Below are 81,225 nucleotides of genomic sequence, written 5' to 3'. Positions count from 1 at the left end.
TACTACAACACCGAACGACGCCACAGCGCCCTGCCCCAACGCGCCACCCCCGCCCAGGCATGGACAAACGCACCCAGCCTCGGCGGGCCGACCAGCCTGCCCATACAAACCGACGCCACCCTGCACCGCTGCCTCGTCGGCAACACCGGCGCCATCTCCGTCGCCGGACACCGCACCAGCGTCGGCACCACCCACGCCGGCACCACCGTCACTGCCATCCGCGACCAAAACCGGATCACCGTCTACCACCGCGACGGCCAACCCCTCGGCCACTTCCACCTCACCCCCGACCGGTCCTACATCAGCCTCATCCACACAACTTGATCAACAACTCATGACACAACTATCGGGACTTCCCCTTGACACATGTCTCGGGACAGCACAGTCAGCGCGTGACGGAAACTGTCCAAGATCTGCTTACGTCGGGTGCGCGGGGCGAGATCAGTGTCCGGTGGAGGCCAGGTAGCGGTCCTCGTTCGGCATCAGCACCCACAGGATCAGGTAGACGATCACCTGCGTGCCGGGCAGCAGCAGCGACAGCAGGAACAGCAGCCGGACCATTCCGGCCGACATGCCGAACCGCCGTCCGAGGCCGGCGCAGACACCAGCGATCATGCGCCCCTCGCGGGGCCGGACCAGTTTGCGACTCATCGTCGTACTCCCACTCTGCGGCGGTGCGCCGCGTCTGCAATCCACGGTAGAAAGGGATGGCCACCTCGCCCTCGGTCCCGAGGAGGAGCGACAACCCGTGGACCCGTAGGTGCTTTACCCGGGCAGCCCCCCGCTGACGCCTCCCCGCCCCGACCACCGCCCACCGCGCGCCGCCGCCGGGCCGGAGACGGTGGTCGGGCGTTCACGTCCCGGACCGGGTGGGCGGTGAGCTGGGCGGGTAGGCTGGCTGATCGGCCTTCCACACCCCGGAGGGCCGGCACCCCATACCCCGGACGGTCACCATCGGGGCCGCCAGACCGGCGGTCACGACCCGGCCGGGTCCCGTACGCCGGGACGACGGCGAGGAAGCGCAGCCATGATCAGTGTTTTCGACCTCTTCAGCGTCGGTATCGGGCCGTCCAGCTCACACACTGTGGGGCCGATGCGGGCCGCGCGGACGTTCGTCGGCGGGCTGAAGGCCGACGGGCTGCTCAGCGACACGGCGCGGGTACAGGCCGAGCTGTTCGGCTCGCTGGGTGCCACCGGGCACGGCCACGGCAGCGGTCCGGCGGTGCTGCTCGGGTTGGCCGGCGAGTCGCCGGAGACGGTCGACACGGACACCGTCGGTCCTCGGGTCGAGCGGATCCGGGCCGAACGGCGGCTCAACATCCTCGACGCGCACGAGATCGACTTTGACCCGGATCGGGACCTGACGCTGCACCGCCGCCGGTCGTTGCCGTACCACCCGAACGGGATGACCTTCGTGGCGTACGACGGGGCCGGCGCCGAGCTGCGCAGCCGCAGCTACTACTCCGTCGGCGGCGGGTTCGTGGTGGACGAGGCGGCGGCCGGGGCGGACCGGATCAAGCCGGACAGCACAGTGGTGCGGTACCCCTTCCTGACCGGGGCGCAGCTGCTCGACGTCACCACCCGCACCGGGCTGTCGATCAGCGAGGTGATGCTCGCCAACGAGCGTTCCTGGCGCAGCGAGGCGGACATCCGGGCCGGTCTGCTGGAGATCTGGCGGGTGATGCAGGAGTGCGTGCAGCGCGGCTGCGAGCGGGACGGCGTACTCCCTGGGGGGTTGAAGGTTCGGCGGCGCGCGGCGGAGCTGCGGCGCGGCCTGGAGGCGGAGGCCGGGACGGCCGACCCGCTGCACGCGATGGACTGGGTGACGCTGTTCGCGCTCGCGGTCAACGAGGAGAACGCCGCGGGCGGCCGGGTGGTCACCGCGCCGACCAACGGCGCGGCCGGGATCATTCCGGCGGTGCTGCACTACTACACCCGGTTCGTGCCGGACGCCGACGACGAGGGCGTGGTGCGGTTCCTGCTGACGGCGGGCGCGATCGGTGTGTTGTTCAAGGAGAACGCCTCGATCTCGGGCGCCGAGGTGGGCTGCCAGGGTGAGGTCGGTTCGGCGTGCTCGATGGCGGCGGCGGGGCTGGCCGAGGCGCTCGGTGGCACCCCGGAGCAGGTGGAGAACGCGGCCGAGATCGGGATGGAGCACAACCTCGGGTTGACCTGTGACCCGGTGGGTGGCCTCGTGCAGATCCCCTGCATCGAGCGGAACGCGGTGGCTAGCATCAAGGCGATCACGGCCGCCCGGCTGGCGCTGCGCGGCGACGGGGTGCACAAGGTGTCGCTGGACAAGGTCATCAAGACCATGCGGGAGACGGGCGCCGACATGAAGGTCAAGTACAAGGAGACGGCGCGCGGCGGTTTGGCCGTCAACGTGATCGAGTGCTGAGTCCGGTCGATTCGGGGCAATCGTTCACCGACTGCTAACCTGTCGTCCGTTTCAGGAGGCGGGAGGCTGCGGTGACCTCTGGCGTCGCGGCGTTGTGGTCGCACCGCAACTCGCTGCGCATCCTGGTCAGGCGGGATCTCGCGGTCAAGTACCAGCAGTCGGTGCTGGGCTACTTCTGGTCGTTGATCGAGCCGCTCGGCATGGGCGCCATCTACTGGTTCGTCTTCGGGGTGCTCTACTCCCGGGACACCGGTCGGCACCTCGGTGAGGCGGCCGGGTCGTACCCGCTGTTCCTGATCACCGGCATCTTCGCCTGGATGTGGACCAGTTCGGCGCTGAGCGAGGCGACGAACGCGCTGACCGGCCAGTCCCGGCTGATCACCACGATGAACGTGCCGCGTCAGGTCTTTCCGATCGGCCGGGTCACCGGCCGGTTCGCCGAGTACGCGGCCGGCCTGCCGATCCTGATCGCCATCGCGGTGATCTACGCGGTGCACGGTCGGATCCACAGCGGTTGGTCGCTGCTCTCCCTGCCGCTGGCGGTGGCCGTCCAGGCCGTTCTGTTGACCGGGCTCGCCCTGCTGCTGTCCGCGTGGAACGTGCTGATGCGCGACGTGGAACGGCTGATGCGGCTGATCATCCGGGTGCTCTTCTACGCCACGCCGATCATCTATCCGCTCAGCCTGGTCCGGGAGTCCGGGCTGCCCGGCTGGTTGAAGGTGGTGTACGAGCTGAACCCGCTGGTCGGGATCTTCCAGCTGCACCACGCGATCTGGTATCCGGACGAGTTCCCCGACGCCCGACTGCTCGCCACCACGATCGTCGGAAGCCTGCTGGTGCTGGCCGCCGGTTGGTGGTCGTTCCGCCGGTTGGAGCCCGCCGTGCTCAAGGAGCTCTGAGGTGGCCGCGCCGATCATCGAGGCCGATGGCCTGGGCATTCGGTTCGTCCGCAATCGTCGGCGCCAGCTGCGGCTGCGCGAGTTGTTCATCCACCGGGGCGCCCGCGGCGCGCTGCCGGGGCAGTTCTGGCCGCTGCGGGACGTGTCGTTCACAGTGCAGCCCGGCGAGACCGTCGGAGTGATCGGGCGCAACGGCACCGGCAAGAGCACCCTGCTGCGGCTGATCGCCGGGGTGCTCATACCGGACGAGGGCAGCATCCGGGTGCACGGCGCGGTGGCGCCGTTGCTGGAGTTGTCCGCCGGTTTTTCCAACGACCTGACCGGGCGGGAGAACCTGCACCTGGTCGGTGGGCTGCACGGACTGTCGACGAGCTACCTGAAGCGGCACTTCGACGAGATCGTCGAGTTCGCCGGTGAGCAGGTGGAACGGGCCATCGACACGTCGGTACGGCACTACTCGTCGGGAATGAAGGTGCGGCTCGGCTTCGCGATCATCTCGCACCTGCCGCACCCGATCCTGCTGATGGACGAGGTGACCGCGGTCGGGGACGCGGAGTTCCGCAAGAAGTGTTACGCGACGATTGATCGTCTGCTCGGGGAGGGGCGCACGCTGGTGTTGGTGTCACACAACGAAAAGGACCTGACCCGGTTCTGCCGTCGGGGGTTGTACCTCGACGCGGGCCGGTTGACGCTCGACGGCACCATCGCCGAGGCGCTCGACGCGTACCACGCCGCGGTCCCGCGGTGACGCTCGCGATCGTGCTCGCCGCCGGGACGCCCGCGGCGGGGCTGACCACGGCGACCGGTGAGCCGCTGGCCGACCGGCTGGCCGCCCAGTTGCGCCTGGCCGGGGCGGACGAGGTGCGCTTCGCCGCCAACCTCGACGAGCTGTCCGACCTGGTCACCACCGCGACCGCCCCGGTGCTGATCACCGGCACGGACCTGGTCGCGCACACCGCCGTACTGCGGCACCTGGCCACCAGCCCGGTGGGTCCCACTGTGGCGCTGGTCCTCGGCGACCCGCCGGTGCCTGGTCGGACCGCCGTGCGGGAGGAGCGCGGCCAGGTGGTCGACGCCGGCGCCCTGGGCGCCCTCGACGGGGCCGCCACCGGCGTGTTCGGCGGCGCGCTGCGGGTCGGCGTGGACGACCTGCCGACTCTCGCGGCCGCCGCCCGGGCCGCCGCGTCCGGGATGCTCCCCGTCGCCGCCCCGATCGGCCCGGCCGGCGACGTGGCGCCGCTGCCGGCGACCGGCGGGGCCAGGTCCGGAGGGTCGGTCGCGGCCGGTGGCCCCGGGTCCGCCGTGGACCGGCTCTTCGCGGGTCTCGCGGCGCTCGGCACCCTGATCTTCGCCCAGCGGGTACGCCTGCTCGTCGCCCGCCGGGTCGAGGACCCGGCCGGCCTGACCGCTGCCGAGGCGGCGGTGACAGCTGTCGACGAGGACCGGGCCGAGCTGCGGCTGTCGGTGAAGGAGAAGGACGACTTCTTCTCCACCTACTTCGTCAGCACCTGGTCGCCGTACGTGGTCCGGCTCTCGGCCCGGCTACGGCTCACCCCGACCGGGGTGACGGCGATCTCGGTGCTCTTCGCGTTGGGCGCGGCGGTGCTGTTCGGAGTCGGTGGGCGGCCCGCGCTGGTCGCTGGCGCGGTGCTGCTCTACCTGGGCTTCGTGCTGGACTGCGTCGACGGCCAACTGGCCCGCTACACCCGGCACTTCAGCGCCTGGGGTGGCTGGCTGGACACGATGGCGGACCGGGCCAAGGAGTACCTGGTCTACGCCGGGCTGGGCTTCGGGGTGAGCCACGCCGGGCTGGGCAACGGGTGGGCGCTCGCGATCGCCGCGATGACGTTGCAGACCGTCCGGCACATGACCGACACCTGGTACGGGGTGCTGCACGACGAGGCGGCCCGTCGCCCGCGTACGGCGACGAACGCCAGCGGTGGGATCGGTGACCGGCTCAACGCGGCGTCGACCCGGGTACAGGCGGACACCGGGTCGGTGTCGTACTGGCTGAAGCGGACAGTGGTCTTCCCGATCGGTGAGCGGTGGGCGCTGATCGCGCTGACCGTGGCGCTGTTCAACCCGCTGGTCAGCCTGATCGCCGTGCTGGTCTGGGGGGTGCTGGCGTTCGCGTACACCGGAGCGCTGCGGACGCTGCGGGCCCGCTGGATGTGGGTGCCGGTGCTGGACACGGTCGACGCCACCCTGCACCGCGACGACGGACCGCTGGCCCGCTGGTTGCCGGTGGTCCGCCCGATGGGGCCGCTGACCCTGGCGGTGATCGCCGCGCTCGGCCCGGCGGTGCTGCTGGTCGGGGCGTTGCTGAGCGACGCGCCGGAGGGGCTGCGCTGGGCGGTGCCGGTGGCGCTGCTGGTGCTGCTGGTCGGCGGCCTGGGTGCCGGGGCGGCGCACAACGGCCCGCTGGACTGGCTGGTGCCCGCGGCGCTGCGGGCCGCCGAGTACCTGTTCGCCATCGCGGTCGGGGTGGTCGGTGCGGCGCCCGGCTGGCTGATCTTCGGGTACGTCTTCGTGCTCACCGTGCACCACTACGACCTGACCGCCCGGCTGGAGAAGCGACAGGCGGCACCGCCCCTGCACGCGGCGACGCTGGGCTGGGAGGGGCGCTCGGTGCTGCTGGCCCTCGCGGCGATCGCCGGTATTGCGGGTATCGGACTGGCTACACTCGGTGCGTACCTTCTCGTGGTTTTCGTGGTGAGCGTCGTCCTGGCCTGGTTCGTGCGACCGGCCCGTAGCGCGCGGGCGTCGGTGGCGCCGGCGGGCGCTGGAGGTGCCGCGCCGCGCTGACGGAGGGCTGCCGGATGACTCTGATCAGCTTCGTGGTGCCGGCCTTCCGGGTGCAGGGCTACCTGCGGGAATGCCTGGACTCCATCCTCGGTCAGTCGGAGACCGACATCGAGGTGATCGCCGTCGACGACTGCTCGCCGGACGCCAGCGGCGACATCATCGACGAGTACGCGGCCCGCGACCAGCGGGTCCACTCGGTCCGGCTGGCGGAGAACGTCGGCCTCGGTCCGGCCCGGAACATCGGGCTGGACCGGGCCGTCGGCGAGTACGTGTGGTTCCTCGACGGCGACGACTGGCTGGCTCCGGAGTGCCTGACCGAGGTGGCCGAACGGTTGCGGGTCAGCCGCCCGGACGTCCTGCTGGTCGACCACGTCCGCACCCACTGGAACGACACCGCCACCCGCAGCGCGATGGCCGAGGTGTTTCCGGAGTCGCCGGGCCCGGGCACCTTCCGCCTGCGGGACCGGCCGCAGGCGATGCACCTGCTGCACACCGCGTGGAATCGGCTGGTCCGTCGGGAGTTCCTCGCCGACCTGGGGCTGCGCTTCGCGCCCGGCTGGTACGAGGACGTCTCGTTCAGCTACCCGGTGCTGATGGCCGCGCACCGGATCGGCGTACTCGACCGGGTCTGCGTCAACTACCGCCAACGCCGCGCCGGCGCGATCACCCGGACCCGGGGTGACCGGCACTTCGAGGTCTTCCCGCAGTGGCACCGGGTCTTCCACCTGATGGATTCGTGGGGGTCGGCGACGGAGGCCCTGCGGCCGGCGGTCTTCGAACGGATGATCTGGCACTACCTGACCGTGCTCGGCAACGGTCAGCGGATCGCGCCGGAGCTGCGGGAGGCGTTCTTCGCGCAGATCACCGCGGATTACGAGCGCTGGCTGCCGGCCGGCGGCTATCCGGTGCCGGACGGGGTGGAGGGGATCAAGCACAAGCTGGTCGCGTCCGGCCGGTGGCGCACCTTCAGTGCGTTGCGGGCCGCCGGCCGGGCCCGCGACGCCGCCCGCCGGCGGGCTCGCACCGCGCGGCGCACTGTCGGCCCGGTCGCCCGGCGCGGTGCCCGGTTGACCCGGGACGGGCTGCTGCGCGAGTACTACCGGGCCGAGTTGCGGCGGCCGGTCGACCCGACGCTCGCGGTGTACGCGGCGTACTGGTACCGGGGTTACTCCTGCAACCCGGCGGCCATCTACGAGGTTGCCCGCCGGATGGCGCCGGGGGTACGCGGAGTGTGGGTGGTGCGCCGGGACCGGGTGGACACCGTGCCGGCCGGAGTGGAGTACGTGGTGGCTGGCACGCCGGCGTACTACCGGGTGCTCGCCCGCGCCCGGTGGCTGGTCAACAACGTCAACTTTCCGGACTTCGTCCGCAAGCGACCGGAACAGGTGCACCTGCAGACCCACCACGGCACGCCGGTCAAGGTGATGGGGCTGGATCAGCAGCGCTACCCGATCGGCGCGGGCCGGATGGACTTCGCCGGGCTGCTGCGCCGGGTGGACCGCTGGGACTACAGCGTCAGCGCCAACAGCTTCTCCACCCAGATGTGGGACCGGGCGTACCCGGCCACGTACACCACGCTGGAGGTCGGGTACCCGCGCAACGACCGCCTGATCACCGCCAGCCCGGACGAGGTGCGCCGACTCCGCGCGGAGTTGGGCCTCGACCCCGACGAGCAGGTCGTCCTGTACGCCCCGACGCACCGCGAGCACCTGCCCGGCTACCGGCCGCCGTTCGACCCGGACCGGTTCGTCCAGGTGCTGGGTGACTCGGGCCGGTTGCTGATGCGCAGCCACTACTTTCACGACCGTGATCGACGCCCCGGCCAGCCGAGGGACTGGGAGCGGGTTCGTGACGTCAGCGGCCATCAACGGGTGGAGGATCTCTACCTGGTGGCGGATGTGCTGGTCACCGACTACTCGTCGGCGATGTTCGACTATGCGGTGTTGGACCGGCCGATCGTGCTCTACACCCCGGACTGGGAGGCGTACCGGCTGGCCCGAGGGGTCTACTTCGACGTCACCGCCGAACCGCCGGGCGCGGTAGCCTCCACTTTCGCCGACCTGCTCGACCTGTTCCGTACCGACGGGGTGCGCTCGGACGCGGCGACCAAGGCCCGTGAGCATTTCCGGGCCCGGTTCTGCACTTTGGACGACGGGCGGGCGGCGGAGCGGGTGGTGCGGCAGGTGTTCCTCGGGGAGCCGGGCGAGCGGTCCACACGCTGCTGATCCCGGCTTCTGTCGTGTAATAGCAGTGTCATCGATCGAACATGAGACGTTTACCCGATGTCATAAATCCATGATCCTGGTCACAGTCTTGTGGGGGTTCGGCCGACGCGCGCTGGGGGGGAAGACGGTGAGCACCGTCACGCTCAAGGATGTGACCAAGGTTTTCCGGGATGGCACGCTGGCCGTCGACAGCATCAACCTCGATGTGAACGATGGCGAGTTCATGGTGCTGCTTGGGCCGTCCGGGTGCGGCAAGTCGACAGTGCTGCGGATGATCGCCGGGTTGGAGGAGCCGACCACCGGAGCGGTCATGCTCGACGGGGAGGTGGCGAACGACCTGCCCCCACGGGACCGCAGGATCGCCATGGTCTTCCAGGACTTCGCCCTCTACCCGCACATGACCGTTGGCGACAACATCGCGTTTCCGCTGCGGCTGGCCGGTGTCGAGCCCGAGCCGCGGGGCGAGCGGGTCAGCGACGTGGCGAGCGCGCTGGGCATCGGTGACGTGCTGGCCCGCAAGCCGGGTCAGCTCTCCGGCGGGCAGCGGCAGCGGGTGGCGATGGGGCGCGCGATCGTCCGCCGGCCCGGCCTGTTCCTGATGGACGAGCCGCTGTCCAACCTGGACAGCGGCCTGCGGGCCGAGTTGCGCGCGGAGATCTCCGGCCTGACCCGCGAGCTGGGCGTCACCACTGTCTACGTCACGCACGACCAGGCCGAGGCGCTCACCATGGCCGACCGGGTGGCCATCATGCGCCGCGGTGTGCTCCAGGACGTGGGCACACCGACCCAGGTGTACGGCCGGCCGGCGACGCTCTACGTGGCGGCGTTCCTGGGCAGCCCACGGATGAACCTGCTGGAGGCGTCGGTCTACGTCCATCTCGACCGGTACGTCACGCTCAACCTCGGCGACCAGTCGCTCTACCTGCCCTGGAACGACATCCGCAGTCGGGCGGTGGCGCACTACCACGGTGAGCGGATCGTGGTCGGCATGCGGGCCGAGGCGCTCACCCCGGTCGCTCCGGACAGCCCCGGCGACGTGCTGCGCGGGCGGATCCGCTACCTGGAGCACCACGGACACGAGTCGTTGGCGTTCCTCGACATCGGCGCGACCGCGATCGTGGTGGACGAGATGGGTGCCCCGCTCGAACCGCCGCCGGTCGGCCAGCGCGGCCTGCGCCGCTTCGGCTCGGTGATGCAGCGGCTCACCGGCAAGCCGGTGGAGGCGCAGGAGGCCCCGGCCAGTGGCGTCCAGACCAGCGTGCTCCCCGATCCGGGCCGGCACCACCGCCGCCCGGCGGAGCTGGCGGTACGGCTGGCGCCGTACCCGGCGGTCAGCGCCGGTCACCCGCTCGCCGTCTCGGTACGGATGGACGCGCTGCACTTCTTCGACGAGCGCGGCGACCGGATCGACGTGGGTTGGCGCTGACGACTGCCCGGACGGGGTGGCGGGCCCGCCACCCGGTGCCCTACCGTCTGCCCACCAGTCCACAGTGAAAGACCACCGAGAGGGGTGCACCCGTGTCGGGTGACCGTCCCAGCCCGCTCGTCATCGAACGCATCCTGCGGGATCGCGAGAGCATCTGGCAGCAGATCGTGGCCGAGCGTGACCTCAACGCCCTGACCGGGCGGATGCTGACCAGTTCCGCCATCGCGTTGGCCTGCTACGGGGCGGTGCTGGGCTTCTTCCACAGCCCGCTGATGGCGCTGACCTCGGCGCTGAAGCTGCCGCTGCTGTTCCTGGTCACCCTGGTCATCTGCCTGCCCACGCTCTACCTGTTCAACCTGGTCTTCGGCGCCCGGCTCTCGGTGCGGCAGTCGTTGGCGCTGGTGATGGTGGCGATCACGGTCACCTCGATGCTCGCGGTGGCGTTCGCGCCGATCAGCCTCTTCTTCCTGATCACCGCCAACGACTACGGGTTCTTCAAGCTGCTCAACGTGTCGATCCTGACCCTGTCGGCGCTGGTCGGGTTGCGCTTCCTGACCAGCGGGATGCAGGTGCTCAACGACCACGGCCTGCTCGCGCCCGAGGTCGCCAACGCCACTGTCGACGGGCAGGCCAGCGCCCCGGCGCCGATCCAGGCCGTGCCGGCCGCGGTGCCCGCCGGGCCGACGCCGACTGCCGCGCCGGTCGCCGGTCAGAGCGCCGAGCCGATCGCCGTACCGGCCGGGGCCGCCGTGGCCGAGTCGACTGCGAACGGTGCCGTGACCACCGCGACGGCCCCGGCCCAGGTTCCGACGCAGTGGGCCGGGCAGCCGGCCGGTGCCTCGTTCCCGCCCGGCATGCTGCCGCCCGGCCACGTGGCGCAACGCCCGTGGGACGGCCGTGCGGTCCGACGCGGGGAGCCGACGCAGCGTCCGGCCAGCATGACCCTGCTCTACATCTGGATCCTGCTCTTCGGTTTTGTCGGCACCCAGCTGGCCTGGACGTTGCGGCCGTTCTTCGGCGACCCGGGGCAGGATTTCTCTCTCTTCCGCAGCATCGACGGCAACTTCTATGCGGAGATTCTGCGCATCATCGGCAACCTCTGACCACGCCCGGACGGCAAAGTCGCTGGTTGCCGGCATGGTTACCGGTTAGTAACGTCAGGCCATGACTATCGACTCCCGCCAGGTGGTGGCCGGCATGCTGGAAGCGGTGCCGTTCGCTCGTACGCTCGGTATCGAGTTCGTCGAGGTGGCACCCGAGGCGGAGGGCGGCGTGCGGGCAGTCGTCCGGCTGCCCGACTCGCCGGCCACCCACAACCACATCGGGGGCCCGCACGCCGGCGCCCTGTTCACCCTCGGCGAGACGGCCTCCGGCGCGGTCGTGCTGGCCGCCTTCGGGCAGTTGCTCGACTGGGCCGTGCCGTTGGCCGTCCGGGCCGAGATCGCCTACCGGAAACTCGCCATGGGTCCGGTGCTGGCCACCGCGCGACTCGGCCGGCCGGCGGCCGAGGTGACCGAGGAGCTGGCCGCCGGTCGGCGCCCGGAATTCCCCGTCGCGGTCCAGATCGCCACCGAGGACGGCAAGCCGACCTCGGAGATGACAGTGATCTGGACGCTGCGACCGAACTGAAACACCCCAGGGTGGCCGAAACGGGTTTGCCGGCCCAGCAGGGTGGATAGATTCGTACCGTGCTGGGCCTACCTGCTCACGTGACCGCCTGTCTCTTCGATCTGGACGGTGTGCTGACGCAGACCGCCCGCGTACACAACGCTGCCTGGACGCAGACGTTCGACGAGTATCTCCGCCAGCGGGCCACGGTCTCCGGCGAACCGTTCCAACCGTTCGATCCGGGCCCGGACTACAACCGCTATGTCGACGGCCGCCCCCGGGCCGACGGCGTCCGGTCGTTCCTCGCCTCCCGCGGGATCGTGCTGCCCGAGGGCAGCCCGGACGACCCGCCGGAGGCGGAGACCGTCAACGGCCTGGGCAACCGCAAGAACGTCCTGCTGCTGCACCGTCTGCGCACCGAGGGCGTCGAGGTCTACCCGGGCTCGGTGCGGTATCTGAAGGCGGCGACCGCCGCCGGGCTCCGCCGAGCCGTGGTCACCGCCAGCGCGAACGGGGGTGAGGTGGTCGCCGTCGCGGGATTCGAGCCGCTTCTGGAGGCCCGGGTGGACGGGCTGGTCGCCCGTGCGCAGGGGCTGCGCGGCAAACCACACCCCGACACGTTCCTCGCCGGGGCCAGGGTGCTCGGCGTCGACCCGACGCAGGCCGCCGTCTTCGAGGACGCGCTCTCCGGGGTGGCCGCCGGCCGCGCCGGTGGCTTCGGCTACGTGGTCGGCGTCGACCGGGTCGGGCAGGCCGACGAGTTGCTCGCCCACGGCGCCGACATCGTGGTGACGGACCTCGCCGACCTTCTCGACCGCGCGGACCCACCGGCGCCTAACCGCACCGCTACCGACCCGCTCGCCGCCGAACGAGGCTCCGGATGATTCGGGAGCGCGCCTATCCGGTAGAGCCGTGGCACGTCCGGGAAACCCGGCTGGACATGGACGTGCTGGCCCAGTCGGAGTCGGTCTTCGCGCTCTCGAACGGGCACGTCGGCCTGCGGGGCAACCTCGACGAAGGCGAACCGCACGGCCTGCCCGGCACCTACCTCAACTCGTTCTACGAACTGCGTCCGTTGCCGTACGCGGAGGCGGGCTACGGCTTCCCCGAGTCCGGGCAGACCATCGTCAACGTCACCAACGGCAAACTGATCCGGCTGCTGGTCGACGACGAACCGCTCGACGTGCGTTACGGCGAGCTGATCGCCCACGAGCGGATCCTCGACCTGCGGGCCGGCACGCTGCACCGGGAGCTGCACTGGCGCTCGCCCGCCGGGCGGGAGGTCAAGGTCCGCAGCACCCGTCTCGTCTCGTTCACCCAGCGGTCCGTGGCCGCCATCAGCTACGAGGTGGAGGCCGTCGACGGCCCGCTGCGGCTGATCGTGCAGTCCGAGTTGGTGGCGAACGAGTCGCTGCCCGCGCAGAGCAAGGACCCCAGGGTCGCGGCGGTGCTGGAGTCGCCGCTCCAGGCCGAGGAGGAGCTGACCACCCCCGACGGCGGCCAGCTGATCCACCGCACCAAGGTCTCCGGTCTGCGGGTCGCCGCCGCCATGGAGCACGAGGTGCACGGCCCGGACCACACCACCATCGAGTCCGAGGGATATCAGGACTGGGTGCGTACCACCATCGCCTGCGTGCTCCAGCCCGGCGAGAAGCTGCGGGTGATCAAGTATCTGACGTACAGCTGGTCGAGTCGCCGGTCTCTGCCGGCGCTTCGCGACCAGGTCGGCGCGGCACTGGCCGGTGCCCGGCTCGACGGATGGGACGGGCTGCACCGGGAGCAGCGCAACTACCTCGACGCGTTCTGGGACGCCTCCGACGTGCTGGTCGAGGGCGACCCGGAGGTGCAGCAGGCGGTCCGGTTCGGGCTCTTCCACGTGTTGCAGGCCGGCGCGCGGGCCGAGCAGCGGCCGATCTCGGCGAAGGGGCTGACCGGCCCCGGTTACGACGGTCACGCCTTCTGGGACACCGAGATGTTCGTCCTGCCGGTGCTCACGTACACCCAGCCGAGCGCGGTGCGCAGCGCGTTGCAGTGGCGACACAGCACGCTGGATTCGGCGCGGGAACGTGCCGAGACGCTCAACCTCCGGGGCGCAGCCTTTCCCTGGCGGACCATCGAGGGCCCGGAATCATCCGGATACTGGCCGGCCGGTACGGCAGCGTTCCACATCGCCGCCGACATCGCCGACGCCGTGCGCCGCTACGTGATGGTCACCGGGGACACCCAGTCGGAACGGGAGATCGGGCTGGAGCTGCTGGTGGAGACCGCCCGGCTGTGGCGCTCCATCGGCCACCACGACCGGCACGGGAAGTTCCACATCGATGGTGTCACCGGCCCGGACGAGTACACAGCCGTGAAGAACGACAACGTCTACACCAACCTGATGGCGCAGCGGAACCTGCTCGCCGCCGCCGACGTCGTCATGCGCCACCGGGACGAGGCGTTCCACCTCGGCGTCACCGACGAGGAGGCCGCGAGCTGGCGGGACGCCGCCACCTCCATGCACATCCCGTACGACGAGGAGCTCGAGGTCCACAAGCAGGTCGAGGGCTTCACCCGACTCCAGGAATGGGACTTCACGCACACACCGGCGGAGAAGTACCCGTTGCTGCTGCACTACCCGTACTTCGAGCTGTACCGCAAGCAGGTGGTGAAGCAGGCCGACCTGGTCCTCGCCATGCACTGGCGGGGGGACGCCTTCACCCCCGAGGAAAAGGTGCGCAACTTCCTCTACTACGAGCGCCGCACCGTACGCGACTCGTCGTTGTCGGCGTGCACCCAGTCGGTGCTCGCCGCCGAGGTGGGCCACCCCGAACTCGCGCACACCTACCTGCGCGAGGCCGCGCTGATGGACCTGCACGACCTCAACGAGAACACCCGCGACGGGGTACACATGGCGTCGCTGGCCGGCTCGTGGCTCGCCCTGGTCAGCGGGTTCGGCGGCCTACGGGACCACGACGGCGGGCTGTCCTTCGCCCCCCGGCTCTCCAGCCGACTCAGCCGGTTGGAGTTCTCGCTCCAGTGGCGCGGGCTGGCGCTGCGGGTGGATGTCCGGCCGCACCAGACGACGTACTCGCTGCGCCACGGCGGCCCTGACGACGTGGTGGAGCTGCGCCACCACGACCAGATGCTGCGGGTGACCTGCGACGAGCCAGTGACGGTGCCGGTGCCGCCGGCCGAGCCGTCCGGCCCACCGCCCGAGCAACCACCCGGCCGGTCTCCGCTGCTGCGGTTGCCCGAACGCGAACAGTGACGGGCGGGGCGGGAAGATTCCCGCCCCGCCCGCCCGCGCCTGTCGGTCAGACCGGCTCGCCGGTCCAGGGTGGATCAGACCGGCTCGCCGGTCCCAGTTCGTCAGACCGGCTCGCCGGTCCCAGTTCGTCAGACCGGCTCGCCGGTTGACGGGCGCCCGATCGCGTCCCGGGGCGCCGCCGCCTTCGGGTCGTCGGGCAGCCGGGCCGAAGCGGCCTGGTCTCCGAAATCCTGGTCCCCGACGTCCTGGTTGCGCTCGGCGTCCTGTTCACGCTGGGTTCGCTCGGTCAGCTGCTGCTGCCGGGATATCTGCTGCTTGGCCATGGCGATCCTCGCGATCCGTCGGGGCGCGGCTGCGCCGACACGGTCTGCGGTCGCTCGTCGCGTACCCGGCGCCTCCGCGGGCAAACGCGGCCCGGCGGCGGGCCCACGGCCCGGGGTGACGCCGTCGCGGCGTGCGTGCCCGGCGGCGGGCGGGGTAACCGGACCACCGGCGAGTAAGCGGAGGTGGGGCATGGACGAGCAGCGCAGCGTGACCATTCCGATCGGGGACGCCCAACTCCCCGCCGACCTGACGCTGCCCGCCCAGCCGGTCGGCGTGGTGCTGTTCGCGCACGGCAGCGGCAGTTCCCGGCACAGCCCGCGCAACGTGGCGGTGGCCCGGACCCTGAACGGCCGTGGGCTCGGCACGGTGCTGGCGGACCTGCTCACCCCGGCCGAGGACGAGGTGGATGCGCGAACAGCCGAACTGCGCTTCGACATCGGGCTGCTGGCCAGCCGGCTGGCCGGGATCGTCGACTGGCTGGCCGTCGAGCGTCCTGCCGGCGATGTGCCGATCGGTCTGTTCGGTGCCAGCACGGGTGCTGCCGCTGCCCTGGTCGCGGCGTCGTCCCGCGCCGATCGGGTGGCCGCAGTGGTCAGCCGGGGTGGTCGGCCGGACCTGGCCGAAGACGCGCTGGCCCAGGTGCGTACCCCGACGTTGCTCCTGGTCGGCGGGCTGGACGAAGAGGTGATCACGCTCAACGAGCGGGCGCTGGCCGAGTTGGGAGAGGTCGGCGAGCTGCGCGTGATCCCCGGCGCAACCCATCTCTTCGAGGAGCCCGGCACCCTGGAGGAGGTCGCCGATCAGGCTGGCACCTGGTTCACCACGTACCTCGGTCGGTGATCAGTCTGAGGGCAGGAGAGCCGAGGCCGAGCGGCGCTGTTGGACGGTGTCGATGACACGCCAGAGGACGGCGGTGATCGGGACGCTGACGAAGGCACCGGCGATGCCCGCGATCAGCGTGCCCGCGGTGACCGCCACCAGGATCACCGCCGGATGCAGTCGGACCTGGCGCTTCATGACCAGCGGCTCCAGTAGGTTGCCCTCGATCTGCTGAACGGCGATCACCGCCGCGAGGGTGAGCAGCGCGGTGGTGGGACCGTTCGCGGCCAGCGCCACCAGCACCGCCACCGCGCCGGCCACCGTCGCCCCGATGATCGGCACGAACCCGCCGAGGAACGTGATCAACGCCAGCGGCAGGGCGAGTGGCACCCGCAGCACCACGAGAGCCAGCCCGATGCCCAGCGCGTCGATCGCGGCGATGAACATTGTGCCCCGGCTGTACGCGCCCAACGTCTGCCAACCGTTGCGGCCGGCCTCGGCCAGCACTGGTTGGTTCGGGCCGGACACCCGGGACAGCACCCAGTGCCACATGGACCGGCCGTCCTTGAGCAGGAAGAAGAGCAGCACCAGAGCCAGCAGCGCGGAGCCGAACACCTCGGTGGCGGTCCGGGCACCGGCCACCGGGTCCGGAGAGCTGCCACTGAGCCCCTCCCGGGCCTGGTCGACCAGCCGGTCCAGCTGTGCCTCGCTGACCGGCAGGGTGGACGTCACGAAGTCCCGGCTGCGTTCGACGCCCTGCGTCAACTCCTGGCTGAGCTGATCGAACTGGCTGGCGGTCAGGTTCCACACCAGGGCGCCGACGCCGACCAGGATGCCGAGCAGCAGCAGTACGGTGCAGAGCGCGGCCAGCGCCGCCGGCAGGCGCAACCGGCGCAGCAGCAGCAGGACCGGATCGAGCAGCGCGGTGAGGAAGATGGTGGCGGCCAGCGCGATGGCCAGCGGCGCCAACAGGACGGCGATCCGACCGAGCAGGTAGAGCCCCGCGGCGATCACCACCAGGCAGGCGCTCCACAACACCGCCGTCCGGACCAGCCACGGCAGCGCCGCCCAGGTCTGGCGCGGCCCAGGGCTGCCTGTCGGTCCGGGTTCCTCTGCGGCCATGTCGGTCCTCCTCGATGTCGACGAGGTCGGTACCCGGTCGGTCGTCCCCCGACACCCGATTCGCTGGCCATCACCCGCGCGGATCGTACGCCGGCCGCAGTGACGCGGGTGGGTGTTCGCGAATCGCATCCGGAACGACAACGTTTGCCCGGTCGGGCCGAGGGAACGCGAAGGGGACGGACCGGACTGAGGAGGAATTCCGTGGGCGACTTCATGGACAAGGCCAAGGACTTCGCGGACAAGCATGACAAGCAGGTCGACCAGGGTGCGGAGAAGGCCGGCGACATGGCCGACAAGCGCACCGGCGGCAAGTACGACGATCAGATCGACAAGGGCGTGGACCAGGCTCAGGCGCGCACTGGTGAGGGCGACCAGGTCCGCTGACCCGCCGCGCTTCTCCCGGGCCGCCGAGCCGTCGGCGACCCGGGAGTGCCGGGCCCGGATGATGGGCGGGTCAGCGCTTGTCGCGTAGCTCGTCCATCGAGGTGGGCCGGCCGCTCAACGCATCGCGCAACCGGTCGACGAGACCAATGCCGGGGGCGAGCAGCTTGTTCGCCGGTGGGTGCACCGGGCTCCCCGGATGTGGCCGGGTCGGCCCGATCTTCTTGATCGCCGTCACCCGGGCGGCAATCTCGACCAACTCCTCCCGGGCCGTCGCGGCGCGCAGCCGGGGAAAGAGCTCCTTCTCCTCTTCCGCCACGTGGTGTCGGACGGTGCTGGTCAGTTGGGCGAGCAGCTCGTCGAAGCGGGGGTCGGACGGGTCGGCGGACTCCAACTCCTTCATGGTCCGCTCGGCGTCGGCGTGCTCCGCGATCTCCCGGTCGGCGATCTCGTCGCCGTCGGGCAGCACCTTTCGGGCGATCGGATACACGTACGCCTCCTCGGCCACCGAGTGGCGGACGAGTTCGGCGATCACCACGTCGGCGAGGCGCCGGCGGTGCTCGGGGGTGCCCTGCCGGGCCGCCAACTCGACGAGAACTGCCTCGATCTCACGATGATCGGAGACCAGGATGTCGACGGCATCGTGGTCGTCATCGTTCGGTGGATTGGTCATCTTACGGCCCCTTACCGGTTGCGGATCGGTGGGAGGTGTGTGGCTCTGGTACCCCCACGGGGCTGCACAAACCCACGGTTGACGATGTGTTCCATGAGGCCGATGGTGCCCGCGGTGGCGGTGCTGCCGAGCCACCGCGATTGCCCGGCCGTCGCCGGGGTAACCGCCGCCATGGCCGAGGACCGCCCACCCGCCGACCGCGATCAGTCGCGGTTCGACGAGACCGCCGAGCGGACGGTCCGGCGGGTGCGGCACCGTGGCGGGCAGGCCGGTCGGATCAGGGCCCGGCAGTGGGAGGTCACCCTGGTGATCTCCATCCAGGCCGGGTTGGCCGCTGCGATCGCCGCCCTGCTCGCCAAGAACCTGCTCGGCCAGGGATCGCACGTCTTCGCTCCCGCCGCCGCCGTCGGTACGATCGCCACCGCCATCGGGCAGCGGGCCCGCCGGACCTTTGAACTGTTGGGCGGCGTGGCCCTGGGCATCATCATCGGGGACACGCTGCGATTCCTGCTCGGCTCGGGCCCGTGGCAGACCGGCGTGGTGGTGGCGCTGGCAATCGCCGCCGCGTTGCTGGTTGCTGGGAAGGGTGGTCCGCTGGTCGGTCAGGCCGGCGGTACCGCCGTGCTGATCGCCACGCTGGCCCCGATGGAGCGTGGCCTGGAGGTGCCCCGGATCTTCGACGCGCTCGTCGGTGGGGCGGTCGGCCTGGTGGTGGTCGCGCTGTTGTTGCCGATCAACCCGATGCGGGTGCTGGACCGCGCCGCGGCACCGATCTTCACGATCCTCTGCGAGCAACTCGCCGAGCTGGCGCGGGCGCTGCGCGAGCGCGACGGCGCCGGAACCATGGGCGTCCTGGAGCGGCTCCGCGGCACCGAGGACGACCTTGGCCGGTTGCACGATGCGCTCAGCGGCGCAGAGGAGGTGGTGACGATCGCCCCGGTGCGCTGGCACCGTCGGCAGCAGTACCACCGTTACGCCCGCAGCGCGGGTCACCTGGAACGGCTGCTGCTGGACAGCCGGGCCATGGCGCGTTGGTCGACCACCGCGTTGCAGTACGACGAGCCGATTCCGCCGGGGCTGCCGGATGCGATGGGCCGGTTGGGTCAGGCGGTGGCGGAGATGCGGGTGGAGTGCAGGGTCGGTGACGACCCCAGGCGCACCCGCCGGTTGGTCGAGGAGTGCGCCGAGTTGGCCGGGCGGGCCTCCGCGGCCGGCGTCAAGCCGTTCGGCGAATCCCTCGTCACCGGACTGCGCACCGCGGCCAGCGACCTGCTCCGGGCCGCCGGCTCCGAACCCGAAGACGCCAACCGGATCGTGCGCCGGGCGGCCGGAGCAGGCGAGGCGGAGATCCACCCGCCGGTCCGCCGACAACTGCACCGGGCCCGACCGACGCGGGCCGCCCGAGCTCGTCGACGCGCCCACCTCGCCGCCCGGGCCCGTGACGACGGTCGGGCCGGCCTCCCCGCAGGGGAGAGGCCGGCCCGGTGAACCGTTCTGATCAGGAGGAGTAGCCGCGCTCGGCGATCCAGTTGGCGACCTTCGGCAGGCTCATCCAGTACTCGCCCAACGCCGGGTCGGCCGGGTCGGCGACCCGGATCGTGTCACCACCGTCGCGGTAGCCGACGAGGGTCAGGTAGTGGCCACCCTCGTACGAGTGCGGGTTGCCGTCGGTGTCCACGGTCGTGCCCTTGATGTTGGCCACCACCGGGCGGCCGGCGTCGACCGCGGCCAGCACGTCACGGCGCAGCTGCTCGACCTGGTCGGGGCGGGCCACCGAATCACGGATCTCGGTGGTCCGGTACTTGCCACCGGTCAGCTCGTTCAGCACCCGGGTGGTGTCCAGAGCCGAGGGGGTACCCGCCTCGGTGGTGCCGAGCAGCCGGGCCACCTCGTCCTGGGACAGCGCCTTGCCCTGCGCGGACAACGCGATCCGGGTCGCGGCCGGGCCGCAGTAGTAGAAGTTCGGCTGGGCCTGGTAGTCGACGCCGAGGATCCGCTCGGCGTGCCGGTCGTTCTGGCTCGACGAGGCCGGAGCGGCCTGAGCCGGGGCGGCCTGCGCGGCCACCGCCGGGCCGAGGGCGCAGCCGCCGGCCACCAGCAGGCCGACGACGGACAGACCGCTCTTCTGGACGATCGGGTTCATGGTCGAGTCTCCGTTCGGGGGTTGGCGCCTCCGGCCAGCGGAGGGCGGCAGCACCGGGAATGGCGCTCGGCGCAACACGGGGGCCGACCATCTGTGGTCTCGGCCCTGGCGTACCGAGGGCGTAACCGCTCTGCTCCACGGAGAATTCCGTCGGCTGCGGGCACCGTCACCCGCGCGGCATCCCTGCCTGACCCGAACCGGTCATCGGGGACACACGGTCAGCTCAGAGGCTGCCCAACAGCCTGGTCACGCTGATCTCGATGACCACCCGTTCCGGATTCGGACGCGGTGTCCGATACCGCTCGGCGTACCGCCGCTCCGCCTCCGCCACGGCGGCCGGATCCGACCGCAGCACCGCGCGGCCCTCGATGGTCAACCAGCGGCGGCCATCCACGTGGCACACGGCCACCGCCGCGCCCGCCGCGCCGGCAGCCGCCACCTGACGGGCTTTCCGGGAGGCGCCGGAGGTGATGACCCGGGCCAGGCCGGCCGCCGGGTCGAGAGTCACCCCGACCGGTACGACGTGCGGGGTGCCGTCCGCCCGCAGGGTGGTCAGCGTCGCCAGGTGCCGTTCGGCGCAGAAGGCGACAACCCGCTCATCGTGCACGTCCAACCGATGATCGCCCGTCATGCCCCGTCCCCTGTCCACCGAACCGACCCCGATCATGGCACGCGGCGGCGCACCTGGTTCCGATCCGGCGGGGCATCCGGCTGACCGGGCAGCTGGCGACCCGCCGCGCGACGTTGGTGCACCAGCCGGGTCAGGTAGAGCAGCGCGGCGGCCAGGACCCCCATGTCATCCAGGTAGATCGGGTCCGGCAGCACATCGACCGGGAAGATCGTGTAGATCAGCGCCCCGTAGAAGGCGACCTTGCCGCCCGCGCCCAGCCCGGTCAGCAGCCGCCGGGTACGCACCACCCGCACGGCCAGCACCACGGCACCGACCAGTGTGGCGAGCGCCAGGATGCTGGCGATCACCACGAGGACCCACGCCTGTCGGGACATGCCGTCACGCTAACCCACCCGAGCCCGCGCGGCTCAGAACGCGGGCACCGTCGCACGGCCGCGTGCGGTCACCTTGTTCTCCCGGGTCTGCTCGAGGTTCTCCCGGGGCTGCGCGCCCACCGGTCGGGCGACCTCGCTCAGCGGCAGCACCGACGCCGACTCGGCGACCCGTCGTCCGGTCGCGGCGTGCGCCTCCTCGCGCAGACTGCGAGCCGCGGCCACCGCCAACTCCGCCGCCCGCCACGCGGCCTGCTCCCGCTCGCGGGCTGCGGCGTGCCGGGCAGCCAGGTTGTCCCGGATCGCCCGCTGGAGCACCAACTCCTGCTCGACCGGGTGCAGTCGCGGGTCCCAGCCGTCGCGGTGCGCGAAGACATCGCTGAGCTGCTCCACCGACAGCTCCCGCCGCCAGTACGCATCCAGCGCCGCCCGGTGCAGGTAGCGCTCGCGGTCCGCGTACTCGGCGGGGGTCCGTGTGGTGTGCGGCAGCGGCATCGCGGCCGCCGCGTCGAGCCGCCGTACGCCAGCCTCGGCCGCCTCGTACGCCAGCCAGGCCGCCTCGACCGCCTCCTGCGCGGCCACCCACTCCGCCCGGCGACGCCGCACTGTGGTGGTCGCCCGCTCCGCGGCCACGGCGACCTCCTGCGCGTAGCGGCTCTGCTCCCGCTCCTCCTGCGCCTGCTCGAGTTGGCTCGGCATGGCGGCGCGGCGGATCCGCGAGCCCGGGTCGAAGCGGAACCGGCCGGGCCGCAGCAGGAGAGCGGAGACGGCGACGGCTACCACCCCGAGCAGGCTCAGCCAGATGACGGCGGCCCGGGATAGGTCCGGCAGGACGGCGGAGAGGACGGTTTGCATGAGATCAGCACCTCGCGGTCGAAGGCGGGTATCGACGGGCGGCAGAAGGGCCCGGTAGCACCGGTCGGCCCGTGGCCGGGGGTCGTCCCGTCGACGGCGAACGTCAGGTGCCGCGCGGGAGGATCAGCCGGGATCGGGCCCCGGGGGGTCGCCGGGCCTGGCTCAGCGGGCGGGCGGGCCGCGTCGCGCGGGAGTGCCACGGCCGGGATCGATGGCCGGGACGTGCACGGGGCCCGCCGAGACCGGACCGGTCGCCGTGGCGGTATCGAGCGTGCCGGCCGGCGGGGCTTCAGCGGGCTGGGCGGCCCGCTGGTCGGCCGGGCCGGCGTCGGGGCGGACACTTGCCACCCGGCTGCTCACGGCACTGGGCCGCAGCTGCGTGGGGGCGGGCGGTGGGGTCGCGGCGAGAGCGGCACCGAGGCCGACCGCGAGCACCAGCGCGGTGACCGCCAGACGGGTCAGTTCCCGCAGTGACCGCAGCACAACCCACCTGGCTGGGCGGACAGACGCTGCGGACGACACCCAACCAACCTATCGCCCGTCCTGGCCTACCGCAGCACGGCGAAGGACCGGGCGGGAGTGACCGCCACCACCATGCGCACTGTGGACGCCGTCGGTCGGGGCCCGGGAACGGCAGTGCCCCCGACCGCGTCGGTCCGATCGGGGGCACTGTGCATCGTCAAGGCGGGACCGCCGGTGGGGTGGGCGTGCTGGCAGCGGACCGCGGTCAGTCGCCGGTGCCGAGCACCGGGGGTGCGGCCTTGTCGTCGCCCTGCCACACCATCTCGTCCTCGGTCAACCAGGTCAGCCGGTCGTCGGAGTCGTCGTCCTGCGCTCGACCGTGCCCGCCGAGCACACCGGGACGGCCGCCGGACCCGGGCCGCGCGTTGCCACCGGCCACGGCCGCACGGCCGCCGCTCCCACCGCGCTGGCCGTCGATGCTGCGCCCGACCCCGTTGGCGGCGCGGCTCTCCGCCGGGGCGGCACCACCACCGGTCGGCCGAGCTGAGGCGGGGGCCGCGTTGCCCGAACCCGCGAGCGCGCCGCTGCGCAACACCCCGCCGGCCGGTGACCCGCCCTGTGCCCCGTAGAGCAGGCCGGGACCGGTGCTCGCCGCAGTGGGCGCGCTCGCCGGCCCGGACAGCCCGACCAGCCCGGCGGCACCGCCGCCGAGCAGCGCGCCGCCGACCAGTGGGTCCGCTCCGGCGAGGGAGGTGCCGCGGTCGGCGAGGTCGCTGCCAGCGCCGATCGGAGCGGCGCCGACAGCCGGGCTGCCACCGGTGCCCGAGCCGACCTCACCCGGAGTCGAACCGTCGCCCGGCAGTTGGGCAACCCGGTCGGGCGACGAGATGCTCGCGTCGCCGGTGTGCGCGGTGCCAGCGCCGGTGTTGGGGCCGCCGGACACCCTGGCGATGGCCGAGACACTCTGTGGCGTCGTCGGATCCTTGCGGGCGGTGCTCGGAGTATCCGGGTCGGGCGGAGGCGGCTCGACCACCCGGTCGTAGGCGGAGATTTCGTAACTGTTGGCCAGGCCGGCCACCAGGTTGACCATCCGCTGGTGGGCCTTCTCCTGCTCGGCCTTGTCCTGCTGGTGACCCGCGATGCCCCCGACGATCAGACCGGTCAGACCGAAGGCCGCACCACCCTTGATCGCACCGCCGATCGCCTTGTCGTTGTCGTCGGTCTCCTCCGGGCTCTCGGCCTGCTTGTGGGCGGCGCGCAGATGGTCGGCCATCATGGTCAACCCCTGCTTGATGCCGGCCATCCCTTCGCCCAACGCGTCGGTGTGGGCGACGATCAGGCTGAGTCGCCGATGGAACTCCAGACCCGCCGAACCCGTCCACGTGTTGGCGAGCTTGTCGAGGTCGCCGCTCAACTCCCGGCCGAGGCCGTCGAGGATGCCCTTGAGCTCGGCCCACTGGGTGGCCACGCCCTCGATCTGCTCCGGCTTGCCCGCCATCAGGCCGTCGTACAGCTGCTGGTGGCTGCTGCCCTGGTAGCGCTGGGTGTATTCAGACACGCCCGTCCTCCTTCGGCTGCAACGCCCGGTCGACAGGGGTCAGCGCTGCCGTGACGTCGTCGGCGTTGGCCGCGTTACGCGCCTCGGCGGTGCGGTAGTTGCTCAGGATCGTGCTGGTCGCCTGCTGCGCAGCCAGCACCGCCTGCCGGATCCGTTCGGCCTGGTCGACATAGGACTGGTGCACCTCGCTGTAGCGACGCGCCTTGTCGGTGGCGTCGAAGAACGAGCCCAGCGCCGGAGGACGGCACTGCATCTCGGTGTTGAGCTTGCGCAGCACCGACTCGGCCTGGCTCAACCGCGACGCCAGGTGCTCGTGGAAGTCCTCAAGGGACAACAGGTCGACTTCCGTACGCCCGGCCATGGCAACATCCCCGTCGTTCTGGTTGACAACCGTCAGCGACATCCAGGTTAGTCCACCAGTGCGACTCCGGGCGACCCGCCGAAGCTGCTCAGCCGTCGGCGCCGGTCGATTCCGTGGACCCCCCGCCGGTCCCGCCGCTCGACGGGGGGCCACTGGCCGGATTCGACGGTGTAGACCCCGACGGTGGCGCGGCGGACGAAGACCCCGACGGTGGCGCCGCGGACGGCGTGCCCGAGGGTGGCGCGGCGGATGGTGAGCCCGACCTCGGCGCGGCCGACGGTGGTGCGGACGGTGCCGGCCCGTCGGGAGCGAAGACGGCGAAGGCGTCCTCGCGGTCCAGAGTCGGCCCGGTCGGGATCAGCGCGAGCAGGGAGCCGGGCACCGCCAGCGGGGTGATCCCGCCGTAGCCGAGCACGTCCAGTGTCGCCGCCGAGCCGAGCGGATACCGGATGCCCTGCGGGCTGATCAGGTAGATCGTCGACCCGGCGGCGCCGGACCCGCTGGTCCCGGCGCCGGGCGAAGCCTGCGCGATGACACCCTTGCCGCCGGGCAGCAGCACCGCCTCGGCGGTGCGTACGGCGTCGCGCCTGGTCTGACGCACCGGCACCAGGCCAGGATCGCTGTCGGTCAATTCGTTCGGCACCCGGTCGAAGACCTCCAGGGTGGTGGTCGGCGGGCCGCCCGAGCTGTCCTTGCGGTACGTCGCGCACAGCGTGGTCTGACCGGGCTGGGCCGGGTAGAGGGCGGGCATCGTCGGGGGCACCCCCTCCTCCTCGATCCGCCGCTCCTCGAACGCCTCGCTGGCCTGGTTCGGGGTGATGTCGGTGATCCGACCGCCGTTGCTGACGAGCAGCAGAGCGGTGATCTCACTGATCGAGACGAGAGCGTCCCGGGTCAGCACGTAGTGCCGCCCGGCGGCCTTGAACACGGAACCGACGTCGTGCGACTGCCCGGCCACCTTGCGACTGCTGGGCTCGCCCTCACCGGGCAGCGACGGTCGGCGCAGCGGTGGCCCGGCCGGCACGGCGTTGAGCAGTTGCTGCCCGACCTGGAGTCGCTCGGTGCCGGCCATCCGCAGCGCCGTGATCGTGCGGGACGGGTCGAGTAGCTGGAGTCGGGTGTTGTTGGTGACCAGGTACCGCTGGTCGTTCATCGAGACCAGCACCGCCCGGTCACCCAGCGGCGTGCCGCCGGGCAGCGCCCGGTCGATCACCAGCCGGGTGCTGGACCGCTGTCGGTCGACCGGGTCGGGCACATCGCAGACCGACCACGGCAGCCCGGTCAGCGACTTGCGGTCCGGCAGGGCGTCCGGTGCCCCGACGATGCCGACGGTGACGCCGCGGGGCCGGTCCCGCAGCGACGCCTGGGACATCGTCCGCACCTGGGCACTCGCGTCGTTCACGATGAGGCGCGCCGAGGTGTAGTTGAGCGTCGGGTGCAACTTGCCCTCGATGAACACGTACGTCGCGCCGGTCTCCCGTTCGATGACCAGGGTCTGGTCGTCCAGCGGCGCCGCGCCACCGGTCAACTGGCCGTAGGCACCCACCCCGCCGAGCACGATGGCCGCGGTGAGGACACTGCCGAAGACGGCCATGCCGAGCCGTCGCATCGGCAGGTTGGTGGTCTCCGGATCGCCCGACAGCAAGGCGGAGACGATGCGGCGGGTGACGAAGCGGTACGCCTGCACCTGATCGCGGCGGGTCCGCATGACTTACCTCCGGCAGGGTGGATCCGCGACGATCAGGGTCGGGGTGCCGTCGCGGGCTTCCCTACGATAAGGGGCCGACGGTGGTTTCTTGGGACCACCGCTCGTGGCCGGCACCGGAGGAGACCCGGCGCAGAGTCGTACCGTGCAGGAGGGACAGTCAGCGATGACGCAGGTTCAGGCGCCACCCGCCCGAGCGGTCACGGACCCTGTCGACGTTCCGACCCGGCCGGTGCCCCCGGCCGAGCGGCCCGGCCGTGGGCGGGTCGGCCCCGTGCTGGTCGGGCAGCTCGTCGTACTGGAGTTGTGCGTGGTCGGCGTTTGGGCCGCCACGGCCGGACCCAGCTGGGTGCTCGCCGCGGCGGGCACCGCGGCGCTGCTGGTCGTCCTGGCGGTCTTCGCCCGTCGGGGTGGCCGCTGGTGGTTCGAGGACCTGCTGCTGCGCCGACGGTTGCGGCGACGCGGTGAGCTGGCGTCGGCCGCGCTGGCCAGCGGCACGGCGACCGACCCGAGGTTGGCAGCGCTCGCCCCTGAGCTGAGCGTCATCGAGTTGACCGACCGAGGCACCCGGCTCGGCATCGGGCGTGACGACCAGGGCTGGTTCGCCGCCGTCGCCCTGCAGTCCGCGACCGGTGCGGCGGTCAGCTCTGTCGACGCCGCCGCCGTGGACCGCGCGCTGCGGGTGCTCGCGGACTTCAGCGCCCCGGTCTCCCGGGCCCAGGTCGTCGCGCACACGCTGGTCTGGTACCCGGCACCCGGTGCGCCGCCGGCGGCCCACCGGACCGTGTGGGTGGCGCTGCGGCTCACCGTCCGGGACGCTCGGGTCGAGGCGGTGAGCCGCGGCGGCGGGCTGACCGGCGTACACCGGACGGTGGCGGCCGGGATCGGCCGGCTCGGCAAGGCGCTGACGTCGGCGGGGCTGGCTCATCGCCCGCTGGGCCGGGAGGAGCTACGTGCGGCCATCGTCTCGGCCGCCGGTCTGGACCTGGTGCCCGAGGCGCCGGCGGAGAGTTGGCATGGGTTGCGCGGCGGCGGCTGGACGCACCGCTGCATGGCTCTGCGGGGCCGCTTCGACGCGCCGCTCGGTCCGCTCGTGGACGCGATCACAGCGACCTCGGCGCCGTCGCACACGGTGGCCGTGACCGTCTCGTCCGACGGTCGGGTGGCGGCACCGCTGCTGCGGGTGGCGGCGATGGACAACCACGTCGAGGCCCTGGTCAAGGTGGTTCGTGATGTCGCCGGCCGGGTGGGTGCGTCGACCCGGCCGATGGACGGTCAGCATGCTCCGGGCGTCTACGCCACCGCTCCGGTCGCCTCGGCGCTGGGCGTCGCCACCGGTCCGCGGTCGCGCTGACCGGTGCGGCGACGGCGCACGGTCAGGGTCGGAGGTTGACGATCCAGCCGTAGAGGCCGCAGACCCAGAAGGCGAGCGGCACCAACGAGATGATGAGCAGGATCTCGGCGATGTCGAGCAGACGGCCCCAGACCGGCGAGATGCGCTTGCCGGCGACGGTCAGACCGTAGATCAGGCTGATCACCGCGGCGAGCACCAGACCGCCCAGGATCAGGCCGAGCCGGACCGCCAGCGACCCACCGGCGAAGGTGGTCGCGGCGGCCAGGCCCAGACCCACGGTGCCGGCCAGCAGCACCGGGGTGCGCTGGGCCCGGCCCAGCAGGGGGCGGGCCCGCAGCAGCGCCAGCAGGGCCAGCACCAGGCACAGCAGGACCGCGGGCAGGCGGCCGTCCAGTGCCAGCACGAGTTGTGCGCCCAGCACCAGCAGCGACACCGTCCACAGCAGACCGGTCAGGAACTGGTCGGCGCGCTCACTCTGCTGGAGCACCTGCCGGCCGTCCACCGACTCGCTGTCGGTCTTCAGGTCCTCCGGGCCGGTCGGAATCGACGGCACCGGCAGCCGGGCCAGCCGGTAGGCCATCATCGGCAGCGCCGGCACCACGCCGAACGCGACCGCCGCGACCACCGCGGCGGAGGCCGCCGCGTCGAGGCCGAGGAGCAGGCAGAGCACCGCGCCCAGGCCGGTCGCGGCCGCGACCCCGATCGCGGCGAAGAAGAGGGGGTACCGGTCGCCGACCGCCAGCACGGCCACCGCGCCGGCCACCACCGCGGCGGTCGCCGCGAGCAGGACATGCGGACTGGCCAGGTCGGTCAGCGATCGATCGCCGGCGAGCAGCAGCAGACCACCGGTGGCCGCGTGCACCAGGCCGACCAGGGCCAGCACCGCGCCGATGCCGCTGTCACCGGCGGCCCTGGACAGCACCGCCGCGCCCACCAGCAGCGCCACCGCGACCAGCAGCGCGGCCAGCGCGCCGGGCAGGTGCGGCGGACCGGCGAAGAGGGCGGCAAGCGCGCCGGCGCCGAGCGCCGCCGCCGCGAAGACCACAGCGAAGGAGCGGGTCGCGCCGACCTGCCAGGCGCCGGGGCGCTGGTTGGTGGCGGTGGCGACCGCGTCCACCACGTCGTCGAAGACGATCTCCGGCGCGGCATCGGACCGGGGGTTGAAGTAGAGCACCTCACCGTCCCGGACGCTGAGCTGCGCTGCGGTACGACCACCGTCGAGGGGAGCACCGCCCAACCGGGACAGTGCCCAGCCGCCGTGCCGCGCACCCTCGTCGGCCATGTCCTCACCGGCGTAGCGCAGCAGGGTGGGGAGCAGGTCGGCCAACGGCACGTCCGACGGCAGCGCCAGGTCCATCCGGGTACGCGGAGCCACGATGGTGATCCGGCTGAGACCACCGGTCGCCGTCTTCGTCGCCACAGTGGCCTCCAGGTGTGCGTCTGTGATCGGCTGGCTGGAATGCTGCGGTCCGGGTCCACCGCGCACACGGCAGATTACCTACGATGACGGCACGTACGATGCCCACCCGCGGGCGGTGTTCCGCGGGCCGCACGTCATCAGGGCCGCTTCTGGGGAGGAGACAGCCGTGAGCACGGTGGTGTTCCGCCGGCTCCCGCGTCAGCCGGGGCCGGCCTTACCGCGCGGCGAGGTGCTGCTGGAGTCGCCTCCCGAGCTGCCCGAGCCGACGCCCCGCGGGATGGGGCAGCTGCTCATGATCCTGCCGATGTTCTGCGGGGTCGGCGCCATGGCGTTCCTCTACGCCGGTAGGGGCGGCGGCATGATGACCTACGTCGCCGGTGGTCTGTTCGGTGTCTCGATGCTCGGCATGGCGATCGGCTCGCTGGCCAACAGCGGTGGCAAGGACAAGGCCGAGCTGAACGCCGATCGCCGCGACTACATGCGCTACCTGGCGCAGATGCGCAAGCGCACCCGGCGCGCCGCCGAGCAGCAGCGGGCCGCGATGGCCTGGCGGCACCCGGAGCCCGACGCGCTCTGGTCGATCGCCGCCTCCCGGCGACTCTGGGAGCGGCGGATCACCGAGGACGACTTCGGCGAGACCCGGATCGCCCTCGGCCCGCAGCGACTCGCCGTGGAGATCGTCCCACCGGAGACGAAGCCGGTGGAGGACCTGGAGCCGATGAGCGCCATCGCGCTTCGCCGGTTCGTCCGGGCACACTCCACAGTCCCCGACCTACCGACGGCGCTGTCGGTGCGCGCGTTCAGCCGGGTGGTGCTGCGCGGCGACCGCGAGCCGGTGCTCGACCTGGCCCGGGCGGCGCTGGGGCAGCTGGCCACCTTCCACGCACCGGACGATCTGGTGATCGCGGTGGTCGCCGCACCAGACCGGCAGTCGTCCTGGGGCTGGGTGAAGTGGCTGCCACACGCCCACCACAGCGGTCGTACGGACGCGGCCGGCGCGCGCCGGCTGGTCTTCGCCAGCCTGGCCGAGGCCGAGGCCTCGCTCGCCGCCGAGCTGGGCGGGCGGCCTCGGTTCGCGCCGGAGGCCAAGCCGCTGACCACCGCCCCGCACCTGGTCGTGGTGATCGATGGCGGGGAGATCTCACCGACCTGCCAGCTGGTGGGCCCGGGGCTGCTCGGCGCCACAGTGATCGACCTCTCCGGGACGGTGCCGCGCGACGCCGGCCGCTGGCTGCTCTGCCTCGACGTGAATGATGGAAGCTCCCTCGACCTGGTCCGGGGCAGTTCGTCGTCGACGCTGGGTCGGCCCGACCGGCTCAGCGCCGAGGCCGCCGAGGGGCTGGCCCGACAGATCGCCCCCTTCCGGCTCTCCCAGCAGCAGGCCGGCGGCGACGAGCCGCTGGCCCGCAGCACGGAGCTGCCGGACCTGCTCGGCGTCGGTGACGCCGCGGCGGTGGACGTGCAGAACACCTGGCGCCCGCGCGGGCACCGCGACCGACTGCGCATCCCGCTCGGCGTCGGCCCGGACGGCAACGTGGTCGAGCTCGACTTCAAGGAGTCGGCGCACGAGGGCATGGGCCCGCACGGTCTGGTGATCGGTGCGACCGGCTCCGGCAAGAGCGAGCTGCTGCGTACGGTGGTGGCCGCGTTGGCGGTGACCCACTCGTCGGAGGAACTGAACTTCGTCCTGGTCGACTTCAAGGGCGGCGCGACCTTCGCCTCGCTGGAGGCGCTGCCGCACACCAGCGCGGTGATCACCAACCTGGCCGACGAGCTGCCGTTGGTCGACCGGATGCGCGACGCGCTCGCCGGCGAGATGGTGCGCCGGCAGGAGCTGCTGCGGGCGGCCGGCAACTACGTCTCTCGCTTCGAGTACGAGAAGGCGCGCTCGGCCGGTGAGCCGCTGGCGCCGATGCCCAGCCTGTTGATCATCTGTGACGAGTTCAGCGAACTGCTCGCCGCCAAACCGGACTTCATCGACCTGTTCGTGATGATCGGCCGGTTGGGTCGGTCCCTCGGCGTGCACCTGCTGCTGGCCAGCCAGCGCCTCGAAGAGGGCAAGCTGCGGGGCCTCGACACGCACCTGTCGTACCGGATCGGTCTGCGGACATTCTCCGCTGTGGAGAGCCGGATCGTGCTCGGCGTACCGGACGCGTACGAGCTGCCTAACGCGCCGGGCCACGGCTACCTGAAGACGGACACCAGCACCATGCTGCGGTTCCGGGCCGCGTACGTGTCGGGGGCGTACCGGGCGCCGGGGCAGCAGGCCTCCGCCTCGCAGGCGCTGGTGCAGCGGCGGATCGTGCCGTACGGTCTCGACTTCGTTCCGGTGCAGGTTCCGCAGGTGCCGGTGGCCACCGCCCCGGAGCCGGAGCAGCCGGCCGACGGCAAGGCCGTGGCGATGCTCGACGTGCTGATCGACCAGCTCAAGGGTCGGGGCCGCCCGGCCCATCAGGTGTGGCTGCCGCCGCTGGCCGACCCGCCGGGTCTGGGTGAGCTGCTCGGCCCGCTGGCGGTCGACCCGACCTACGGGCTGTGCACCGCCTCCTGGCCCGGGCGTGGGCGACTGACAGTGCCGGTCGGCGTGGTGGACCGCCCCTACGAGCAGCGCCGGGACCCGATGATGGTCGAGCTGGCCGGGGCCGGCGGCAACGTGGTCATCGTCGGTCGGTCGCTGAGCGGCAAGAGCACGATGCTGCGTACGCTGCTGGCCTCGTTGGCGCTCACGCACACGCCACGGGAGGTGCAGTTCTTCTGCCTGGACTTCGGCGGGGGCGCGCTGCGCAGCATGGAGCGGTTGCCGCACATGGCCGGGGTGGCCGGTCGGCGCGACGTCGAGGCCGTCCGCCGGACGGTGGCCGAGGTGGTCGCCGTGCTGGACGAGAGGGAGGCTCGTTTCGCCCAGCACGGCATCGACTCGGTGGCGAGCTACCGCCGTCGCCGTGCCGCCGGCGAGTTCGCCGACGACCCGTTCGGCGACGTGTTCCTGGTGGTGGACGGGTGGAACACCCTGCGCCAGGAGTACGAGGAGCTGGAGCAGACCATCACCACGTTGGCCAACCGGGGCCTCGGCTTCGGTGTGCACGTGGTGCTCACCGCCGTACGGTGGGCGGAGATCCGGATCAACATGCGGGATCTGCTCGGCACCAAGTTGGAGCTGCGCCTCGGCGACGCGTCGGAGTCCGAGATCGACCGTCGGGCGGCGAACAACGTGCCGGAGAAGTCGCCCGGTCGTGGCCTGACCCGCGACAAGCTGCACTTCCTCACCGCCATCTCACGGATCGACGGCCGTCGCGACATCGACGATCTGAGCGAGGCGTCGCTGTCCCTGGCCGGGCACGTGGCGGCGAACTGGCCGGGTCGCCCGGCGCCGAAGGTGCGATTGCTGCCGCGCCGGCTGCCGGTGGCGGAGCTGGCCCGGATCATCGACCGCTCGGCACCCGGTCTTCCGATCGGCGTCAACGAGTCGGCACTCGCGCCGGTCTACCTGGACCTGGCCAACGAGCCGCACCTGACGGTCTTCGGCGACGCGGAGTGCGGCAAGACCAACCTGCTGCGGCTGATCGCCCGGGGGATCACCGAGCGGTACACGCCGGCGCAGGCCCGGCTGGTGATCGCCGACTACCGGCGTGGCCTGCTGGGGGCGGTGGAGGGTGACCACCTGCTCGACTACGCTCCGTCGAACCAGGCGTTCGCCCAGGGGCTCGGATCGATCCGCAGTGCGCTCTCCAACCGACTGCCCGGCCCGGACGTGACCACCGCCCAGTTGCGTGATCGGAGCTGGTGGAAGGGTCCGGATCTCTACATCCTGGTGGACGACTACGACCTGGTGGCCTCGGGCGGCAGCAACCCGCTGAGCGCCCTCCAGGAGCTGCTGCCGCAGGCCCGCGACATCGGTCTGCACCTGATCGTCACGCGCCGCGTCGGTGGTGTTTCAAGGGCGCTCTACGAGCCGGTGCTGCAACGGCTTCGCGAGTTGGACTCGCCGGGCCTGCTGATGTCCGGCAACCGGGAGGAGGGCGCGGTCTTCGGCACGTTGCGGCCGAGCCCGCAGCCGCCCGGTCGGGGCACCCTGGTTCGCCGTCGGGATGGCCAGCAGCTGATTCAGACCGCCTGGTCCGAGCCGGCCTGAGCGCGGTCGGTCGTCGGTAGGGGGTGGTGGGCCGTTCCGGCCCGATTCACCACCATCCATCGAACGTGACCGGTCAGGGCTGCGAGGGCTGGACACGTTCCGCTACGGTCTTCACAGGAGTGTCCGTCGGTGGGGTGTTGCTGCCTTGCCGCGGGGGAGGATGCGGCAAAGCCGCCACCACAACAGACGGAAGGGTGTGAAGCATGGCGTTCGAGGTCGAAGCTGCGACTCTGCATACCGCCGCGAGTGACGTGCGGTCCACGCGCAGCGAGGTCGACGGCGAGCTGAAGAAGCTGTGGAACGTGGTCGACGACCTGGCCATCGCGTGGAAGGGTCAGGCGTCCACGGGCTTCCAGTCGCTGATGACGCGCTGGAACGAGGACACCGTCAAACTGCTGACGGCGATGGACAGCATCGCTGACCTGCTCGACAAGTCGGGTACGACGCACCAGGTCAACGACGAAGAGCAGCAGCAGATGCTGGACAAGTTCCACTCTGCTCTCAACCCGTGATCCGTAGCCGGCAGAGGAGGAAAACGTGACGATCAAAGTTGACTATGCGGTCCTCGAGAGCAGCAACCAGCAGATGCAGGCCATCTCGAAGACCCTCGAGGAAAAGCTTGACACGCTGCGGTCGATGCTGACCAAGCTGCACTGGGACGGCGAGGACCGGGTTGCCTACGAGCAGCACCAGGCGAAGTGGGACGCGGCGGTCCGGGACATCAACCGGATCCTGAACGAGATCGGCGGTGCCGTGGGCATCGCCCGCGAAAACTACCTCACCACGGAGATGAGCAACTCCAAGGTGTGGAGCTGAGGCATTCGCACGAGCGGCTCCGGTCCGGTTCGCCCGGCCCGGAGCCGCTCTGTGTCTGGCGTTGGCGGGCGTAGGCGTCGGGCTGCGGTGCGCCGCTCAGCCGGCAGTTGGTGCGTCGGTGCGTCGGCCGGGGCGCCAGTCGCGTCGGCGGCCAAGGGCCATGATCGGTCGCGCGACCAGCAGCAGCCCGGCGAGTAACCCGCCGATGACCGCCGCCCAGATCGCGATGGGGCGCTGCCAGCTCAGCGGGTCGTCCCGTACGGCGGGCGCCGGGAGCGCGCCGGCCGGCGGGTTCGCCCGGGTGCCGAGCAGGCTCGACACCGCCCGGTACGGGTTGACCATCCCGTGCCCGATGTCGGCGTTCTGGCCCTCGGGTGGGTTGTCCGCGGTGCGTTTCAGCCGATCCGCGACCTGCTGCGGGTCGAGACTGGGGTAGGCGGCCCGGACCAGCGCGGCCACTCCCGACACGTACGCGGCGGCGTAGCTGGTGCCGCCCTCCGGCACGGTGCGGTAGCCGCTGTTTCCGGGCGCCGGCCCGACGATGTTCATCCCGGGCGCGGCGATGTCGACGTAGTCGCCGCTGATCGAGGTGCCGACGTGGCCGCCCTGCTCGTCCACCCCGCCGACCGCGATCACCCCGGGGTACGCGGCCGGGTAACCCGGCAGGTTCTGCGAATCTTCCGATCGGTTGCCCGCGGCGGCGACCAGCACCACCCCTTTGGCCAGCGCGCGCTCGACGGCCTCCGTCAGTTCGGGGCGGGGAATCGTGGTCAGGGACAGGTTGATCACATCGGCGCCCTGCGCGACCGCCCAGTCGATGGCTGCGGCGATCTGCGCGGGGAGTTGCGGGTTGTTGACCGCGCCGAGCTGCGGCAGAACCCGGATCGGCAGGATGCGGGCGGCCGGGGCGATGCCGCTGAAGGGGACGACAGTGCCCTCCCGGCCCGCGATGATGCCGGCGATCAGCGTGCCGTGCCCGGCCTCGTCGCACTGGCCCTGGCGGGCCGGCAGGCCGTTGAAGTCGCGACCCTCGAGCACCTGCCCCTTGAGGAGCGGGTGGGCGGCGGAGACTCCGGAATCGATCACGGCCACCGTGATCCCGGCGCCCCGGGACAGCGGCCACGCCGAGGACGGCTCCAGCCGGCGGAGCGCCCACGGCATCTGGGTCAGGCTGTCGGTGCCGGTGGGACCGCAGAGGGGCGGCGCGGCGGTCGCGGGGGAGGGTGCCACCAGGCCGGCGCCGAGCAGGACCGCCAGCGTTCCACTCAGGACGCCGCGAAGGGCACGACGGGACGGGGTCGCGCTCAACGGCGGGCATTCGCGCACCCGCAAAGGTTACCGCCGCGACCGTCGGTCAGCGGCCCCCGGTGGTCAGGGTCAGGCCTGGGGCGCTGCCTTCGCTGTGGAAGCGTCGGCGAACAGCGCGAGCAGGTCGCCGACCTGCCGGTCGGCCTCGGCGGGGTGCCGGAACCGGCCGGCCGGGTTGAGGGTGTATTCGTTGCGTCGTCCGACCCGGGTGCGGTGCAGGTAACCGCCCGCCTCCAGGTCGGCGACGATCGCCTGCGCGGCCCGTTCGGTCACCCCGACCTCGGCGGCGACGTCGCGTAGCCGGGCGGTCGGGTCGCGGGCGATGGCCAGCAGGACGTGCCCGTGATTGGTGAGGAATGTCCAGTTCCGCCCGCCGCCGGTGTCGTCCGTCACCGTGCTCGCCATCGTGTGACCGCCTTTCCGGATGTCCGCCTGCCCTCGCGAGAGTCTGGTCCGCCGTGCCCCGGGAAGGTTGCCCAGGGGGTGGCCCGAGTCAACGTATGAAATCTAAATCACGCATACCTTGACGCATCTTACGGTGCGTGTGACGGTGGAGCACGAGCCAGCGCCCGCCGCCCGGCCGGCGGAAAGCCGGTTTGACCAGGTCAGATGCGTCGAGACGAGGTGCGGGATGAGTCATACCGGAAGTGCCGGCGGTCAGCCGGGTCCGCAGCGGACCACCGACCGGGCCACCACGCTCAGCGAGCCGACCCGGGCGTACGCCGAGCTGGTCGCCGGCAACCGGCGCTTCGTCGATGGCGCCCCGCGCCATCCCAACCAGGATGCCGGGCGCCGGGCCGCCGTGGCCGACGGGCAACACCCGTTCGCGGTGATAGTCGGCTGCTCCGACTCGCGGCTGGCCGCCGAGATCATCTTCGACCGGGGGCTGGGCGACCTGTTCGTGGTTCGCACCGCCGGGCACACCGCCGGCCCCGAGGTGCTCGGCAGCGTCGAGTACGCGGTTACCGTCCTCGGCGTCCCGCTGGTGGTGGTGCTCGGCCACGACTCGTGCGGTGCGGTGCAGGCCGCCCGGGAGTCCGCCGCGACCGGTACCGCTCCGAGTGGCCATCTGGGCGCGGTGGTCGACGCCGTGCTGCCCAGCCTGCGCCGGGCCGAGGCCGAGGGCGTGGACGACATCGACGGCATCGTCGACATCCACATCGCCCAGACCGTCGAGACGTTGCTCGGGCAGTCGCCCGTGCTCGCCGGCGAGGTGGCGCGGGGACGGTGCGCGGTGGTGGGGGTGTCCTACCGGCTGGCCGCCGGAGCGGTGCGCCCGGTGGCCGCCGTACCGGCCGGCCTCGCGACGTTGGAGACCCCGGCCGGATCGCCCGAGTCGATCGACCCGGCCACGCCTGCCACCGTCTGACGCGACGAGGGCCGCTCCGCGTCACGCGGAACGGCCCTCGACGGGGGGTGTGCGGGTCAGAGCAGCGACATGTGGACGTGGTCGGTGTGGTTCGACGGCCCGCTGTACGAACTCCAGCCAGTGGCCGGGAACCAGATCTGCCGGTTCCAGATCACGTAGTAGATGCCGAGCCGGTCGGCGTTACGGATGAGGAACGCGGCGACGTTGTTGCCGTACGTCCGGGTGTCGTTGTTGTGCCACGGGGAGAACCCGCTCTTCTGTAGCGACCAGTCGCAGGCGCGGCCCTTCGGGTGCTCCCACGGCCCACCGGGGCGGTAGCAGCCGACGAACCGGTTGAAGCCGGCCGCCTTGACCTCCTTGTACGCGTGCAGCGTGCGCGGCGTGATGCAGCCGGACGTGGTGGGGTCGTTCTCGCTGCACGACTGGGGCTTCCAGTCACCGTCGGCCGTGCGACCCGGGCCGATCTTCGCGACCTTGGAGGTGGCATCCACCAGACCGCCGGTGAAACCCTTGCCACCGACGAGGGAGAGCGCCTTGTCGGCCTCGCTCTTGCGCTTCGCCATCAGGGCGGTCTGCTTCTGCTGCTCGCGGACCTCGGTGTCGAGGGCCAGCTTGGCCTGCTCGGCGCGGGCCTTCACCTCGTTGACCTCGGAGAGCTTCTTCTCGTTGACCATGTTCATCTCGTCGAGCATCCCGGCGCGCCGGACGAACGAGTCGGGCGCTTCGCTCTCCAGCAGCATCGCGACCGCACCGATCCGGCCGGTCCGGTACGCCTGGGCGGCGATCTGCCCGACCTGCGGGGCCAACGCGTCCAGGTCGGCCTTGGCCCGGTCGACCTCCGCGGCCAACTCGCTCTGCCGCTTCTTGGATTTGTCCAGCTTGGACTTTGCGGCGGAGTAGTCGCGGTTGGCCTGCTCGATGACGTCGTTGAGCAGCTTGGGCTCGCCGTCCTCCTCGTGCCCGGAGGGTGTGGGGTTCGTCGGGGCGGCGTGCGCTGGGAGCGGCCCGGCGAGCACTGTCAGTGCGGCGATCACGGCCACCACGGGTGTCATCCAGCGGCGTAGGGGTGCCGTCACAATGTTCCCTTCCGTCGACCGCCGACCGGGTTAGCTGACGGGTTCGGGGCGGAAGTGGCCCCTACCGCTGACGCGGATTCACCCCAGGCACCTGGGTCCCCGGCTCGCCGGTTGGCGATTGGGCGGTGGCACCGCAGGCGCCGCTTCGCGCCTTCATCGGTAACCGGCAGCGAGGTTACCCGAGAGTCGACCGGGTGAGCTACGCCTGGATGCCGACCAAAAGCGTCATTTCGCCATAGCGTTGAGTGACCAGTGACGCGGTTCTCAGGGTGGATGCCCGATCTGGTCACGCTGAGGAGTGTCACCATGCCGTATCCGTGCTCCTGTTCGACTCCGGCCACCGGTCGGTGGCCTCGGATGGGGGTGCGGTCCGCGTCCGGTACGGCTCGTCGGAGCCGGCGGTTCGCGGTGAGCTGAGTGCGGCCAGTGCCTCGCTGCGGTCCGGCTCGGGCCGGGGCGCGGCAGCGTCGGTGGACGCCGTGGCAGCGGTACGCCCGGCGGCGGTCACCACAGCGGCCAACCCGGTGGTCAGCGGCACGGCGGCGATCAGACCGAGGGTGGCGACCGCGCTGCGAACGATCTCCTGCGCGAGGAACTCACTGGTGAGGATCTGCCCGATCGGCCGCGAGTCGGCGGTGAGCAGGAGCAGCAGGGGCAGTGACGCGCCCGCGTACGCCAGCACGATGGTGTTGACAGTGGAGGCGATGTGCGCGCGGCCGACCCGGGTGGCCGCCCGGTACAGCTGCAACCGGGTCAGCCCGGGGTTCGCGTTGGCCAGTTCGGTGACGGTGGCCGCCTGGGTGACCGTCACGTCGTCGAGCACCCCGAGCGATCCGATGATGATCCCGGCGAGCAGCAGACCGTGCAGGTCCACGTCGCCCTGGAACATCGACAGGGTGGTGGCGTCTTCGCTGCCGAAGCCGGTGAGGTGGGTCGCGGCCGTGGCGATGGTGGCGAGCACGCCGGTCAGCACCAGGCTGCCCAGGGTGCCGAGCACCGCGACCGAGGTCTGTGCGGTGACCCCGTGGGTCAGATAGAGCACCACGAACATGATCAGGGCCGCGCCGACCACCGCCACCAGCAGCGGTGACCTGCCGGCGCTGATGCCCGGCAGCACGAAGGTGAGCAGGATGGCGAAGCTGGCGGCCAGTCCGGCGAGCGCGGCCAGGCCTCGCCACCGACCGAACGCGACGATGGCGGCAGCGAAGACCACTGCCAGCCACACCATCGGCGTGCCGCGTTGGTGCTCGGCGATGTTCCAGTTGCTGGTGGTTGGATCGGTCGGGTCGGCCAGCTCGACCAGGATGACCTCGTCGCCGACCTCGACCCGGGGTGCGCCGGGCCCGTCGGGCACCGGTGTCCTTACCTGCTGGCCGGCGGTCGGCCCGTCGTCCACCCGGACGTCGACAGTGCCGCACCGCCCGTCGCCGACCCTCGGTGTGCCCTCGGGGACCGACGGCACCGGCGGGCACGGCTCGCTCACCACCCGGGTGACAGTGCCGGGGTAGCGCGGCACGTCCGCACCACCATCGGTCTGCGGTGACCCGCCGCGCGGCCAGAGCAGCACCGCGGCCAGCACTGTGGCGACGAAGAGGGGTACCACCGTCACGACGAGGATCCGTCGCACCCGTGGTGGGGCGGACGGAGCACTGTGAGTGTGGTCGGAACCCAAAGCGAGACTCCCAACGATCCGGTGCGGGATACGGGTCAGCGGGCCGGGCGGTTCACCGTTGCGGTGGAAACGCGGCGGACGGCGGGGCGGATCGCTGCCTGACGACCGCTTGATCACGGACGGTCATGCTCGGCCCGGTCGGCCGGGGGCGACGCCACGACGTGGCGGCGCCAGTGCCCGACTGTGCAGCGGCATTCGGAGGGCCATCGTGGGAGATGCTAGCCAGCCCGTCCGGGGGTTGCAGGTCGTGGCGGAGTGTCGGACGGCCGAACGGCTCGCGTGGCGGCTCTCGAGGCGGCATGTTGGAGCCATGCCCGCTCCGTCACCGCCCGACCCCGACCACCCGCCACACGCCGAACCCGTGCCACACGACAAGCACGCCGGGCACGACGAGGTCTTCGCCGAGGTGCTGCCGGCGGAGAAGGACGATCGGGTGGCCGAGCTTCAGCGGCGGGGGTTGGTGGTGGCGATGGTCGGCGACGGGGTGAACGACGCGCCGGCCCTGGCCTGGGCGGCCGGCTACAACGTGGTGGCGCTGCCGCTGGCCGCCGGGGTTCTGGCCTGGGCCGGCGTGGCGTTGAGCCCGGCGCTGGCCGCGGTGCTGATGTCGGCGTCCACCATCGTGGTGGCGCTCAACGCGCAGTTGCTGCGTCGGGTCCGTCTCGACCCCGCTCCGGGCTGAGGAGCGTCAGCCGCGCTTCATCAGTCGACCGACCGCCGCCATCATCTCGGTGGCCATCTCGTCGGCCCGACCCTCGGCGGCGCCCTCGTGCATGCAGTGCCGGGCGTGCCCGTCGAGCAGCCCGAGGGCCACCTTGTCGAGGGCGGCCTGGATGGCGGAGATCTGGGTGAGCACGTCGATGCAGTAGCGGTCGTCGTCGACCATTTTCTCGATGCCCCTGACCTGCCCCTCGACGCGGCGGAGCCGCGTGAGCAACTGGTCCTTGCTGGCGGTGTATCCGCGGATCGGGGTGGGTGCGGTCATGTCCACCAGGATAGCGTACCCCCTGGGGGTATGGTACGGTCGGTTCTGTTGAGATACCCCCACCGGGTACCGGTACCACGAAGGAGACGATCCAATGGTCAACACGACGTACCAGGTCCAGGGCATGACCTGCGGGCACTGCGTCAGCGCGGTGAGTGCCGAGGTCGGCGCCATCGCAGGGGTGCGCGACGTCCAGGTTGACCTCGCGGCCGGCCGGGTCACCGTCAGCAGCGATCAGCCCCTCGACCCGGCAGTTGTCCGGGCTGCCGTCGACGAGGCCGGCTACGACCTCGTCGACGCGTGATCGGAGGACGGGCATGCGCACCGTGACGAGACTGGCCGGGTTCGCCGTGGGCCTCGCGGCGGTCTTCGGCGCGACGTACGGGGTCGGCCGGGTGGTCGACAGCGCCCCGGTGGTCGAGGGCCGGCAGGACGGCGACGCCGCCCATGCGACGGGCGAGCCCGACGAGGCGACGGACCGGCTCCCCGGCGGCCTGCTCGTCTCCGACCGGGGCTACACCCTTCAACCGGTCGACGCCCCGGCCGGCGAGTTCGCCTTCCGGATCGCAGGCCCGGACGGCCGCCCGGTCACCCGGTACGACGTGGCGCACGACAAGCAGATGCACCTGATCGTCGCCCGTCGGGACCTCTCCGGCTTCCGTCACGTCCACCCCGAGCTGGCTCCGGACGGCACCTGGCGGGTCGACACCCCGCTCGCCGGCCCCGGGCAGTGGCGGGCGTTCGCCGACTTCACCCCGACCGGGGGTGAGCCGCTGACCCTCGGCGTGGACGTGACAGTCCCCGGCGAGTTGACCGAACGGCCGTTGCCCGACCCGACGACCAGCACCACAGTCGACGGCTACACGGTCACACTGACCGGTGCGCCGCAGCCCGGCCGCACGTCGTCGCTGACCCTGACCGTCAGCCGGGACGGGCAGCCGGTCACCGACCTGGAGCCCTACCTGGGCGCGTACGGGCACCTGGTGGCACTACGTCGGGGTGATCTGGCGTACCTGCACGTGCACCCGGACGGAACGCCCGACGATGGGCGCACCCGGCCCGGTCCGGCCGTCACCTTCCTCGCCGAGGTGCCCTCGGCCGGCAGCTACCGGCTCTACCTCGACTTCCGACACGGCGGGCGGGTGCACACCGCCGAGTTCACAGTGGTCGCCAGCGCTGCCCCGACCGGAGACGTCCCCACTCCGAGCGGACCCGCACCGACCGGCGGGACCGACCACGGCACCCCCGGGCACGGACACAACTGACGGGACCAGACGATGACCACCACCAGCAGACCGCTACCTGAGGCGCCGAACCGGATCGAACTGGCGATCGGCGGTATGACCTGCGCCGCGTGCGCGGCCCGGATCGAGAAGAAGCTCAACCGGATGGATGGGGTGAGCGCCACCGTCAACTACGCCACCGAGAAGGCGACCGTCCGGTACGCCGACGGCGTCACGCCGGACGACCTGATCGGGACCGTGCAGAAGACCGGTTACACGGCCGCGCTGCCGGCCCCGCCCAGCGCGGAGCCCCCGGTGGACCCGTTGCGGGGACCGCGTACCCGGCTCTGGGTGTCGGTGGCACTGAGCGTGCCGGTGGTCCTGCTGGCAATGGTCCCGGCCTGGCAGTTCGACTACTGGCAATGGTTGTCGCTGACCCTGGCCGCCCCGGTGGTGGTCTGGGGTGGGCTGCCGTTCCACCGGGCCGCCTGGACCAACCTGCGGCACGGCGCGGCCACCATGGACACCCTGGTGTCGCTCGGCACCCTGGCCGCGTTCGGCTGGTCGCTCTGGGCGCTCTTCCTCGGTGACGCGGGGATACCCGGGATGACGCACCCGTTCCGCTTCGACATCACCCGGACCGACGGCGCCGGCAACATCTACCTGGAGGCGGCCGCCGGGGTCACCGTGTTCATCCTGGCCGGTCGCTACTTCGAGGCCCGGTCCAAGCGGACGGCCGGCGCCGCCCTGCGCGCCCTGCTCGACCTCGGCGCCAAGGACGTGACGGTGCTGCGTGACGGCGTGGAGACCCTGATCCCCGTGGACCGGCTCGCCGTCGGTGACCGCTTCGTGGTCCGCCCCGGGGAGAAGATCGCCACCGACGGAGTGGTCGACGAGGGCACCTCCGCTGTCGACGCCAGCATGCTCACCGGTGAGTCGGTGCCGGTCGAGGTCGCCCCGGGTGACGGCGTGGTCGGCGCCACGATCAACGCGGATGGGCGGTTGATCGTCACCGCCACCCGGGTCGGCGCGGACACGCAGCTCTCCCGGATGGCCGACCTGGTGGAGCAGGCACAGAGCGGCAAGGCGGCAGTGCAGCGGCTGGCGGACCGGATCTCCGGGGTCTTCGTGCCGATCGTCATCACCCTCGCCGTCGGCACGCTCGGCTGGTGGCTCGGCACCGGGGCCGGCCCGACCGCCGCGTTCACCGCTGCCGTGGCCGTGCTGATCATCGCCTGTCCGTGCGCGCTCGGCCTGGCCACCCCGACCGCGCTGCTGGTCGGCACCGGTCGGGGCGCCCAGCTCGGCGTGCTCATCAAGGGCCCGGAGGTGCTGGAGTCGACCCGCCGGGTGGACACGGTGGTCCTCGACAAGACCGGCACCGTGACGACCGGCCGGATGACAGTGGTGGACGTGGTGCCGGCGAGCGGTGTGGAACGGGCCGAGCTGCTCCGGCTCGCCGGGGCGGTGGAGGCCGCCTCCGAGCACCCGATCGCCCGCGCGATAGCGGCCGCTGCCACCGATGAGGGCGTGCTGCCCCCGGTGACCGCCTTCGGCAACCTCGAGGGGCTGGGGGTGACCGGCACTGTCGACGGGCGGGCCGTGCTGGTCGGCCGGGTCCGGCTGCTGCGCGAGCGCGAGATCGACGTACCGCCGGAGGTCGAGTGGGCAGTGCGCGACGCGGAGGCCGCCGGGCGTACGGCGATCGTCGCCGGCTGGGACGGACGGGCCCGGGGCGTGCTCACGGTCGCCGACGTGGTCCGGCCGACCAGCCGGGCGGCGGTGGCGCGGCTGCGTGGGCTGGGGCTGACTCCGGTCCTGCTGACCGGGGACAACACCACAGTGGCTCGCGCGGTCGCCGCCGAGGTGGGCGTCGACGAGGTGATCGCCGAGGTGCTGCCGGCCGGGAAGGTCGACGTGATCAAGCGGCTCCAGGGCGAGGGGCGGTCGGTGGCGATGGTCGGTGACGGCGTCAACGACGCCCCGGCGCTGGCCCAGGCCGACCTGGGGCTGGCCATGGGCACCGGCGCCGACGTGGCGATCGAGGCGGCCGACCTCACTCTCGTCCGGGGCGACCTGGACGCCGCGGTGGACGCCATCCGGTTGTCCCGGCGCACCCTCGGCATCATCCGGGGCAACCTGTTCTGGGCGTTCGGCTACAACGTCGCGGCCCTGCCGTTGGCCGCCGCCGGGCTGCTCAACCCCATGATCGCGGGCGCAACGATGGCGCTGTCCTCGGTCTTCGTGGTGGCCAACAGCCTGCGGCTGCGTCGCTTCCGTCCGGCCGCTGCCGATCTGTGACGACGGTAATGGTTGGGCCGGTGACGACGGGGGTACGTCTGTGGTCGTAGCGACGCTTGCAATGCTTGCAATGGAGGTTGGCAATGGGTATCGACGACAAGATCAACAACGCCACCGAGGACGCGACCGGCAAGCTGAAGGAAGGCGCCGGTCGGGCCACCGACAACGAGCAGCTGGAGGCGGAGGGTCGCACTGACCAGTCCACCGCCAAGCTCAAGCAGGCGGGCGAGAAGATCAAGGACGCCTTCAAGAGCTGACGTACGACGTAACCCGCACGCCGGGCCGGTGACCATCACCGGCCCGGCGTGCTGTGTGTCCGACCCTTCACGTCGACCCTGAGATCCCCCTGATTCCGCTTCCGTCCCGTACCGCCGCACGGCAGTACCTGCTAACTTTCGTTGGCATGTGCAAGGGCTGGTTATGAGCACCGCTCCACCGCCGACCGGCGACGACCTGGTCCGGGTGCTGGCCACCCTGGCCAACCCGCACCGGCTGCGGGTCGTCGCCGCGCTGGCCCGTGAGCGTGCGTACGTCAGCGGGCTGGCCCGGCAACTGGGCATCAGTCGAGCGCTGTTGCAGGTCCACCTACGGAAGCTGGCGGCGGCCGGGCTGGTCACCGCCCGCCTGGAGTTGTCGGAGGACGGGAAGGCCATGAACTACTACGAGGTGGAGCCGTTCGTGCTCACACTCACCCCCGCGGTCATCGCGGCGGCGGTCGAGACGCTGACAGTGCCCGACTCGGGCGAGCAGCCGGGAGCACAGCGATGAGCGAGCACGACTGGACCGAGGTGGTCGGCGCGATCGGCATCTTCGCCTTCCTGATCAGCGTGGTCACTGTGACCGTCGTGCAGCTCGCCAAGACCCGGCGGGCCCGGTACGAGGCGGCGCGGGCGGACGACTACCGCCGGCTCGCCGAGACGGCCGCGCAGGCCCAGGCGGAGAACGCCCGACTGCTCGCGGCGATGGACGGTCGGCTGGGCGGGATGGAAACCCGGATGACCACGCTCGAACGCGTCCTGCGCGAGGTCGACTGACCCGGCGGACGAGAGAGGCCCCGGGCCGTCGAGCGGCTACTCGACGGCCCGGGTGGAAGCAGCATCACCTCGCCCAGTGGGCGAGTTTCACCGGCAACGCTCCTTCGAGGAGAGGACAGCACCTCATGCTGCGCGTACGCAAATCCGCAGTCGGCTGGGCCGTCGCCCTGACCCTGACAGCCGCCGGCCTGACCCCGGCGAACCCGGCCGCCGCCCGACCACAGCCCGCCCCGACGATCGACTGGCAGCCCTGCGCCGAGGACAGCAGCGCCGAGTGCGGCACCCTGTCGCTGCCGGTGGACTGGAACCGACCCGGGGGTGAGCGCTTCGACCTGTCGCTGGCCCGCCGGGTCGCCAAGCCGGCCACCCGGGAAGGCGCGCTGGTCTTCGGCCCCGGCGGGCCGGGCGACAGCGGGGTCGACCGGGTGGTGGACGGCAGCTCCCGGTTCAGCGCCGACCTGCGTGCCCGGTTCGACATCGTCAGCTTCGACCCCCGCGGCACCGGCGACAGCCACCCCGTGGTCTGTGCCCGGGACCTGCTCGCCCGGCAACCGCAACTGATCGCCGATCAGGCGCAGTTCGACGCCACGCTGGCCGACAACGCGCTGCTGCGCGCCGACTGCCGGGCCCGCACCGGGGCGCTGTACGACCACGTCGACACCACCAGCGCAGCCCGCGACCTGGACGCGGTCCGCGCCGCGCTCGGCGAGCGGCAGTTGACCTTCCACGGCAGCTCGTACGGCACCCTGCTCGGGCAGCGGTACGCCGAGCTGTACCCCGACCGGGTCCGGGCCATGGTGCTGGAGGCCACGCTGGACCACAGCGTCGGCACCCGCGCCTTCCTCGACAGCCAGGCCGCCACAGCAGAGGGCGCGTTCGACGAGTTCGTTGCCTGGTGTGACCGGTCCAGGGCCTGTGCCCTGCACGGTCGGGACTTCCGGGCGATCTGGGCCGGGCTGCACGCGCGGGCCGAGCGCGGCCTGCTGACCGACCCGAAGCGGCCCGGGGTGGTGCTGACCCCATTCGAATTGAGCCGGCTCACCCACAAGGAGTTCTACGACACCTGGCGGTGGCCGGGGCTGGCCGAGTGGCTGGGCAAGATGGATGCCCCCACCGCCATGCGAAGCGCCGGCCCATCGACCGGCGACGCCGTGGCTCCGTACCCCTTCGCGGTCTTCTGTCAGGACTGGAGCCTGCCGGTCCGCGACTACCGGGAGTACGCCGGACATCTGCGCCGGGCGGCCCGGCTCGCGCCGGACCTGCGCTACCCGCCGGCGCTGTTCGCCCTGGTCACCTGCCTGGACACCCCGACACCGGTCGCCAACCCGCAGCATCGGCTGCGGGTCCACACCGACGTGCCGCTGCTACTCGCCGCCACAGTGCACGACCCGGCCACGGGCTACGACTGGGCGCGCAACGTGGCGCGACAGTTGGGCCGGCGCGGCGCGGTGCTCACCTACCAGGGGTGGGGGCACGGCAGCTACAGCAGCAGCCCGTGCGTGCAACGAGCCGTCGACTCGTACCTGATCGATCAGGTGGTGCCCGCCCGGGGTGCCAGCTGCCCGGCCGTCGAACCCGAGGTGTGACCGCCGCTGCCGGCCGTCGGGACGCCCGGCGGCCGGCAGCGGTGTGCTCAGCGGCGGCGGGTGGCGCGAACGACCACGTCATGCAGCGGGGCCTCCCGGCCCGGCACCGTGCGGCGCTGCTCCTCGGCGGTGATGATCTCCCAGGTGGCGCTGTCCAGGCCCGAGGTGATGTCCGCGAGGGTGACCGATGCCTCGTCGGGCGGGTGGTGGCCGTGGCCGTGGCCGTGCCCCTGCTCGGTGGCTTTCGAGGTGTGCAGGTGCCCGACGATCAGGAGGGTGCCGCCGGGGGCCACCCACCCGGCGATGCGGTCGTAGAAGGCCAACTGCGGCATCGCGGGGTGCGCGTAGTGCGTCGTGACCAGGTCGAACCGCGTCTCCGGGGCCCAGGCCGTCAGGTCCGCCTCCACCCACCGCACGCGCTCGGAGACCCCGCTCGCCGTCGCGCGTTCGGCGGCCCGGGCGAGGGCGACGGGTGCGATGTCGACGGCGGTGACCTGCCAGCCGTGGGCGCCGAGCCAGATCGCCTCCGCGCCGGCGCCGCACCCGGCGTCCAACGCCGCGCCCGGCACCAGGCCGCCGGTCTCCCGGGCCAGGTACGGGTGGGCGGGACTCGTGCTCATCGCGCCGGGGCGGTCGTGGTGCGTCTGGTGCCAGTGCCGCTCCCAGTAGTCCTTGTCGAACTCGTGCTGCTCTGTCATCTGTGCCTGCTCCTTCGCGCGTCGCCCACGACTGTGATCGCGACCCGAGTAATGCGCAAAGATTGTTGCCAAAATGGCAAGGCGACGTCGCTCACCCCTGCCCGGTCATCCGGGCCGCCCGTCCCTCCAGGTAGCGCTGCTCGGGCCGGCTCGTGGTGCCCCGTGCCGCCATCAGGTACGCCTCCCGCGCCGCACCGACCTCCCCGGCCAGCTCCAACAGGTGACCCCGGACGGCGGCCAGCCGGTGGTGTCCCGCCGTGCGTTCGTCGTCGTCCAACGGCGTGAGCAGGGCGAGCCCGGCCCGGGGCCCGTCGACCATGGCAACCGCAACCGCCTGGTTGAGGGTGACCATCGGGTTCGGCGCGATCCGGGCCAGCAGTCGGTAGAGCGCGACGATCTGCCGCCAGTCCGTCTCCGCCGCCGTCGACGCCTCGGCGTGCACCGCGGCGATCGCCGCCTGGAGCTGGTACGGGCCGGGCGGCGACCAGGTCAGCGCCTCGGTGATCAGGGCGACGCCCTCCGCGATGGCGGCGGCGTCCCACCGGGAGCGGTCCTGCTCGGCCAGCGGCACCAACTCCCCGTCCGGCCCCACCCGGGCCGCCCGGTGCGCGTCGGTCAGCAGCATCAGCGCCAGCAGCCCGGCAACCTCGCCGTCGTCGGGCAGCAGCCCGCGCAGGATGCGGGCCAGCCGGATCGCCTCGCCGGTCAGCTCGGCCCGGCGCAGGTCCGGGCCACTGGACGCGGTGTAGCCCTCGTTGAAGATCAGGTAGAGCACCCGCAGCACCGTTGTAAGCCGCTCGCCCCGCTCGGCCGGCCCGGGCATGGTGAACCGTGCCCCGGCAGCCTCGATCCGCTGCTTGGCCCGCCGGATCCGTTGACTCATCGTCGCCTCGGGCACCAGGTGCGCCCGGGCGATCTGGGCGGTGCTGAGACCGCCGACCGCCCGCAGGGTGAGCGCCACCTGCGCCGATCCGGGCAGCGCCGGGTGGCAGCAGAGGAACAGCAGCGTGAGGGTGTCGTCGTCGGCCGGAACGGCGGGCTCCGCGTCCGCCGCGGGCGCCACCCCGGCGTACGCCGGCTCGCGTCGCGCCACCGCCACCTCGCGGTCCCGGCGCGCGCTCTCGCTGCGCCACTCGTCGGTGAGGCGGCGGGTGGCCACTGTGAGCAACCAGGCGCGCGGATTGTCCGGTACGCCCTGCCCGGGCCACTGCGTCGCGGCGGCGAGCAGCGCCTCCTGAACCGCGTCCTCGCACCTGTCGAACTGTCCGTGCCGACGGACCAGCAGGCCGAGGACCTGCGGCGCGAAGGTGCGCAGCAGATCCTCGACCGTCCGGTCCTCGGTCACATCTCCGTCCCGGCCTCGTCCATGATCGGGCGGACCTCCATCGCGCCGCCGTACCGGACGTCCGGCCAGCGGGCGGCGATCTCGGCGGCCCGCTGCGGGCTGTCGCAGTCGACGGCCAGGTAGCCGGCGAACTGCTCCTTGCTCTCCATGAACGGGCCGTCGAGAACCTCGGGACTGCCGTCCACGAGCCGGACCGTCAACGTCTGCGACGGATTGGCCAACGCCTGGCCGCCGATCAGCTCGCCGGTCTCGGTCAGCTCCTTCATGATCTCGTCGACCTCACCGAAGAGGGCGGTGCGATCCTGCTCGCTCAGCTCCTCGGTGAAGCCGGGCCGGTTCCAGATCAGCAGCATGTACTTCACGGCGATGCTCCTCAGGCTCTGGTCGCACCCCGATCGGGGCGCGACTCACCGGAGGGTCGGAGCCGTTCCCCCGATCCCTACCGCGTACCGAAGAACATCGCAGAAACGTCCGCCGGGGGCGTTCCCACGCCGGACGGGCCGAGATCGAGGCCCGGTCAGCGGAACAGCGTTCAGCGCGGATCGGGTCGGCCGGGCACCTGTCGGGGCTTCCGGGCGCCGCCGACGTCCAGCGAAGCCCGGTCGGCGGCCGAGGTGCCGGACGACCAGCCTTCCGCGTCGCGCACGCTGAGCCGGTGCCGGGTGACGCCGGGGAAAAGCGTGTCCAACCGCTCCCGGACCGCCTCACCCCGCGCCGCGAGCACCGGCAACAGCCGTTCCGCCCCGGCCGTCTCGGCCGCCGCCTGGTCCGCCGCGTCGGTGGCCGCCTCGGTTGCCGCCCGCAGCCGCTCGCCGATCCGCAGCGCGAACGCGTTGAGGAAGGACTCGTCCCAGACCTTCGTCCGTCGCCCCGACCCCGGCCGGCGCTCGGCACGCCCGCGCAGCATCGCCGCCGTGGCCTGGACCAGCAGCGACGTGTAGAGCAACTCCACCGCCACCAGATCGGCCGGCCAGCCCAGCACTGTGGCGAAGCCCAGATCGTCGGACCAGACCGCCTCGCACCGGTTCGCCGCCGCCACCTCCTGCACCAGCAGCGCCTTCGCGCCGGCGTACGGGGCGTCGGTGCTCAGGCGGACGCCGCCGGGCAGGTCCCCGCGCTCCGACCCGGCCGCCAGCAGTGCCTCGTCGATGCTGTGCCGGGCGATCAGCTCCTGGGCCTTCCCCGTCAGCGCCTCCGCCTCCGCCGGGAAGGTGGTCGACTCGGCCTTCGCCAGCAGCGCTCGTACCCGATCCAGCATCGGCGACCCACTGCGAGCCGAGCCGCCCGTGCGGGGCAGTGCCGCGCCGCTCGTGCCCGGCGGTGGGCGCAGCACCGCGATCGGCGGCAGGCTCTCCACCAGCGCGAGAGTGTCCACGGCCGCGCGGAGCGCGTCGGCCCGGTCCAGACCCTCCCGGCTGGCCCAGCCGGTGAGCACGCTCCGGTCGGCACCAGTCTCGGTGGCCGCCAGCTCGCGTAGCTGCTCGTCCCACCAGGCCGGGACCGGCTCGGCCTGATCGCGCCGCTGGGCGGCCATCGCGGCACGGACCAGCCGGGCAGCGCGGGCGTCGAGCCGTCGACTGGTGATCCGGTCCACGTCGACCGGCTGCCAACCGCGCGGCCAGAGCCGGCCGAGGCCGCGCACCAGGCGACGCAGCAGAGCGGCGTCCACTGCCGTGGCGCCGTCCGCGGCGCCGGTGCCGACCATCAGGTGGTCCAGCTGCCGTTCGGCCTGCCGTACGTCAGTGCCGCGCACCGCCGCGAGCGCGTTGGCGACGAGTTCGTCCGCGTCCGGCACGGGCACCTCCTTCTCGAGATCTGGCTGTCGCTGCCCCTCCAGGCTCCATGATCATGCCGCCCGTGGCCCGGGAGTCACGAAACGGGGATGTGCCATCGGCCCGTTGGGCCTTCCCGCCGCTCTGGCCCGGCATGTTTCATGCGGTTCGGGGTATTTCCGACCCGATACAGCTGACTGCGAGGTGTGTGGTGGTCGATTCGAGCCTGCCGAGGCCCCGTTCCACCGACGTACGCTCCTCCACGCTCGTCGGCGTCCTGATCGGCATCGCAATCATGGCTGCGGTGGACGAGATCGTCTTCCACCAGTTGCTCGCGTGGCACCACTTCTACGACCGGTCCACGCCATCGGTGGCGCTGCTCTCCGACGGGCTGCTGCACGCCGCCGAGCTGATCATCCTGGTCGGCGGGTTCTTCTGGTTCGCCGACCTGCGTCGACGACGTGCCCTGTCGAACCGGCTGGCGTGGGGTGGCTTCCTGCTCGGTGCCGGAGGGTTCCAGGTCTTCGACGGGGTGGTCGACCACAAGGTGCTCCGGCTGCACCAGATCCGCTACGGCGTACACCTGCTGCCGTACGACGTGCTGTGGATCGCGTCCGGCGCGGTGCTGCTGTTGGCCGGTGCCGGGGTGGTGTGGTGGGCCCGGTCCCGGCGGCCCGACTCCGGCCCCCGATGACGGTGGCCGGGCCGCTGGCGCACGCTGGGCACGGTGCGGCCGGGCCGAGCTGGTTCCCGCTGTTCCCGGTCGCGTTGTTGGCGGTCGCCTACGTGCTGGTCGCCGTCCGAGACCCACGGGGTTGGGACCACCGGCGTACCGCGGCCTGGCTGGTCGGCTGCGCCCTGCTGGCGGTCGCCGTCGGGCCGCTCGCCCAAATCCCCGACAACCCGAGCGGGCACATGGCGCAGCACCTGCTGCTCGGCATGCTGGCCCCGCTCGGGCTGGTGCTCGGCGCCCCGGTGACGCTGTTGCTACACGTCGCGCCTCCGCCGATGCGCCGGCTGGTGGGACGGCTGCTGCGCGCCCGCCCGCTGCACCTGCTCGCCCACCCGTTCACCGCCGCGCTGCTGACCACCGGCGGGTTGGCGCTGGTGCTGCTCACCCCGCTGTACGCGGCGGCCGAACGTCACCCCGTCCTGCACCACGCCGTGCACCTGCACTACCTGGCCGCCGGGTACCTCTTCGCCTGGTCGTTGGCCGGGCCGGACCCGGCGCCGCGTCGCCCGGCACTGGCGGTCCGGGTCGGCGCGCTACTGGCCGCGGCGGCCGGCCACGCCGTGCTGGCCAAGTACCTGTACGCCCAGGCCGAAAACCTTCCGCCCGGCCTCACCGACCGGGACCCGGAAGCGTTCCGCTCGGCCGCCCAACTCATGTACTACGGCGGCGACCTGGCAGAGCTGCTCCTGGCGGCGGCCCTCTTCGCCACCTGGTACCAAACCCGCCGCCGCCCTCACCCGCCCCCACCCCCGTTGATCAAGAAGTTTGCGTCGTCGGAAGGCAATTCCTTGACGCAAACCTCTTGATCAGCTCGAAGGCGGGGTGGCCAGTGCTGCGGAGAGTCGGCGGAAGAACGATCGGATGTCGTCCTCACTGTGGTGCGTCTCAGCCTGGTCGTTCAGCGGGCCCGAATAGCGCAGCGCCTGGTCCAGCGCGTCCCGCGTCTCAGCCCGGTCTCCCGGGTAGAGCCCGGCAATCACCCCGTCGACGACCCGGGTCACTACCGAGTCGTCGAGCACCCGGTCGAACTGGATCCCGTACAGGATTCCGTTGACGTGGCCCTTCCAACTGTCCGTACCCATGCTCGTCGACTCCCCTAGAAGATCTGGCTGCCGTCCCAGGCAAGGATCGGAACCCCGCCGACGCCGTTGCGCTTGAACTCGGCGTCGAGATTGGCCATGTGGCTCACATCGGGCTGGTAATGACCGCTGCGTGCCGTCGCGTACTGGACCCTACCGTCCTTTACAACCAACTCGCCCGCCGCGGCGACCGGCTGCCCGTTGCCCAGCGTGGAGTGGTGGAAGTCGCCGACCTTCTGGTAGTTGGACGCATAGAGGTTGCCGTTCCGGTCCATTACGAAGATCGCCTGACCGTTGCCGCTGAACACGGTCTGAGCGCTCGACGTGTCGAACGGCTCGCCGCTTCTGGCGCTGCGCAACATGCCGTTGCTGTCGAAGAAGACTCGGTGTTGTTCGAGTTCCTCTGGACTGAGCCGGCGCACCGCCGTCGGGAAGTGCCCTCCGGGCAGGTGCTCGTTGCGGTACTTGTCGAGCATCGGCTTCGTGTTGTGGTAGCGCGGGACGCTATGCGGGCCGGGTACGGCGGGTCGTCCGGGGCCACCGGGCTTCGCGCCCTTGCGGTTAAAACGTCGTAGCAGTGTCTTCGCACGCTTCAACAACCGCGGAATGATCTCCTTGACGACCCGCTCGATGATCTCCTTGATGATTCGCTGGATCGCCATCCGGGCCAAGCCGATCGAGACGGGGATCGAGGCCAGCGAGGAGCCGAGGCTGGGTGCCGCTGCCGCCAACGCAATCGCTACCTGCACCACCAGAATCGTCAGCTGGACGATGACGAGGACCTTCTGGGTCAGGGTGATGATGGCCATCGCCAGCAACGCCATGCCAATCAGTTCGGCTGCCTGAGCGCCGTCCTCCATCCGGCGCGGTGCACCCTCCTCGTCCTGCCACGCCTGCTCGAACGCGCGAACGTCGTCCCCGCTGTTCGTCATCCCGACCTTCGCTGCGCCCGCCTCAGCCTCCCCGACCGCCGTGCGCAGCCGGCCGGCGAACGCGAACCACAGTTGGGACGCTTGGAAGAGCAGTTCCTCGTCGGCAGCCGGCCAGGTGAATCCGACCCAGCCCAGGGCTTCGGCGAGTTCAGGAGGGAGCTGCATACCCATTGGGCAGCTCCATCCTCGTGAAGAGTTCGGCATTTGCGATGTCGGTCGCCTCGTGGGCGTCGGCACCGGCGTCGAGGTTCCCGGCGGCCTCCAACAACTGGTCGGCCATCGACCGGTAAACGTCGAGCGCATGCGTTAGGACTTCCACGTACGCGGCACCAAACAGCGAGCCGGCCTCGTCGGCGCCCCACGGATTACCCGCTCCGTTCACCGTCGACTCGAGGCCGGCGATCTCCTCGCCGAGTTGCTGGCCGGTTGTCGCGAGCGATGCGGCCGCGCCGTGGAGAGCCTCGAGGTCAACCTGAATCCCGTCGGACATGACTCAGCGCTGGCCCATCCGGCGTGTGGCGACGTCCAGGTCGCCAATCATCTGCTGGAGACCCCGGAACGCGTCTTCCGAGACACGCGCGAGCTGCTGGCTGAGGGCCACGGTGTCGACGTGAGCGGCTGCCGTCAGCTCAGCTCTGCGGGCGCGCTCGTCGGCCTGTGCTGCCTGGACCGCCTCCAGGACGTACTCAGCGATGGCGCCGGTGCCGCCCCGGGACAGACTCGGGTCGATCACCAGGGTCTGCAGGGCGCCGAAGGCGGAGACTTCCGCCTCGACGAGACCGTTCCCGCCAGTGCCCCGCCCCGTCATCTGGTCGACGGCTGGTGTGGCCCGGTCATCCTGCTCGTCGGTGCCGTCCGGCTGCGCCGTGGGAGAACCCGGAACTTGGCTCAGCAGGCCCATCGCCTCTTCGAGTGAGCGGCTGAGGCCGGCCGGGTCGATCCCGCTCGCCATGCTCGTCCCCTTTGGGTCTGCGGTCCACGATCAGGACGACGGTATCAACGCGCCATCTGCGAGGCTGCCCCGAAGCGCGTCCCCTGTGGAGCGCCGCGACCGCTGATCGCCGAGATCACTGCCAGTTGGTGAGGATCTCCTCGACCGGTAGGACATTTTGCTCCGGATCTGGTGCTGGGGTGGGCCGGTCGGTCGGGGTGCGGTCGAAGCGGGGTGCGGGGGCCGGCTGGATCTCGCCGCCCACCTCGACAAACGTGCCCCGGGCCGCGTTGTGCGGGTGCGCGTGCGCCTCGCCGGGGGCGAGCACCGGCGCGACGCAGGCGTCCAGGTCGGCGAAGACCGCCGTCCACTCGTCCCGGGTGTGCTCGGCGAATCGTTCGGTGAACCGGCGGCGCAGCTCGTCCCAGCCACTCGGGTCGTACTGGGCGGGCAGGTCCGGGTCGTCGGCGAGGCCGAGGCCGGTGAGCAGTACGGCGTAGAAGGCCGGTTCCATCGCGCCGACCGCCATGAATCCACCGTCGGCGGTGGCGTACGTGTCGTAGAACGGCGCCCCGCCGTCGAAGATGTTGCGCCCGCGCGGGGCCGCCCACAGGCCGGTGCCGAGCAGCCCGTGCAGGAACGAGGTGAGCAGCGCCGAGCCGTCCACCATCGCCGCGTCGACCACCTGGCCGAAGCCGGAGCGCTCCCGCTCCAGCAGCGCGGCCAGCACCCCGACGGCGAGCAGCATCCCGCCGCCGCCGAAGTCGCCGAGCAGGTTCATCGGCGCGTACGGGCGCTCGCCGGCCCGTCCCAGCGGCTCCAACGCCCCGGCCACCGCGATGTAGTCGATGTCGTGTCCGGCTCGGGCTGCCAGCGGGCCGTCCTGACCCCAGCCGGTCATCCGCGCGTACACCAGTCGGGGGTTGCGGGCGTGGCACACCTCCGGCCCGAAGCCGAGCCGCTCGGCCACCCCGGGCCGGTACGCCTCGACCAGCACGTCCGCCCGCTCGGCAAGACGCAGCAGGTCCGCCACCCCGGCCGGTGACTTCAGGTCCAGTGCGGTAACCCGCCGTCCGCGTTGCAACGGCCCGCTGGTCGGTGCGGCCAGTCGGCCCGCGCCCGGTGCGCCCGGCCGGTCCACCCGCACCACGTCCGCGCCGAGGTCGGCGAGCACCATGCAGCCGAACGGCGCCGGGGCGAGGCTGGCCAGCTCGACCACCCGCACCCCGGCCAGCGGCCCGCCGCGTGCCGCCATCACGCGACGTCAGCCGGTTCGACCCGAAGGGCGGCGAGCCGGTCGGCCAGGTCGGCGGGGGGCGTGAACCGGTCGCCGTAGCGGCCGGCCAACTCGGTGGCACGGGCCGCGAAGCCGGCCGGGCCGCCCGCGTACTGCCGGACGTAGCGGATCACCCCGCCCGTCCACGCCGGGAAGCCGATGCCGAAGATCGAGCCGATGTTGGCGTCGGTCTCGGTGCGCAGCACCCCCTCGTCGATGCAGCGCAGCGCATCCAGCGCCTCGGCGAAGAGCATCCGCTCCTGGAGGTCGGTGAACGGCACCGCCCGACCCGCGTCGGTGGTCAGGTCGGCGAGGCCGGACCACAGCCGGCCCCGGGTGCCGTCGTCATAGGAGTAGAAACCTCGTCCTCCGGCGCGCCCCGGCCGGTCGTACGCGTCGACCAGCTCGTCCACCAGACGGTGCGCCGGCAGCGGGCGGAACTCGTCGCTGGCCGCCTCGAACTGGCGGCGAATCCGCTGGATCAGCGTGAGACCGACCTCGTCGGCCAGCGCCAGCGGACCGGTCGGGTAGCCGGCTTGAAGGGCGGCCTGCTCCACCGATGCGGCGGGGACACCCTCGGCGACCATGCCGACCGCCTCGTCGATGAACCTGCCGATCACGCGGCTGGTGAAGAAACCCCGGCCGTCGTTGACCACGATCGGGGTCTTGCCGATCAGCCGGCCCAGGTCGAACGCCCGGGCCAGCGCCACGTCGCCGGTCCGCTCGCCCACCACGATCTCCAGCAACGGCATCCGGTCCACCGGAGAGAAGAAGTGCATGCCGATGAAGTCCGCCGGCCGGTCCACGCCGGCGGCCAGGCCGGTGATCGGCAGGGTGGAGGTGTTGGAGGCGAGCAGCGCGTCGGGTGCCAGTACGGGCAGCACCTCGGCGAAGACCTGCTGTTTCAGCGCCGGGTCCTCGAAGACCGCCTCGATGACCGCGTCGCAGCCGGCCAGCGCGTCCACCTGGTCGGTGGTGGTGATCCGGTCCAGTACGGCGCGGGCGTCCGCCTCGGTCGTGCGACCCTTGCGTACCGCACGGGCCAGCAACCGCTCGGCGTGCTCCCGGGCCCGGCCGGCGGCCTCCGGTGTGACGTCCTTGACCACGACGTCCAGCCCGGCGCTGGCGCAGGCGTACGCGATGCCCGCGCCCATCATGCCGGCCCCGAGCACCGCCACCCGGCGTACCGGTGCGGCGTCCACGTCGGCTGGTCGGGCCGCACCGCCGTTGACGGCCTTCAGGTCGAAGAAGAACGCACCGATCATGTTCTTGGCGACCTGCCCGGTGAGCAGGCCGATCAGGTACCGGGTCTCCACGGTCAGGGCGGTCTCCAGGTCGACCTGTGCGCCCTCGACGGCGGCGGCGAGGATCGCCTCGGGCGCGGGCAGCCGGGCACCCTTGAGCTGCTTGCGCAGCGTCGCCGGGAAGGCGGGCAGTTGCGCGGCCAGCGAGCGGCTGGCCGGGGTTCCGCCGGGCATCCGATAGTCCGGTCGGTCCCACGGCTGTGCCGGGTGCGGGTTCGCTGCGATCCACGCGCGGGCGTGTTCCAGCAGCTCCGTCGGAGTGGCGACCACCTCGTCGACGATGCCGGTGGCCAGCGCCTCGGCCGGGCGCATCCGCCGGCCGGTGAGCAGCACCGTGGTCAGCGCGCCGGCCAGGCCGAGCATCCGCACGGTCCGGGTGACGCCGCCCGCCCCGGGCAGCAGCCCCAGGGTCACCTCGGGCAGCCCGAGCCGGCTGCCGGGCGCGTCCAGCGCGATCCGGTGGTGGCAGGCGAGCGCGATCTCCAGGCCACCGCCGAGGGCGGAGCCGTTGACAGCGGCGACCACCGGTCGGCCCAGCGTCTCCAGGCGGCGCAGGTCCCGCTTGATGGTGCCGAGCAGGTCTGCCAGGTCGGGCGCGTCGGCGCGGGTGGCCCGGATCATCTCGGGCAGGTCGCCGCCGGCGAAGAAGGTCGACTTCGCGCTGGTAACGATGACGCCGACGAGATCGTTCTCGGCCTCCAGCCGGTCCATCACGGCGCTCATCGAGGCGGCGTACGCCCGGTTCATCGTGTTGGCGGACTGGGTGGGGTCGTCCAGGGTGAGCGTGACGATGCCGTCGGCGCCGCGGTCGTACCGGATGGTGTTGGTCATGGTCGTCCTCCGGGTCAGCAGCGTTCGAGAACGGTGGCGACGCCCATGCCGCCGCCGATGCAGAGGGTCACCACGGCCCGGCGCAGGTCGCGGCGCTCCAACTCGTCCAACGCCGTACCGAGCAGCATCGCTCCGGTCGCGCCGAGCGGATGGCCGAGCGCGATCGCGCCGCCGTTGACGTTCACCCGGTCCGGGTCGAGGCCCAGGTCACGGACGTACTTGAGCACCACCGCGGCGAACGCCTCGTTGATCTCGAACAGGTCGATGTCGTCGACTGTCAGCCCGGCGGCGGCGAGCGCCTTGTGGGTGGCGGGGATCGGGCCGGTCAACATCAGCGTCGGGTCGGCGCCGGTGACCGCCGCGCCGACGATCCGGGCGCGCGGGGTGAGGCCGAGATCCCGACCAACCTGCGCCGAACCGATCAGCACCAGCGCCGCGCCGTCCACGATGCCGGACGAGTTGCCCGCGTGGTGGACGTGCTCGATGGCCTCCAGCCAGTGGAACTTCTGCAACGCGACCGCGTCGAAGCCGGCCGCCTCGCCCATCGTGGCGAAGGACGGCGTGAGCTTCGCCAGCGCCTCCCGGGTGGTCTCCGGGCGAGGGTGCTCGTCAACGGTGAGGATGTCCAGTCCGTTGCCGTCGCGGACCGGCACCACGGAGCGGGCGAAGTACCCGCTGGCCCACGCCTTGGCGGCTCGCTCCTGTGACCGCAGCGCGTAGCCGTCCACGTCGTCGCGGGTGAAGCCCTCCAGGGTGGCGATCAGGTCGGCGCTGACACCCTGCGGCACGAACGACGTGGCCAGCGCGGTCTGCGGATCGGTGGCCCAGGCCGCGCCGTCGGAGCCCATCGGCACCCGGGACATCGACTCCACCCCGCCGGCCAGCAGCAGATGCTCCCAGCCGGAGCGGATCCGCGCGGCGGCGGAGTTGACCGCCTCCAACCCGGAGGCGCAGAACCGGTTGAGCTGCACCCCGCCCACCTGGTCGGGCAGCCCGGCCAACAGCGCGGCCGCCCGGGCCAGGTCGCCGCCCTGCTCGCCGACCGGGGTCACGATGCCGAGCAGCAGATCCTCCAGCCGGCCGACGTCCAGGCCGGGGTTGCGCTCACGCAACGCGTCGATCAGGCCGACCACCAGGGAGATGGGCTTGACCCCGTGCAGTGCGCCGGTGTCCCGGCCGCGTCCGCGCGGGGTGCGGACCGCGTCATAGACGTACGCCTCAGAGGGCACGGGCGATCAACTCCTTCATGATCTCGTTGGTGCCGCCGTAGATCTTCTGGACGCGGGCATCGGCGTACATCCGGGCAATCGGGTACTCAGTCGTGTAGCCGTAGCCGCCGAACAGTTGCAGGCACCGGTCGATGACCTCGCACTGCCCGTCGGTGAGCCACGACTTCGCCATCGCCGCCGTGGAGACGTCCAGGTCGCCACGCGCGTGTCGGACGATGCAGTCATCCAGGAAGACCCGGCTGACCCGGGCGCGGGTGGCGCACTCCGCGAGCACCATCCGGGTGTTCTGGTGACCCATCAGGGTCTTGCCGAAGGCGGTGCGCTCCTTGGCGTACGCGACGGTCAGCGCGACCGCCCGTTCCATGGCGGCCACGGCGCCGACCCCGATGACCAGCCGTTCCTGCGGGAGTTGCTGCATGAGCTGGATGAAGCCCAGCCCTTCGGCGCCGCCCAGCAGGTTCGCCGCCGGCACCCGGAACTCGTCGAAGAACAACTCAGCGGTGTCGTTGGCGTGCAGCCCGATTTTGGACAGCAGTCGGCCTCGGCGGAAGCCCTCCCGGTCGCCGCCCGCCTCGCAGACCAGCAGTGAGACGCCGGCCGCCCGCTGCTCGGGGTCCGTCTTCACCGCCACGATGACCAGATCGGCCAGGCCACCGTTGGTGATGAACGTCTTCGCGCCGGTCACCAGGTAGTCGTCACCGTCACGGACCGCCCGGGTCCGCATCGCCTGGAGATCCGAGCCACCGTCCGGCTCGGTCATCGCGATCGCGCCGACCAGCTCACCGCTGCACAGGCCGGGCAGCCAGCGCCGCTTCTGCTCCTCGCTGCCGTACGCCACCAGGTAGCCCGTGACGATGCCACTGTGGACGGCCAGGCCGAGACTGCTCTCCCCGGCGTACGCCTGCTCGTGCAGCAGCACCGCCTCGTGGGTGAACCCGCCGCCCCCACCGCCGTACTCCTCCGGGACCGAGAGGCCGAGCAGCCCCAGCTCACCGGCGCGCCGGTAGTGCTCGCGGTCCGGGTGGCCCTGCTCCTGAAGGCGGTCGGCGTGCGGCAACACCTCCTTGGTGAAGAAGGTGCGGGCCAGTTCGGCCAGGTCGTCATGCTCCGGCTCGCGCCAGGGTGAGGGGGAGCCGTCGGGCGGGGGGGTCGGCATGTGCATCACCCTCGCGCGCTGTTGGCAGCATGTCAATAAGTCGTGGGCGGCCGGCAGCGCGCACGGCCCGCAAGGCCTCATGGGGGTACGACAGCACGACACTGCAACCAAGATCGAGTGATGGGAAGTAGGTCAAGAACGTTGTCAGACCTACTGTTCATCACTTGATCAAGCAGTCGGGGCGGTTGCGAGGCCAGCCCTCGATGATCAGTTGATGGTCAGTGGCTGAGGAGCCGCCCTGGCGACTGTTGAGCGTCAAGTGATCGTCGAGTGCTACTCGGCCTCGTCGCCGTCGGTGGGGCGCGGCGGGCGGTGCTCGGCGTTCGTTGCCGGCGAGGTCGGCTGGTCCTGCTCCGCGATCTTGCGCTTGCTGTCCCGACACAAGGGACATCGCGCCCATGTCGACAACCGAAACTGCAAGATCGGCGTGCTGCGGGCTGGCGTGCTGCGGGCTGCGTGCTGCGGGCTGCGGGCTGCGGGCTGGAGGGGGCGTGGGGGCGGGGGCGGGGGTGTTGAAACTGCTGGGCATCAAGTGATCAAGGCGAGGGTGGTGGCTGACCCTTGAGCGGTCGATAGGGTCGGGCAGATGAGTGTCGAGACGGCTCCGCGCCGCCGCCGTCTGGAGCCGGACGCCCGGCGTGGGCAGATCCTGGCCTGCGCGGTCCGGCTGTTCGGCGAGCGCCCGTACCCGGACGTGTCGACCACCGACATCGCCCGCGAGGCAGGCGTCGCTCGAGGGCTGGTCAACCACTACTTTGGTGCGAAGAAGGACCTCTACCTGGAGGTTGTCCGGGTCATGGTGACCATCCCCGAGGTCGCCTTGGAGCGGCTGCCGAAGGGTGATCTACGGACCCGGGTCGATGCCAGTGTCACCTGGTTCCTCGACGTGGTGTCCCGGCACAGCACCTCGTGGCTGGCGGCGGTCACTGCCCGGGGGATGGGTGGCGACGCCGACGTGGAGCGGGTGCTCGCCGAGGCCGAGGAGGTCGCCGCGGACCGCATGCTGGTCGCCGTCGGGCTGGCCGGCGAGGCGGAGCACCGCGAGGAGTTGCGCGGGATGGTCCGGGCGTACGGCGGACTGGCCACGTCGACCGCCCGCGAATGGCTCCAGCGCGGCGCGCTGACCCGCCCCCAGGTGCACCTGCTGCTCACCACGACCCTGTTGACCATCGTCGAACAGGTGATTCCGCAGGTCATCGCCGGGGCTGGCCCGGCCCGGTCAGCGCCTCCCGCTTGAGCCGCCCTGCCGTGCTCTGGCCTGCGCGGTCGCGTCGCCGTTGACGGAACCCACGCTTCGCCCGGGCCGCACCAGCGCCGGGCTTCAGGCTGGTGCGGCGGCGGGGGACGATTCGCGGAGGTGGAGGACGATGGCGATGGTCAGGATGACGATGGCGATCGGGTCGAACACCAGCGAGATGAGGTTCATGTCGGCCCGCATGCCGGCGTCGACGACGGTCAGGGCGAGAAACACCAACTTGGTGATGATGGCGGTCGCCGCCGCTGGCACTCTGGCCGGCAGGTGGAAGGCTCCCCAGATGATGGCCGTGCCAAGGGCCGCCTGCAGCACCCCCCGGTGCTGGAGCAGTGCAGTGGTCATGCGGTCAGGGTCGGCCAATCCATAGCTGCTGGTCAGCAGTTGCGGCCATAACAGGGCGAGTGCGGGCGTCGCGGTGATCACGCCGACGATGGTGAGGATGACGCGCATCTTCATTCGACTCTCCTAATGAGGTCGGCTCGCTGATCGTCAGCGTAGCTGATAATCAGCTCAGCGGAAGACTAGGCTGTGGCTTATGCGCTCATCCGAAACCATCTCCTCTGCCACGGGGTACCTGCTGCTGAAGTTGGCCAACCTCGCCAGCGCCCGGATGGAAGAGGCGCTCCTGCCCTTCCGCCTGCGCGGCCGGGATCTGCGGGTGCTGGCCTTCGTCCAAGACGGGGAGTTGTCCCAGCGCGACCTGTGTGAGCAGACGGGACTCGACCGCACCACGATGGTCGCGGTCATCGACGAACTTGAGCGCAACGGATACGTCCGGCGCGAGCGCAGCCCCAGCGACCGCCGTAAACAGCTCATCAGCGTCACCACCGACGGCCGCGCCATCTTGTCGAAAGCCCTCACGGCGATGCGCCGAACCGAGGACGACTTCCTCGCTCCCCTCGGTGAGGACGACCGGCGCCAGCTGCACCGACAGTTGTCAGTGCTCTACGCGGCCCATGATCCCCGGTGCCACACCGACGAGACACCGGACCCCCGGCTGCTACCCGGTGGCGTCGGCGGAACGCACCACAGCGAGGGCCCGACCAGGCCCACGACCTGAGCGTCCGCCGACTGGTCGAGGCCGCCGGCGATCAGGCGGCGCGGCGTCCGCCGGCCTGATCGGTGCGCGTGGCATGCCCGCCCTGCGCTGCCGGGGCGGCGTACCGGTCGGCGGCCTGTGCCGGATAGGACTCGGGGCGTACCAACCGCAGCGGCCGGTCCACCTCGTCGGCCCCGAACCGCCAGCGGGACGGTGCGGGCTGCCGCTGAGGTGCCGGGCCACCGGGCCGCAGCCCGGGCCGGGACAGCAACACGGTGATCAGGTAGCCGACCACCAGGAAGGCGTGGCTGACCAGCCGTTCCCCGCCCACCGAACCGGTGGCAAGGTCGTTGACCGACAGCAGCAGCAACGTGCCGACGAACGCGCTGAGCATCGGCAGCAGCCCGGCGGGCGGGCTGCGGCGCAGCGCCACGAAAAGGAAGCCCGCGCCCACGGCCACGTTCCACGCCGCCGACTCGTGCCACAGGTGCTGGCCGGTGGGGTGCAGGTGGTCGGCGGTCGCGCCCCGGCCCACCTGGGCCAGGCCGAGCACCAGTTGCACCGCGCCGAGCAATCCGAGCGCCGACCGCAGGCCGGCGACGAGCGGGCCACGTCCGAACGCCGCGCGCAACCCGGCGGCGAGCTGGCCCCTTCCGGCCACCTTCCGCAGGCCGGCGACCAGCGGGCCACGTCCGTCCGAACGCCGCCACCGCGACCGGCGGGCCGGGGCCGCGCTGGCGGCGGCAAGAATGGCCGCCGTCCGGTCGGGCACCTCAACCACCAGTCGGGTACGAACCCGACGGGTCACCGCCGCCGCCGCCGTGAACCAGGCCCGGCACTCGGCACACCCGTCCAGGTGCCCCTGCACCGCCGTCAGTTCGGCGGCGGTCTCCTCCCCGTCCAGCTGCGCGGACAGGACCTCCCGCCACTGCTCACACCCCATGTATCGGTAGTCGCTCCGGCAGCCGCTCCGGTTCCCGGCGACCGTGACTGGTTGTGGAATACTCGCCGGATCATGACGCGTTACGGCCTGCTGATCCTGCCCGCCACCAACCGGGTGTACGCCCGCGCCGCCGTCGACCTCACCCGAGCCGAGCTGGAGATCTTCGGCCGCTCGGCGCTGGACGGTCGGATCGGCGAGCTGGACACCGAGGTTGTCGGAGGGGCGTCCTACATCACGTTCACCGGCGACGGGCTGACCGAGCGTGACCTTGCCGTCCTGGGCAACCTCTCCGCCGGGTACGCGTTGTTCGAGATCGTCGGTGAGCTGCTGCGGCCAATCGAGTGGAGCCGTCTGGACCGCTACGACGACGATCTGCTCACCATCCAGAAGTACCCGGGCAAGACCAATGAGCAGTTCACCAAGCTGCTGCTCAACGTCACCCTGCTCGCCTCGGACTGGGCCGCCGAGATGACCAGCCGCCGGTTCCGGGTGCTCGACCCGCTCTGTGGTCGGGGCACCACACTCAACCAGGCGCTGATGTACGGCTTCGACGCCGCCGGGATCGAGCGCGACCAGAAGGACGTCGAGGCGTACCGGGCGTTCATCACCACCTGGCTGAAGCAGAAGCGGGTCAAGCACCGGGTGCTGGAGTCGGGGCCGGTGCGGCGGGAACGCAAGGTGGTCGGCCGGCGGGTGCGGATCGAGTTGGCGCCGACCCGCGAGGAGCACAAGGCCGGCCAGACGCAGTTGCTGGACGTGGTCAACGCCGACACCGCCCGGTCGGCGGAGTTCTTCCGCCCGGAAACCGTGGACCTGGTCGTCGCCGACGCGCCGTACGGCGTGCAGCACGGCAGTCGTACCGCTGGGCAGGGTTTGACCCGCGACCCGCTGGCATTGCTCGCGGACGCCGCGCCGGTCTGGGCCCGGTTGTTGCGCCCCGGGGGTGCGCTCGGGATCTCCTGGAACACCCACGTCGCCAGTCGGGACGACGCGGCGGCGGCGTTGGCCGACGCCGGCCTGACCGTGGTCGACGCCGAGCCCTACCGCGCGCTGCGGCACCGGGTGGACCAGTCGATCATGCGGGATGTGCTGGTGGCCCGCCGCCCGGCCTGAAGGGTCTCGCACCGCCGCATTACCGCGCCATGAGCCACCCATCCGGGTCGCGCATGGTCTCTCGCCCGTGCCTTCCCCTTTGCTCTGCACCCGCGGTGATGAAGTGGGTACGGGAGAACGGCGGCCACCCGACCGAGCAGGTCGGCAAGATCGTGGACGCGATCAGCGGCACCGGCGGCACCCCGCTGGTCGTCGCCGAGCACGTCGACGGTGCGCCCGCCCGCGCGTTGGGCGTCATCCACCTCAAGGACGTGGTCAAGTCCGGCATGCGGGAGCGGTTCGACGAGATGCGCGGGATGGGCATCCGAACCGTGACGATCACCGGCGACAACCCGCGTACCGCGAAGGCGATCGCCGACGAGGCCGGGGTGGACGACTTCCTGGCCGAGGCGACGCCGGAGGACAAGCTCGCGCTGATCAAGCACCTCATCACCGAGCCGGGAATGGGTTACCGCTACCGGCCGTGAACCGTTGACACCCGCCGGCAGAGATTGAAGAATTTCTGTCAGCAGCGGCAGCGGCGTGCTTCTGTAACCGTCCCCTTCACCGGTTACCCCTCGGGAGCTCGCCGTGTCCGTGCCCCTGTCCCGTCGTCGGCTGCTGGTCGCCGGCGGTGCCGGCCTCGTCCTGGCCGGTCTCACCGACCCGTTCCGGGCCGCCCCCGCCCGAGCCGCCGTCACCACCGCCGACCTGGTCGTCTACGGCGCCACCTCCGGCGGGCTGGCCGCCGCGATCACCATGCGCCGACTCGGCCGCACCGCCGTGGTGGTGGAGCCCACCGGCCACGTCGGCGGGTTGAGCACCGCCGGGCTGGGCGCCACCGACACCGGCGTCCAGGCGTCCATCGGCGGGCTCGCCGCCGAGTTCTACCGCAGGATGTACGTGAAGTACCACGGCGGAAGCCTCACCCCGACGTCGCCGCTGCGGATGACCTTCGAACCGCACGTCGCCACCGCCGTCTTCGCCGACATGCTGGCCGAGGCGGGCGTCCCGGTGGTCGTCGACGCCCGGCTGGCCGGCCTCGGCCGAACCGGCAACCGGATCACCGAGCTGCGCACCGAGGACGGGTCGGTCTACCGGGGCGGGGTGTTCGTCGACGCCACCTACGAGGGCGATCTGCTGGCCATGGCCGGGGTGGGGTTCACCGTCGGGCGGGAGTCCAACGACACCTACGGCGAGACGATCAACGGGGTGCAGTCGCGCAACACCCACCAGTTCGCCTACCCCGTCGACCCGTACGTGACGGCCGGCTCGCCCGCCAGCGGCCTGCTGCCGGGCATCTCCGCCACCCCGCTCGCCCCGCAGGGCAGCGGCGACGACAAGATCCAGGCGTACTGCTTCCGGATGTGCCTGACCCAGGCGGCCAACCGGATCCCGTTCGGCAAGCCGTCCGGTTACGACCCGATCCGCTACGAGCTGCTTCTGCGGCACATCCAGGCCGGCTACACCGGGCCGTACTTCACCACCCACTCGGTAGGCGGCGGGAAGACCGACTCCAACAACAACGGCGCCGTGTCGACCGACAACATCGGCTTCAACTACGCATACCCGACGGCGAGCTGGGCGACGCGGGAGAGCATCATCGCCGAGCACCGCACCTACCAGCAGGGGCTGATGTGGTTCCTGGCCAACGACCCCCGACTGCCGGCGTCGGTCCGCGACTCGACGGCCCGCTGGGGGCTGCCGGTGGACGAGTTCACCGGCACGGGCGGCTGGCCGCCGATGCTCTACATCCGTGAGGCACGCCGGATGATCTCCGCGTACGTGATGACCGAGGCCGACTGTCGGGGCCGGGTACGCGCCACCGACTCGGTGGGCCTGGCCAGCTACACGATGGACTCGCACAACTGTCAGCGGGTGGTCGTCGACGGCAAGGTGCGCAACGAGGGGGACGTGCAGATCGGCGTGCCGGCGCCGTACCCGGTGAGCTACCGCGCGATCGTGCCGCACCAGGCGCAGTGCGCCAACCTGCTGGTGCCGGTCTGCCTCTCGGCGAGCCACATCGCGTACGGCTCGATCCGGATGGAACCCGTGTTCATGATCCTCGGGCAGGCCGCAGCCACCGCGGCGTCCCTGGCGCTCGCCGGGAACCTCGCCGTGCAGGCCGTCTCCGTGCCCACCCTCCAGACCCGGCTACGCCAGGACGGCGCGGTGCTGGAGTGGGGCTCCACCAGCGAGGTGATCCTGGACAACGCGTCGACCAGCGGGATCACCCGGGCCGGGACGTGGCTGCGCAGCACCAGCAGCGGCGGCTACTACGGGCCGGACTACGAGCACGACGGCAACGTCGGCAAGGGAGTCAACCGGCTGCGGTTCCGCCCGACGCTGCCCACCGCCGGATCGTGGACGGTGCAGCTGCGCTGGACCGCGCACTCCAACCGGGCGACAAACGTGCCGGTGGACATCACGCACGCCGGTGGGCTGATCACCAAGACGGTGGACCAGCGGCAGGCCGGCGGGCAGTGGGTGGCGCTGGGCACCTACCAGTTCACGGCGGGCACCGACGGCAGCGTGCTGATCCGTACCGAGGACACCAACGGTTACGTGGTCGCCGACGCGGTCCGATTCGTCCGCGCCTGATCAGCGTCGGATCTGGCCCGATCGGCTTCTTGACGCCGCGCTCACGCGGCAGCCCGGCGGGGTGCCGGTACGGCGGGTAACGTGCCGATCGGACCAAGATCGGCGTACGAGGAGGCACGGTGCTGACGACGACGGTGGACATCCCGACCAGTGACGGAGTGGCGGACGCGAGCCTGACCCGACCGGACGGCGAGGGCCCGTTCCCGGCGGTGCTGCTCTTCATGGACGCCTTCGGGCCGCGCCCCCGTCTGGTCGAGATGGCCGAGCGGATCGCCGAACGCGGCTACCTGGTGCTGACGCCCCACCTGTTCTACCGGGCCGGCCGGGCACCCCTGTTCGACCTGTCCCGCCTCGGCGAGGCCGACCAGCGCGCCGCCCTCTTCGAGAAGATCATGCCGCTGGTCGGCGCGTTGACTCCCGACGTGATCAACCGGGACACCGCCGCGTTCCTCGACTTCCTGGCCGCCCGCGACGACGTGCGGCCGGGCCCGGTCGCGATCACCGGCTACTGCATGGGCGGCACGAACGCGCTGCGGGCCATCGAGACGCACCCGGACCGCATCGCCGCGGTGGCGAGCTTCCACGGCGGGCGGATCGTCACCGACGCGCCGGACAGCCCCCACCTGGGCGTCGGCTCGGTCACCGGCGAGCTGTACTTCGGGCACGCCGACGCCGACCAGTCGATGACGCCCGAGCAGATCGCCACGCTGGAGAAGGCGCTCGACGCCGCCGGGGTGCGCTACCGCTCCGAGGTGTACGCCGGGGCGCACCACGGCTACACCATGGCCGACACCCCGGCGTACGACGAGCAGGCCACCGAGCGTCACTGGGCCGCCCTGTTCGACCTCCTGGACCGCACCCTGCCCGTCTGATCACGGTGGGAGCGCCGGGTTGGGGGTCAGCGGCGCAGCAGCACCGGGCCGGCGTCGATGCGGGTGCGGAACAGCGCGTACGGCTTGCGCCGCAGGTCCTTGCCGCGCTGGTACTGCGGCTGCCGGTGCAGTTGGTTGGCGGTGACGTAGAGGTATCCGTCGGTGGCCACCGACATGGTGTCCGGCCAGAGCAGTCGCGGGTCGTGGACCAGCGTCTCGTACTCGCCGTCGGGCAGTCGACGCAGCACCGCGTTGTGCTCGTACGAGGTGAGGTAGAGCCGCCCGGCGTCGTCGCTCTCCAACCCGTCCGAGGCGGTGCCCCGGTCGCCCTCGTCGACCACTGTGGCGGCGACCGCCTCCTGGGTGACGCCCGGGTCGGCCAGCGCCTCGGTGGACACGCTGTGCAGGCGACGGGACGCCAGCGGGCAGTAGTAGAGCCGGGTGCCGTCGGCGGAGATGGCGATGCCGTCGGAGCCCATACTCACCGGCTTCGGCGGGCCGTCGGCCGGCCGTTCGAGGAACGGTCGGCCCTCGACCACCGGCCGGAACGACGTCAGCGGCTCCGCCTTGGTGGACGGGTGGTCGTGCAGCCGCCGCCAGGAGGCCCCGCTGGCCAGGTCCACCACGATGATCCCGTTCGGCCCGGAGTCGGCCGAGTCGGTGATGTACGCGACCCCCGCCTCGCCCCGCCGCAGGTCGAAGCGGACGTCGTTGAGGTACGTCGTCGGCAGCGCCACGTCCGCCGGGAAGGTGATCACCTGGGCGACCGTGTCGGTGTCCAGGTCGATCCGGACCAGCTTGGGGCCGCCCGGCTTGGTGGGCTGGAACATCGGGCTGCCGGTGTCCAGCACCCAGAGCCGGTCGGCCGGGTCCACCACGATGCTCTGCACCGAGACGAACGCGCCCGCGTCGTCGTCACCGGACGGGTCGTTCCAGGCCTGGTCGGGGTAGGGCACCTCCCGGCCGTCGCGCAGCTCGACGACGGTGGCCGGCACCTCGTCGCCCCACTTCGGGAAGTTGACGAAGATCCGGCCCCGGTGCGAGACGCTCACCCCGGTCGGCATCGGGCCGGTGAAGGTGTGCACCAGCTCCAGCTCGCCCATCGGCTCGTCGCCGACCGGCCCGTTCATGACGTCCGCCCCACGGTGCTCATCGGCTCGCTCCCTACCGGTCGGCTGTTACGGCGCTTCGGTGCGGTTGTTCCCGCCCTGGCGTCCGATATGCCTCCGATCAGCTCGCTGGCGCGCCGGCCCGCGCGGCGGGCAGGCCGGGCACCGGGACGTCCACCGCGAGCAGCGCGCCGTCCTGCGGGCCCGCCGAGTCAAGCCCCACCCGGGCGGTGCCGATGAAGAGTCGCCGCAGGTCGGGGCCGCCCAGGCAGATGCCGGCCGGCTGCTCGGCCGGCAGCCGGATCTCCCGGTCGAGGGTGCCGTCGGGCCGGTAGCGGCGTACCGCCGAGCCGCCCCACAGCGCGATCCAGAGGTGGTCGGCCGCGTCGAGCGTCATGCCGTCCGGGCCGCCGTCGGCGGGGGACAACCGCAGGAACGGCTCCCGCCCGCGCAGGTCACCGGTGGCGGGGTCGACGGTGAACCGGTCGATCTCACCGCGCGGGGTGTCGGCCAGGTACATGGTGGTGCCGGTCGCGTCGAACGCCGGCCCGTTCGGGATGGTCAGCCCGGTCACCGCGGGGACCGGGTCGGCACCCGGGGTGAGGCGGAACAGGGTGCCCCCGCCGGGCACCATCGCGTACGTCATGCTGCCGGCCCAGAAGCGGCCGTGCGGGTCGGCGACGGCGTCGTTCATCCGGGTCGGCTCGGACGCGTCGGCGACCAGCTCGGCGACCGGGCGGGGGTCGCCGGTGGCGGGCAGCACCGTGACGCCGGTCCCGGCGGCGGCCAGCCATTCGCCGGGTCGGTCGGCCACCGGGGCGACCGCGCCGAGCGGCACGTCGAGGCGGCGTAGCTCCCGTAGCGGAGTCGGGGCGTCGCCGTCGGTCTCCAACAGTCGCCCGGCCAGCAGGTCGACGAGGACCAGCCGGTCGTCGACCCAGCGTAGGCCCTCACCCAACTCCAGCCGGTCGGTGCTCCAGACGGTCGGCTCGGTCAGCTCCATGGTGCTCCTCCAAAAGGATCGTCAGCGGACCGTACCGCCGGGGCCGTGGTCGAGCAGCGCCAGCTCGGCCCGGTCGGGCAGGCCCTCCCAGTCGCCCCGGGTGGCGACCGCGAACGCGCCGGTGGTGACGGCCCGGTCCAGTCGCCCCGACGCGTCGACGCCGTCGAGCCAGCCGGAGAGCAGCCCGGCGACGAAGGCGTCGCCCGCGCCGACGGTGTCCACCACCGGCACCGTCCGGGCTGGACGGTGGATCGTGCCGGTGATGCTGTGGCTGGTCGCTCCACCGGCGCCGTGCTTGACCACGACCTCGGCGACGCCGGCCGAGAGTAGCGCCGCGGCCGGGTCGACGGCGTCGGTCAGCACGGCCAACTCGTCGTCGGAGGCGACCACCAGGTCGATCGAGGGCAGCAGCGGGCGCAGCGCGGCGGCGGCCTCGGCGACGGACCAGAGCCGGTTGCGGTGGTTGACGTCCAGGCAGATCGTGCTGCCGGCCGCGCGGGCGCGCCGCACGGCCTCCACCACCGCCTGGTACGGCTCGACGCCGAGCGCGCAGGTGATGCCGGTGACGTGCAGCAGCCGGGGTGGTGGCCCGGGCGCGTCGAAGGCCCTGGTCACGTCGGCGGGGCCCAGCCGGGAGCCGGCCGAGAAGGAGCGGTGGTAGGTGACCCGGTTGATGTCGGCGACCCGATTCTCGAAGAGGATCAGGCCGGTGGGGGCGGTCTCGTCGACCCGGGACCAGGTCAGGTCGACACCCTCGGCGCGCAGCGTACGGCGGACCAGCTCGCCGGGCTCGTCGGCGCCGGTGACACCGACCCAGGCCGCCCGGTGGCCGAGCCGGGCCACGCCGATCGCCACGTTCGACTCGGACCCGGCGACGGAGATCCCGGCGGTACCGCCCAGTCGCAGTGGGCCGGTGGTGCGGAACGCCGCCATCGTCTCGCCGAGCGTGAGCAGGTCGGTCATGGCCGGACCGCCGCGAGGAAGGCGGCGGCGCGTTCGCGCAGCGCCGCCGTGTCGCCGCCTCGGACGGCGTCGCCGAGCAGCGGGGAACCGACCCCGACCGCTGTCGCGCCCCGGTCCAGGTAGCGCCGTGCACCGTCCGCGTCGACCCCACCGACGGGCACGAACGCGGTAGCGGGGAACGGGTCGCGCAGCGCGCCGAGGTAGTCGGGCCCGCCGAGCGAGGCCGGGAAGAGCTTGATCGCGCTGGCCCCGCCGTCGTTGGCCCGCACCACCTCGGTGGGGGTGAGGGCGCCGGCGAGCACCGGCAGCCCGAGCCGGCCACCCTCGGCGAGGCTCGCCGCGATCGCCGGGGTGACCAGGAAACCGGCGCCCGCGTCGGCCGCGGCGCGGGCGTCCTCGGCGCTGAGCACGGTGCCGGCGCCCAGGGCGAAGTCGGGCCCGAGGGCGGCCCGGGCGCGGCGGATGACGCCGAGCGCGTCGGCGCTGGTCATCGAGACCTCGACCAGGGCGACGCCGCTCTCGGCCACTGTGAGCACGGCGGCCAGCGCGGCGGCCGGGTCCGGGCCGCGCACGATGGCCAACAGCCGGTGGGTACGCAGCTCGTCGAGCAGGTTCATCACGGTGTCCTCAGTGGTTGCGGTGGGCGGAGATGGTGAGTCGCCAGGTGACCTCGCCGGTGGGCGGAACGACCGCCGCGTCGGAGGGGCCGGTGTCGGTCAGGTCGAAGGCCGCGCCGAGCATCGGTTCGATGCCGACGCTGCGGTAGGGGCCGTTCGCCGGCCAGCCGCCCAGGTTGCGCCAGAGCGCGGTGCTGCGGGGCTGGCCGGCGCACTCCAGCTCCAGAGTCAGCCGGTCGGCTCCGTCGATCACCTGGACCCGGGCGCAGTCGAGCAGCACCGCGCCGAGGGCGGTCCCGTCGTCCGGCCCGAACATGTCCAGTGTCAGCCCGGCCGGGGCCGGCCACGGCCCGGTCAACCACGGGTCGCCGCTGGGCCAGCGGCCCGGTGGCAGGAGTGCGGCGGCTTCCGGGTGCAGGCGGGTCGGGGTGCCGGCGGGCGCGTCGAGGCGGGCGCCGGGGGAGAGGTCGAGCAGGGCGTGCGCGGCCCAGACGAACCGGTACCCGGGGTCGGCGGCCAACCGGTAGTCGGCCACCACCACGCCGCCGGAGTCGGTGATCCGACGGGTGAGGGTGAACGTCGGCCGCTCGATGACAGCGGTGCCGGGGCCGCCGTCGCGCCACGGCCGCGACCACACCTCGCCGTGGTCGGGCTCGCCGCGCACTGTGGGCAGGCACTCCTCCAGCCCACCGGCGTCGACGAACGCGTCGTCGGGGCGTACCTCCTGCCGGCCGGGTTCCGGGCCACGCCACAGCCACTCCCGGCCACCGCCGTGCAGACTCGTCCACCGGCCGCCGTGCGCCGCGTCGTACGCCACCCGCAGGGCCACCGGCCGCGCGCCGGTCACCACTCGGCGAAGGACCCGTCGGCGTGCTGCCAGACCGGGTTGCGCCAGGCGTGTGGGGTCTGGGCGGCCTTGCGGACCGCCACCTCGTCGACAGTGATACCCAGACCGGGCCGGTCGAGGCGGGCGATGTGCCCGTCCACGAACCGGAACGGCTCCGGGTCGACCAGGTAGTCCAGCAACTCCGAGCCGGCGTTGTAGTGGATGCCGATGCTCTGCTCCTGGATCAGGAAGTTCGGCGTCGCGAAGGCCACCTGGAGGCTGGCCGCCAGGGAGATCGGGCCGAGCGGGCAGTGCGGGGCGAGCAGCGCGCCGTACGTCTCGGCCAGCGCCGCGATCCGGCGGACCTCGGAGATCCCACCGGCGTGCGACAGGTCCGGTTGGACCACGGCGACTCCGGCCTGCAACGGGCCGAGGAACTCGGACCGACCGTAGAGCCGTTCGCCGGTGGCCACCGGGATCGGCGTGCCGGCGACGATGTCGCGCAGGTGGTGGGCCTGGTCGGGCAGGACCGGCTCCTCCACGAAGAACGGGCGCAGGGCGGCCAGCTCGGGCAGGATCCGGCGGACGGCGGCCATTCCGGCGCGACCGTGGAAGTCCACAGCGATGTCCCGGTCGGGGCCGAGCACCTCGCGGGCGGCGGCCACCCGGCCGATGACCGCGTCCACCTCGGCCGAGGTGGGGATCGGCGAGAGCCGCCCGCTGGCGTTCATCTTGACCCCGGTGAGGCCGGCGGCGACCTGTGCGGCGGCGGCGTCGGCCACCTCGTCGGGCTCGTCCCCGCCGATCCACGAGTAGATCCGCACCCGGTCGCGGACGGGCCCGCCGAGCAGCGCGTGCACCGGCGCGCCGTACGCCTGGCCGGCGATGTCCCAGAGCGCCTGGTCGAGGCCGGCGACCGCGCTGGAGAGGATCGGGCCGCCCCGGTAGAAGCCGCCCTTGGTGAGCACCTGCCAGTGCTGCTCGATGCGCAGGGGGTCCGCACCGATCAGATGTTCGGAGAGCACCTCGACCGCGCTGCGCACCACCTCGGCGCGGCCCTCCACCACCGGCTCACCCCACCCGACCAGCCCGTCGTCGGTCTCCACCCGGCAGAACAACCACCGTGGCGCGACCAGGAAGGTCTCGATCCGCTCGATCTTCACTGACTGCCCCTTCGTCCCCGTGCCTTCTCGACGTCGCGGACGGCCTTGTCCAGCAACTGACGCATCGCGGTCTCGGCCGCCGTCTCGTCCCGGTCGCGCAGCGCGTCGACCACCGCACGGTGGCTGGGCACCGGGTCGTCGTGCGCGTCACCGCCGTGCACGAGCCGGTCCCGTTCGGCGAGCCCGGTCTCCATCACCACCTCCATCCGCTCCAACAGCTCGTTGTGGGTGGCGGCGAGCAGCGCGCGGTGGAAGGCGAGGTCCGCGGCGATGGCGGCGGCGGGATCACCGTTGGCCTGGGCCATCTCGGCCAGTGCCCGGTCGAGGGCGGCCAGGTCGTCCTCGGTCGCGCGGGTGGCGGCCAGCCGGGCGGCGGCGGGCTCGATGATGGCGCGTACCTCGTGCAGCTTTTCGAGCAGGCGCTCGTCGGGGCCCTCGGCGAACTGCCAGCGGATCACGTCGCCGTCGAGCAGGTTCCAGTCCGCCCGGGGTCGGACGAAGGTGCCGCGCTTCTGCCGGGCGTCGACGATGCCCTTGGCGGAGAGGACCTTCAGCGCCTCGCGGAGCGCCGTGAGGCTGACGTCGAACTCCTCCTGCAACGCGACGATGTTGAGGGTCGCGCCTGCGGCGATCTCGCCGGTGAGGATGCGACGGGCGATCGCTTCGACGGTCTGCCCGTGGACGCCGCGGCGTGCGTACTGTGCCAATGCTCCTGGCCTTTTCGCTGGTCGGTATCGATCTCTCAGGCCGAGGCTTTCACCGCTGTCCAGCCACCGTCCACCACGAGGCTCGCGCCGGTGACGTAGGCGGCGTCCGGCGAGGCGAGGAAGGCGACAGTGGCGGCCACCTCGTCCGGTGTGCCGAAGCGTTTCGCGACGGTCTCCGCGATGCTGTGCTGGCGGTCCTCTTCGGACACGTCGGCCCAGGCGGCGGTGAGGATCGGCCCGGGCAGCACTGTGTTGACCCGGACCTGCGGGCCGTACTCCACGGCGAGTTGGCGGCCGAGCGCGACCAGGCCACCCTTGGCCGCGGCGTACGCGGGCCGGCCTGGCAACCCGACCAGCGCGTGCACCGAGGAGATCAGCACCACCGCGCCCGAGCGTGCCCGCAGGTCGTCCAGGCAGGCGCGGACGCCGAGGAAGGAGCCGGTGAGGCTCACGCCGAGCTGGTGGTCCCAGGACTGCCGGCTGGTCTCGTGCGCCGGGGCGACCCGCACGGCGTACGCGGTGCTGACCAGGATGTCGACCGGGCCGAGGCGGTCCCGTACGGCGCTCACGGCGCTCGTCCAGTCGGCCTCGTCGCTGACATCGCCCACTACGGACAGTGCGGGGTCTCCGCGCGCGGTCAACTCCTCGGCCAGTGGGGCCGGGTCGGCCACGTCGAGCAGCGCGACCGCCGCTCCCTCGGCGGCAAGCCGCCGGGCGATGGCCGCGCCGATCCCACCCATCGCACCGGTGACCAGCGCGTTCTTGCCTTCAAGTCGACGCATAGGCTGATCCACCTGACCCTCGCCTTGATCTCATCTAATCATTAATTACGAAGATATCTTGACAGCCGGCGACGGCCGATGCAACCTTCTCGTCACAGCATTCACATGGACGACACATCGCGCGGTGACGCTACGTGTCGTAAAGGAAGGGACACCTCCGTGAGCGACTTCGACCCCGGTCGCCGGCGATTCCTTGGCCACCTCGGGCTCGCCGGCCTGGGCGCGCTCGGCGCCAGCTCGTTCCTCAGCGCGTGCGCCAGCTCCGCCAGCGGGCCGACGACGAGCAACGGCTCGGGCGCGGTCACCATCCAGTCCAACCTCTCCTCGCCGCAGGCCAAGGCGGCGATGGAGAAGCTGATCGAGACCTTCAACAAGCAGGGCAAGGGCACGGCGAGCCTCAACACGATCGCCTCGGAGACCTTCCGGACCCAGCTGCCGACCTACCTGACCTCGGCCAACCCGCCGGACCTCTACACCTGGTACGCGGGTTCGGTCGCCAACGACTACGCCAGCAAGGACCTGCTGCTGGACGTCTCCGAGGTGTGGAAGTCACTGGACGACTACCCGCAGTCGCTGCGTACCCTCTCCACCGACGCCAGCGGCAAGCAGATCTTCGTGCCGATGAACAACTACTGGTGGGGCTTCTTCTACCGCAAGTCCAACTTCGCCAAGTGGGGCGTGCAGGAGCCGAAGACCTGGACCGAGTTCCTGGCGCTCTGCGAGACGCTGAAGAGCAAGGGCGTCCCGCCGATCGGCATCGGCCTCGGCGACACCCCGTGGGTGGCCTCGGCCTGGTTCGACTACCTGAACATCCGGATCAACGGCGCGCCGTTCCACCGCGAGTTGCTCGCCGGCAAGCAGCGCTTCGACGACCCGAAGGTCAAGGCGGTCTTCACCCGCTGGCGCGAGGCCCTGCCCTACTTCGACCCCAAGGGCAAGGCGTACCCGTTCCAGGAGGCGACCACCGCGCTGCTGGCCGGTAAGACCGGCATGTTCCTGATCGGCACCTTCTTCGCCGACGCCGCTCCCAAGGACGCGCTCGGTGACCTGGACTTCTTCCGGTTCCCGATCATCGACCCGGCGGTGCCGCTGGCCGAGGAGGCGCCGACCGACGGCTTCTTCGCCAGCGCGAAGACCGCCAACCCGACCGGCACCAGGGCCCTGCTCAGCTACCTGGCCGGGGTCGAGGCCCAGGAGGCGTACGTCAAGGCCAGCTCCGGCATCGTGCTGCCGGCCAACCCCAGGGCCAAGGCGTCCGACTCGCCGCTGGTGGTCAAGGGCAAGGCGATGCTGAACGAGGCCAAGGAGCTGACCCAGTTCTTCAACCGCGACTCCAGCGACGCGCTCCAGCCGACCGCGGACACCGCGCTGACCAAGTTCATCGACAAGCCGGACCAGATCGACGCGATCCTGCGGGAGTGGCAGGCCGGCGCCGAGAAGGTCTTCAAGGGCTGACGTGACAGCAACGATCTCCACGACTTCGGTCACCCCCACTCGGCGGCGACGGTCGGCTCGACTGTCGCCGCTGCTGGTGGCGTTCGTCCTGGTGCCGTTCGCGGTCGAGAGCGTCTGGGTCTTCTGGCCGGCGATCCAGGGTTTCTGGTTCTCCCTCACCCGCTGGGACGGGATGACACCGCCGACCTTCGTCGGCACCGACAACTACGTCGAGCTGGCCGGCGACGCCACCTTCCGGGGTGCGTTGCTCAACACGGTGATCTGGCTGGTGCTCTTCGGCGGCCTCTCCGTGCTGGGTGGCTTCGGGATGGCGCTGGTCCTGCAGAAGGAGCGGCGCGGTGTCGGCTTCTACCGGGCCGCGCTGTTCACCCCGGTGGTGTTCTCGCTGGTGGTGACCGCGCTGGTCTGGCGGGTCTTCTACCAGCCCGATGGCATCGCGGACACGCTGCTGCGGGCGGTCGGCCTGGAACAGCTGATCCGGCCCTGGCTCGCCGACCCGCAGACCGCCCTGTACGCGGTGATCCTGCCCGCGCTGTGGCGGCAGATCGGGTACGTGATGGTGCTGTTCCTGGCCGGGTTGAAGGCGATCGACCCGGCGTTGCACGAGGCGGCCCGGATGGACGGCGCCAACTCCTGGCAGCGGCTGTGGCACGTCACCATCCCCCAGATGAAGGGGGTCAACGCCGTGGTGCTTTCGGTCATCGTGATCGACTCGCTGCGCTCGTTCGACATCGTCTGGTCGCTGACCAGGGGCGGGCCGTACCACTCGTCGGAGCTGCTCAGCACCTACATGTACTCGGCCGCGTTCCAGAGCCTGCGGCTGGGCTACGCCTCGGCGATCGCTGTCGTGATCTTCGTGCTCGCGCTGGCCGTCATCCTCGGCTACCTGGTCCGCGCGTTCCGGGAGGAAGCGTCATGAACAAGCTCCGTACCGGGGCCTTCCACACCGGCATGATCCTGCTCTCGCTGCTCTGGCTGGGCCCGGTGCTCTGGGTGGTGGTGATGTCCACCCGGTCGTTCGACGACATCGCCGCGCACGGCGTGGGCAGCCTGCCCCGGTCGTTCACACTGGACACCTACCGGCAGGCGTGGACCGACGGCGGCGAGCTGCGTGCGTTGATCAACAGCATGCTGGTCACCGTCCCGTCGGTGGCGCTGAGCCTGGCGCTGGCCGCGATGGCCGCCTTCGCCCTGAGTCGCTTCCGGATCCCCGGGCGGCGGACGATCCTGCTGCTGATGCTCGCCGGCAACCTGCTCCCACCGCAGATCCTGCTCATCCCGGTGGCCAAGTTCAGTGAGCTGACCGGCCTGTACGACACGCTCTGGGCGCTGATCGCGGTGCAGGTCGGCTTCGGGCTCGGCTTCTACACGTTCGTCCTGCACGGCTTCATGCGGGACCTGCCGGGCGAGATCCAGGAGGCGGCCACCATCGACGGCGCCGGCACCGCGCAGATCTTCACCAGGGTGATGCTGCCGCTGACCCGACCCGCGCTGGCCGCGCTCGGGGCGCTCTCCTTCACCTGGATCTTCAACGACCTGCTCTGGGCGATCACCGTGCTGCGGACCGACGACAACATGCCGGTCACCCCGGCGCTGCTCGCCCTCCAGGGGCAGTTCGTCTCGTCCTGGAACGTCATCGCCGCCGGTACGGTCATCGCGGCCGTCCCCACCGTCGCGGTGTTCCTGCGCTTCCAGCGGCACTTCGTCTCCGGCCTGGCGCTCGGAGCGGTCAAGTGACCGCCGCGACCGGACAGCGCTGGACGCTGCGCGGCACGCGGACCGAGTACACAGTGACCGTGCCCGCGCACGGCCGCTGGCTGGAACTCGTCGCGTGGGGGCCGCACGGCGTCTCCGACGGGCCCTCGCCGGTCGCGTACGACGGCCCGGTCCCGTTCCTCACCGCCGGCGACGCCGCCCCCATCGAGTACGCCACCGACGCCGACCGGCCGTTCACCGCCGCCGATCTGGTGATCGAGACCTCGAACGGGCAGCGCCGGGTGGGCTTCGTGCACACCGACGCGCGGGTCGACGCCGACCAGCGGGAGTTGGCCGTCGAGTTCGCCGACCCGGTGACCGGGCTGCGCGCCACAGTGCACTACCGGGTGCCCGCCGGCACCGACGTGGTGCAGCGGTGGGTCGAGCTGACCAACGACGGCACCGACGCGCTGCGGGTCATCCGGGCCGGATCGGGCGGGTTCTGCGTACCGACGCCGCACGGCGCGCTGCTCAGCCACCAGTGGGGGCAGTGGTCGCAGGAGTTCCAGCTCGCTCACGTCGAGCTGGGCCACGGCGCGTTCAGCATCGGCAGCTCCCAGGGCGTACCCGGGCATCTGCACGTGCCCTGGCTGGCCGTGCGCGACAGCGCGGAGCCGGCCGGCCCGGCGTGGGGGATGGCGCTGGCCTGGACCGGGTCGTGGGAGATCAGCGCCGAGCGGGACACCGGCGGCCTGACCCGGGTCCGCGTCGGCCGTCAACTGGTCGACGGCCCGCTGGAGCTGGCCGCCGGCGAACGGTTGTCCCTGCCGGTGGTCACCGGGGCGTACAGCCCGGACGGCCTGGACGGGCTGGCCCGGGTCTGGCACACCCACCAGCGGTTGCTGGCCGCCGACCGGCTCACCCCCCGCCCTGTGCTCTACAACTCCTGGGAGGCGACCTACTTCGCGGTCGAGGCGCAGAGCCAGCTCGCGCTCGCCCGGATCGCCGCCGAGCTGGGCGTGGAGACGTTCGTCGTGGACGACGGCTGGTTCGTGGGCCGCGACGACGACACCGCCGGGCTTGGCGACTGGACGCCCGACCCGGCGAAGTTCCCGGCCGGGTTCGACACGTTCATCGCCGACGTCCGCGCGCTCGGGCTGAACTTCGGGCTCTGGGTCGAGCCGGAGTGCGTCAACCCGAAGTCCTCCCTGTACGCCGAGCACCCGGACTGGGTCTACTCCGTCGACGGTCGACCGCTCACCCCGGTCCGTAACCAGTACCTGCTCGACCTGGGGCGTCCGGAGGTCGCCGAGTTCGTCCACTCCACAGTCGACGGCCTGCTGCGTCGGTACGACATCGACTACCTGAAGTGGGACTTCAACCGGCCGCGTACCGAACCGGGCCGCTCCGGTGGGGTGGGCCCGGTCGACCTGGACGGCGCGCACGTCGCCAACCTGCACCGGATCTACGAGCGGTTGCGCCGGGACCATCCCGGTGTGCTGATCGAGGCGTGTGCCGGCGGGGGCGCGCGGACCGACCTGGCGATGGCCGCCCGCGCCGACGTCTTCTGGCCCAGCGACAACACCGGTCCACTCGACCGGCTGGCCATCCAGTACGGCTTCCTGCACGCCAACGCCCCACACCTGCTCAGCTCCTGGGTCACCGACGCGCCCGGCCTGTTCGACAGCCGCCCCCGATCACTGGCGTTCCGGTTCGTCCTGGCGATGGCCGGTGTGCTCGGCATCGGCGCTGACATCCGGGCGTGGACCCCCGCCGAACGGGCCGAGGCGGCCGGCTGGGTCGCCCGCTACAAGGAGATCCGGGACGTCGTCACGCGCGGCGAGGTGCACCTGATCGGTGGCCCCGACCAGGCCCGCTGCGCGGTGCAGTACACCGCGCCGGACGAGAACCAGGTGGTCGTCCTGGCCTGGCACACCGGCCGGCTCGACGGCGCCGGGCTGCTTCCGTCCCGCCCGGTCCGGTTGCCCCTGCGCGGCCTCGACCCGGCGGCCCGCTACTCGCACGGCGATCGGCACTACTCCGGCAGCCACCTCGCCGCGGTCGGTCTGCCCGTGCAGTGGAGCGCGACCCACGACGCCGACCTCATCGTGCTGACCCGCGACTGAGATCGGAGCACCACCACCCCCACCCCCGAGGGACAGGAGTACCTCCATGCGCCTGAACCGACAGCTGACCGCTGCCCTGGCCGTGCTCGGCCTGGGCCTGGCCAGCCCGATGCCGGCGATGGCCGGCCCACCCCATGCCGACCCACCGCTGGCCGCCCCATCTCACGGCGACCCGCCGAAGGTAGGCCACGGCCCCGGCCGTCCCGGCCACGCCCCGGCGGCCACCGGCGCCGAGGACCAGGGCGCGCCGACCTTCTTCAACAGCGGGCTCGCCCCGACGCCCTACCAGGGCTGGAACACCTACTTCGGCCTCGGTGGCGACCCCACCGAGGCCGAGGTCAGGTCCGTCACCGACTACATGGTCCACAGTGGCCTGCGGGACGCCGGCTACACCTACGTCTGGATCGACGGCAACTGGGCCGCACCCACCCCGCGCAACGAGGCCGGTCAGCTCGTCGCCGACCCGGCCCGCTTCCCCGGCGGAATGGCCGCGCTGGCCGCGTACATCCACAGCAGAGGGATGAAGGCCGGCATCTACACCGACGCCGGCCCGTACCTGCCGGGGCAGTGTGGGCTCGGCAGCAACGGCCACTACCGGGCGGACATCGCCCAGTTCGCCGGCTGGGGCTTCGACGCGCTCAAGGCCGACTGGCTGTGCGGCCGGGCCGCCGGCCTCGACCCGGAGGCCACCTTCCGTGAGCTGGCCGAGGCGGTACGCCAGTCGCCGCGGCCGATGCTGCTCAACATCTGCAACCCGGTCAGCTCCGACTGGGGTGGCGGTCCGTACACCCCGGAGCAGCTCTCCACCTGGAGCTACACGTACGCGCCCACCATCGCCGACTCCTGGCGGACCTACACGGACGTGGGGCTCACCGACCCGTCCCCGCAGTGGGCGTACCCGTGGGTGCTGCGCAACATGGACGTCAACGCGTACCACCCGGCGGCCACCGGGCCGGGGCACTACAACGACCCGGACTACCTGCTGCCGATGCGCCCGCTGCCCGACGGCGGGTACGAGTTGAGCCTGGAGGAGTCCAAGACGCAGCTCGGCATGTGGGCCATCATGGCCGCGCCGCTGGTGATCGGCTCCGACCCGCGTGGCCTGCCGAAGGAGATGATCTCGGCGCTGACCAACCCGGAGATCATCGCTGTGGACCAGGACCCGCTGGTCCGGCAGGGCGTCAAGGTCGCCGACACCGGCACCGACGCGCAGGTCTGGAGCAAGGTGCTCGCCGGCTCCGGCAAGCGGGCGGTCGCGCTGCTCAACCGGCACGACACCGCCCAACAGATCACCGTGAACTTCGCCGACGTCGCCCTCGGCGGGTCGGTCAGGATCCGTGACCTGTGGTCCCGCTCCACCGTGGACGCACAGCCGGGCACCCCGGGCGTGCAACCG

Annotated in this window: 77 protein-coding genes, 3 pseudogenes and 1 riboswitch (1 of these 81 running past the window's edge); of the genes and pseudogenes, 40 read left to right on the top strand and 40 right to left on the bottom strand. The window is 71.8% G+C overall.

Annotated features, from left to right (window positions below; translation table 11 throughout):
* A pseudogene (locus ACIA47_RS07920) lies at window positions 1–324 on the top strand (hypothetical protein); the annotation flags it as partial.
* Between the two features lie 117 nt (window positions 325–441).
* Here the strand turns inward: ACIA47_RS07920 and ACIA47_RS07915 are convergent.
* A complete protein-coding gene (locus ACIA47_RS07915) occupies window positions 442–651 on the bottom strand; it encodes a PspC domain-containing protein (RefSeq protein WP_030486383.1) in 210 nt (69 codons plus the stop codon).
* Window positions 652–1,027: 376 nt separating this feature from the next.
* Between ACIA47_RS07915 and ACIA47_RS07910 the strand changes: the two genes are divergently transcribed.
* The 10 genes from ACIA47_RS07910 to ACIA47_RS07865 all read left to right on the top strand — a co-directional run bounded on the left by ACIA47_RS07910 (window position 1,028) and on the right by ACIA47_RS07865 (window position 14,614).
* Window positions 1,028–2,398, top strand: a complete 1,371-nt coding sequence (locus ACIA47_RS07910; protein WP_396706358.1) for an L-serine ammonia-lyase — start codon at window positions 1,028–1,030, stop codon at window positions 2,396–2,398.
* A 71-nt stretch (window positions 2,399–2,469) separates the two neighbouring features.
* Window positions 2,470–3,297, top strand: a complete 828-nt coding sequence (locus tag ACIA47_RS07905) for an ABC transporter permease (RefSeq protein WP_203126454.1) — start codon at window positions 2,470–2,472, stop codon at window positions 3,295–3,297.
* A 1-nt stretch (window position 3,298) separates the two neighbouring features.
* Complete coding sequence (locus ACIA47_RS07900) at window positions 3,299–4,045, top strand: ABC transporter ATP-binding protein (protein ID WP_112581808.1); 747 nt, start codon at window positions 3,299–3,301, stop codon at window positions 4,043–4,045.
* Window positions 4,042–6,102 carry a DUF5941 domain-containing protein gene (locus ACIA47_RS07895; protein WP_396706355.1) on the top strand — a complete coding sequence of 687 codons (2,061 nt, stop codon included), beginning with the start codon at window positions 4,042–4,044 and terminating at the stop codon, window positions 6,100–6,102. Before ACIA47_RS07900 ends, ACIA47_RS07895 begins: the two co-directional genes overlap by 4 nt.
* Window positions 6,103–6,116: 14 nt before the next feature.
* Window positions 6,117–8,327: a CDP-glycerol glycerophosphotransferase family protein gene (locus ACIA47_RS07890; RefSeq protein WP_396706353.1), complete on the top strand. Its 2,211-nt coding sequence runs from the start codon at window positions 6,117–6,119 to the stop codon at window positions 8,325–8,327.
* A gap of 127 nt (window positions 8,328–8,454) precedes the next feature.
* The gene (locus ACIA47_RS07885; protein ID WP_091397356.1) at window positions 8,455–9,753 is read left to right on the top strand and encodes an ABC transporter ATP-binding protein; all 1,299 of its coding nucleotides are present in this window, start codon (window positions 8,455–8,457) and stop codon (window positions 9,751–9,753) included.
* 92 nt (window positions 9,754–9,845) lie between these two features.
* A complete protein-coding gene (locus tag ACIA47_RS07880; RefSeq protein ID WP_396706351.1) occupies window positions 9,846–10,856 on the top strand; it encodes a hypothetical protein in 1,011 nt (336 codons plus the stop codon).
* Window positions 10,857–10,917: 61 nt separating this feature from the next.
* On the top strand, window positions 10,918–11,382 hold the full coding sequence (locus ACIA47_RS07875) for a DUF4442 domain-containing protein (RefSeq protein WP_396706349.1): 465 nt from the start codon (window positions 10,918–10,920) through the stop codon (window positions 11,380–11,382).
* 59 nt (window positions 11,383–11,441) lie between these two features.
* On the top strand, window positions 11,442–12,245 hold the full coding sequence (locus tag ACIA47_RS07870; RefSeq protein WP_396706347.1) for an HAD family hydrolase: 804 nt from the start codon (window positions 11,442–11,444) through the stop codon (window positions 12,243–12,245).
* Window positions 12,242–14,614: a glycoside hydrolase family 65 protein gene (locus tag ACIA47_RS07865; RefSeq protein WP_396706345.1), complete on the top strand. Its 2,373-nt coding sequence runs from the start codon at window positions 12,242–12,244 to the stop codon at window positions 14,612–14,614. Before ACIA47_RS07870 ends, ACIA47_RS07865 begins: the two co-directional genes overlap by 4 nt.
* A gap of 128 nt (window positions 14,615–14,742) precedes the next feature.
* On the opposite strand, the gene ACIA47_RS07860 is transcribed toward ACIA47_RS07865, so the two are convergent.
* Window positions 14,743–14,937, bottom strand: coding sequence for a hypothetical protein (locus ACIA47_RS07860; protein ID WP_091395197.1), 195 nt, complete (start codon window positions 14,935–14,937; stop codon window positions 14,743–14,745).
* Window positions 14,938–15,127: 190 nt separating this feature from the next.
* Here ACIA47_RS07860 and ACIA47_RS07855 point away from each other — a divergent pair, with 190 nt between their 5' ends.
* The gene (locus ACIA47_RS07855) at window positions 15,128–15,778 is read left to right on the top strand and encodes a dienelactone hydrolase family protein (protein ID WP_396706343.1); all 651 of its coding nucleotides are present in this window, start codon (window positions 15,128–15,130) and stop codon (window positions 15,776–15,778) included.
* Here the strand turns inward: ACIA47_RS07855 and ACIA47_RS07850 are convergent, their stop codons facing one another.
* Window positions 15,779–16,879: an AI-2E family transporter gene (locus ACIA47_RS07850; protein WP_091395192.1), complete on the bottom strand. Its 1,101-nt coding sequence runs from the start codon at window positions 16,877–16,879 to the stop codon at window positions 15,779–15,781.
* A gap of 213 nt (window positions 16,880–17,092) precedes the next feature.
* On the opposite strand from ACIA47_RS07850, the gene ACIA47_RS07845 reads away from it, so the two are divergent.
* Window positions 17,093–17,263, top strand: a complete 171-nt coding sequence (locus ACIA47_RS07845) for an antitoxin (RefSeq protein ID WP_274527910.1) — start codon at window positions 17,093–17,095, stop codon at window positions 17,261–17,263.
* 70 nt (window positions 17,264–17,333) lie between these two features.
* Here the strand turns inward: ACIA47_RS07845 and ACIA47_RS07840 are convergent, their stop codons facing one another.
* On the bottom strand, window positions 17,334–17,933 hold the full coding sequence (locus ACIA47_RS07840) for a hemerythrin domain-containing protein (protein WP_396706340.1): 600 nt from the start codon (window positions 17,931–17,933) through the stop codon (window positions 17,334–17,336).
* Window positions 17,934–18,026: 93 nt separating this feature from the next.
* Between ACIA47_RS07840 and ACIA47_RS07835 the strand changes: the two genes are divergently transcribed.
* On the top strand, window positions 18,027–19,421 hold the full coding sequence (locus tag ACIA47_RS07835; protein ID WP_396706338.1) for an FUSC family protein: 1,395 nt from the start codon (window positions 18,027–18,029) through the stop codon (window positions 19,419–19,421).
* Window positions 19,422–19,431: 10 nt separating this feature from the next.
* Here the strand turns inward: ACIA47_RS07835 and ACIA47_RS07830 are convergent, their stop codons facing one another.
* The 8 genes from ACIA47_RS07830 to eccB all read right to left on the bottom strand — a co-directional run bounded on the left by ACIA47_RS07830 (window position 19,432) and on the right by eccB (window position 26,022).
* Window positions 19,432–20,076, bottom strand: coding sequence for a C39 family peptidase (locus ACIA47_RS07830; RefSeq protein ID WP_091395184.1), 645 nt, complete (start codon window positions 20,074–20,076; stop codon window positions 19,432–19,434).
* 223 nt (window positions 20,077–20,299) lie between these two features.
* On the bottom strand, window positions 20,300–20,707 hold the full coding sequence (locus ACIA47_RS07825) for a pyridoxamine 5'-phosphate oxidase family protein (RefSeq protein WP_396706336.1): 408 nt from the start codon (window positions 20,705–20,707) through the stop codon (window positions 20,300–20,302).
* Window positions 20,708–20,739: 32 nt separating this feature from the next.
* Window positions 20,740–21,081: a hypothetical protein gene (locus ACIA47_RS07820; protein WP_396706334.1), complete on the bottom strand. Its 342-nt coding sequence runs from the start codon at window positions 21,079–21,081 to the stop codon at window positions 20,740–20,742.
* Window positions 21,082–21,114: 33 nt separating this feature from the next.
* On the bottom strand, window positions 21,115–21,933 hold the full coding sequence (locus tag ACIA47_RS07815) for a hypothetical protein (protein ID WP_396706332.1): 819 nt from the start codon (window positions 21,931–21,933) through the stop codon (window positions 21,115–21,117).
* Window positions 21,934–22,095: 162 nt separating this feature from the next.
* Window positions 22,096–22,416, bottom strand: a complete 321-nt coding sequence (locus ACIA47_RS07810) for a hypothetical protein (RefSeq protein ID WP_396706330.1) — start codon at window positions 22,414–22,416, stop codon at window positions 22,096–22,098.
* A 244-nt stretch (window positions 22,417–22,660) separates the two neighbouring features.
* The gene (locus ACIA47_RS07805) at window positions 22,661–23,953 is read right to left on the bottom strand and encodes a hypothetical protein (RefSeq protein WP_396706328.1); all 1,293 of its coding nucleotides are present in this window, start codon (window positions 23,951–23,953) and stop codon (window positions 22,661–22,663) included.
* Entirely contained in the window at window positions 23,946–24,356 is a 411-nt protein-coding gene (locus ACIA47_RS07800) for a hypothetical protein (RefSeq protein WP_366332639.1), read from the bottom strand. Before ACIA47_RS07800 ends, ACIA47_RS07805 begins: the two co-directional genes overlap by 8 nt.
* A 46-nt stretch (window positions 24,357–24,402) precedes the next feature.
* Window positions 24,403–26,022 (bottom strand): type VII secretion protein EccB, encoded by a 1,620-nt coding sequence (gene eccB / locus ACIA47_RS07795; protein WP_396706326.1) that lies wholly within the window; start codon window positions 26,020–26,022, stop codon window positions 24,403–24,405.
* 163 nt (window positions 26,023–26,185) lie between these two features.
* Between eccB and ACIA47_RS07790 the strand changes: the two genes are divergently transcribed.
* Window positions 26,186–27,373, top strand: a complete 1,188-nt coding sequence (locus ACIA47_RS07790) for a type VII secretion protein EccE (protein WP_396706324.1) — start codon at window positions 26,186–26,188, stop codon at window positions 27,371–27,373.
* A 22-nt stretch (window positions 27,374–27,395) separates the two neighbouring features.
* Here the strand turns inward: ACIA47_RS07790 and eccD are convergent, their stop codons facing one another.
* The gene (gene eccD, locus ACIA47_RS07785) at window positions 27,396–28,793 is read right to left on the bottom strand and encodes a type VII secretion integral membrane protein EccD (RefSeq protein WP_396706322.1); all 1,398 of its coding nucleotides are present in this window, start codon (window positions 28,791–28,793) and stop codon (window positions 27,396–27,398) included.
* Window positions 28,794–28,959: 166 nt separating this feature from the next.
* Here eccD and eccCa point away from each other — a divergent pair, with 166 nt between their 5' ends.
* The 3 genes from eccCa to ACIA47_RS07770 all read left to right on the top strand — a co-directional run bounded on the left by eccCa (window position 28,960) and on the right by ACIA47_RS07770 (window position 33,741).
* Window positions 28,960–32,925 carry a type VII secretion protein EccCa gene (gene eccCa, locus ACIA47_RS07780; protein WP_396706320.1) on the top strand — a complete coding sequence of 1,322 codons (3,966 nt, stop codon included), beginning with the start codon at window positions 28,960–28,962 and terminating at the stop codon, window positions 32,923–32,925.
* A gap of 203 nt (window positions 32,926–33,128) precedes the next feature.
* A complete protein-coding gene (locus tag ACIA47_RS07775) occupies window positions 33,129–33,437 on the top strand; it encodes a WXG100 family type VII secretion target (protein ID WP_030329557.1) in 309 nt (102 codons plus the stop codon).
* Between the two features lie 25 nt (window positions 33,438–33,462).
* The gene (locus ACIA47_RS07770; RefSeq protein WP_030329555.1) at window positions 33,463–33,741 is read left to right on the top strand and encodes a WXG100 family type VII secretion target; all 279 of its coding nucleotides are present in this window, start codon (window positions 33,463–33,465) and stop codon (window positions 33,739–33,741) included.
* Between the two features lie 96 nt (window positions 33,742–33,837).
* Here ACIA47_RS07770 and mycP read toward each other — a convergent pair whose 3' ends face one another.
* Window positions 33,838–35,067, bottom strand: coding sequence for a type VII secretion-associated serine protease mycosin (gene mycP / locus ACIA47_RS07765; RefSeq protein ID WP_396706318.1), 1,230 nt, complete (start codon window positions 35,065–35,067; stop codon window positions 33,838–33,840).
* A gap of 51 nt (window positions 35,068–35,118) precedes the next feature.
* Entirely contained in the window at window positions 35,119–35,454 is a 336-nt protein-coding gene (locus ACIA47_RS07760; RefSeq protein ID WP_203121018.1) for a MarR family winged helix-turn-helix transcriptional regulator, read from the bottom strand.
* 226 nt (window positions 35,455–35,680) lie between these two features.
* Between ACIA47_RS07760 and ACIA47_RS07755 the strand changes: the two genes are divergently transcribed.
* Window positions 35,681–36,418, top strand: a complete 738-nt coding sequence (locus ACIA47_RS07755; protein ID WP_203121019.1) for a carbonic anhydrase — start codon at window positions 35,681–35,683, stop codon at window positions 36,416–36,418.
* 56 nt (window positions 36,419–36,474) lie between these two features.
* On the opposite strand, the gene ACIA47_RS07750 is transcribed toward ACIA47_RS07755, so the two are convergent.
* Together ACIA47_RS07750 and ACIA47_RS07745 are read right to left on the bottom strand one after the other, a co-directional pair.
* On the bottom strand, window positions 36,475–37,494 hold the full coding sequence (locus ACIA47_RS07750) for a hypothetical protein (RefSeq protein ID WP_203121020.1): 1,020 nt from the start codon (window positions 37,492–37,494) through the stop codon (window positions 36,475–36,477).
* Between the two features lie 4 nt (window positions 37,495–37,498).
* Window positions 37,499–37,629, bottom strand: a riboswitch (cyclic di-AMP (ydaO/yuaA leader).
* Window positions 37,630–37,795: 166 nt separating this feature from the next.
* The gene (locus ACIA47_RS07745; RefSeq protein WP_396706315.1) at window positions 37,796–39,166 is read right to left on the bottom strand and encodes a YibE/F family protein; all 1,371 of its coding nucleotides are present in this window, start codon (window positions 39,164–39,166) and stop codon (window positions 37,796–37,798) included.
* Between the two features lie 337 nt (window positions 39,167–39,503).
* Between ACIA47_RS07745 and ACIA47_RS07740 the strand changes: the two are divergent.
* Window positions 39,504–39,848: pseudogene (locus tag ACIA47_RS07740) on the top strand (HAD family hydrolase); the annotation flags it as partial.
* A gap of 6 nt (window positions 39,849–39,854) precedes the next feature.
* Here ACIA47_RS07740 and ACIA47_RS07735 read toward each other — a convergent pair.
* Window positions 39,855–40,151 carry a metal-sensitive transcriptional regulator gene (locus tag ACIA47_RS07735; protein ID WP_088951268.1) on the bottom strand — a complete coding sequence of 99 codons (297 nt, stop codon included), beginning with the start codon at window positions 40,149–40,151 and terminating at the stop codon, window positions 39,855–39,857.
* A gap of 94 nt (window positions 40,152–40,245) precedes the next feature.
* Between ACIA47_RS07735 and ACIA47_RS07730 the strand changes: the two genes are divergently transcribed.
* From ACIA47_RS07730 to ACIA47_RS07700, 7 genes are all read left to right on the top strand, one after another.
* Window positions 40,246–40,455 carry a heavy-metal-associated domain-containing protein gene (locus ACIA47_RS07730; RefSeq protein WP_112725906.1) on the top strand — a complete coding sequence of 70 codons (210 nt, stop codon included), beginning with the start codon at window positions 40,246–40,248 and terminating at the stop codon, window positions 40,453–40,455.
* A gap of 13 nt (window positions 40,456–40,468) precedes the next feature.
* The gene (locus ACIA47_RS07725; RefSeq protein WP_396706313.1) at window positions 40,469–41,416 is read left to right on the top strand and encodes a hypothetical protein; all 948 of its coding nucleotides are present in this window, start codon (window positions 40,469–40,471) and stop codon (window positions 41,414–41,416) included.
* Between the two features lie 12 nt (window positions 41,417–41,428).
* Complete coding sequence (locus ACIA47_RS07720; protein WP_396706311.1) at window positions 41,429–43,675, top strand: heavy metal translocating P-type ATPase; 2,247 nt, start codon at window positions 41,429–41,431, stop codon at window positions 43,673–43,675.
* An 83-nt stretch (window positions 43,676–43,758) separates the two neighbouring features.
* On the top strand, window positions 43,759–43,932 hold the full coding sequence (locus tag ACIA47_RS07715; RefSeq protein WP_203121024.1) for a CsbD family protein: 174 nt from the start codon (window positions 43,759–43,761) through the stop codon (window positions 43,930–43,932).
* Between the two features lie 163 nt (window positions 43,933–44,095).
* Window positions 44,096–44,443, top strand: coding sequence for an ArsR family transcriptional regulator (locus ACIA47_RS07710; RefSeq protein WP_124818380.1), 348 nt, complete (start codon window positions 44,096–44,098; stop codon window positions 44,441–44,443).
* Window positions 44,440–44,709 (top strand): hypothetical protein, encoded by a 270-nt coding sequence (locus tag ACIA47_RS07705; protein WP_203121026.1) that lies wholly within the window; start codon window positions 44,440–44,442, stop codon window positions 44,707–44,709. The genes ACIA47_RS07710 and ACIA47_RS07705 overlap by 4 nt, the downstream gene beginning before the upstream one ends.
* A 125-nt stretch (window positions 44,710–44,834) precedes the next feature.
* Window positions 44,835–46,295, top strand: a complete 1,461-nt coding sequence (locus ACIA47_RS07700; RefSeq protein ID WP_396706308.1) for an alpha/beta hydrolase — start codon at window positions 44,835–44,837, stop codon at window positions 46,293–46,295.
* 47 nt (window positions 46,296–46,342) lie between these two features.
* Here the strand turns inward: ACIA47_RS07700 and ACIA47_RS07695 are convergent, their stop codons facing one another.
* The 4 genes from ACIA47_RS07695 to ACIA47_RS07680 form a co-directional block, all read right to left on the bottom strand.
* Window positions 46,343–46,993, bottom strand: coding sequence for an SAM-dependent methyltransferase (locus tag ACIA47_RS07695; protein WP_396706306.1), 651 nt, complete (start codon window positions 46,991–46,993; stop codon window positions 46,343–46,345).
* Window positions 46,994–47,084: 91 nt separating this feature from the next.
* Entirely contained in the window at window positions 47,085–48,338 is a 1,254-nt protein-coding gene (locus tag ACIA47_RS07690) for a DUF6596 domain-containing protein (RefSeq protein ID WP_203121031.1), read from the bottom strand.
* The gene (locus ACIA47_RS07685; RefSeq protein ID WP_225855046.1) at window positions 48,335–48,691 is read right to left on the bottom strand and encodes a YciI family protein; all 357 of its coding nucleotides are present in this window, start codon (window positions 48,689–48,691) and stop codon (window positions 48,335–48,337) included. Before ACIA47_RS07685 ends, ACIA47_RS07690 begins: the two co-directional genes overlap by 4 nt.
* Window positions 48,692–48,870: 179 nt before the next feature.
* Window positions 48,871–50,133, bottom strand: coding sequence for a DUF2786 domain-containing protein (locus ACIA47_RS07680; protein ID WP_203121032.1), 1,263 nt, complete (start codon window positions 50,131–50,133; stop codon window positions 48,871–48,873).
* Window positions 50,134–50,321: 188 nt separating this feature from the next.
* Between ACIA47_RS07680 and ACIA47_RS07675 the strand changes: the two genes are divergently transcribed.
* Together ACIA47_RS07675 and ACIA47_RS07670 are read left to right on the top strand one after the other, a co-directional pair.
* Entirely contained in the window at window positions 50,322–50,804 is a 483-nt protein-coding gene (locus tag ACIA47_RS07675) for a DUF2243 domain-containing protein (protein ID WP_396706303.1), read from the top strand.
* On the top strand, window positions 50,765–51,649 hold the full coding sequence (locus tag ACIA47_RS07670) for a cytochrome c oxidase assembly protein (protein WP_396706301.1): 885 nt from the start codon (window positions 50,765–50,767) through the stop codon (window positions 51,647–51,649). Before ACIA47_RS07675 ends, ACIA47_RS07670 begins: the two co-directional genes overlap by 40 nt.
* Here ACIA47_RS07670 and ACIA47_RS07665 read toward each other — a convergent pair whose 3' ends face one another.
* From ACIA47_RS07665 to ACIA47_RS07630, 8 genes are all read right to left on the bottom strand, one after another.
* The gene (locus ACIA47_RS07665) at window positions 51,650–51,925 is read right to left on the bottom strand and encodes a hypothetical protein (protein ID WP_203121035.1); all 276 of its coding nucleotides are present in this window, start codon (window positions 51,923–51,925) and stop codon (window positions 51,650–51,652) included.
* Between the two features lie 14 nt (window positions 51,926–51,939).
* On the bottom strand, window positions 51,940–53,025 hold the full coding sequence (locus ACIA47_RS07660) for a hypothetical protein (RefSeq protein ID WP_396706299.1): 1,086 nt from the start codon (window positions 53,023–53,025) through the stop codon (window positions 51,940–51,942).
* Window positions 53,003–53,344 (bottom strand): WXG100 family type VII secretion target, encoded by a 342-nt coding sequence (locus tag ACIA47_RS07655; protein WP_396706297.1) that lies wholly within the window; start codon window positions 53,342–53,344, stop codon window positions 53,003–53,005. Before ACIA47_RS07655 ends, ACIA47_RS07660 begins: the two co-directional genes overlap by 23 nt.
* Before the next feature lie 3 nt (window positions 53,345–53,347).
* Complete coding sequence (locus ACIA47_RS07650; protein WP_203121037.1) at window positions 53,348–53,806, bottom strand: YbaB/EbfC family nucleoid-associated protein; 459 nt, start codon at window positions 53,804–53,806, stop codon at window positions 53,348–53,350.
* A 115-nt stretch (window positions 53,807–53,921) separates the two neighbouring features.
* A complete protein-coding gene (locus ACIA47_RS07645) occupies window positions 53,922–55,040 on the bottom strand; it encodes a CaiB/BaiF CoA transferase family protein (protein ID WP_396706295.1) in 1,119 nt (372 codons plus the stop codon).
* Complete coding sequence (locus ACIA47_RS07640) at window positions 55,040–57,196, bottom strand: 3-hydroxyacyl-CoA dehydrogenase NAD-binding domain-containing protein (protein WP_396706293.1); 2,157 nt, start codon at window positions 57,194–57,196, stop codon at window positions 55,040–55,042. The genes ACIA47_RS07645 and ACIA47_RS07640 overlap by 1 nt, the downstream gene beginning before the upstream one ends.
* 14 nt (window positions 57,197–57,210) lie before the next feature.
* Entirely contained in the window at window positions 57,211–58,425 is a 1,215-nt protein-coding gene (locus ACIA47_RS07635; protein WP_396706291.1) for an acetyl-CoA C-acetyltransferase, read from the bottom strand.
* Entirely contained in the window at window positions 58,415–59,581 is a 1,167-nt protein-coding gene (locus tag ACIA47_RS07630) for an acyl-CoA dehydrogenase family protein (protein ID WP_396706289.1), read from the bottom strand. The genes ACIA47_RS07635 and ACIA47_RS07630 overlap by 11 nt, the downstream gene beginning before the upstream one ends.
* Before the next feature lie 586 nt (window positions 59,582–60,167).
* On the opposite strand from ACIA47_RS07630, the gene ACIA47_RS07625 reads away from it, so the two are divergent.
* Entirely contained in the window at window positions 60,168–60,818 is a 651-nt protein-coding gene (locus tag ACIA47_RS07625) for a TetR/AcrR family transcriptional regulator (RefSeq protein WP_203122805.1), read from the top strand.
* An 84-nt stretch (window positions 60,819–60,902) separates the two neighbouring features.
* Here the strand turns inward: ACIA47_RS07625 and ACIA47_RS07620 are convergent, their stop codons facing one another.
* Entirely contained in the window at window positions 60,903–61,286 is a 384-nt protein-coding gene (locus tag ACIA47_RS07620; protein WP_396706287.1) for a hypothetical protein, read from the bottom strand.
* Window positions 61,287–61,371: 85 nt separating this feature from the next.
* Here ACIA47_RS07620 and ACIA47_RS07615 point away from each other — a divergent pair, with 85 nt between their 5' ends.
* Window positions 61,372–61,896, top strand: coding sequence for a MarR family winged helix-turn-helix transcriptional regulator (locus ACIA47_RS07615; protein WP_396706285.1), 525 nt, complete (start codon window positions 61,372–61,374; stop codon window positions 61,894–61,896).
* 31 nt (window positions 61,897–61,927) lie between these two features.
* On the opposite strand, the gene ACIA47_RS07610 is transcribed toward ACIA47_RS07615, so the two are convergent.
* Entirely contained in the window at window positions 61,928–62,818 is an 891-nt protein-coding gene (locus ACIA47_RS07610; protein ID WP_396706283.1) for a zf-HC2 domain-containing protein, read from the bottom strand.
* Window positions 62,819–62,890: 72 nt separating this feature from the next.
* Here ACIA47_RS07610 and ACIA47_RS07605 point away from each other — a divergent pair, with 72 nt between their 5' ends.
* From ACIA47_RS07605 to ACIA47_RS07590, 4 genes and pseudogenes are all read left to right on the top strand, one after another.
* Window positions 62,891–63,931, top strand: a complete 1,041-nt coding sequence (locus ACIA47_RS07605) for a TRM11 family methyltransferase (protein ID WP_112603623.1) — start codon at window positions 62,891–62,893, stop codon at window positions 63,929–63,931.
* Between the two features lie 83 nt (window positions 63,932–64,014).
* Window positions 64,015–64,353: pseudogene (locus ACIA47_RS07600) on the top strand (HAD family hydrolase); the annotation flags it as partial.
* A gap of 148 nt (window positions 64,354–64,501) precedes the next feature.
* Entirely contained in the window at window positions 64,502–66,511 is a 2,010-nt protein-coding gene (locus ACIA47_RS07595; protein WP_396706281.1) for an FAD-dependent oxidoreductase, read from the top strand.
* Window positions 66,512–66,630: 119 nt separating this feature from the next.
* Complete coding sequence (locus ACIA47_RS07590) at window positions 66,631–67,383, top strand: dienelactone hydrolase family protein (RefSeq protein WP_203122813.1); 753 nt, start codon at window positions 66,631–66,633, stop codon at window positions 67,381–67,383.
* Window positions 67,384–67,409: 26 nt separating this feature from the next.
* Here the strand turns inward: ACIA47_RS07590 and ACIA47_RS07585 are convergent, their stop codons facing one another.
* The 8 genes from ACIA47_RS07585 to ACIA47_RS07550 form a co-directional block, all read right to left on the bottom strand.
* A complete protein-coding gene (locus ACIA47_RS07585; RefSeq protein ID WP_396706279.1) occupies window positions 67,410–68,513 on the bottom strand; it encodes an L-dopachrome tautomerase-related protein in 1,104 nt (367 codons plus the stop codon).
* A 100-nt stretch (window positions 68,514–68,613) separates the two neighbouring features.
* Window positions 68,614–69,495 (bottom strand): SMP-30/gluconolactonase/LRE family protein, encoded by an 882-nt coding sequence (locus ACIA47_RS07580; protein ID WP_396706277.1) that lies wholly within the window; start codon window positions 69,493–69,495, stop codon window positions 68,614–68,616.
* A gap of 21 nt (window positions 69,496–69,516) precedes the next feature.
* On the bottom strand, window positions 69,517–70,458 hold the full coding sequence (locus ACIA47_RS07575; RefSeq protein ID WP_396706276.1) for a sugar kinase: 942 nt from the start codon (window positions 70,456–70,458) through the stop codon (window positions 69,517–69,519).
* On the bottom strand, window positions 70,455–71,075 hold the full coding sequence (locus ACIA47_RS07570; RefSeq protein ID WP_396706274.1) for a bifunctional 4-hydroxy-2-oxoglutarate aldolase/2-dehydro-3-deoxy-phosphogluconate aldolase: 621 nt from the start codon (window positions 71,073–71,075) through the stop codon (window positions 70,455–70,457). The genes ACIA47_RS07575 and ACIA47_RS07570 overlap by 4 nt, the downstream gene beginning before the upstream one ends.
* Before the next feature lie 10 nt (window positions 71,076–71,085).
* Window positions 71,086–71,925, bottom strand: a complete 840-nt coding sequence (locus ACIA47_RS07565; RefSeq protein ID WP_396706272.1) for a hypothetical protein — start codon at window positions 71,923–71,925, stop codon at window positions 71,086–71,088.
* Complete coding sequence (gene dgoD / locus ACIA47_RS07560; RefSeq protein WP_396706270.1) at window positions 71,919–73,064, bottom strand: galactonate dehydratase; 1,146 nt, start codon at window positions 73,062–73,064, stop codon at window positions 71,919–71,921. Before dgoD ends, ACIA47_RS07565 begins: the two co-directional genes overlap by 7 nt.
* Complete coding sequence (locus ACIA47_RS07555; protein WP_396706268.1) at window positions 73,061–73,771, bottom strand: FadR/GntR family transcriptional regulator; 711 nt, start codon at window positions 73,769–73,771, stop codon at window positions 73,061–73,063. The genes dgoD and ACIA47_RS07555 overlap by 4 nt, the downstream gene beginning before the upstream one ends.
* 35 nt (window positions 73,772–73,806) lie before the next feature.
* On the bottom strand, window positions 73,807–74,553 hold the full coding sequence (locus tag ACIA47_RS07550) for an SDR family NAD(P)-dependent oxidoreductase (RefSeq protein WP_396706266.1): 747 nt from the start codon (window positions 74,551–74,553) through the stop codon (window positions 73,807–73,809).
* A 159-nt stretch (window positions 74,554–74,712) separates the two neighbouring features.
* On the opposite strand from ACIA47_RS07550, the gene ACIA47_RS07545 reads away from it, so the two are divergent.
* The 5 genes in view from ACIA47_RS07545 to ACIA47_RS07525 are tightly spaced (at most 46 nt apart) and all read left to right on the top strand, a layout consistent with a single transcriptional unit that may run on beyond the window.
* Window positions 74,713–76,008, top strand: coding sequence for an extracellular solute-binding protein (locus ACIA47_RS07545; protein ID WP_203122818.1), 1,296 nt, complete (start codon window positions 74,713–74,715; stop codon window positions 76,006–76,008).
* 1 nt (window position 76,009) lies between these two features.
* The gene (locus tag ACIA47_RS07540; protein WP_396706263.1) at window positions 76,010–76,927 is read left to right on the top strand and encodes a carbohydrate ABC transporter permease; all 918 of its coding nucleotides are present in this window, start codon (window positions 76,010–76,012) and stop codon (window positions 76,925–76,927) included.
* Window positions 76,924–77,745 carry a carbohydrate ABC transporter permease gene (locus ACIA47_RS07535; protein WP_203122820.1) on the top strand — a complete coding sequence of 274 codons (822 nt, stop codon included), beginning with the start codon at window positions 76,924–76,926 and terminating at the stop codon, window positions 77,743–77,745. The genes ACIA47_RS07540 and ACIA47_RS07535 overlap by 4 nt, the downstream gene beginning before the upstream one ends.
* Window positions 77,742–79,829 (top strand): alpha-galactosidase, encoded by a 2,088-nt coding sequence (locus ACIA47_RS07530; protein ID WP_396706261.1) that lies wholly within the window; start codon window positions 77,742–77,744, stop codon window positions 79,827–79,829. Before ACIA47_RS07535 ends, ACIA47_RS07530 begins: the two co-directional genes overlap by 4 nt.
* 46 nt (window positions 79,830–79,875) lie before the next feature.
* Window positions 79,876–81,225, top strand: the 5' portion of a protein-coding gene (locus tag ACIA47_RS07525; protein ID WP_396706259.1) for a glycoside hydrolase family 27 protein. 894 nt of this gene lie beyond the right edge of the window; only the first 1,350 of its 2,244 coding nucleotides appear in the window; its start codon is at window positions 79,876–79,878; its stop codon lies off the right edge, out of view.

Origin of the sequence: Micromonospora sp. NPDC051227 (assembly GCF_044455385.1) — a bacterium.
Classification (GTDB): Bacteria; Actinomycetota; Actinomycetes; order Mycobacteriales; family Micromonosporaceae; genus Micromonospora.
This window is presented reverse-complemented; position numbering and strand designations above follow the sequence as displayed.

What these genes read in the sequence shown, in the direction of transcription:
- ACIA47_RS07605 (WP_112603623.1), top strand. Translation starts at nt 62,891, where the DNA reads ATGACGCGTTACGGCCTGCTGATCCTGCCCGCCACCAACCGGGTGTAC.
- eccB (WP_396706326.1), bottom strand. Translation starts at nt 26,022, where the DNA reads ATGCGGACCCGCCGCGATCAGGTGCAGGCGTACCGCTTCGTCACCCGC.
- ACIA47_RS07840 (WP_396706340.1), bottom strand. Translation starts at nt 17,933, where the DNA reads ATGACCAATCCACCGAACGATGACGACCACGATGCCGTCGACATCCTG.
- ACIA47_RS07625 (WP_203122805.1), top strand. Translation starts at nt 60,168, where the DNA reads ATGAGTGTCGAGACGGCTCCGCGCCGCCGCCGTCTGGAGCCGGACGCC.
- ACIA47_RS07575 (WP_396706276.1), bottom strand. Translation starts at nt 70,458, where the DNA reads ATGACCGACCTGCTCACGCTCGGCGAGACGATGGCGGCGTTCCGCACC.
- ACIA47_RS07915 (WP_030486383.1), bottom strand. Translation starts at nt 651, where the DNA reads ATGAGTCGCAAACTGGTCCGGCCCCGCGAGGGGCGCATGATCGCTGGT.
- ACIA47_RS07835 (WP_396706338.1), top strand. Translation starts at nt 18,027, where the DNA reads ATGAGGCCGATGGTGCCCGCGGTGGCGGTGCTGCCGAGCCACCGCGAT.
- ACIA47_RS07715 (WP_203121024.1), top strand. Translation starts at nt 43,759, where the DNA reads ATGGGTATCGACGACAAGATCAACAACGCCACCGAGGACGCGACCGGC.
- ACIA47_RS07860 (WP_091395197.1), bottom strand. Translation starts at nt 14,937, where the DNA reads ATGGCCAAGCAGCAGATATCCCGGCAGCAGCAGCTGACCGAGCGAACC.
- ACIA47_RS07875 (WP_396706349.1), top strand. Translation starts at nt 10,918, where the DNA reads ATGACTATCGACTCCCGCCAGGTGGTGGCCGGCATGCTGGAAGCGGTG.
- ACIA47_RS07615 (WP_396706285.1), top strand. Translation starts at nt 61,372, where the DNA reads ATGCGCTCATCCGAAACCATCTCCTCTGCCACGGGGTACCTGCTGCTG.
- ACIA47_RS07790 (WP_396706324.1), top strand. Translation starts at nt 26,186, where the DNA reads ATGACGCAGGTTCAGGCGCCACCCGCCCGAGCGGTCACGGACCCTGTC.
- ACIA47_RS07700 (WP_396706308.1), top strand. Translation starts at nt 44,835, where the DNA reads ATGCTGCGCGTACGCAAATCCGCAGTCGGCTGGGCCGTCGCCCTGACC.
- ACIA47_RS07720 (WP_396706311.1), top strand. Translation starts at nt 41,429, where the DNA reads ATGACCACCACCAGCAGACCGCTACCTGAGGCGCCGAACCGGATCGAA.
- ACIA47_RS07610 (WP_396706283.1), bottom strand. Translation starts at nt 62,818, where the DNA reads ATGGGGTGTGAGCAGTGGCGGGAGGTCCTGTCCGCGCAGCTGGACGGG.
- ACIA47_RS07850 (WP_091395192.1), bottom strand. Translation starts at nt 16,879, where the DNA reads ATGGCCGCAGAGGAACCCGGACCGACAGGCAGCCCTGGGCCGCGCCAG.
- ACIA47_RS07535 (WP_203122820.1), top strand. Translation starts at nt 76,924, where the DNA reads ATGAACAAGCTCCGTACCGGGGCCTTCCACACCGGCATGATCCTGCTC.
- ACIA47_RS07550 (WP_396706266.1), bottom strand. Translation starts at nt 74,553, where the DNA reads ATGCGTCGACTTGAAGGCAAGAACGCGCTGGTCACCGGTGCGATGGGT.
- ACIA47_RS07755 (WP_203121019.1), top strand. Translation starts at nt 35,681, where the DNA reads ATGAGTCATACCGGAAGTGCCGGCGGTCAGCCGGGTCCGCAGCGGACC.
- ACIA47_RS07585 (WP_396706279.1), bottom strand. Translation starts at nt 68,513, where the DNA reads ATGAACGGGCCGGTCGGCGACGAGCCGATGGGCGAGCTGGAGCTGGTG.
- ACIA47_RS07735 (WP_088951268.1), bottom strand. Translation starts at nt 40,151, where the DNA reads ATGACCGCACCCACCCCGATCCGCGGATACACCGCCAGCAAGGACCAG.
- ACIA47_RS07865 (WP_396706345.1), top strand. Translation starts at nt 12,242, where the DNA reads ATGATTCGGGAGCGCGCCTATCCGGTAGAGCCGTGGCACGTCCGGGAA.
- ACIA47_RS07730 (WP_112725906.1), top strand. Translation starts at nt 40,246, where the DNA reads ATGGTCAACACGACGTACCAGGTCCAGGGCATGACCTGCGGGCACTGC.
- ACIA47_RS07815 (WP_396706332.1), bottom strand. Translation starts at nt 21,933, where the DNA reads ATGCAAACCGTCCTCTCCGCCGTCCTGCCGGACCTATCCCGGGCCGCC.
- ACIA47_RS07580 (WP_396706277.1), bottom strand. Translation starts at nt 69,495, where the DNA reads ATGGAGCTGACCGAGCCGACCGTCTGGAGCACCGACCGGCTGGAGTTG.
- ACIA47_RS07660 (WP_396706299.1), bottom strand. Translation starts at nt 53,025, where the DNA reads ATGGGTATGCAGCTCCCTCCTGAACTCGCCGAAGCCCTGGGCTGGGTC.
- ACIA47_RS07705 (WP_203121026.1), top strand. Translation starts at nt 44,440, where the DNA reads ATGAGCGAGCACGACTGGACCGAGGTGGTCGGCGCGATCGGCATCTTC.
- ACIA47_RS07620 (WP_396706287.1), bottom strand. Translation starts at nt 61,286, where the DNA reads ATGCGCGTCATCCTCACCATCGTCGGCGTGATCACCGCGACGCCCGCA.
- ACIA47_RS07630 (WP_396706289.1), bottom strand. Translation starts at nt 59,581, where the DNA reads ATGCCGACCCCCCCGCCCGACGGCTCCCCCTCACCCTGGCGCGAGCCG.
- ACIA47_RS07845 (WP_274527910.1), top strand. Translation starts at nt 17,093, where the DNA reads ATGGACAAGGCCAAGGACTTCGCGGACAAGCATGACAAGCAGGTCGAC.
- ACIA47_RS07820 (WP_396706334.1), bottom strand. Translation starts at nt 21,081, where the DNA reads ATGTCCCGACAGGCGTGGGTCCTCGTGGTGATCGCCAGCATCCTGGCG.
- ACIA47_RS07725 (WP_396706313.1), top strand. Translation starts at nt 40,469, where the DNA reads ATGCGCACCGTGACGAGACTGGCCGGGTTCGCCGTGGGCCTCGCGGCG.
- ACIA47_RS07650 (WP_203121037.1), bottom strand. Translation starts at nt 53,806, where the DNA reads ATGGCGAGCGGGATCGACCCGGCCGGCCTCAGCCGCTCACTCGAAGAG.
- ACIA47_RS07655 (WP_396706297.1), bottom strand. Translation starts at nt 53,344, where the DNA reads ATGTCCGACGGGATTCAGGTTGACCTCGAGGCTCTCCACGGCGCGGCC.
- ACIA47_RS07825 (WP_396706336.1), bottom strand. Translation starts at nt 20,707, where the DNA reads ATGACGGGCGATCATCGGTTGGACGTGCACGATGAGCGGGTTGTCGCC.
- ACIA47_RS07710 (WP_124818380.1), top strand. Translation starts at nt 44,096, where the DNA reads ATGAGCACCGCTCCACCGCCGACCGGCGACGACCTGGTCCGGGTGCTG.
- ACIA47_RS07570 (WP_396706274.1), bottom strand. Translation starts at nt 71,075, where the DNA reads ATGAACCTGCTCGACGAGCTGCGTACCCACCGGCTGTTGGCCATCGTG.
- ACIA47_RS07695 (WP_396706306.1), bottom strand. Translation starts at nt 46,993, where the DNA reads ATGACAGAGCAGCACGAGTTCGACAAGGACTACTGGGAGCGGCACTGG.
- ACIA47_RS07890 (WP_396706353.1), top strand. Translation starts at nt 6,117, where the DNA reads ATGACTCTGATCAGCTTCGTGGTGCCGGCCTTCCGGGTGCAGGGCTAC.
- ACIA47_RS07685 (WP_225855046.1), bottom strand. Translation starts at nt 48,691, where the DNA reads ATGCTGCTGATCTGGAACCGGCCCGGCTTCACCGAGGAGCTGAGCGAG.
- ACIA47_RS07640 (WP_396706293.1), bottom strand. Translation starts at nt 57,196, where the DNA reads ATGACCAACACCATCCGGTACGACCGCGGCGCCGACGGCATCGTCACG.
- ACIA47_RS07910 (WP_396706358.1), top strand. Translation starts at nt 1,028, where the DNA reads ATGATCAGTGTTTTCGACCTCTTCAGCGTCGGTATCGGGCCGTCCAGC.
- ACIA47_RS07645 (WP_396706295.1), bottom strand. Translation starts at nt 55,040, where the DNA reads ATGGCGGCACGCGGCGGGCCGCTGGCCGGGGTGCGGGTGGTCGAGCTG.
- ACIA47_RS07665 (WP_203121035.1), bottom strand. Translation starts at nt 51,925, where the DNA reads ATGGGTACGGACAGTTGGAAGGGCCACGTCAACGGAATCCTGTACGGG.
- ACIA47_RS07855 (WP_396706343.1), top strand. Translation starts at nt 15,128, where the DNA reads ATGGACGAGCAGCGCAGCGTGACCATTCCGATCGGGGACGCCCAACTC.
- ACIA47_RS07760 (WP_203121018.1), bottom strand. Translation starts at nt 35,454, where the DNA reads ATGGCGAGCACGGTGACGGACGACACCGGCGGCGGGCGGAACTGGACA.
- ACIA47_RS07775 (WP_030329557.1), top strand. Translation starts at nt 33,129, where the DNA reads ATGGCGTTCGAGGTCGAAGCTGCGACTCTGCATACCGCCGCGAGTGAC.
- ACIA47_RS07830 (WP_091395184.1), bottom strand. Translation starts at nt 20,076, where the DNA reads ATGAACCCGATCGTCCAGAAGAGCGGTCTGTCCGTCGTCGGCCTGCTG.
- ACIA47_RS07800 (WP_366332639.1), bottom strand. Translation starts at nt 24,356, where the DNA reads ATGTCGCTGACGGTTGTCAACCAGAACGACGGGGATGTTGCCATGGCC.